Below are 96,353 nucleotides of genomic sequence, written 5' to 3' on the forward strand. Positions count from 1 at the left end.
CCATCCTATATTGACATTATCATAGCTATAATCCAATCTTAAGATCGCCTGATGTTTGAGACTTTCCAACACGTAACGAGATGTAATTCCTGGATCATAAATCTTAGTTGTAGGATTTAGATAATTATAAGAAGCATCAATATTTAATTTACTATTAGTATGGATAGCATATTTGTAACCTGCACTTAGATTAATTCCATCTATCTTATTTTCCCCCAAATTTTGAGCTTGAAAAATCAAATCTGGATTATCACTCACCCAATCAATAAAATTGTTAATGCGACGCTTGAAATATCCCCCTTGGACGTAGGTATTATTTGTAAAATATCGTAATGCGAACTCAAATTGCCAAGCATTTTCTGGAATCAGATTTACATTACCGACATTCTTTGGTTGTGTCAAATACAAATCCGTATAAGTTGGAAGTCGTTGACTTGAGCCTACATTAAAAGAAGCTTTGAATTGATTCATAAATAAATAAGCTGCATCTATCCCTGGAAATACTTGCCATCCATACTGCGTATTATAATTAACATAAGTACCTACATTTAGATATAAATCACGAATAGCCTCCGTTTTATATTCTGCAAATAAGCCATGATTATATCTTTGGTGATCACCAATATTTGTACTGGTTATTTTTTCAGAACGACTTTCCACTCCAAAGCCAAAATCGCCGATATTTGTATTCAATAAGGAATTAATCTCTACAGCAAGAGCGTTCGTTTCATGTTCCGAACGTGCCCGTGTTAGGTCATTTCTAAAATAACGGTAATCATCCTTATTATTGCGGTAGCTAACCCGTGGCTTAAGGATAAAACGATCACTCAAGTTATGGGAAGAACCTAAAATACCAATAAATGTTTTGACTAATTCATAAGATTCACGATCACCAGGTGCTGCATAATAACCATTAGCACCAAATTCATTGTCAATATAGCCGAGCATTAAATCAATTTCATTGGCTTTATCGACCAAGTATTTTCCTTGATAATACACTTTCTTATCCAAAGTACTGCTGTTATAACGCTGACCATTTGACTTACCATAGCCCAAACTTACCAAGTTTCTAAATTTTGGATTACCCATATTCAATACAGCCTGAGCAGTTCCACCGGCATAAACACCTTTTCCATCGCCCTCTTCTTTACGTCCAAACGAAGAACCGGATTGCACGTTGATCGATGCGCTATTAACAGCACTTGTCGATGTGATTATATTTATAGCCCCAGTCAAGGCATTAATACCATAAACACGTGCAGCCGGCCCCTTCAGTACTTCAATTCGCTCCACCGCATCCAGACTAACAGGAATATTCATAGAATGATGACCTGTTTGTATATCCGAAATCTTCACGCCATTGAGTAAAATCAATGTTTGATCAAACAAACCGCCGTCCATACTTACATCTGCTTGTGTACCAAAAGGGCCACGCTGACGTATATCAACCCCACTGATGTATGTTAAAACTTCAGAAATAGACGTTACTGGCAGATTTTGAATCTGTGCACGATCAATAATCTCTATATTTCGACTCTGCTTACTAAACGGTATTTGTAACCGATTCTCCGTAATCATAATCTCTGACAGTAAAGTGGTATCACGAAGACTAGCCTGTGCTAATAGCATATTAGGTATTACCACCGAAGAAAAAAGAAGAAATTTTAAATTCATATTTTGATACTAAATTGAGAACAAAACTCCTATCTTTCCGGCATATTTAAATAGTCCACTTTATATAAAATGAGTAGTCCGGTTAATATAATCTTCTTAAATACTATCCAAATAGAGCGCGATAGCAAAACAGCAATATATCTTCAGTTGACACAACAGTTGATAAATGCGATACAACGAGGATTCTTACAGGCTGGCAATAAGTTACCCGGAACCCGAATGGTAGCCCAGCAGTTACAACTCAATAGAAATACAATCGTAGCTGTATATGCAGAATTGGAAGCCCAAGGATGGATAGAAATAATTCCAAACAAAGGAGCTTTTGTTTTAACACATTTCCATAACCCCATAACTGAACGTCCTTACACTTCGTCGATAGCTATCGAAAACTATCCTAGGCAAACAGGGTATAGCTTTAGTAAATCAATAATATTAGACTACAAATCAACTATTTATAGTACAGATTATTTCTTCACCGATGGCACAGCAGATTTACGTTTAAATAGGTTCAAGCAACTCTCGAATCAATATTCTGCTTCGATGAATAGAAAATCAACACTCCGTAATCTTTCGAAATATACGGACTATGGCAACATATTCTTCAAGGAACAATTGAGCAATTTTCTTAATCAGACAAGAGGATTACATATCAGTACTGACAATCTACTGATCAACAGATCTGCTGAAATGAATATATACCTTCTCACACGTGTACTTATTACTACGGGTGATATTATTGTTGTCGCTGAATTAAGTAATGCGACGATCAATATGACCTTCCTACAAGGAGGTGCTAAAATCATAACTATTCCTATTGATGAGCATGGAATACAAGTAGATGTACTACGAGAATATTTAAAGCAGCACAAAATAAGAGCCGTATATATCACCCCACATCATCACTACCCGACGACCGTCACATTAAGTGCTATTCGAAGGATTGAGTTATTACAGCTTGCGAATACCTATGGATTTATTATTATTGAGGATGATTACGATTACGACTTTCATTATGACAAATCAGCTGTACTGCCAATGGCTAGTGCCGATGTAAATGGGATGGTGATTTATACGGGTACATTTGGTAAATCATTAGCCCCATCCTTTCAGACTAGTTTTATTGTCGCCCCACAAAACCTCGTTCAAGCACTCTACAAGTATCTAGGCATTGTCGACAGACAAGGGGATATTATTATGGAGCAAGCATTGGGTGAAATGATAGAAGAAGGAAATATGCATCGACATCTAAAGAAATCCATTCAGATATATAGAGATCGTAGAGATTACTTTTGTCAACAATTAGCCAACAACTTTCCGGCGGAAATAAATTACAAAATACCTACAGGAGGATTAGCAACTTGGGTAACATTTAGGAAAACAATCTCTTTAAATAAGATTGCTATAAACACTCATAAACAAAACCTTACTATACCTAGAAACATATTGTATCAAAACAAAAACATAACAGCTCTACGCATTGGATTTGGTCATATGAACCAGGAAGAAATAAAAATTTCAATGGATATTTTCAAACAAGCTATAGCAGAAATCAATAACTAAAAAAGGTAAGTTTAAAACTTACCTTTTTTAATATTTTTAATTCAATTTGCGTTTAATTTCCTTCAAAAGCAGCTAACACTTGATCCCTGTAAGAAGGATCTTTCTCAGACAACTCAAAAGCCTTACGGTAAGTATCAATTACAGCGAACATTTCTGCAGGCTCTCCTTTTTCATTATTCAAGAACAGCTTAAAACTATATGTACCTGGCTTGCCTACATCTACTACCTCTTTGTTTGATGAGAAAACCGTAGGCACGATTACCTCGGATGTCATGCCACCTGCAGCTGGAACATTAAACAAACCAGATAGCGCATTGACAAAAGCATCAGATTGCTCGCCTATAGAAGACAACTTAATGGCTCCTTTGACAAAACCAGATTCTACAGGACGACCATCTTTATTGATACCTGGTTGAATATTATTCATCACTTCAATACGCATACCTACAGTATCTTTATCATTTAAAGACTTCGCAATGAATACCGTTGAAGAATCTGTTGTTATTTCTTCTGTGAAGCGCAAAAATAGCTGTTGCTTCTCTGCATTCTTATTACTTGACAATTGTTCGATAGTAAAACCCTGCGCATTGTCATTAGATGTTTGTGGAGAATTATTACAGCTCATGGCTAATAACATAATTACGCCAATTCCTAAAATAGATTTCATAGACTTATAATTTACTAATTGTTAACACTCATAAGTTACAACAAAATTTTATTTAATTAAAGCCCTATATAATATTTCTACAGGATGATAAGAAGAACGACCTACCCCATCTTTGATCTGATGTCTACATGAAGTACCCACAGCAGCTATAATCGTAGATTCCTCTGCTTTGCGAACAGCAGGCAATAATACCAATTCTGCTACTTTCATAGATACATCGTAGTGCTCTTTCTCATAACCAAATGATCCTGCCATACCACAACAACCCGAAGGAATCACCTCTACAGTATAATTAACAGGCAAGGAAAGTAGCTTCTCCGTATACCCTACCAAGTGGAATGCCTTTTGATAACAATGCCCATGCAATTTGATATGCTGCTTTTCTGCTGTAAATTGCTCTGCATGTATTACGCCTCGCTCTACCTCTTTCATCAAGAACTCATCAATCATCAACGCATTCTTTCCTAAGGCTGTAGCTGCAGGACGCAAATCTTTATCTACAAGAGTTACGTATTCATCTCTAAAAGTGATGATCGCTGAAGGTTCAATACCTAATAAAGGCGTATCTGAGGATATTATATCTTTCAATAAGGAGACATTGGTATTTGCTAGCTTCTGTGCTTCTTTTACAAAACCTTTAGACAAATATGTACGTCCGCTTTCTTTGTGTGGTGGCACAAGCACTTCATAGCCCAATGCAGTCAACAGCTTATAAGCTGTCTTACCTATCTCGGTATCATTATAATTGGTAAACTCATCACAAAACAAGTATACTTTTTTACTTTTCGTCTTCGTATCTTGTTTATTAACCCAAGATCGCAATGTCGTTCCACTTACGGTAGGTAAAGAACGGGCAGGAGCAAAACCAACAACTTGTTTTATTAAACCGGAGAAAAAAGAATTTTGTGAAAAGAAATTATAAACAGGAGCTACCAAAGAACCTAATTGCTGTGATTTGGTGAAATTAGCAATTACATGAGATCTAAATGAAGCTCCATTCGTATCGTAGTAATGTTGTAAAAATTCTGCTTTCATCTTAGCGACATCTACACTTGATGGACATTCTGTTTTACACCCTTTACAACTCAAACACAAGTCCATTACTTCTTTGATCTCTTCATGATCAAATTTATTCTGCTTGCTGGAGTTTGTCAAAAATTGACGTAATATGTTAGCACGTGCACGTGTTGTATCTTTTTCATTGCGTGTCGCCATAAACGAAGGACACATTGTTCCACCTGTAATTTCTGTCTTACGGCAGTCACCCGATCCCGAACATTTCTCCGCCAAACGAAGAATACTTTCATCTTTGGTAAAATCAAAATATGTTTTCAGCTCTTTCCCATCCACGACATTGTCATAACGCAGGGACGTATCCATAGGAGGCGTATTAACAATCTTGTTAGCATTAAACACTCCCTTTGGATCAAATATATTCTTGACATCCTGAAGTATAGCATATACCTTATCACCTAAAACTTTACCTATAAACTCACCTCTCAAACGACCATCACCGTGCTCCCCACTCAATGAACCATTATATTTCAATACAAGATCTGTTGTTTTTTCAAGTATGGTTCTAAATTGTTTTTTCCCTTCCGAAGTTTTCAAATTCAAAAAAGGCTCGATATGCAATTCCCCAGCGCCTGCGTGCGCATAATAAGAAGCATGTACCCCCTCGGCTTTCAGCAATTCTTGTACATCGGCTACATAAGCGGGTAAATCTACTGGTGAAACCGCGCAGTCTTCAATTAGATTCACCGGTTGACTATCGCCAGGTAGGTTACGGATCAACCCTAAGCCGGCCTTACGTACATCCCAAACTAGATTAGCTTCCTGTGCGCCAGTTATAAGTGGATAAGCATAGCCTAATCCTTGCTTAATTAAGTCTGCTTTAAGAGCTTCTGCCTTTTGCACGATCTCTTCTTTGCTGTCTGCACGAAATTCTACAATCAAGAGTGCTTGCGGATCACCTTCGATAAAGAAACGGTTATATTGATAAGTAGGATGCCCTACCGTAAAGTCCAAGATATATTTATCAACTAATTCAGAAGCTTCAGGACGGTGCTGTAGTGCGACCACATTGCCATGCATACATTCGACCATGTCCGAGAAATGCACACACAACAAACCTAATTCTTTTGGAGGCAAAGGAATCAGCTTTATTTTAGCTTCTGTCACAATCCCCAAAGTTCCTTCAGAACCAGCCAACAATTTACACATATTAAAAGGCTCGGATTGATCGACCAGATAATCTAGCGCATAGCCTGTATTTCTTCTTGTTATATCTTTTTTTGGATAGCCTGAATTTATAACCTCAATATTCTCCTTATCTGTAATAACAGCATTCAAAGATCTATAAAGATCTCCTTCTCTACCTTTTAAAGATAATTTATTAAAGTATTCCTTTGGCCCCAATTCCTCAAAAACAACTTCTGTACCATCATTTAAAATGACAGTAGCAGCAATCAAATTTTGACGGGTATCTCCCCACACTATAGAGTGCAATCCTGAAGAATTATTACCGATCATACCTCCCACCATAGCTCTGCTTGCTGTTGAGGTCTCTGGACCAAACATCAAGCCTAGCGGTTTCAAATAGGCATTGAGATCGTCACGAATAACACCAGGCTGTACTCTTGCCCATTGTTCGTCGACGTTCACTTCTAGAATACTGTTAAAATATTTAGAAACATCAACGATAATCCCTGACCCAACAACTTGACCTGCTAATGAAGTACCTGCTGTTCGTGGGATTAAGGTTACCCCATTATCATTAGCATAAGCTACTAACGTTAATAAATCATCTTTGGTATACGGAATAGCTACAGCAACAGGTAATTCTTGGTAAACAGAAGCATCTGTCGAATAAGCTACTCGTACAGTCTGATGCTTTGCGTTTAAAGGATCAAAATATAACTCACCAGTTAACTGATTGTTTAGTTTTTCTAAGGTTGACAAGATTGACATTATTTTTAAATACTATTTAGTAACAAATCTAATCAAACAATACCATTTTTTGCGTATCTTGGAATAGAAATAGTGCTTTTTTTGCGCATGTATTTATTATTATAAAACAAATATTGCACAATAACACAGGTAAAACCTATAGCCCAATCATTAAATCCAAACAAAACAAAAAAACATCAACACTGAATATCATACATAATATCCACCTATAATTTGTATTTTATTCTGAAATTACCTATTTTTACAGAATTATGTCGAAACTAGAAATATCATTAGATCATATCGATTTTCAAATCCTCCGCATTATGCAAAATAATGCAAGAACGAACAATGCTGATATAGCACGAGAATTGGGCATGGCACCATCAGCGATTCTTGAACGCGTTAAAAAATTAGAACAAAAAGATGTTATTTTACAATACAATGCCAAACTAAACCCCTTAGCATTGGACCAAAATCTACTATCTTTTATATTCATTAAAACTTCAGATATAATAGGGGAACAAGGTATAGCTTACCTACTTGCAGAAATACCCGAAGTACAAGAAGTACATGACATTGCTGGCGACGACGGCTATTTGATCAAAGTAAGAACAAATGATGCAGCTGGGTTAGTAGACTTAATGCGTAACACATTAGGAAAGATTGAAGGTATATTATCTACACGAACTACTATTGTCTTAGAAACAATCAAAGAAGAACAAAAAATAGTTGTGCCTAACGGAAAATAAAATGACACAAGAAAACAACCCTAGTATTGCACGTATTATTTTCGCCTACTTAGTTGTATACATTGTTTGGGGCTCTACGTTCTTTTTTATAGAAATGGCACTAGATTCATTCCCTACATTTGTACTCGGTTCGGTTCGATTTATAATAGCAGGATTTCTGCTCATGGCCTACTGTGGCCTCAAAGGCTACAAAATATTTAATAGAAAAGATATTAAACAAGCTGTATTCATTGGCTTCCTCCTATTATTTATAGACATGGCCGCCATCATATGGTCTGAGCAATATATCTCCAGCGGTATCGTTTCTATATTATCAGCAGCTACAGCTATATGGTTTATCATACTGGACAAACCCAAATGGAAAGAGAATTTCTCTAGCTTACCTACTGTTTTAGGACTACTACTAGGTTTTACAGGCGTGGTACTCTTATTTGGCGAACAAATAATGACTCCAGGAGATGAAGAAGGAAAAACTCAACGTATTATTGCGATGGCTGTATTGACAGTGGGTACTATTGGCTGGACAATAGGCTCTTTGGCTTCTAAATATAATAAAAGCCCAAAATCATCTACACAAAATAACAAAAAGGTAGAACCCTTAAATGTAATTGTAAAAACAGCATGGCAAATGATCACTGCAGGGTTTGCTTTTTCCATTACAGCAGTAGCAACAGGACAATACAGCACTTTTGATTTTAACAGCGTATTACCAAGAGATTGGGCTGCGATGACCTACCTCATACTGATGGGATCAATATTAGCATTCAGTTCTTATATTTGGTTACTGCAGGTACGTCCGGCTACAGAAGTAAGTACATATGCCTATGTAAATCCTATTGTAGCGCTTCTATTGGTACACTTTTTTACAGATCATGGCGTAACAGGCCTACAAATCATAGGCTTAGTGATTGTTTTATTCTCTGTTCTACTGATGAATTGGAATCTATACAAGAATAATAGAACAATTCGTGCTTTACGCTACCGCAAAAAGCTTAAGAACCTTAAAAACATGGCTCCCCGAAGCAGTATACCTAGAATAATAGAAGTGGCAGACTTCGAGAGTAAAGCCCAGAAGAAAAGAGAAGACAAAGAAATTAAAAACAATAGTAAAAAAGGTGAGATTTAGATCTCACCTTTTTTTTCAAAAGCCAACCTCCTTAAATACAATTGAACAAAATTTAAAGTTATTCCATAAACTTCCCAAGCCACAGCGTACATCTTTCTCGGCAACACTTAAACAATAGCACTCCTTCTGCATTCTTTAATCAACGGTTTATTTCTTTACTTTGTAATAAGAGCTACAACAAACAAAGGCTATTAAAATTCATTATAATTAAAACAACAATATGAAATCTTTTATAAACAAACCTGAAGATATAGTAAAAGAAGCGATTGACGGATTATTAATTAACGACAAATTAGCCAAACTTGATCGTTTCCCCGAAATCAAAGTTGTATTAAGAAATGATTGGGATAAATCTAAAGTCGCCTTAGTTTCTGGTGGAGGATCTGGACATGAGCCTGCACATGCCGGATTTGTTGGTGACGGTATGCTAACAGCTGCTGTATGTGGTGAAATATTCGCATCCCCCTCTGTAGATGCTGTTCTATCTGCTATAATGGCCGTGACTGGCGACGCCGGTTGCCTTCTAATTATAAAAAATTATACCGGTGACCGCTTAAACTTTGGCTTAGCAGCCGAACAAGCACGTGCTCTAGGCTACAAAGTAGAGACCGTAACTGTAGCGGATGACATTGCTTTGGGCGCTGATGTAAAACAGCGAGGAATAGCAGGAACAGTATTCGTCCACAAAATAGCTGGTTATTATGCTTCTATAGGTAAAAATTTAGAAGAAGTCGCTACCATAGCACGTCAAGTAGCAGAAAACACAGCTTCGATAGGATTAGCGCATACAGAATGTCAAATGTTTACAGGACAAAAAGAAGCACGACTAAAAGAAAATGAAGTAGAATTAGGATTAGGAATACATGGCGAGCCAGGTGCTGAAGTAATAGCGCAGCTCCCCATAAATGAACTAATATCTATAGCAGCTTCTAAAATCGAAAACCATTTTAACGATCCTAATGCTAAATATGCTGTTCTAATAAACAATTTAGGTACTGTAACACCTATCGAGATGAATGTAATAGCCAACGCTTTCAGTAAAACTAAATTAGCAAAGCAAACAAGCTATATAGTTGGCCCTGCAGCATTGATGACAGCATTAAATATGAATGGTTTTTCGCTATCAGTGTTGAAATTGACAGAGCAACTAGAAACAGGATTATTAGCAACAGTAGAACCTGAGTCATGGATCTGCGCAAAAAAACTTAGTCATCCAGCAACAATAACTACACCGCAACTTAGCGCGTTATTACCGTATAAGGTCACTAAGAATGAAGCTGTAGCATACATCATCACTTGTATCGCTAATACTTTTATTACCATAGAACAAGATATTAACGAATTAGATGCTAAAGTAGGGGATGGAGATGCTGGAGCAACTTTTGCATCGGTTTCAAAATTCATTCTTAAGAATCTAGATAAATTACCACTAGCAAACACAAAAGAAACATTAGAAAGTATCGGCCGTATCTTCTCGAGAGAAGCTGGTGGATCTAGCGGCGTATTAATGTCTATCCTTTTCTTGGGAGCTGCCAACAACTATGAACAACATCCAAAGCTCGGCAAAGCCTTGTTAGCTGGCCTAGAACGCATGAAAACCTATGGTGGCGCAAAAGTAGGCGATCGCACTATGATCGACGCTCTAGAGCCCGCATTTAAAGCCCTAGCGGAAGACCAGACTATTATAGAAGCTGCAATTGCATCACGCCAAGGAACAGAGAGCACCAAACAAGTAAGCAAAACACTTTACGGCAGATCTTCTTATATCCCTGAGGAGCTACTGTTAGGGATACAGGATCCTGGCGCTGAAGCCATGACACGTGTATTAGAGAATTTAGTAAAGAAGTTAAAATAACAACAGCATAACAAGGAGTTGAATATAAAGCTTAGCGCGTTAATATTTCAACTCCTTCAATCTATCCAGTAGTAACTGCAATTTTTACAAAAAGTGAATCTCCCTCTATTCACCTTAAACAACGCGCAGAACAAAAAAAACAAAGCAAAAAAACAAAGTATCCGACCTCTGAACTACTGGTCCGTTGATTTTTGAAGTTCTGTGGTAAAGATCCTTTAATTTTTTTATGGTTTACGGACAAAATATTTTCCAACATATGTTACATTTTGTACTTGCGATTCGCTTGCTCGCAATGACGTTTTTTAGTTCGTCATTGCGAGGAAGAATGACATGGCAATTTGCTAGGTTAAAACAGATTGCTTCGTACCTCGCAATGACGTTTTTTAGTTCGTCATTGTGAGGAAGAATGACGTGTCAATCTACTAGGTTAAAACAGATTGCTTCACATGCTCGTAATGACGTTTTTTAGTTCGTCATTGCGAGGAAGAATGACATGGCAATCTACTAGGTTAAAACAGATTGCTCCACATTCTCGTAATGACGTTTTTTAGTTCGTCATTGCGAGGAAGAATGACACGGCAATCTACTAGGTTAAAACAGATTGCTTCACATGCTCGCAATGACGTTTTTTAGTTCGTCATTGCGAGGAAGAATGACGTGTCAATCTACTAGGTTAAAACAGATTGCTTCACATGCTCGTAATGACGTTTTTTAGTTCGTCATTGCGAGGAAGAATGACACGGCAATTTGCTAGGTTAAAACAGATTGCTCCACATGCTCGTAATGACGTTTTTTAGTTCGTCATTGCGAGGAAGAATGACGTGCCAATCTACTAGGTTAAAACAGATTGCTTCACATGCTCGCATTGACGTTTTTTAGTTCGTCATTGTGAGGAGGAATGACGCGGCAATCTACTAGGTTAAAACAGATTGCTCCACATGCTCGTAATGACGTTTTTTAGTTCGTCATTGTGAGGAAGAATGACATGGCAATCTACTAGGTTAAAACAGATTGCTTCGTACCTCGCAATGACGTTTTTTAGTTCGTCATTGCGAGGAAGAATGACGTGTCAATCTACTAGGTTAAAACAGATTGCTTCACATGCTCGTAATGACGTTTTTTAGTTCGTCATTGTGAGGAAGAATGACATGGCAATCTGCTAGGTTAAAACAGATTGCTTCACATGCTCGTAATGACGTTTTTTAGTTCGTCATTGTGAGGAGGAATGACGCGGCAATCTACTAGGTTAAAACAGATTGCACCACATCCTCGCAATGCCGTTTTTTAGTTCGTCATTGCGAGGAAGAATGACACGGCAATCTACTAGGTTAAAACAGATTGCTTCGTACCTCGCAATGACGTTTTTTAGTTCGTCATTGTGAGGAAGAATGATGTGTCAATCTACTAGGTTAAAACAGATTGCTTCACATGCTCGTAATGACGTTTTTTAGTTCGTCATTGCGAGGAAGAATGACATGGCAATTTGCTAGGTTAAAACAGATTGCTCCACATGCTCGCAATGACGTTTTTTAGTTCGTCATTGTGAGGAAGAATGACATGGCAATCTACTAGGTTAAAACAGATTGCTTCACATGCTCGCAATGACGTATAAAAAAGGAATCAAAATGCGCTATTAGTATGAATATTGATCGGTGCAAACACATAATTTCAATACCACGTAACCTATATCAACAAAAATACATTATACTAAAAATATTAGTATAAAAATCACCTAATCAAACCTGTTGAAAAACAGCAAAATATTTAACCACATACAAACAAAAAAATAGACTACAAAGCCTAAGTGGCTTAAAACAACACAAAATACAGAAAATAATAAAAATTTACTTTTTAAAAATATAGATCTCTTAAATACTGATGTTTAAAGACACTAACTACACCTTTAATTAAATATAAAAACAACCCAAAAACATGATTGTTAACCAAAAGTTAATTAAATACATGAGCTAAAAATATTAACCAAAAAGAAATAAGTGACTCTGTACACAAATTAAAGCCTATTAGCCCCCGCTAATTAACCAGCGTAAAAGCAAGGATAAAAGAATAGTAAAACACATCTAAAATTCACGCCAAAACACGGAATATCAGCTTACCTCAAGGTAAAAAAAGCTACGACACAATTCCTATAACTACACAGCTCCCCTCCTCTACCGCACACAACAAAAACCATAGCTTGCAACACTCAACTTTATAACTAAGCAAGGTAAATCAACTTTAACAGCATGTTCAACTACCAAGAACCACGTCTACAATTAAGGCTATAAACAAGAAACGATAACCCTAAAACCAAATAGAAAATAGACATAAAAATAAGCTCTTCTACTTTGTTATATTTAAACAAAATACAGGTCAAAAAAAAAGAAATTCGCAATACTTTATTGATACGTACTTGGGTATATTAGTCGACGTCAAAAGGAAATTCCTATGGGTAAAAAAAGCACCCTATAGCCATATGAATTTATCAATAAGCAGTAAGCTAAAAACCTCACAAAATACCGGAAGACCTAGCGACAAACCTTTCAATAAATACAAATTAGTAAACAGCTACTTCAATTAGAAATTGAGTAAACAACAGGACTATTTACAATAGCAAAACAGCGCAGCTATTCAGCGCTTATACGAACCACCTTGTACATTATAAAACGATTTTTTGAAAAGAAACACAAAGGAGCGCAGAGGTTATATCCCCCTTAACTCACACTAACATGTAATTAAAATAGATCAAAAAAATTAGGTTACACAAGATTTGCAGTCCTATAAATACAAATAAATAAGATCCGGAAGGGTATCGAAATAGCAGGTAATATCAACCAATATAAGTACAATAATTAGGTAACCTATTTCAATATACGAAAGCTTCCAAGCAAAAAAAATGTGAAGCCCTTTTTAATCAGACTTCACATTTATATAGTTTCTACCAGGCTAGAATTGTAGCCTTTACAGTGCAGCAGAATATCCTAGAATATCATAAATACAGCGAATAGGATTAATTCAACTGCCCTACTACAACTTTCACCATCTTATCATAATCAAAGTATTTATGTGCGATCTCCTGCACCTTTAATGGATCCATTGCATTCATTACATCTGCATAATAATCATAATAGCTCAAATCCATACCTGAATAATAAACAGCTTTATATTTATCTGCATGTGAAAATATACTCTCTAAACTACCCAAAAGAACACCCTGCATATAATTACGCACTAATGCGATTTCATCCTCTTCAGCAAGCTCATTACCCAATAACTTAAACTCCTTTTCTATTTCATCCATGGTCGCCTGTGTCACATCTACCCCAACCTCCGAAGCAATAGTAAAAAAACCTGCGTGCTGTAAGCTTACCGCAGCAGAGCCAATACTATACGTATAACCTTTGTCTTCGCGAATATTACGCATCAAGCGAGAGCCAAAAAAACCTCCAAAAAGCGTATTTACAAATTGTAATGCCGGAAAATCAGGATGCTCACGATTAATAGAATGTCCTCCTATACGAATTGCAGACTGTAATGACTCTGCTTTAAAATCTGTTATAATCTGACTTTTCACTTCACCTAGTACGAATAAATCTTTATCGCGATCGGAATATGTATTTTCCCATTGCTGGCCAAAGATAGAATCTACAATAGCCAACACATCCTTAGTAACATTACCTGCTACAAATAATGTGCAATTGCTGGGTTGAATCTGCTTATTATATAACTTCAATAAACTTTCTCTGGTAATCGCGTCAAAAGCTTCTGGAGAAGGCACCGCCCCATATCTATTATCACCGAATACATTTTGATAGAAAAGACGTCTAGCTATAAAATCATTCTTTTTTAAAGATATCTCCAATGACTGCTTATTATTACGTACATAAGTATCCAACTCTTTCTGCGGAAATATAGAATGCTGAAGAATATCTGATACTATAGGTAATACTTGAGCTACATGCTTGTGCATGGTATACAAAGTCAACGAAGTATGATCAAAGCTGTATTCTGGCATCAAATAAGCACCCAAAAAATCAATTTCATCTGCTATTTGCCCACTAGTACGGCTAGAAGTACCTTCTTTGAACATAGCTGACAACGCTGTGTTCATCAATGTAAGCTCATGCGTATCAAAATGATTTTCAAAGACAAACTCAAATTTTATCAATTCCAATTCTGGAGATTGAAAGACAAAGGCTTTCAAGCCATTAGCATATTCAAAAGATTCAGGCTCATGGATGGCCAATTTATTAATAGGTTGAAACGCCGGTGCAATAGTTCTATTCAACATTTGATCCTCCATTTGATTTATATAATAATGTTGATGAATTTTCTTTTACAAAAAGCATATTTGCTACTTCTTTTATTTGTTTAGCATCGACTTCATCATATTTGGCTACTTCCTTATTATAATCTTCAGCCGAACTAAGGGCCTCGTAATACGCTAAATTCATGGCTTTATCTAAAATCGATAATTCAGAAAACAATAAAGTAGATTCAATTTTATTTTTAACTTTCTGTAGCTCTTCCTCTTCTACAAATTCAGCTTTAATACGTTCCAATTGTTCCCAAATAGCCGCTTCCGCCTTTTCCAATGATACGCCATTAGAAGGTTTGCCTTCTACGACAAATAGATTGGGATCAATACTTCCCATTAGATAAGCATTAATCTCGCTAAAAATAGGTTCATTTTTGACCAAAGCTCGATATAAACGAGAGGAAGAACCTCGAGATAAAATGTCTGATAACAAATCCATCGTTTGGTATTCTTTGGAAAGACGATCAGGACCATGAAAAGCGATGTAAATACTATCTACAGGAACATCAGCCTCTGCTATCTCCCTTCTGGATTCGGTTTGCTTAGGCTCGACAGATAGATTACGCACTATCTCTTCACCAGAAGCAATATCACCGAACCACTTTTCAGACAACCGTTTTACTTCTTCAAAATCAACATCACCCGCAACAACCATTACGGCGTTATTAGGGCTATAATATTTAGTAAAAAAACGCTTTACATCATCCATTTGAGCTTCCTCAATATGACTTATCTCTTTACCAATAGTAGCCCAACGATACGGATGTTCCTTATAAGCGAGCGGGCGCAACTTCAACCACACGTCACCATAAGGCTGATTAAGGTAGCGCTGCTTAAACTCTTCGATAACCACTTGACGTTGAACATCTAAACTTTTCTCACTAAAAGCTAAGCTCAACATACGATCACTCTCCAACCAAAAAGCAGTTTCTAAATTATTAGCTGGCAATGTCAGATAATAATTTGTGATATCATTACTTGTAAAGGCGTTATTCTCACCGCCTACCAATTGTAATGGTGCATCATAACTCGGGATATTTACCGAACCTCCAAACATCAAATGCTCAAATAAGTGGGCGAAACCTGTCTGATCCGGAGACTCATCTCGAGCCCCCACTTTATACAATATATTGACAACAGCCATTGCTGTATTGTGATCTTCATGCACTAATACAGTCAATCCATTGTCTAATTTAAACCTTTTGAAATTTATCATTGATTAGTTTTATACCAATACCTATTCTACCCAATTCACACCCTTGCGCAAATAATCTAGCGTCTGCTGCTCCGCTGATCCTGGAATAGCCTTAAAATCATAAAACCAATTTGCCTGCGCAGGCAAGCTCATCAAAATAGATTCTATTCTACCATTTGTCTCAAGACCAAATTTAGTACCAGAATCATATACCAAATTAAACTCTACATAACGTCCTCTACGTAACAGTTGCCAGTCTTTATGCGTAGTAGTAAATGTATCTTTACTGTGTCTATTTACTAATTCTGTATAAGTAGGCGCGAAAGTACGCCCTAAATCACAAGAGAAATTAAATATTTCTTCGTAAGACAACCCTGTCTTTTCTGGAGTTAGTTTATCATAAAAAACACCACCAATCCCGCGCGTTTCATTGCGGTGCTTGATAAAGAAATAATTATCCGCCCAAGTTTTAAACTCCGCATAGAAATCAGCATGATGTTTATCACATACATTCTTCAATTGCTGGTGAAAAAACGTGGCATCATCTGCTATGACATAATGTGGTGTCAAATCTATCCCACCACCAAACCAACGCATATTTTCATTCAATTCGAAATAACGAATATTCATATGAATGATAGGTACATGCGGATTATTAGGATGAATAACAATAGATACACCTGTAGCAAAGAAGTCCTCTTCGTCTACAGCAAAAGCTTTCTTAATAGCCTCCGGTAATTTACCATAAACAGCCGAAAAATTTACACCCCCTTTTTCGAAGAGATTACCGTTCTGAATAATACGTGTTCGACCACCGCCTCCGCCATCTCTTTCCCAAATCTCTTCTTGAAACTTAGCTTTACCGTCTAAAGCTTCAAGGGCAGCACATATCTCATCCTGTATCTGCTGATATTCCGCAGCTATTCTTTCCTTATTAATCATTTTATATAAAAATTTTGGCTAATTCAGCTACTTCTCGTGTCGCCGACTTATGATTATATAACACTTGATACACCATATTACAAATAGGCATATCCAAATTATGCTTTTGAATTATAGATTGAATACAGCCTGAAGCATAGTATCCTTCAGCCACCATATTCATTTCCAATTGAGCAGATTGAACGGTATATCCTTTACCAATCATATTACCAAAAGTACGATTACGACTAAATTGAGAATATGCAGTAACTAATAAATCACCCAAATATGCCGACGCCTTAATATCTCGAGCTCGAGGAGACAATGCATTAACAAAATAATCCATCTCTCGAAGTGCATTAGATACTAAAACCGCTTGAAAATTATCCCCATAACCGAGTCCGTGACACATACCACCTGCTAAAGCATATATATTCTTAAGAACAGCGCCATATTCTATCCCCATTGTATCTGGAGAGATCACTGTCTTAATATAATGCGATGCAAAAAAAGTAGCTACTTTTGTCGCTAATTCTAGGTTATTACATCCAAAAGTTAAGTAAGACAATTTCTCTTGTGCCACTTCTTCCGCATGACAGGGGCCTGCTATAACAACAATATCTTGCAGACTTATATTATATTTTTCCACTAAATAATCCCCTACTGCTTGATTTTCATCAGGAATAATCCCCTTAATAGCAGACACCACGATTTTTCCTTTAAAATCTGCCTCACAAACATCTTTTAGCGCATCTTTCAAATAAGCCGCCGGTGTATTAAGCACAATAATATCAGAAGCTTGAATTACATCCTTTGCATCTATATATATATTATGCGGAGCAACTTTTATTTCTACAGCAGATAAATAAGATGGATTATGCTTAAAACTAACGATGTAATCCCGATCCTCTTCCTTCCTCACCCACCATAATACATTTTTAGGTTGAGTATTGTCGGTCAACATTTTGACCATAGCAGTAGCCCAACTTCCACTACCTACAATTCCAATTTTCAAACTAGTTTCCTTACTCATTATAGCAAAGATACTTAATTTTAGTATCTTCAACAGCTATAGAATACTCTAAATGCTAAGCGAATGTCAAAATCAGAAAAAGAGAAAATGGTTGCAGGAGAACCATATTATGCAAATGCTCCAGAATTAGCCCCTTTACGACTAAATGCGCAGCGGGCATGTTATCGCTATAATCAAATCGACCCTAAAAACTATAAAGAGCGAAAATCAGTACTAAAAGCACTATTTGGTAGCGTACCGAATATGTTTCACGTTGAACAACCCTTCTATTGCGACTATGGATTTAACATTGAAATAGGTAATAATTTCTTTTCCAATTACCATCTTACCATACTAGATACCGCTCCTGTCAAGATAGGTAATGATGTCATGTTCGGTCCTAATGTTTCTATTTATACCGCGGGACATCCTATTCATCACGAGATTAGAAATACATTGTTAGAATATGCACTACCTGTTACTATAGGTGACAATGTATGGCTAGGTGGCAATGTAGTGATAAATCCTAATGTTACTATAGGTGAAAATACAGTTATTGGATCAGGATCTGTCGTTACAAAAGATATCCCTGCAAATGTTATTGCTGTGGGAAATCCATGTCGCGTAATTCGTGAAATTACACCTGAAGATAAGGCTTATTATTATAAGCAAAGAAAATTAGCTGATTACAATATTATATAGAAAAAAATCCTGAAGCTAGGGGGCTTCAGGATTACCAAACCAATTATTAACCTAAATACAATTTTATTTAGAAAACTATATCATTATAAATAATACAACTACTGTGCCATTAAATTACAGATTGAAAGATAGCGATTTAAATTTGGACAAAAATAGTAATCCTGAAGTGGGGAACTCCAGGACTACCAAACCAATTATTAATCTAAATTATGAAATAATGAATAATTACCTCAATACAAAGATTGACATTAAACAGCTTAAAAAAGGATAAATTAACATAATTTAACACTATCAAGGATTGCGAATATTTATTAATTTGATATTAATTAATATTTAAATAAATAAGAAAAATACTAGCGTATTCAAGAAAATATAAAAAAAACAAATCCCTTTTAATTCGTAATAATTAGATCCAACTGCCGTGACAATTTTTGTAAATGTGCCGCATTTCCACCTCCTACTTCCAAGGTAATCCACTCTCCTTTATAATCTATTTCCTTAAGTTTTCGCATCACCTGTTTCCAATTCACATCACCTTGATTTAACTCAACGTTGAAACCCTTCCGAAGTCCCTCTTGGTCCATTTTGGAACGACTAAATTCTTTCGCATGTAATTTGAATATTTTAGAATTTAATGTTTCTATCCAATGCTCAGGCCATCCATAACGTAAGACATTACCAATATCAAAATACCAGCCAAACAAAGGGTGATTGATTTGTTCCAAAAAATACTTTGCTTCAACAGGACTAATCAAAAAATTATTCCATACGTTCTCAAACCCGATTTTAACACCTGATTTTTCTACTAATGGGATTAATTCGGTTACCGTCTGCATCGTATTATTATAAGCAAGCTCATAAGGCATATTTTCACTAACAATGCCAGGTACTACTAACAGTGTATCACCTCCCAAAATCCTTGTTTGTTCCAATGATTGGTTAATAGATTTAACAATTTGCTGACGTATATTTAGATCTGATGTACTTAAAGGAATGGACCAGTGATCTTTGTTAACCGTACTCGGCACTTGAATCCCTGTCTGTTCGATAGCATTTACTAGTTCGTTAATATCTATATTGGTAGGACTATTTATTTCAATCCCGTCGAATCCTAAGTCTCGCACCAACTTAAATTTATCAAGCACAGAAAGATCTTCACGAATCATATCATAACCTAATCCTTTTTTCAAGAATTTGGTATTCGAAGATTGTGAAGCTAAAGAAATAGAAGGAGCTACTATAGTCGACCCGACCAACAATGAAGCGGAGCGAATAAAATCTTTACGAAGCATATTGGGTTTAGTTAATTAAATTTGAAACCTAAAATACCAAATAATAGCAATCTATAACGTAAAGATGTAATTACAATAATAATACTGTTATTAATTGTTAAAGACCATAACTAGCTTTAATCGTTATGTTGGCAGTTTTAAATCGTGAAGTAGTATTAAATACCCCACCGTAAGAATATTCTTCATTATCATTTTGTCCTGTAATCTGGAATATTCCTAAATCAGCCTTTTTAATATCCCCTAGCGTAGAGCCAGATTCCTTAGCAATATTTTCAGCTCTAGCTTTGGCATTTTTGGAAGCCTCAGCAATTAGCGCTAATTTAAGATCTTCTAATTTAGAATAATAATAGCTAGGTGTATTCGAGGACAATTCAACCCCTTGAGAGATTAACGCAGATATAGCACGAGATGCATTATCGACTTTTACTAAATCTTTGGATTCTACACTTATGGTCTGAGTCAAGCTATATCCCGAAAAAGTATTGAAACTATTACCATTAGCATCAGTATGGTAGGAAAAATCTTTAGAAATATTAATAGCATTGAATACTATTTCACTTTCTGCAATCCCCTGTTCAATCAAAAATCTCTTTACCAACGCACGATCACTTTTCAATTCTTCAGAGGCTTCACTTAAGCTCATTGACTTTTGGCTGTACGTAGCTGTCCATTTTACGATATCAGATTCAAAATCCTTCTTAGCATTACCTGTTACATTAATTGTATTATTTGCATTGTACTTAAATCTATAGGCATTTCCAAAAATACAAGCAACAACGATTATAGCAACTGCAGCAATTATAGTGATAATTATAGAATTTGATTTCATGAGGTATTCTTTATAAGTAAGTTTAAATATACGAAAAATTAACGTGCTAAAATTGTTGCAAAACAAAAGAATCCATTTTATTACTTTTGGGTATAAAAGATTATAAGCATTCAATGAAAAAACAACTTACATTATTAACCTTAGGGTTGGTTACCACGCAAGCATTTGCGCAAAAACCACCTATCGATCATTCTGTTTATGATCTTTGGAAAAGCATAAGTAACAATAGCATTTCTAAAAGCGGAAAACTAGTGTACTATAGTATATCTCCACAAGAAGGAGATACAGAGACTGTTTTAAAAACAGCTAATAATACACTAATCAAATCATTTGATAGAGGAATAAATGGCAAATTGAATAATAGCGAAAATCAGTTTGTAGTAACGCTAAAACCATATTTTAAAGAAACAAGAGAAGCTAAAATCAAGAAAAAGAAGGCCGACGATTTGCCTAAAGACTCTTTAGCGATATTCAGCTTCGATAAAACGCAAAAATATAACAATATTGGCGCTATAAAAAGCCACAAAACAGCTTTTGAATTTGAGGATTATATTGCTTATGTCCAAGACCTAAATATACCTACAAAACAAGATACTACTAAAAGTAAAGCTGAAAATACCGGAAAAAAAACGGATAATAAAAATTCTAAAAAAGAAGCTGTATTAATATTATATAAATTAAGCACAGCAGATACACTGCAATTTTGGAAAGCTGATTCCTATTCGTTTAGTAATGACGAGCGCTATTTGGTATTCAACAAAAAGACAGGGGAGAAAGATAGTTCGGGGGTAGATGGATTATATCTATACGATATCGTAAAAAAGGAGATAAAAAAAATATCACATGGTAAAGGTGTCTATAAAAACTTTACCTTCGACGACAAAAACCATCAACTCGCTTTCCTAGCAGATAAAAGCCCTGTTAAGAACCCTACAAAGGATTTCAAACTATATTACTATTCACCTGCCTTAGATACAGCAAAAATCATAGCGGATAAAAACACAGCCAATATCCCCAAAGATTGGTACGTATCCGGCGACGGCAGCCTAACCTTCAATGGTTCGGGTAAAAAGATATTCTTTGGCTTAGCACCTATTCCTGCCGTAAAAGATACAACGCTTGTAGAGTTTGAAAATGCTAAAGTAGATATTTGGCATTGGAAAGATGAAACGTTGATGACGCAACAACTCGTTAACTTAAAAAGAGATCAATCGAAGAGTTACCTTAGCGCTTACGATATTAATACAAATTCCGTTGTACCTTTATTAACTGAAAAATTCAATAGATATAGTTCTTCGGACACTGGTAATGAAGAATGGATATTAGCGACATCAAATTTTGGTAAAACTATCGAAATGCAATGGCAAGGATTTACAGCTCAAGATATATATATTATAAATACAACAAATGGTGATCAGAAACTGATCAAAAAAGATTGGTTTGGCCACGCTTACTTATCTCCTGATGCTAAAAATATAGTTTTATTTAATAATGAAAATCAGCAATGGTACGCCTACGATATCACCTCAGGTACCGAAAAAGCTTTAACCGATAATATTAACGTAACCTTTGCGAATGAATTAAATGATATGCCAATATCTCCTTCGTCATATGGGATAGCTGCGTGGTCATCAGACTACAAAGGTATCTATCTGAATGATAGATATGATATTTGGTATATTTCACTAGATGGAAAGACCAAAGAAAATATCACTAAGTCATATGGTAGAACGAATAAAATAACATTTAGAGTATTAAATTTAAAAATACCTACTTTACGTCCTAAAGCATTCACTATAGACAAGAAAGAAAACCTTATTCTATCAAGTTTCAATGAAATTAATAAGGAAAATGGCTTCTTTTCATTGAATTTAGCAAAAAATAGTGACCCAAAGCAGATTATTCAGGACAAATACTCGTATAAATCAATACAATCTGATGCAAACAACAAAACATTGGTCTATGTTAAAGAAAACTATAGTACAAGTCCCAATATTTATTTGTCCCATGACTTCAAAGACGAGATTCAACTCACAGATATTAATGCACAACAAGAAAAATACAACTGGGGAACAGCTGAATTGGTTCATTGGACAACTCCTAAAGGATATAAAGCAGAAGGAATATTATACAAACCTGAAGATTTTGACCCTAACAAGAAATACCCTATCATAGCGTATTTTTATGAAACATCAACAGAGGGCCTTTACAGCTACCAAGCACCGGCTCCTACGCCATCACGTTTGAATATCCCTTACTACGTAAGTAATGGATACTTGGTATTCTCACCGGATATAAGGTATGAGATCGGTTATCCGGGGCAATCTGCTGAGGAATATATCAACTCCGGAATGCGCTATTTAGCGGAGAACAATAAATGGGTTGATTCCACCAAAATGGCGATACAGGGACAAAGCTGGGGTGGTTACCAGGTAGCTCACTTAATAACACGTACGAATATGTATGCTGCGGCATGGACAGGTGCTCCAGTTGTAAACATGACATCGGCATATGGTGGTATACGTTGGGGAACAGGGATGTCTCGTCAATTTCAGTATGAGAAAACACAAAGCCGTCTTGGTGCTACCTTATGGGAAAATAGGGATCTATATATAGAAAATTCTCCTTTATTCTTTATGGATAAAGTAAATACCCCTGTAGCTATAATGCACAATGATAATGATGGTGCGGTGCCATGGTACCAAGGGATAGAGATGTTCACCGCTTTACGCAGGCTTCAGAAGCCAGTATGGTTATTAAATTATAATGGTGATGATCATAATTTATTACAAAGACAAAACAGGAAAGACATACAATTACGCCAATCTCAATTTTTTGACCACTTTTTAAAAGGAAAACCTGCCGCAGAATGGATAGAAAAAGGTGTTCCTGCACTAAAAAAAGGCATAAATTGGGGTACAGAAATCAATAAACACCAATAAATACTCAAAAATCAACAACAAAAACCTCTAAAAAACCTTTTAAAGTCATTTTTTAGAGGTTTTTTTGTTTTTTTTCAAAAAAAATGTGTTTTTTAATTTTCAAAATGTATTTTTGAACTATCATAACGAAACGAAACGTAAAAATATTCAACTATACACCCAAAATGTCAAACTTTAGATTCGAATCAGTAAATGTGGCTTCTACAAGAAGTACATCATCAGAGGAAAAGGTAGTTACGAAAAGAGCAATCAATATTTATGGCAAAAATGTATTTACAATTGCCAAAATGAAAGATTACTTGCCTAAGACTACTTTCAAAGAATTATCAAAATCAATCGAAGAGAATGAGCCTATCACTCGTGAATTAGCTGAGTTTATCTCTCAAGCCATGAAACTATGGGCTTTAGAAAATGGTGTTTCTCACTACACGCACTGGTTCCAACCCTTAACAGGAACTACTGCAGAAAAGCACGATGCTTTCTTCGAACCTGACGAAAATGGTAATGCTATTGAAAAATTTACGGCTGATGCATTAGTTCAACAAGAGCCAGATGCTTCTTCATTCCCTAACGGAGGAATCCGTAATACGTTTGAAGCTCGTGGTTATACTGCTTGGGATCCTTCATCTCCAGCATTTATCTTCGAGACTGCTGCTGGTAAGACATTATGTATCCCTACGGTATTCGTATCTTATACAGGTGAATCTTTAGATTACAAAGCTCCTTTATTAAAAGCTGTTAGTGCGATTGATAAAGCGGCTACAGATGTAGCTCAATACTTTGACAAAGGTATCACTAAAGTAAATGCATCTTTAGGTATCGAGCAAGAATATTTCTTAGTTGACTTGGCTTTATATAACGCTCGTCCAGATTTACAATTGACGGGTCGTGCATTATTTGGACATATGTCCGCTAAAGGACAACAATTAGATGACCACTATTTTGGTTCAATTCCTGAGCGCGTTCTAGCATTCATGGTAGATTTAGAAAATGAATCTTTAAAATTAGGCATCCCTTTAAAAACACGTCATAATGAAGTAGCACCTTCACAATTTGAGTGTGCTCCTATGTATGAAGAGATCAACTTAGCAATCGATCACAACCAATTGTTGATGAACGTAATGGAGCAAGTTGCTATCCGTCATAACTTTAAAGTATTATTACACGAAAAACCATATTCTGGTGTTAATGGTTCTGGTAAACACAATAACTGGTCATTGATCACTAATACAGGCGTTAACTTATTATCTCCTGGTAAAACTCCAAAAAACAACTTGATGTTCTTAACGTACTTCGTTAACACCATCAAAGCTGTTCACCAATATGCTGACTTATTACGAGCATCTATCGCTAGTGCAAGTAATGACCACCGCTTAGGTGCTAATGAGGCTCCTCCTGCTATCATCTCTATCTTCTTAGGATCACAATTGGATGAAATATTAGAAGAAGTTGAATCAGCACGCGTAGCTAAGAAGGTGAAATCGGAGGCTAACTTATGGCATGGTATTCCAAAAATCCCTGAATTGAGATTGGATACAACAGACCGTAACCGTACGTCACCATTTGCGTTCACAGGAAACAAGTTTGAATTCCGTGCTGTAGGATCATCAGCAAACTCTGCATTACCGATGACTGTATTAAATACAATCGTTGCGGCACAATTGATTGATTTCAAAATTGAAGTAGACAAACAAATCAAAAAAGGCACGAAAAAAGACTTAGCCATCTTAAACGTAATCCGCAAATACATCAAAGAATCTAAAGCTATTCGTTTTGAAGGCAATGGTTACAGTGATGAGTGGGCTGCTGAAGCTGAAGCTAGAGGATTATCTAATATCAAGTCTACGCCAAAAGCATTAGACGTTTATGTAACTGAAGAGTCTTTAGAATTGTTCGAAAGATTAGGTATTTATACAAAACGTGAATCTGAAGCGCGTCATGAAATATTGTTAGAGAACTTCTACAAAAAATTACAAATCGAAGCGCGTGTTATCGGAGAGATTGTAAACAGTCAAATCGCTCCTGCATGTTTCACGTACCAAAATGAGTTGATCACTAACGTTAAAGGATTGAAAGATTTAGGTTTAGCAAAAGAAGCTTACTCTTCACAACTAAACTTAGTAGAGCGTATTTCTAAGCACACAAATCTTATCTTAGAGAAATCTGAAGAAATGCGTCAAGCACGTAAAAAAGCAAATACTATCGAAGATATGCGTGAGTTAGCGATTGCTTACGATCAAATCGTAAAACCATACTTCGATGATATCCGTTACCACGTTAACAAATTGGAGAAAATTGTTGACGATGCTAAATGGCCACTTCCAAAATTACGCGAGTTGCTATTTATTCACTAAGACTAACTAATCAATCATTTATATTAAAGCTGTCAGAAATGACAGCTTTTTTTTATGAACTTAATAATATTCCTTAATTTCGGGATATGAAAGTTATTGGAATAATACCGGCACGCTATGCATCGACACGTTTTCCTGCAAAACCATTGGTGGATATCGCAGGTCAATCAATGATACAGCGTGTATATCAGCAAGCCAAGCATGCGAGCAGTCTGGATGAAGTAATCGTCGCTACAGACGATCAACGCATCTATGATCACGTAAAAAGCTTTGCGGGCAATGTGATAATGACAAATAGCGCACACCAATCGGGCACCGATAGATGTGCCGAGGTGATCCGTAATATCACTGGTTTTGATATAGCCATCAATATTCAAGGTGACGAGCCATTTATAGACCCGCAACAAATCGACCTTTTGGTTTCCTGTTTTGCGAATAAGCAAACAGACATAGCTACTTTGGTACGTAAAGTAGAATCAAACGAGGAATTATTTAATGAAAATAAGCCTAAAGTCGTATTAAACAATACAGGTAAAGCAATTTACTTTTCACGACAAGCAATTCCTTTTTTACGTGGTATCGATCCTAAAGAATGGTTACAAAACAGACCCTACTATAACCATATAGGTATATATGGATATCGTACTGCAGTACTTACAGAAGTTAGCAAGCTGCCAATTTCTGATTTAGAAAGAATGGAAGCTTTAGAACAATTACGCTGGATAGACAATGGCTATACTATACAGACAGCTATATCTAACCACAGTAATGATGCCATAGATACCCCTGAAGATTTAAAAAAAATAATGCATAAATACTTTAGTATTTAATACCTGAAAACCACTTCTTACTATCATTGTAGAAGTGGTTTTTTGTATTACATTCATCCCAATTGTATAAAACTTACTAGACTAGCTTAAATCGTAAAAAATTACATATTTTTATTAGAGAAATAAACCTACAGCAACTTATAGTTTATAAATTCAGTAGAACAGGTGATGCTTGCATTTACAAATTACTCCTTACGCTAACTATAGTTATATGCTTACCCCTCATCTTTGATTTATAGCACAGAGCAAAAGTTAAAAAAGAGATAAACAATAAGTATTAAACATAGGAATAGTATGTATCTCAATTAAAAGAGATACCTGTTAGTAAAGGCAGATCACAAGATCTTATGTTTCCTTCATCGCCCAAAAAGTTATATATTGTATTTTAAGTATAAAATCCTAGTTAATGGAAGAAATCCAGCGTAAAGACATCCATATCATTAGTAGACATAGTGATATCGATGAATCCACCCTTCAAGATGCTCTACAACACAAAATATACACCAGCAAAAATGACTGGAGCCGATTTTTAAAGCTTCTTTTTATAAGCCTAGGTCTAGGTTTCTTAATAACGGGTATTATTTTCTTTTTTGCCTACAATTGGGATGATCTACATAAGTTCCTAAAACTAGGTATTATACAATTATTGATTATATCAGGCGTATTATGTATTGTAATATCCAAAGCCAATACAACGATTAAAAATATCGTGCTGACAGCGACATCCGCCCTTGTTGGTGCTTTATTCGCCGTATTTGGACAGATATACCAAACTGGTGCTAATGCATATGACTTTTTTTTGGGATGGACCGTATTTATTACTGTATGGACAATAGTTGGTTATTACGCTCCTCTTTGGCTGTTATATAGTATATTACTCAATACAACCTTGTATTATTATATGGATCAGGTTGCCAGCAATTGGAGCGACACGACCTCATCCCTCCTATTCTTAGCCTTAAATAGCTTCCTGTTAATATCCTTTACACTATTAGGAAGAATAAAATCTGAACTTACATTACCTAATTGGTATTTAAATAGCCTGGCTATAGCTATTACAGGATTTTCAACACTCACTATAACGTCACTGTATGATACCCAGTCCATCCCTTATACACTTTTATGTTTACTAGTAGTCAGTACTATTTATCTTTTAGGCGTATTGCAGGCTATAGCTACAAAAAAAGTCACCTATATCGCTTTGATGGCAGTCAGCATAATCCTAATAGCCATATATTATATATTCAGAATAATGAATGATGAAATGGCCATATTTTTTATCACTATTTTTAGTATTGCAGCATTTACGGGAGTAATCAAATTATTATTAAACCTTCAACAAAAATGGACAAATGAATAATAATAGATCTGCCACTAGCATAGAATACCTTAAATCTATAGCTAAAAAACCTTTTTTGGTCGATGAAGAAGCTGTCAGTTCCGCTTATGCTTCAAGTAGTAAAGAACAACAAACCATGGTCATCAAGGCTTTAACAATCTTTGGTGCGCTACTAACTTGCGTATTTGGTATTGGTTTTCTCTTCCTAATCGGAATATATGACTATCCTCTATTTATGATAGGTTTAGGAATTTTATTGATTATTATACCAAGCTATTTGACGACACAGGTTCATGAAACCTTCTTAGATACATTTCTACTAAGCCTTTATTGCACAGGATATGGTTTATTGGCATTTGGAATGTCGCAAGCACAAATTGATATAAAAGTTATCTTAATATGCTTATTAGTGGTTGCGACATTTACGCTCATTTATTTAAATAATTATGTAATAGCCCTTATTGCTACGTTAATAATATATGGTTGTATTGAATTTTTATTAAAAGAATTTGACTTATATCAACTGTTTCCATTTTTCTATAATGGGATAGCTATTCTTACGCTATTTATACTCACGAAAGAAGCCAAGATTATAAGCTACAGCAAGCATTTAGCAAAGATTTATGAACCGCTTAAAATTGCATCAATCGTATTTTACATCTACAAACTCAATGGGTGGAGCACATTCAACCTTCGTACGTTTCAAGTGCTAGAAATAGACAGCTATAGCTTTAATATCTTTTCTTATAGTATCACATTAGTAGTCACGATAGGCTTATTCTTCTATCTAATAACGAAAATACTACAGCAATTAACAATTACTAATCGCAAACAAAAAGCTATTATATACAGCGCAGCTTTGATTGTACTATTACCCAGTACAATCCAGCCGAATATTCCGGGAGCACTATTACTTATTCTTAGCTGCTTTTATATTAACTACAAAACAGGGATTGCCTTAGGAATACTATCATTTTTGTATTTCATCACGCGCTTTTACTATGACATGGAAGTAACCTTACTATTTAAGTCTATTATTCTAATGCTAACGGGTTTTCTATTCTTATTGGTCTATTATCTAACATCAAAAAATCTTAGTGCCCATGAAAAATCTTAAATGGTATCTTATTTTGATTAATCTTGTAGCATTATTAATCTATTTTAATTATTCCGTTCTTAAAAAAGAAGATTTATTAGATAGTGGAGAGCTAATTTTGTTCCGATTAGCACCCGTTGATCCTCGATCACTCATGCAAGGTGATTATATGACGCTGCGCTATGATTTCTCTGACAATATAGATAAATCTAAAATACAAAAAAGGGGATACTGCGTTTTACAAGTTGATGGCAACAACGTTGCTAAAGCGATAAGATTACAACCAAAGAGCACACCCTTGCATCCTAGAGAAAAAATAATTAAATATAATTCGCCCAATGAATGGACTACAAATATAGGCACTGAGTCCTATTTCTTTGAAGAAGGTAAAGCGGAGAAATATGAAAATGCCGTATATGGTGGAATCGTTATAGATACAGAAGGAAATAGTTTGTTGCTCGGTCTATACGACGATAAACGACAAAAAATTGACTAATAATCTTAACTAAAAAAGCTCATTCTAATCTGAGAAAGAGCTTTTTTAGTTTTAAAATTGTTTTTCTTTAACATCCGCAATAATATCACGTGCCATTCTATAGAATTCGTCATCAAAACGTCTGATATTACTTCGTGAATTACAAAGGAATATAACAGCATATCCGCCCGAATAAACCCAAAAGGTAGCAACACCAGCCAATGTGCCGCCATGATAAAAGCTCTGAGGGAAATATTGATGATTTGTGCGCCATCCCAACGTATATCTTGATCTTCCTGTAGAAGAAGGTGTAAACATCAATTGTCTAGTTTCTGCATTCAATAGATCAGGGATATTGTCTTTACCATCCAATCGCCACAACAATTTGATAAGCTGATCGATAGAGGCAATTAATCCACCAGCAGGCGCTCTGACCCCCATATCTAAGCCTTCAGCATTAGCACTATTTTGACCATAGTAAGCCACCTCATCTGGCCGTCTTTCTGCCTGTGTCCCTCCCACATGTATATTATCAATACCGACACTATGGTACAGATCTTCCATATATTGACTATACGACTTACCTGATACCGTCTCGATAATATAGCCCAATATACCGTATCCTGTATTGTAATAAGCAAACACAGCCCCAGGTTCATTCAATTGCCTACTTCTGAGCATTGCTTGAATACGTTGCTCCATTGACCATCCAGTATAAAGCTTATCAAACATATAATCTGGGTGCGTACTATAACCACTAGTGTGCTCTAATAGATTACGAACAGTGATAGCAGTCGCTCTATTTGGCACATTAGGAAATTTGTCCTTCAAAATACCATTAGGCCCAAAAACAGTATCATTAAGCGCAATTTTGCCATCCTCTACCAATTTCAGAATCCCAACTGCGGTATGTTGCTTTGACATCGATGCCAACCTAAACAAATGGCTTGGCTGAACCCTAGTTTTACTTTCTTTGATCGCATATCCATAGCCCGATTGATACACCGTTTTTGTGCTATCTACATTCACGACAGCAAAAGAAACACCAGGTATATTATACTTTTCTTTAAAATTATAGATAATACTATCTAGCTCTTTAATTCCTAATTTAGGTAATACATCATATTCAACCTTAGTACCAAATTGTGACGTTATCTCCAAATTGATATTCGCATCAATATTGATATTCGTCATGACAATAGCTACATCTTTTCCATTCAAAAGACCATAATTTTTTGGAACAGGAATACCATTTACTTTGACAGAGCTGTTTATAGGACAATATACTTCCATATTTACAGCATTGGTATTTAGAGTCTGTGGTAAGGTTACATAAATAAGATTATTTTTGCCACTCTGGATATATGGCTCTTCGGTCATCGTGGGATTTTCAGCTCTTGGAAATCGTAAATCCAATAAGCCGTTACCAAACTGGATAGAAGAGTAAACATGCTCTTGATCTATCTTTTGTATTGTAGAAGCAGCATTGACTTGATAACAAGAAAAAAAAGAAAATAGAAGAAAAAATAGTTGTCTATTATAATTAATATCGAAATAGCGCTTCATTAAAATTGTAACTTATAAGGAATAATCCTAAACTAATAAAAAGTAAAAAACTAGTACTAAACTAGTTCCTTACGTTATTTAAACCCTAATAAACCCTACTTTTATACTTAAATACTTCGGGTTGTTTGGATAAATCTATTAAATAGCCATTGAAAATAGCATATTTTAAATCCCCCTCCTTATCGGCTAAATAAAAATTAGCTGTTCCCCCCAAATCTATGGTTGTCGTAGGGTAAAAAACTGTTTGTTTATAAAAATGAATAGGATAATTGTGTAACGGTAGCGTCTGTGGTTCCACATTCTTTTTAACAGCTACTCCCATAATTCCTTTCTTCAATAACTCGAAAGCAGCTTGTTCTGTTAACATTGATAAATCGTTAATAGGATTAGCCTGTATTTTTGCTTGTATGACATGTAACCCTTCAGCATCTAACTCATCATAGCCAAAAGATTCCTGTAAATCGCCAATATCTTCAATAGCTCCCCTAACGAAAAAGTCACGGTCTACAGTTCTTTCATTGCGACGTATCGCAATATCCGTTTTGTAAACTATAGCATCACGCTCCACCAATACATTACGCAATACAACATCGTGCAATTGAGAGGCATTGAAAGGAATATCCTCATAATCCTTTTTATCATAATTTTGGTAACTACCTTCCGCAATTTCAATTAAAGCATTTAGGATGATGATAAAGTTCAATTTACGAATCTGTTGTTTCTCAGGATCACCCTTCATACCACCAGATTCTATTAGTACTGTACTTGCACCCCACGATTGAAAATTGTCCCCAAATCCGCGCTGCGTATATGTATCGTCATACTTTGCGACAGCATCAGGGATATACTGTTGCAAAATATTATTCATCCCCACAGCCATTTGCATGGCACCTTCACGTACCTCATTGATATCACGAGATTCATTGAATGCTGGTGCTAACAACGATATGGAAACTGGATTTTTTGTCCCCGGCACATTATAGTATATATTTTGATCATGCAAATTGAAGCCAAATTGAGGCTTTAATGCTGCAGCACGCGCACGCAATAAAGCACCTTCTACCGTTTGACCCGCACGAGCATCTCTATTCATATCTATACTCTGTGCTGTGCGTCGGGTATATAACTCGGCACCATCAGGATTCAGCATAGGGATAAAATGTATATTAAGCTTGCTGCTCAATAACTTTCGGATGTCATCATAACCATCACCTTTACCTTCTAAAAAGTTAAATAAATCAAATAATGCCATCGTTGCTGTAGGCTCATCGCCATGCATCTGCGACCACAACATCACTGTTTTATCTCCTGAACCATAGCTTAATTCATATATAGCACGTTTTTGAAAAGACTCTCCTATTTTTTGGACAGCAATAATATCTCGCTGCTTATGAATTTGAACAAGTGAATCTACATCATAGTGTTTAAATCTGCGGTGTTGCAAAGCCGATTCTTTGTATTTACTATAAATCGAGTTAAATGTTGTCGTATCTATCTTCATAGCATTTATATTCATTTGTGTATCTTTTTTAGCGTCGCAAGACGTAAAAATTCCAATAGCACAAACTAGTATTAATATATTTCTCATATCAATGATTTCTCCAAGTACTCAATCTTCCCCAACGAGGCATCCATACGGACACGGACACCTACAGGGATCAAAAATTGATCAGATATATGACCTATCATTGCTCCAGAATACGCTGGTATCCCCAAAGGCTTGATATAATCATTTAACATTTGATCCAATGTAAAGGCACCATATGCTTGTTCAGGACCACAGTCGGTACATTTACCAAAAATAAAACCTTTTATCTGCGCTAAAATTCCAGCATTCATCAATTGACAAAACATACGATCCATACGATCTGATTTCTCCCCTATCTCTTCAATGAATAATATAGCATCCTTAAAATCGGGTAAGTATGGAGAACCACATAGACCAGTCAATAAAGTTAGATTACCCCCCAATATTGTTCCTTCTACTATACCAGGCGTGATTGTTTGTATACGATCTTTATATTGAATAATTTGATTTTCAGCTTTTACAGGATTCGTAAATGTGGCCAATTTATTTTCTATAAACTGTTCTTTAAACAGCTTAACGACATAATTGCTCCATGTACTGCTCCCTACCACACCGTGAAAAGACACCAATCCTGTCTTCGCATAAAAAGCTAATATCAAAGCGGTGATATCACTATATCCCAATAATACTTTAGGGTTATTGCGGATCAAGTTGTAATCGATATAGGGCAATAATCGAGATGCACCATTGCCACCCCGAATACACAAGATACCATCTACTTCTTTATCAGCAAACATACTATGCAAATCCGCTAATCGCTCTTGATCTTTACCTGCTAAATTGCCATAGCGGGCACGAATATATTTCCCTTCCTTGACCTTGAAACCAAGGTAAGTCAACACTTCCTTAGTCATGGTAATCGTTTCCTCTTCCGACAGTGCACCTGCAGGCGTAATAATACCTATTGTATCCCCCTCTTTTAGGGTTTTAGCTCTCAACAGCGATTTCACTTGAGGAACAATATCGATCGCTGCTTGTACAGTAGTATCCGAAAGTGTAAAGGCTCCTAAGCCTAAACCCAATGATTTAAGAAATGTCCTTTTATCCATTATCTATTAAATAATAAACGATGTCCTGAACCTACTTCCATAATCTGCCCCTTAGAATAGGCTATATTTCCACTGACGATAGTGTGCTCAATTGAAGAAGAGAAAGTGTGTTCTTCAAATGGTGACCAGCCACATTTGGACAATATATTTGCACGATTTACCGTATATGGTTTGTTCAAATCTACGAGTACCAAATCTGCCCAATACCCTTCACGAATAAATCCACGTTGCTCGATTTGAAAGGCGATAGCTGTATTGTGCGCTGTCTTCTGAACCACTTGTTCCAAAGTCATCTTCCCTTGCTGCACCAAATCCAATAACGCTTGAAGCGCATGCTGAACTAAAGGCCCGCCCGAAGGAGCTTGCAAATAAGCTTGTTCTTTTTCTTCAATAGTATGAGGGGCATGATCTGTTGCTATCACATCGATATGACCATCCAATACTGCTTTCAATATTTGATCACGATCATCTACCGTTTTTACAGCAGGATTCCATTTTATATAATTCCCTTTAGTAGAATAGTCTAAATCCGAAAACCACATATGGTGGATACAAGCTTCTGCGGTAATACGTTTCTGCTCCAATGGAATATCATTCGTAAATAATGCCGTTTCTTTGCCTGTCGAAATATGTAAAATATGTAATCTTGTATTATTTTTCTTAGCTAATTCAACAGCTTTAGATGAAGACAAATAACATGCTTCTGCTGAACGAATTAAAGGATGCATATTGATGGTAATAGCATCTCCATACTGCTCTTTGTACAGCGCAAGATTAGCTTTTATGGTAGCTTCATCTTCACAATGTGTGGCTACTAAGGTCGGCGCATTGCGAAAAATATTCTCCAAAGCGACCTCGCTATCCACCAACATATTACCTGTAGAAGACCCCATAAACACTTTAATACCGCACACATCTCGCGGGTTGGTCTTCAATACCTCGTCCAAATTATCATTACCTGCTCCCATAAAGAAAGAGTAATTTGCTAATGAACTATCTTGACCTATATCATACTTATCTTGCAGTAATCGCTGCGTCAATGTATTAGGAACGGTATTTGGCATCTCCATAAAAGATGTAGTACCCCCCGCTACCGCAGCACGGCTTTCCGTAAAAATATTTGCCTTATATGTCAATCCCGGCTCTCTAAAATGCACCTGATCGTCAATCAGTCCCGGTAACAAGTGTAAGCCTTCAGCATTAATTTCTTGATCTGCTTTCAAGTCCAATTGACCACCGATTTTTTCAATACGACCGTCTTTGATAAACAAGTCCAACGTTTCGATCTTACCTTCGTTTACGACCTGTGCATTTTTTATTAGTATAGATGACATGTAATGTATTCCCTTTGATTATTATATATACAAACATACTAAAATATCAATGCCTATGCCATCAAAATAAAGGTAAAAATGATTAAAAATCTATTGAAACGTAGTTGTTACGAGAAGGAAGAAAAATAGTTTTCAATGACATCCATTTAGAAAAGATTAGCTAGGCTATCCTAGTAATTACAGACCTTAGATGGTATTCAATTAGCAACAAACACTACAGTTTTAATTAAGTAGTAATCGCATTTTATGGTATAATCTACACAACACGGGTATGAATGAGGTATTACAGCAGTAAAAAAGCGCCCTGATACAGCTAAGTAACAGGGCGCTTTTTACAAATAATCACTATAAATGATGATCAACACTATAGTATTATGCGATAACATTCTCTAGATGTGCTATCCATGCATTAATATCTGCCTCCATCTTATTATTCTTTTCTACATCGTGAAAATGAAAGCTTGGTAATGCTGACATACCTATAAACTCATTCATCTTGTGAAACCCATACAAAGGACCTTCATCGACACTTTTCTGGCCAAAAAATTCGCCCGGTAACGTGAAAGCTTCTTTCGGTGCATTCCAACTCGTTGTCAATAGGTACTTCTTTCCCTGCAACAATCCACCAGTACCATAGTTTACTGCAGGATTTTCACTTTTACGACCATCGCTTCTGTATAGGCTACCATATCCTTCAGTAAAAACTAAATCGATATATTTTTTAAAATCATATGGCAATTGAAACCACCAGATAGGCGTGTGATATATTATTACATCAGCCCACACATACTTATCCACTTCAACAGCACAATCATAACCTGCCGCAATCTGTGTAGATTTGACTTCAAACCCTTCTTTATTATTAAAAAAATCGAGCGTAACCTCTGTAATTGTGGTATTATACTTTGCTCCTGAATGTGCTAAAACTTGCCCCCCATTAATAACTAAAATATTCTTCATATTGAATCTGTAACCTCCTTAAATTTTGCACTACAAAAATAAAGATTACACTACTGTAAATGGTCATTTTAATATCATTGCTGCTATTAAATAATCTATCAAAATTCATTCCCTATTCACAATGCTATCGCACAAAAAAATAAGACTTAAGGTCAACTATTTACACAAGCTAACTATACGAAGTACATAGCAGTTATGTACTATAATCGCGCTTAATTAATAAATTATTCCCCAATTATGAACAACCTAACTACACCCCCTAATTTATTGAGACGAAATAAATTTAAATAAAATAGAAAAACCAAGTGATTAAATAGTTTTAATAATTACATTATATCTTTTAAAGAATAAAAACACCATAATATAAAAAAACATATCATTGTGAAATAGATCCAATTATTAGCTTAAAAGCATAGATAATAGGCGACAAACGGTATTAAATCAACCATAACAGTACCTAGATGTAGGTTAATTTATTTCACTACATATAAAAAAAACAAAATTAATGAAGTGTAATTTCTAAAAAATCAAACATAGACACATTGATAGTTACAAATAAAAACAGGTAAGAAATTTTAAAAATATTAAACTTATACCATACCAAAACCTACTATATTAGTACGCCAAACAAATTAATAATCTATGAAAAGAAGTTCGAAAAATGTTCTTAATTATGATTTATTGATACGGAGAAGAGATTTATTAAGAAATTTCTCTATTTGTTTTACGCTGATTAGTATAATAGCTAGTGCGTTATTAGTATATCTATTTGCTACAAAAAAAGTATTTGAAAACTCATGGTATATTCTATTTCCAATTTTTGTTTTCCCTATGATTCTTATCCCGCTATTAACACAGCTCCGCAAAGTTAATCAAGAGATTAAAAGACGATCAAAAGAACAAATAAACCAAACTCAATCTTTAAATTATATCTAAATAAACAAAGCATCGAATATTCGATGCTTTGTTTATTTATTATGCTATCCCATGTAAAGAACCTCCAGGCGCAAACAAACGGTCTATTCGTCGCTCTACATCTTGATCTTTTATTAAATCTGGAGCATGATGAGGTTTTCGTCGAGCATCTATAATAAGAGGGCCATCACACCCCCAATGCTTAAATCTATTGAACGAACGAATACCATAAATATCATACGCTGGATTTGACTTCGTAAAAGTCTCCCACACAAAGTTATTTTCGTTGGCTGCAGCAAAATCTACATCTTCTACCAAAACAATCATTTTTATGCCTTCAAAAGCTATATCCTTAGCCGCGGAAGTCCATTCTGCTAATACCCTTTGTTCATTTGTATAAGATTCAAATTTTGCGCCTTGCACCACCATTATACCAGGAAGAGCCAATTTAGCCTTATCAAATGGCCTTGGAAGGTCTAGATTAGCAGATAAATAACGCGCCAGCTCTACTTTCTTGTCACCAGCAGCTGCAAACACAACCTTAGAACCAGCATTTAACCCATCACCTGTATAATCTAAAGTATCAATGGTGGTATTGGTTTGAAAATGCAAATCACGTGCAAAATCTATTCTTTCCAATATATGGGTAAAGAATTGTTCCACATGATGAATATCCAAATTTGGATTATCTTCCGTAGCCGCAATAAATAAGTACTTCGCTAAACTCAATTGATTTTTGCCCAATATTTGATTGGCTATGGTTAGAATCTCTTGTGGACGTTCGACCTTTTGATATGGCGTATAACTCTCACGCCCTATCGCAAACAATAAAGGGTGAACTCCAGCTGCATCTACGGCGTGAACAGCTTTCAACCCATTTATCTCTTGAGGTATAGCCGAACCTGTAATCTCATGAATCAATGCCCCAAAGCTTGTATCTTCTTGTGGCGGCCTACCAACTACTGTAAAAGACCAAATAGGATCCTTTTTGTGGTATACATTATGCACCTTCATCAATGGAAATGGATGTACCAAACTATAATAACCAATATGATCCCCAAAAGGTCCTTCAGGTTTATTTTCATTTGGATAGACAGTACCCGTAATTACAAAATCAGCATCCGCAGAAATACAGAAACCTTCCTCATCATAGAAATAACGAAAACGACGGTTACCTAAGGCTCCAGCGAATATCATTTCCGACAACCCTTCAGGCAATGGCATTACCGCAGATAGCGGATGTGATGGAGGTCCCCCAACAAAGATCGAAACCTTCAAAGGCTTTCCTAATTCATTAGCCTTTTGCTGATGTACACCTATCCCTCTATGCAATTGATAATGAAGGCCTATCTCTTTATCTTTTATATACTCATTACCAGATAGCTGAATACGATACATGCCAAGATTGGCATTCATAATCCCTGGCTTATTAATGTCTTCTGTATATACCTGCGGCATAGTAACAAATGCACCGCCATCCATCGGCCAATTGACAACTTGTGGTAGGGCACTGATTTGTGTTTTACCATACAATATAGGAGCACTAGATTTTTTCTTCCATGGAAGAGCACCTAATGCTACGGCAGAAGAACCTATATATTGAAAAGGATTTTTCAATACTGCGGTAGGGTCCATCTTTACATCGACAAGCTTCTTGATATGATCTAATGTATCACGAAACATAAATTTAGAACGTTCCAATGTCCCAAATAAATTGGAAACAGCAGGAAATTCAGATCCTTTAATATTTTCAAATAATAAAGCAGGCCCTTCCGCATCATATACACGCATATGAATAGCTGCCATTTCTAAATATGGATCTACTTCTTCCTTGATACGCACCAAGTGACCATTTCTCTCTAAATCGTTAACGCAATCTCTTAAACTTGAATATCCCATAGCTTCTTCTTCGCAGTGAACTACAAAAATAAAATAATAATTGGTATATTATTGAAGTATATGAACTGAATAATAAGACTTGCGATGACTCCATTTACAGGAAAATACTTTCTTCATCATTTTCCATACTAAAAAAATACCATCAAACATCCAACCCTTAACTAGGCATATTTAGTTCACCTAGCTTATGAGTAAGTTTCATATTTTCGCTATAATCAATAGGGCAAATAATTACAGAAACACCATATTCTTGCAAAGCTTTTTTTATTAAGGCTGGTTGTAATTCTTCTACCTATTGAATAGGATACCCATTAGCACGAAAGCGTTCCACATATTCGACGAAATCAGGATTTTTAAAAGCGTATATTACATTTTATACTTGCGCTGCGCTCGCATTAACGTTTGATATTTCGTCCTTGCAAACGACATGAAATAAAGTGAAGCAAATGGTTTTTACCAGATATTAGATTAATGCTAACATCATATAGGTAAATAAATTTATTGTAAATTACTTAATTAGCGTTTCAAATAGAGCTACACTACATAACATCAATTTTTATATTCAACACTATTCTAAACACATTTGCTTTAACAAATAGGTTTAGAATATTGCTTCTACCACCTCAATTCCTACCGGCATACTTCTTATATCAGCTACCACGCAAATCTTACTAAACATATAAGCTAACGCCAGATTTCTATCGTATAAGTCAACAGCAATAACATACAATATTTGAACAAATATTGATATATTTGCACTTCAGAATTATAATATAAAGCCTGTGAGATACGATAATTTAAGAGATGTTGTTAATTTACTTGGCAAATTCGAATTCGAGAATTTAACGAGTCGAATGTACACTAATAACATAGATGGTTTTAAAGAGTGGATCGTAGCAAATCATAACAGTGATAAAGCTACTGATGCTGTGTCATGGGAAGGAAAAGAGAACGGAAGAAGTGCAGATGCTGTTATCAACACCCTAATCGTTCATATGAATAAGTACGCTAAAACTTATTCTAAAGCAGCAATGCATAACTCCAATTTTGCTACTCAAGAAGAGTTTATATTTCTTATCGTATTACGAGCGCTTGGTTCGATGAGTAAAATGGAACTTATCAAAAAAAATATTCAAGATAAACCTGCAGGAATGAAACTCATTGATCGTCTGATTAATCATGGATGGGTTAATCAAACAGATTCTCCTGTAGACAAAAGAAGTAAGCTAATTTCAATTACTCAAAAAGGTATAGAAGAGCTAGATTTACATATGGATAAAATACGCGTAGCTACAAAAATAGTGACAGGTAGATTGACAGATTATGAAAAGAATCAATTAATTATATTACTTTCAAAATTAGAAACTTTTCATCAAGAAATATATCAAAAAAATATAGCTCCAGCTGATCTTTTAGAAACGGTAAGTAAAGAATTGTAAATAAAGCAATAATTATTTCCTTAAAAAATATGGCTTCCCCAAAATTTTGAGGAAGCCATATTTTTTAAGGAAATTTTACGGTAATAAAACTTTATCGATTACATGAATTACACCATTTGTAGTCAATTCGTTAACAGCTACAATATTAGCAGCTGTAGTATTTCCTGTTCCTTTAACAGTTACAGCATTACCAATGGAAAAAGTAACATTTTGCTCTCCTAATGCCGTTGCAATCATATTATTCTGAATAGCATTTGAAAATACAAGTCCTTCTACAACATGACCTGTAAGAATATTGGTCAACGTAGCAGGATCAGCATCTTCCAGGGCTTGTGTTGTCGCGAACCCCGCTGCGATAAACGCCTGATTGTTAGGTGCAAAAACTGTAAAAGGACCAACCCCTTCTAGTGCATTTTTCACATTTAATGCTCCCTGACTAGCGCGTATTACTGCAGTAACTAAGAAACTAAAATCAGGCTTATCAATAAGAACCTCAACAATATTTCCTGTTGCAGGCATCAATACATTATCTATAACATGAATAATACCGTTTTTAGCTTTAACATCTGCTGTTCCTACAGCGGCACCATTTACAAATACACCGTTAGAACTTTTTGTTACATAAACATTTGTTCCTTCAATAGTTTTCACAGGTGTATTTACAGCAGTTGGTAAAGATGATGCTGATGCTACTGATCCTAATGTATGATATAATAATATCGATTTCAATGTCTCAATAGGCACCGCTTCAATGCTTGATTCATTAGCAAAACCCGCTTTCTGGAATGCCGCATTATTAGGTGCGAATACGGTAAATGTCCCCTCTCCTTGTAATGTACTAACCAAGCCTGCGCGTACAATAGCTGCTCTAAGAATAGAAAAATCACTATTTGTATTTACGATCTCAACAATAGTTTTCTCTTCAACAGGTTTTACAGGATCATCATCAGAGCAGGACACAAATAATAATGACATCGCAACTAACAAAGCACCTTTAAATAATTTAATAGTTTTCATAGATTAAATAATATTAATGTTATTAAAATAATTTAGTATAATATTATACAATAATAATAATTTATAGTGTAATTGTACACTAATTTAATGAATTTTAGTGTAAAAAAAACACCATGAATAATATAAACCACTAACTACTAGGTAATTAAGCAGATAAATGAAAAATACATGTAATTAAAGGAGATATTTATTTATAACGCGGCTAAATAATAGTATAATACTACACTACTATATAAATATTCAAAAAGAAATTCAAAGCTTATAAATCAATTAATATGCTCTTTCCTATAAACTATCAGCGGTAATCAAAAATATTCTTTCTAAAAAACAACACTTTTAACAACTAAAATATACCAAATTAAGCACAGCTTTAAGCTATTACAACGCGCAGTTTAGACTCTATTAATTCAAATTCATAAGATGCTTGATATAATATTTCTGTAATTAAAAAGGATAGCCTCTTGGTATATTCCTACTAGAATTAAATAATGTGAAAATGATTAAATTTTATATTTCGTTTTAAATAAAAGGGCTTACATTATTTTCAAGTAATACTATTTGTTTGGCTATTGTAAATATTGAATACTACAAGACGATTATACAATTATATATGATACCTTTACTATATAGTATGCTATTTCTAATTGATTAAGAGTTGAAATATATGAGCGCAAAAGTAATTTTAGTTTGGTTTAGGAATGATTTACGTACACATGATAATGAAGTGCTACTAAACGCTATTCAAAAATCAGACTTTATAATACCTGTTTATATATTCGACCCTCGATATTATGCGAAGAACCAATATAATTTTTTAAATACAGGAGCAATAAGACAAGAATTCATTTTAAATTCTGTATTCTCCTTAAAACAAAAACTACAATCTTTAGGTGGTGACCTATTGACCTACGAAGGATATCCTGAAGAAATAATTCCGCATCTAGCACAAAAATATGATGTTGATGAGGTATATCATCATCGCGAAGTAGCAAAAAGAGAAACAAGTATTTCGGAAGCTGTAGAAGAAGCTTTATGGAATATAAAAATTAATCTTAAGCATTTTATTGGCCATACGTTGTATCACAAGGAAGATTTACCCTTTCCTATTAGAGATATACCCAACGACTTCAATACATTTAAGAAGAAAATAAGTAAGGAAAGTTCTGTTAGAGCATCTTTTCCTGAAATTACTACTATCAGAATACCGCCGCATTTGGAAAAAACGAATCTTCCAAATGGTTTTATAAGTCATGATAATTTAACTGGAGAAGAAATTGCTTTTTCAACTCTTGAAGCGATCATTAGTAATGCTAAATCTGAAACAGACCTTTACTGCTATATTTCAAAATTTATATCGATAGGTTCACTTTCGCCTGTTTACACCTATCATCTCTTGAATAGGTATATAAATAAAACAAACAAAAAAGCCATCAACTCATTATTAGACAACCTATTAATAAGGGATTATTTTCGCTTTATGCTAAAAAAATATCCAAATAGTGTTTTTATAAACCATTCCAAAAGCTACAGTATAGATAATGTATTGATAGAAAAATGGATTACAGGTAAAACAGATAATGAAGTTGTGAACAATATAATGTATAGACTGAATAATTCAGGTGTCCTGAATGAACAAGAACAAACATATACAGCAACATATTTTATATATGAATTAAAACAAAATTGGCTAATTGGTGCTGCTTATTTTGAGCAACAATTAATTGATTACGCTCCAGCAACAATATACGGGCAATGGTCACATTATGCAGATCAAGGAACAAATATAAAAAATAATAAAACGGAAGAGGATTGGTATAAATTAAAGGAACAAAATTTAGCTATTGCAGAGTTAATCTGTAATTAATTTATCTATTATAGACAAAAATGTGCGTAATTTTAACAACTTTTTTTTTAATGCAAAAAATTAAATTTCAGTAGCAAAAACCCTCAATAATTCCTAAATTTGGCAAATTCTTTAGAATACATTAAAATTTATAATGGATAAACTGACATATTTGAGTAACGCCGATTCTAGTTATATCGACGGCTTATATCAAGCGTACAAGCAAGATCCGAACTCGATTGACTTTGGATGGCAAAAATTCTTCGAAGGATTCGAATTTGGTCAAGGATCGGAAGGCGTAAGTATTGATGCATCAGATGTTTCTGAGCACGCGTTAAAAGAAATCAATGTTCTTAATATGATTCACGGTTACAGAGATCGTGGTCACTTATTTACGGACACAAACCCAGTTCGTGAGCGTCGCAAGTACTTCCCTGGTAAAGAATTAGAAACATTTGGCTTATCTGAAGCTGATATGGATACCGTATTCAATGCTGGTATCGAATTAGGCGTTGGTCCTGCAAAATTACGTGACATTCGTCAAATAATTGAGGATACCTACTGTCGTTCTATCGGTGCTGAATTCAAATATATTCGTAATCCGGATAAAATCAAATGGTTACAAAGTCGTATGGAAGCGGACCGTAACCAACCAAAGTACTCTAAAGAAGAGAAGAAACGTATATTACAAAAAATCAACCGCGCTGTTGTATTTGAAAGCTTCTTAGGAACAAAATTCTTAGGTCAAAAACGTTTCTCTTTAGAAGGCGCTGAAAGTTTAATTGCTGCTTTAGATTCAGTTATTGAAAAAGGTGCTAACTTAGGTATTGAAGAATTCATGATTGGTATGGCTCACCGTGGCCGTCTTAATGTTTTAGCAAACATTATGGGCAAACCATACAAAACTATCCTTTCTGAATTTGAAGGTAAAATGTACAAACAAGAAGATCCTGAATTATCATTTGGCGGTGACGTTAAATATCACTTAGGCTATTCTTCAGATATAAAAACAGATAGTGGTAAGTCGATACACTTATCATTAGCACCTAACCCATCTCATTTGGAAACAGTAGATCCAATTGTTGAGGGTATGGTACGTTCTAAAATTGACATGAAATATGATGGTGACTCTTCAAAAATTGCCCCTATCTTAATTCATGGTGACGCTGCTATTGCAGGTCAAGGTGTTGTGTACGAAGTAACACAAATGTCAAAATTAGAAGGTTACAAAACAGGCGGTACTATCCATATTGTAATCAATAACCAAGTAGGTTTCACGACGAACTATAAAGATGCTCGTTCGGGTACTTACTGTACAGATGTTGCAAAAATCACTTCTTCACCAGTATTCCATGTCAATGGAGATGATCCTGAAGCAGTAGTATATGCTATTGATTTAGCAGTAGAATACCGTCAGAAATACAAAACTGATGTTTATATTGACTTATTATGTTACCGTAGATTTGGTCATAATGAGGCAGATGAGCCTAAGTTTACGCAGCCTTTATTATACAAAGCTATTGAGAAACACGCTAATCCTAAAGAGGTATATGCGAAGAGATTAGAAGCTGAGGGTACTATCGAATCTACGTATGCTAAAGAAATCGAGAAAGAATTTAAAGACTACCTACAAACGCAATTAGACGCTTCTAAAGCGGTTGAAGTTTTAGAAGAAGAAGTTCCTATGTTTGGTGGTGCATGGAAAGGCATCCGTCCTGCTAAAAAGGCAGATATCTTCCATACTGTAGACACAAAGGTAGATGATAAAACATTCTTAGCTTTAGCGAAGGAGATTACGACATTACCAAAGGATAAAAAATTCTTCCGTAAGATTTCTAAATTATATGAAGATCGCGCAGCGATGATCGACAAAGATTCATACGACTGGGCAATGGGTGAATTGATGGCTTACGCCACCTTATTGAACGATGGAAAACGTGTTCGTATTTCTGGTCAAGATGTGCAGCGTGGTACATTCTCACACCGTCATGCGGTATTAACATTAGAAGATTCTGAGGAGAAATATGCACCATTAGCAGAAATTAAAGGTGGTGACAAATTCAATATTTTCAACTCTTTCCTTTCAGAATACGCCGTTTTAGGTTTCGAATATGGTTACGCTTCAGCGAATCCTCAATCGTTAACTATTTGGGAAGCACAGTTTGGTGACTTCTACAATGGGGCACAGATTGTAGTAGATCAGTACTTATCTTCTGCTGAGACAAAATGGAAACGCTCTAATGGGTTAGTAATGATGCTTCCTCATGGTATGGAAGGTCAAGGTCCAGAACACTCTTCAGGTCGTATCGAACGATTCTTAGAATTGTGTGCTAATGATAACATGATCATTGCAGACTGTACTACACCAGCTAACTACTTCCACTTATTGCGTCGCCAGTTAGTACGTGATTTCCGTAAACCTTTAGTTGTATTCACACCTAAGAGTTTATTGCGTCACCCTAAAGTAGTTTCTTCATTAACAGATTTTACATCCGCAAACTTCCAAGAAGTTATCGACGATTCATTCGTAAAAGCTGCTGCTGTTAAGCGTGTATTATTCTGTACAGGTAAAATCTATTACGAGTTGTTAGAGAAACAACAATTAGAAAATCGTACTGATGTTGCTATTGTTCGTATTGAACAATTATACCCTTCTCCAGTTGAACAATTGAAAGCTATACGTGCTAAATACAGTAAAGCAACAGATTTCATCTGGGTACAAGAAGAAAACGAAAACATGGGTGCTTGGCCTCACTTCTGCCGTATCTTCAGAAAAACTGATCTTGAATTTACAGATGCTATCTGTAGAAGCGCAAGCGGTAGTCCAGCAACAGGCTATATGAAACAACACGTTGCTCAACAACAAGCAATTATTAATAAAGCATTTGAAATTTAATAAAATATAAACTTCCCGCTGTATATAGCATTATCTATATACAGTGGTGGTTTAAAAAATAAGATTTATGAGCTTAGAAATCAAAGTCCCTACGGTGGGTGAATCAATCACCGAAGTAACATTGGCCCAATGGTTAAAACAAGATGGCGATTACGTCGAAATGGACGAAAATATTGCTGAATTGGAATCAGACAAAGCTACTTTCGAATTACCTGCAGAAAAAGCTGGTATCTTACGTATCATTGCTCAAGAAGGTGATACATTAGAAATCGGTGCTGTAGTATGTGCTATCGAAGAAGGTGGTGCTCCTGCTGCTGATGCAAAAACAGATGCTCCTGCTGCGGCTGCTTCAACTGCTGCTGCAACAACAGAAGCTTCTGAAAACCCTGATTCATACGCTGCTGGTACAGCATCTCCTGCTGCTGCAAAAATATTGAGAGAAAAAGGAATTGATCCTTCTACAATTAAAGGCACAGGTAAAGACGGCCGTATCACGAAAGAAGATGCCGAAAAAGCTGTTGCTAAGCCTGCTGCTCCAAAAGCTGCTGAGCCTAAGTCTGCTCCTGCTGCAGCTCCTGTAGCTGTTGCTGGCGAACGTAACGAGCGTCGTGAGAAAATGAGCTCTTTACGTAAAACTATCGCTAAGCGTTTAGTAGCTGTAAAAAATGAAACGGCTATGTTAACAACGTTCAACGAAGTAAACATGCAGCCTATCATGGACTTAAGAGCTAAATACAAAGATGTTTTCAAAGAGAAACATGGTGTTGGCTTGGGTTTCATGTCATTCTTTACAAAAGCTGTTACTACAGCATTAAAAGAATGGCCTGCAGTAAATGCACGTATCGAAAACAACGAGATCGTTTATTCTGACTTTGCTGATATCTCTATCGCTGTTTCTGCTCCTAAAGGTTTGGTAGTACCTATTATTCGTAATGCGAATGCATTATCTTTACAAGGTATCGAAAAAGAAATCATCAACTTAGCTACGAAAGCTCGTGACAATAAATTAACTATCGACGAGATGACTGGTGGTACATTTACTATTACAAATGGTGGTGTATTTGGTTCAATGATGTCTACACCGATCATCAATGCTCCTCAATCAGCTATCTTAGGTATGCACAATATCGTTCAACGCCCTATCGCTGAGAATGGTCAAGTAGTTATTCGTCCTATGATGTATATTGCATTATCTTATGATCACCGTATCATCGATGGTCGTGAGTCGGTAAGCTTCTTAGTTCGTGTTAAACAATTATTAGAAGATCCAGCTCGTTTATTATTAGAAGTTTAATCTTCCTAATAAACACGGATACATACAAAAAGGTCGCTTTATCTATAAAGCGACCTTTTTGTATGTATTGAATTTGAGATTAAAAACTATTCCACAGTCAATTTATTCGCAATCATACTATTATTGTAGCGCTGTATAAAGGCTTTAAGCTTCGTCTCCAAAGAATCCATTATAGGCAACTCACCTGGAGATATTAAATTATCCTTTTGAAGCCTATCACTTTTAAGATTATATAGTGAAATTGGTTTTTGTCCATCATGGCTCAAGAAATAATCATTATAATATAGATTATAGGAGCTCCCTATATTATTAACTACAAAATTATCTTCATTAGTATCAAAAGCATCAAAACCAAAAGCAAAATAAGGTTTGGGATAATGAATATAATTAAGCACCGTCGGCATAATATCTATTTGCTGCACCAATTTATCGGACATACCTTTAAGATTCCCTCCGGGATAATAAAAAATGATAGGAATAGCAAATGAGGTTGCTGAAGTCTGATACTCGGGCAAGAAACTTTGACTAGCGTGATCAGCACAGAGCACAAATATCGTATTATTATACCAAGGACTTTTAGAAGCCGTAGCAAAAAATTCACGCAGTGCATTATCTGTATACCCCAATGGCTCATGCAAAGGGATATTTCCTTTCGGAAATTTACCGTTATACTTTTCAGGCACCTTAAAGGGATGATGCGACGATAGTGAAAAGAAACTTGCAAAAAATGGCTGTTTAAAAGTATCCAATGTATTTGCCATGTATTGCATAAAAGGCTCGTCCCAAATTCCCCATATACCATCGTAATCAGCATCGTTATTATATTCATTTTTACCATAATAATGCTGTATACCCGCCAACTTCATATAGGCAGAAAAACCCATACTTCCATTGGGTGCTCCATGAAAAAAAGCCGTTTCATAGCCTTCATCTCCCAATAATTTGGCCATACTTGTTGTCTTATTGCCCGAATATACGGACAATACAAAAGGCTCGCCTACAGAGGGTATACCTGTAATAACAGAAGGCAATGCGTCTATAGACTTACGACCATTGGCAAATGCATTTTTAAAGGTATAAGATTCACCTATCAAAGAATCCAAAAAAGGAGTATAACCTTTATATTTTCCACCTTGAATATCCTGATTAAGAGCACCTATATGCTCTCTACCAAAACTCTCCAAAATCAAAACTACTACATTAAGCTTCCTAAATGCTGACGTATCATTAGGCAAATGCGTGGTATTATATACTTTATCTATTTCTTCTTCGGACAAATAGTTCACCTCTTGCAATGTAACAGCTTTCAATGTCTTCAAAATACTAAAAGGTGTATTCAAAACAATACTCATCTCATCTGGATTATTGACATAATCTCCAGCATTACTTAAGGTAATAGGCCTCGTACTATGAGCCCAGCCACCACGTACTCCACCAATAAATAGAAATGCAACAAACAAAAATGAAACAGTTTGTATCACATAATAAGACCAAGAAAAACGAGATGGCTTTATAAAGCGGAAAAGGTTATAAATTTTGATTAGACAAAATACAATACATCCAAAAACTATGAATAGATACCAATATCCTAACAGAAAATCAACGAGCAATTGTCCTATATTTTGCTCATTAGCAAATTGCGAAAAAACAGTACCCGTGGTTCTTTTTAAGGTAAAAGGATAGTACCCATAATCAATTAAATTCAACGCTATGCCTATACTATTGGTCCCTACAAAAATCCACTTACACAGCTTTTGATAGGTTTCATTATACTTAAATGGAATCGGTGCCATTTGCATAACTATAAATAGAATATTGAGATATAGAATGGCTACTATATCAAACTTAACCCCTCCTTGCATCATGGTCAAAAAAGAAGAAGTATTTACTTGCGGAAATAAACTTAGATTAATCCAATAAAAACCTATTCGCATGAAGGAATATAATGCCAATAGGCACACAAAAGCTATTATTAAAGCCGTGAGACTATTAAAATAACCTTTCAATAAAACTTTTTTATTCATCATAATTAATAAGAAAGGAAATCCTTAAATACAGATTGAAAATAGGCCTTGCTCTGATAGATCAATCGATCTACAAACTCTTTCGACTTGCTATAGTTTTCGACAAAAGCAATTTTTTGCCCCTGCATATCAAAAGATGCGGATTGATCATTTGTTACGACGCCAAATGTATTATTTGAATTAAAAAAAGCAATATGCTGCCTATTTTTAGCAAATAAATTTGTTGAGTATTTAAATGGTGATTTATCTGCCGATACAAAACTCCATAACGTTGAAGCGATATCTAACTGACTAACTACATCGTTTACTACTTGTCCTCGAAATTCATCTTTCAAAGCGCCTCCAAATAAAAACAAAGGTATATGGTAACGATTAGGATTCTCTAAGCCATATTTTTCTGTAGGATATATGTTGCCATGATCTGATACTACCACAAAAATAGTGTTTTTATACCAATCTTGTTTTTTTGCTTCCTCCACAAAAGTGTTAAACATCGTATCGGTATAATAGGCTGTACTACGGTATGCATCTGCTTTTGTGTTACTACCAAATTTATATTCCCCATCGAGTGTATACGGTTCATGGTTTACCAAGGTATAAAAAACACTGAAAAATGGCGTCTGCTCGGTATTTAAATCTTTGATCATCTGCGAAGCTATCACATGGTCATATACTCCCCAACTATTGCGCTTCACATCCAAAGGAAAATTATAGGTATCCACCACGCGGGATATACCATGCGCATACATATAGCTTTTAAAATTGTAAAACTCAGATTGACCACCATGATAAAAAGAAGTACTATAGCCCAAAGAATCATATACCTGACTAATACCATTCAGATTCTCATGCTTAGGGATATATTGTATTATGCTCTCAGTCCCTTGCGATGGAAACCCACTAAGGACGGCTATCATCCCTTTGTCGGAGCGATCAGCAGCAGAATAAGCACGCGTAAAGTTGATGCCCTCAGACATTATATCACGCATATTGTTTGTAATTCCTTTTTCCCCACCTAGATTTTCAAAAACTTGAGCTACCATTCCCTCCAGTATAATGACCACAACATTGGGTTGCTGAACCTTTAGTATATTGACTATCGTATCATTAGCTACTGGCAATACTTCATTGGCCAATCGTACTGCTTCTTCCTCCTCCATAAATTGATAGGGATTTTGCTTGGAACTCTTCAACATATCTTTTGCAAATGCCCAGTAAGTATTTACCGAAAGGTGATTCATTACATTATGATCTGAAAAATAAACAGCGCTAGGGTTTAATGTTGCACGTCCATAACCTCCCCTTAAAAAGGTAAATATTATAAATGAGCCTAATACTAGACAAACGATAATAGATAGATTGGTATGTCTGCGATAAATAGCAACTTTAACAACAAACAAATGATAGAAAAAGTGCGCTATCGTAAAGAATAAAACTAATACTAAAGCAGCATTGATGAGCATGCCCATATCTATAGAACTGGAAACCCCTCCTACTGTGCCCATTCCCAATAATATTGCACGCTTAGAGATTTTTTCCCCCCATGCTTCATATAGTGGTAGATTGACAATAGTAATTAAGGCAAATATCAAAGTAGGCACGAATGTATAAATACGTAATAGCCAAGGTGATACCGCTCTTTTAATAAATAAATTTTGTATACAATAAAAAAGGAAAGGAATTACCATTAGATAGCATGCCAATGATAAGTCTAAACGTAAACCATATATATAAGCAAAGAATATATCTTGCGCACCTTCTGACTTCTCCCAATTATTAATTAGAAAAACAGTGCGATCAAACCAACATAATACTAACCAATATAGAAAGTATACCGTAAAAAAAGCAAAATTCGATCTTGTAACGGATTTTCCCATTAAAAACAAAGGTGTTATAGTTAAAAAATAAAGGCAAAACTACGAAATATTATAACCAAATCTATTCTATATAGAATAGAAATAGTTTAGAACTTTAGCTACATTTCTGGAAAGAATGGAAAACATATTTTCAATCTATTTATACCAACAAAATCGCATTATTTGCGTATTTTTGTAATTCGATTTTTTGAACGAATATTACAATGAGCATAGCAAAAACATACAATCCGAAAGAAGCTGAAGATAAATGGTATTCCTATTGGATGGAAAATGGTTTTTTCCGTTCTACACCAGATGAGCGTGAACCTTATACAATCGTAATGCCTCCACCCAATGTGACTGGAGTGTTACATATGGGTCACATGTTGAATAATACGATACAAGATGTATTGATTCGTCGTGCACGTATGCAAGGTAAAAATGCCTGTTGGGTACCGGGTACCGATCATGCATCTATCGCTACTGAAGCTAAGGTTGTTAATATGCTTAAAGAGCAAGGTATTGACAAAAAATCATTGTCACGTGAAGATTTCTTAGCCCATGCTTGGGAATGGAAAGAGAAATATGGTGGTATCATATTGAAACAATTGGAAAAATTGGGCGCTTCATGTGACTGGGAACGCACAAAATTTACAATGGATCCAGACTTATCTGAATCTGTTATAGATACGTTTATAAAATTCTACAAAGAAGGGTATATCTACCGTGGTGTACGTATGGTAAACTGGGATCCGCAAGGAAAAACAGCTTTATCAGATGAAGAAGTAATCCGTAAAGAGGTAAACCAAAAATTGTACTATATACGCTATCAAATCAAAGATAGCGATCAATATATTATCATCGCTACGACGCGTCCTGAGACTATTATGGCGGATGCTGCCATCTGTATCAACCCTAATGATGAGCGTTTTATGCACTTAAAAGGCAAAACGGTCATCGTACCATTGGTAAACCGTGAAATCCCGATTATAGAGGATGAGTATGTAGATATGGAATTTGGTACAGGATGCTTGAAAGTTACTCCTGCACACGATTTGAATGACTATGCATTGGGGCAAAAGCACAACTTGGAGATTATCGACCTATTAAATGATGATGGTACCTTAAATGAAAAAGCACAAATCTTAGTCGGTGAAGATCGTTTCATCGCGCGTAAAAAGATTGCTAAATTATTAGAGGAAGTTGATCAAATAGAGAAAATCGAAGATTATAAATCACAAGTAGGATTCTCTGAACGTACAGATGCTGTTATCGAGCCTAAATTGTCTATGCAATGGTGGTGCAAGATGGAGGAATTGTCGAAGCCGGCATTAGAGTATGTTGAAGATGGTACTATAAAATTAATTCCTGAAAAATTCTTTGCTTCTTACAAGCACTGGATGGAAAATGTGAAAGATTGGTGTATCTCTCGCCAGCTATGGTGGGGTCAACGTATCCCTGCATGGTACAATGAAAAAAATGAATGGGTAGTTGCTAAAACGGAAGCTGACGCAATCAAAGAATTTGAAGCTCAAGGAAAAACAGCAACCACTATCCGTCAAGAAGACGATGTATTAGACACATGGTTCTCCTCTGGACTGTGGCCTATGTCAGTGTTCGATGGTGTACGTAATCCGGAGAATGAAGAGTTTAAATACTACTACCCTACAAATGATCTAGTAACGGCACCAGAGATTCTATTCTTCTGGATAGCACGTATGATCATCATGGGCCATGATTACACCCAATTGCCTCCATTCAAAAATGTATACCTTACAGGTATCGTTCGCGATAAATTGGGCCGCAAGATGTCCAAATCATTGGGCAACTCCCCCGATCCTATCGAGTTGATGGAGCAGTATGGTACTGATGGTGTTCGTGTAGGTATGTTATTATCATCTCCTGCCGGCAATGACTTGATGTTTGATGTTTCATACTGTGAACAAGGACGTAACTTTGCAAACAAGATATGGAATGCTTTCCGCTTAGTAAAAGGCTTAGAAACTATTGAAGCTCCTGCTACTGAAGCACAAAAAACTGCTGCTATATGGTTTGAAAATAGATTCAACCAAGCTGTAGCAGAAATCGATGAACACTTTGCACACTATCGCCTATCAGATGCGTTGATGTCTACCTACAAATTGATATGGGATGACTTCTGTGCATGGTACTTAGAGTTGGTAAAACCAGCATATCAAACACCTATTGAGTCTGAAACGTTAGAAACAATAAAAGTATTATTCCAAAAAATACTAACACTAGCACATCCATTTATGCCGTTCTTGACAGAAGAATTGTGGCATGATGAAATCTTCGGTACGCGCGATGCTAAAGATTGTGTAATAGTAGCTGCATACCCTGAAGTATTATCTTTTGATGAGCAAATCATTAAAGAATTTACAGCTGTTCAACAGGTAATCTCTGAAGTACGTAATATCCGTAATGCGAAAGGTATGTCACCAAAATTAGCTTTACCACTAGCCATCAATACGGCAGGAGTAGATTTTGCGAAGTACCAAGATAGTATTATCAAATTAGCTAATATTTCAGAATTAACTTTTGTTACCGAAAAAGTATCTGGAGCATTGAGTTTCTTAGCGGGTAAATCAGAGTGTTATGTAAAATTGGCTGCCGAAAATATCGATATTGAAGCAGAGAAAGAACGTATCACTAAAGAAATAGAATACTTAAAAGGATTCTTAGTTTCTGTAGATAAAAAATTATCTAACGAACGTTTTGTTCAAAATGCAAAACCAGAAATAATAGAAAACGAAAGAAATAAGAAAGCTGATGCTGAAGCAAAGATTACAATCTTAGCCGAAAGCTTGGCAAATTTAGGATAATAAATAAATTATCTTTCCCCAAAAGGAGCTTACTATAATAGGTAAGCTCCTTTTTTGTATCAAAAAAAAACAACTTTTACCACTATATAACGTAAATGCTACGAATTGTTTACCTACAGATAGCATAAAAGGCTAAACAAGTAGTAAAAGCATATTAAGGATAAACTTAAAATTAGAGACTAATTAAATGCAAATAAGTGGTATATCCTAACCGAAAAAATCAATTACAGAAATTATATATCAATATTTAACCTTTTTATTAACCTTAAGTTAAAAATAAAAGGTAACTTTCATTATAATTATAGGCTAGCTGTTTCCTATAAATAATAAAAGAAAATATATGCCCCTAAAAAAAATATTCATAATACTTATAGGGATTATAAGTGTCACACTATACAACAGCTGTGGTCAGCGGAGTAAGTCTGTACCCGCTACAAATACATCATATTATGGCCCTGGTGGAACATATTCGGATTGGTACTTTCCCAAAGGGAAATACGAAAGTATGGAATGGACCTTTGTTCCCATCACAGATCCCCCAAATAGCCTTACACAAAAAGGTCTATTACATTACTATGCTTATAATTTTGCTGTCGTCAATACGCAAGGCAAAGATGTAAAAGGTGGCTACTGTGGATTTCAGACAAACGGTATATTTAAAGGCAAACAAAAAGGTAAAGTAATAAATTACTCTATTTGGGACTCCAATGGAGGAATAACAAGCGCCTTACTTCACAAAAGTAATGAAGAGAGTAACGGTTTTCAAATTATGTTCCCTTACGAATGGGCTGAAGGAAACCTATACGCATTCCAACTCAAGAGAGGCCCCAGTGGTACCGACAATTTAGGAACATGGTGGGGATTATGGGTTACCGATAAGTCAAAAGATGAAACACTCTTTGTGGGTGAAATTCGGGTCCCTCCAAATAAAGACGAAGCTAAAGATCTGTGGCTAGGTGACCATACCTCTATGTTTGGTGAAGATTTGCATTGGTGGCTCTCCCTAAATGGTAATGTCAAATATACATCATGTACTACATTTGAACCATCAGCGATGGCTGCTCGAGACATAACCGTCAATGGCACCATAAAACCCTTACGAGCAACAAGTAGAACCAACTCCGGAGAAATAGCAACCGCAGATAATGGCTTCAAAACTATTAATTGTGCCGTTACCATTTACCACGACTCCCTAGATTTCAATGTACAGCACAATTTAGGATATTGGCCTACAGGGGCTCCAAATTCACTAGAGATCGCCAAATAAAAAAGCATTAATACGTAATGGTAATTCAATACGTATTAATGCTTAAAAGGTATGTCCTTGTCAAAATTTATATCCGTAAAGGTACGTTATAGACGTATACATTTAGGATACTATCTGGTCATAGATTGCATCCCAAAGTAATTTCCTCTTCACCAAGGCCGCTTTTGCTGTTTCTTTTACTTCCTCCAATTTTAAGGGGTCATCAGCAACAAGCTCAAAGATCATTTTCATGGCCAAGGGCCCGTGCTCATCGGCATCTAACTGAATATGACGCTCGAAGTAGTATATATAGCCTCCAAGGTCAACTTCAGGCATGGCAGATTGTATCTCTTTCAAAATCGAAGAGAACATATCAGGAATCAAATCTTCACGACCAAATGTAAATGCCGAAGCAATATTATGTGTCTTGTTGGATGCAATAATATCAAAAGTAAAACGCAAGAAGTCTTTTATACGAGCATCTACCTCCAATCTCTCTATAGCTGCCTCTATTGACAAACCAGTCTTGAGGTTGGTGATGAATGTATCAATATAAGAAATATCAGCTCCCATATCACGCATAGATTCCAAATACATTTCAAAATGGCTCAAACGACGACCATCCAAATATTCATCAGACTCTTCGGTAAGTACAATTTCATTTATCAGATAACGTGTTTGCGGATATTCACTCGCAAACCAAGGTACTTGAGTACAGGTAAGATTGACCTGCAATGCTTTCAACAGAGACATGAAATCCCAAACCGCAAATACATGTCCCTCGGTAAACAAACGCAAATCTGCAACCGTCTTAATCTTTTTATATAATGGATGTTGTAGCAATACTGCTCTTTCGCCTTCTATAGCTGCATTTATTTCTTCTATTATATTCATGAATGCAAATATGGAAATTCAATCTTTACCTATGAAATATAATAAAACCTTATACAATAGAATGACATTTTAAGATTACTTTTGTTAAAAGAATGTTATAATTGTTCTATTAATTGACATTAAATAGAATAAATCGATATATTTAAATAAAAAAGCTATGAATATTATTAAAACAGCAGTTTTTGCAGCAGCTTTATTTTCAGCACAAGCTACATTTGCACAGTTTAAACAAACCGCTCTTCCATACGCATATGATGCGTTAGAAGGGGCAATTGATGCTAAGACTATGGAAATACACTATGGTAAACATGCTGCAGCGTATACTACAAATTTAAATAAAGCTATTGCAGGTACTCCAGCCGAGAGTAAAAATATCGAAGCTATATTAGCTACTATTTCTACACAACCGGCAGCGGTACGTAATAATGGTGGTGGCCATTATAACCACGAATTGTTTTGGACTATATTGACACCAAATAAAGGAACAAAGCCATCTCCACAATTAGAAAAAGCAATCATCAATACTTTTGGTTCTCTAGATGCTCTAAAGGAAAAAATTAATGCTGCAGGAGCATCCCGCTTTGGTTCTGGCTGGGCATGGTTAGCTGTAGATAAAGATGGTAAACTATTTGTTTCTTCCACGGCCAACCAAGATAATCCATTGATGGATGTAGTTACTGAAAAAGGAACACCGATCCTAGGATTAGATGTTTGGGAACATGCATACTACTTGCGCTACCAAAATAAACGTGTGGATTACTTAACTTCTATATGGGATATCGTCAACTGGGACGAAGTAAGTAAACGTTACGAAAAAGCGTTAAAAAAATAACATCATTTTTTGATAGGTTAAAGTCTCACTCCAAAAGTGAGGCTTTTTTATTGCTATCCCAAGATGTAATTATTGGGATTGATTACCGACTATATCCTATAGTTTACCGAATATTCAGTACAGTTAGCCTATAAGCATGTGGTGCACACCTCAAATAGCCATACTTTTGATATATAAATTTTAACAAACACTAAAAGAAATATATTATGGCAACTAAAAAAATACTTACAATCGACGGTTCTTTACTTTCAAAAATGTTCCAAGACGTCTTAGGTTATATAAAAGGTACACGTCTAAAAGTAACTAACAAAAACGATAAAACTATAGCTAATATACCACTATTCTTAGCGGTTATAGTTGGAATTATTCTTCCCGTTTTAACGATCACAGCTGTGATAGTCGTACTTGTACTTTCTTATCAAATCACGATAGAAAAGGAAACTAAATCCGATCTAATCATAATAGATCAAAAATAAAAAAGCAGATTGTAGAAGTACAATCTGCTTTTTTAATATACTTACGTTATATTAAGGTAGTATCACGAACTTCGACTTTGGTCCAATATTGTTGATATTTTTCGATTGCTGCTAGATGATCAGGGTGATTTTCATAGATATTTAGATTCTCCATATTTGAAAAAGTAACAATCAAATTGTAACTGAAACTATTATCTACTACTGGTCTAGGATTAGCTGGAGCTGGTTGACCAAATCTCAATGTTTGAATAGCCTCAATACCTCTTAAAGCTTCAAAAAAATTAATAAAGTCAATCTTTTCTTTATCCGTAATATCTTCCTTTAGCCAAAAATATACAGAATGAATAATAGGTCCATATTCTTCATTTTCTTGACTAGATTTACTACATGACATTATACCTGTAGTCGACACTGCTAGCAGACTTGCTGCAATAAATTTTCTTCTTTCCATAAGATCAATTAGTTAGATAATGTAAAATACTTATTTTTTTTATATCTATTTACATTTATTTTCAATAAATGTAAATAGATATAAAAAAAATGGCATCAAAAAACTGGTTTTATTAAAAAAATAAATACTTCGAATTCTATTTTATGCAAGAATGTATAATAATAAACTTTAAATGTAACAGCTAAATCTTGCAAAACACAAAACTTTTCAGGTTATTCGCAGTATGAAAAAACATCTCCTAACCACCTTAAGTATATTCATTTTTGTAAACTTATTAGCGCAAACAGAGGAACCTAGAGCATATGTGATGGATGAAAACCTCAATTGGTGGAATTTACATATTAATGATGAGGCAATTGTATTTGCTGACATAGCCTATATTAGAGATGCGCCCGTAACAAAGGGCAAACTTTTGGATTCTTTGAAAAATGGTGATCGCGTGCAAATCCTTTCCACAGGCTATAACCCTACCGTACTACGAGGTTTTATTGCCCCATGGCACAAAATTAAATATAAGAGCAATGGAGAGATGAAAGAAGGATATATATGGCTTGGTTTATTGGCATTAGGAAAAGGTACAAATGTGAGCGGAGAAACATTTATTCACGGTTTTCTACGTAAGAATAAGCAAACAGAATATGACAACGGTTCTTATATTTTAGAGATAAAAACGCTTGATAGATTCAACAATGTATTAGCTAGAGCGCATTATCCTGCTGAGTTGAACTATCAATCATATACAGAGAATAAAATTTTAAATAATATGGGACTCGAAGGGTTAAACTCTATTCATAGAATTTCTTTTTTAGGCGAAGCTTGTGGAGTTTCTAGCAATTACTATTATTTCGGATGGAATGGAGAACAATTCATTCCTATGTTTGATAAAACTAATGTTTCTGATGCAGGAATATACTATTATAATGAACAAATTCTATTTCCATCAGAGCACAACTTGGACAATCAATTAATAATTAAGGATATTGAGGAAGGTGAAGTAATAGATGAAGCTGCTGAGGAGCTTAATTATAAAATAAAAAAAGAGAGAAAAAAATACAATTGGAATGGTAAAGTTATAAGTGAGATTTTAGAAATGAGATAAAATTAATATTCCAAAAGAAGGGGTTATTCACTTCTTTTGGAATATTAATTGCAAATATACTAGTTGATGCCGTGCATTTTCTTCTTTAACATCGGAGTCAACATAAATAAAATTAAAGCTACAAAAATTGGTAAAGCAGCAATAATTAAGAAAAATACAGACATAGAGTATTCTTTAGAAATTTCATCAATCATTCCTCCCATTGAAGCACCAATTTTGTTCGCAATAGCAGAAGCTAAGAACCAAAAACCAAAGATTAAACCTAAAAGTTTCTTAGGAGACAACTTACTTACATACGACAAACCTACTGGTGATAAACAAAGCTCACCCATAGTATGGAAGAAGTAAGCTAATACTAACCAAATCATACTTACAGCAGCTGTCTCTGCTCCTTTCGGAATCGAGCTACTACCATATGCTAAAGCCAGAAAACCAACACCTACAAGAATTAAACCCATTGCAAATTTTACTGGTCCTGAAGGATTCCATACCTTTTCCCATAATTTACTGAATAAGGATGCAAAAGTCACAATGAAGAATGCATTTAAGATTTGAAACCATGCAACAGTAACCTCTGTTTCCACTGCTGTAAATTCACGATATACCTTCCAAAAACCCAATATCGCTATTGAAGCAAAAGAAATTAAAGTAAAAATAATGGTTAAAGGGTACTTACTATATATTTTTGCGGATAATTTCATTAACACAAAGGTTACCGCACCAATAGGTATTAATGTCAATAAAGCATCTATCCACTTGAATGTAACAGCTTGTGCTCCTTCTAAGATACGTTGCGTATAATTCTTAGCAAAAATGGTCATCGATCCACCTGCTTGCTCAAAAGCTAAAAAGAAAAAGATACTCGCTACCATTAAAACGGCAACTACAATCAATCGGTCACGAACAACATGCTTAGGTATATTATCATCTTCGTTGACCTCGACTACTTTTTCTTTTTTAGGCTCTTCACCAATAACCCCAAAAATTCGTTGGCCAACATAAAATTGTAACATTCCGAAGAACATAAATACACCCGCTAGACCAAAACCATAATGCCAGCCTATTTTCTCTCCTAAGTAACCGCACAATAAAGATCCTAAGAACGCTCCCGCATTAATACCCATATAGAAAATAGTATATCCAGCATCTTTTTTAGAACTCGTATTAGGATACAATTGACCTACCATAGATGAGATATTGGGTTTGAACATCCCATTACCCAAAATCATAAGTCCTAACCCCGCAAAAAAGAAATTAGCATCTAAGCCTTCTAATGCCATAGAGGCATGTCCTAACGTCATTAATAACGCACCAATAAGAATTGCCTTACGATATCCTGTTAATTTATCAGCAATAAAACCACCAATTATAGGGGTTGCATATACCAACATCGTATACCAACCATAAAGGCTCATCGCACTTTCGTTAGACCATCCCCATCCCCCTCTCGCTATTTCTGTAATTAGGAAGGTTGTTAATAGAGCGCGCATACCATAATAACTAAAGCGCTCCCACATTTCGGTAAAGAAAAGGACGAAAAGTCCAGCCGGATGCCCCATTACCATTTTATCATCGACACCTTGCTTGGCTAGGTGCTTTACTAAGACTTCATCATTTTCCTCAATCATATTTTATATATTATTAATAATTTGAATGTTCTGACAACAAAGAAAACAAAATTTATCGAACCTAAAAGCTAACAAACAAAAATGTTATACAACAAAAGGATTTTAATTGTCAATATTTAACAAAACACTATTTTAAAATCTACTTTAAGCCACTTTTTTTTCCTTTTTGGGGCTTTAAAGGATCTATATAATTCTCCTCATCACCACGCACATCATTCTGTAGATCTATATTGTCTACAAACTTCAGTCTGTCCCCTTCGATAGCATAGGCATCATGTGTAAGATCAGGACCATAATACTTGAAGTTACCTTCCAAACTCGGATCTGCAGGTACGATATGATCAAATTCTATTCTTTTTTTATCTTTATTGTACTTAAGATACATTGAAGACTGCTTGGTATACGAAAAAATAATTCGCTTATGATCTAGTTTGTTCGAAAATATAGGTGCCCCAAATATAACTTCAGCATTTGGACGAATAGTTAATATCTCGATTACTTTTTTTGAAAAATCAGCATGATGACCTTTCCATCCTAATAAAACAAATTGGTAGGGACTAATTTGTATAATATCATAATATTGGGCTCCATACCAATCATTGGGTTTTAAAAGAGCACTATCAACATTTTTTATTTCAAAAGTTTTATCTAATAAAGGAGTCAACTTGATATTTGCTCCTTGATATTGAATGCTACCATAGTAAAGGTAGGATCCATCATTTAAGGGTATATTCCACGAAAATATTCTAAATTTTTTATCTGGAGAATCTAAAATTGAGATTTTATCTAATTTGTCAAAACTAAAATAAAAGGCATTAATTTCCTTTAATGCCGACACTAATGTTTTAACAAATTGGTAATTACTTTCGATGCGTACTACCTCAGATGGTTCTTCGAACATCTGCTTACTTAGTTTAAGTAGGCTATCCTGCCAAGCGTTCATTTTTGTTAAATTTTGGGCATAACAAAATGAAGTACTTAACGTAACACTTAATAATAAAAATAATTTCTTTAGCATATATTTTTTATAAAAGTGTATACATTATACTATATATTAATAGAATCCTATACCTGTATAGGATTCTATTAATGTATAAAGTTTTATTGAAAACGCTCCAATAGCTTTTTGGAAGCAATGATACCGTCTACTTCACTTAATTTTGATCCTTCATACTCAATACCAACAAAACCTTTGTATTTAGCATTTTTAACAATTTCCATCATTTTAGCGTAATCTACAGTTGTATCATTACCTTGTGCATCAAAATCATGTGTCTTAGCACTAACACCTTTTGCGTAAGGCATCAACTCAGCTACCCCTTTATAACGATCATATTCATAAAAATTGCCAAAATCAGGTAAAGAGCCACAGTTTTTCTTTCCTACAAGTCTCAATGTTTCAGCTAACCAATCACCATGTGAAGAAATGCCACCATGGTTCTCAACGACAACATTAATTTTTGCTTTTTTACCATAATCAGCCAATGTAGATAAGCTCTCTACAACACGTTTCTGTACTTCAGCTGGTGTACCTTGTCCCGCAGCATTAACGCGAATAGCGCCACATCCTAAGAAATTAGCAGCATCAATCCATTGATAGTGGTTCTCTACTGCTTTTTTACGTTGTCCTTCATTCGCATCTCCTAAATTGCCCTCTCCATCAACCATAATTAAGACATTACGTACGCCATTAGATTTGGCACGATCATTTAAATCCTTTAAGTAAGTCAAATCTTTGGCTTTGTCTTTAAAGAATTGATTTACATATTCAACCCCATAAATACCAAATTTCTTAGCTGCAAATTCAGGGAAATCAATATTCTTTAAATCGCCTTTAAACAATGTTTTATGTAAAGACCATTCCGCTAAAGATATTTCAAACCATTTTTTTTTAGCCGCAAATAAGTCCATTGAAGGAGCTAATGTTAAGCCTGCAGTAGCTAGACCCAATGTTTTTAAAAATTCTCTTCTAGAGTTCATAAATAAGATTATAAGTTATATGTTAGCCCATCCCGACGCCAATACATCAGCAAGATGCATTGTTTGGATCGGAATATTATTTTTATCAATATATGCTTGAATTTGTAATAAACAAGATGCATCAGTAGATATAATATAATCAGCATGTACAGCTTCCGCATTTTTTACTTTCTGCTCCACCATCGCACTAGAAATCCCCTCAAACTTAACAGAAAATGATCCCCCAAAACCACAACATGTTTCTTGATCACGCATCTCTACCACTTCTAAACCACCTACATGGGATAATAAACGTCTCGGTTCATCTTTGATTTTGCACTCTCTTAAAGCTGAACAAGAATCATGGTAAACTGCAGTACCTACCAACTCTGCACCAAAATTCTCTACCTTAAGTACATTTATCAAAAAATCAGATAATTCATATATATGTCGTTGTATATTTCTACACTTATTGTGCTCTGTACTATTAGTAAATAAGTCATTATAGCCTGATTTAACCATCCCTACACAGGACGCAGAAGGAGACACCACATAGTGCTCATCCGAAAAATTAGTTAGGAATTGACGCCCTACAGTTTTAGCATTGTCCCAAAAACCAGCATTGTAGGCGGGCTGTCCGCAACAAGTCTGTTCAGGATTATAATCGACCTGACAACCTGCTTTTTCTAATAACTTAATGGTATTAAATGCCGTCTCAGGGTATAATTGATCAACAAAACAAGGAATAAATAATTCTACTTTTTTAGTCATGCGTTACTTGTTTCAAAGAATCGTTAAATTTTAACATTCGGATCAATAAAATAAACCCTAAAATAAAGAAAAATGATAAAGAAACTGCAGATAATCTAATATTAAACGTAATTTGTTCTATCAAAGCAAAACTTACCAAACCAACAACAATTCCTAATTTCTCTGTAATATCATAAAAACTAAACATCGCTGTTGTATCTTCCATATTTGAAGGTAGCAATTTGGAATAAGTAGAACGAGACAAAGATTGAATCCCTCCCATCAATAATCCTACCATAAATGCTAAGCCATAGAACTGCGCTTCGCTAGTTAGATAATAAGCAGAAATACAAATACCTACCCACAATATAGTAACAATCATCAAGACCACGATATTACCTAATTTTTTAGCCAAAGAGGACATCATAAAAGCGCCTGCTATAGCGACTAATTGTATCAGAATAATCGTTATAATCAATGAATCTTGGGCCAGATCTAATTCCTTTTGCCCAAACATCGTAGCGACCACCATAATAGTTTGTACACCTACAGAATTAAAGAAATAAGCAGGTAAAAAACGTTTTATTCCTTTATTTACTTTAATCTGCATCCATACGGAATAAAACTCACTTCGTACACGTGAAAATACAGAAATACCTTGAGCATGAGTCGATGGATTATTGTTAGGCAATTTTGCAAATGGAATCATTGAAAAACCTAACCACCATATACCTACTAATAAAAAAGAAAGTCGTGCAGGAAAAGAAGAATCCGTTATATTAAACCATTCAGGTTTCAATACAAATAGAAAACATATAAGCTGAATAGTTACACAACCGACATAACCATAAGCAAAGCCTTTGGCACTTACCCGATCTTGGTGATCAGCGCTCGCTATAACCGGAAGATATGAATTATTGACCGCTACCCCACCAATATACCCCATTGCAGCTAATGTAAAACACATAATCCCCCACTCCAGCGTATCAAGTTTAAAGAAAAATAACCCCATACAAGCTATTGCTCCTAAATAGGTAAATACTTTCATTACTTGTAACTTCTTTCCATTGGCATCTGCAAAAGAGGACAAGAAAGGTAACAACAAAACCATTATCAAATAAGCAAATGCTAAGGCATAATTTGATAATACAGTATTAATGACCTCAATACCGAAGAAATTAACTGTTTCTTTGCCGGTATATTTAGCGCTAGTAATGGTTATATAGTATATCGGAAAAATAGTTGATGTAATGACTAGATTGTAGGCAGAATTTGCCCAATCAAACATTGCCCAAGAACGGATAAGTTTCTGATCGTTCTTTTTTATATCTTTTAATAACATATGTATTAGCGAATATAATACTTCTTGGCTATAGACTAATAATTTTGACGAATAAAAGTCATTATTCGAACCATTTCTTTTCGCACGGCAGCTGTCGGAACAGTATAGTTATTATTTAAAAATGAGAACGCTAATCGACGACCACTACGCGTCACAATATAGCCTGACTGACAATGTACAGCATTAATAGTTCCTGTTTTTGCCCATACAAAAGGGTTTCCTTCATCCAATTGGTATGCGGTACGTAATGTACCATCAACTCCCCCAGCTGGAAAAAACAAATATCTTTTATCATCATCAGGCACCTCCTTTTCTATCGCTAACAATAGCTCTACCATATGGCGAGGTGTTATTTTATTATAGGTTGACAGACCACTTCCATCCCTTAAGATTACAGAATCCTGAAAATACTGGTAGTAATCCTTTTGCATATCTCGACGCAAAGAATCCGTATAGAAACCGTTATATTTAATATTTGAAATTATCATCGTGAGATGCTCCGCAAGATAATTATCACTCGGTAGCATCATTTCACGTAAAACAACATTTCTAGGGACAGAATAAACAACTTTTGTATCCTCGGGTTTAGCATAATTCATTAATACATTTACTTGTTTCTTTAATGTATCCTGAAGTAAAGTTACAAATAGAGAATCCGACCATATGAAAGGCTTGCTACTTTTATAATCCTTAGGAATTTGAGCAGTACTAATTTCAAAATTATTAGTATTATGCTTTCTATTAATAGAAAAATTATTGTTCTTATGATCTTTATAACGAAGGTAGTTATCAAAGTATGACGGTATGGTCTTGATTTTATCCGTACCACCATCAAAACTTACTACATTGCCATAAATAGGAAAAGTCGCTATATCGGGTTGGTAATACTCTTCATAATCTTCAATAGACCAACCATTGCGATAAGCTGGTTCTGAAGACTCCTGTGGCACATAAAAAAGCTTTTTATTTGAATTTTTCAAAAAATCAAATACGATATGACTATCTAGTTTATGGTGTAAGAATGTAGGATCTCCAGTCCCCCAAAATAGTAAAGAATCTCCCCTTTCCACATATTGTATACCAGGAATAGAATCACTAATATGCTTTAAAGAAGCAAATAAAGTATATACTTTGGTATTCGAGGCAGGTGTAAAATGTTGGTTTTCTCGAATATTGAAGACATATTTATCATTGTCCATATCATATAGACTAAATCCATAATGATAATTAGGTAAAATGACAGAGCTATTAAATTGATCTTCTAAAATAGAAAAATCTTGTCCATAACTGACCTTAGCAAAAAGCAAAGCTATAATCAAATAGACTTTAAAAGTAGTTTTCATATCAGCAAGGTAAAAAATATTCAAAAAATAAAGAATAATACCTCTGTAATATTGTCGATATTATTACTATCTATAAGCTTTTAATAAAGCTAAAACTAGCTTTCAAATTATCTCTTGTATTCCTATTGCTAGGAATAAACTCTCCTTCAAAAAGCTTAGATCCCACTCCTACAGCCGTAGCACCGACCTTAAACCAAGCACGGAGATTATCAGGAGATAAAGATACACCACCAGTAATCATAAAATTCAAGGTAGGGAATAATGGTTTAATAGCTTTCACAAAATTAGGCCCCAATACTTCCCCAGGAAAGAGTTTTATGATAGAAGCGCCCAAATTTTCAGCTACAGCGATTTCTGTAGGTGTCATACAACCAGGAATCCATTCCACAGAACTCCCCTCCATCAGCGCTGCAATAGCAGGATTTACAATAGGGCTAACCAAGAAATCGGCACCTAAAGAAATAAAATCTTTGGCTTGAACAACATTTTTTATAGAACCTACCCCAAGGATAAGGTCTTTAAAAAACTGATCTCTAAATGCTACTAATAAGCGAAAGTTGTCTTTGGATTTAGGGCCTCTATCTACAAATTCGAATACACGTACTCCACCCTCATAGCATTCTGCCAGTATCGATTTACATACTTCTATATCATCGTTATAATACACAGGGACAATAGGACTACTATTTATTTTAGCTAGTAACATCATAATTATATTATAATAAAATCACCGTTTACGAATAACTTTTTATACCCAATTTTGGTCGCATAATCAATCAATTCTTGGGGTGCATATTCGTGTATTAAGCCTGCTATAAATCCGCCCATAAAAGCATCTCCACTACCGATACGATCAACAAGATTATTCGTTTCAAATATATTACTTACATAATGTCCCTGTTCAGTATGATACGTTGCATACAACAGATTGTGCGATGCGTTGTCCATAAATCTAAAAGTAAAGGCTAAATGCTTGCATCGAGGAAATTTAGCAAATACTTCATCAGCTACTGATTCACTAATCGTGGGATAATCTAATTTGGAACGATCGGCACTCCATTTATCATCTATGTATGTTCCAAGCATTATATTTGACGCCCATATATTTCCCATTATTACGTCACACTGACTTACCAAATCAGGCATTATCTCTAATGGAGTTTTTCCATACTGCCAAAGTCTATTTCTATAGTTCAAATCAACCGAAACCGTTAAATTTCGTTTTCGGGCTTCCAGTAAGGCTCGACTACACAAATCAGCATGCGCCTGACTAAGAGCAGGCGTCAAAGCTGTCCAATGAAACCAATCAATACCGTCAAATATAGTTGCCCAATCAATATCATCCTGCTTTAAGTCGGAAAAGGAAGAATATTTTCTATCATATATCACTTCTCCAGTCGTCAACCCATTTGCGCCAAGCAAAATATAAGATCCTAAGCGATCCCCTTCATACCTAAATTTGCTGACATCAATATGGACATCTTTCATCAAGTTAAGGATAGTATTGACAAGAACATTATTTGGTCCGCAAGACATATAGGAAGTATCAATCCCTAATTGTGCCGTTGCAACAGCCACATTAGCTTCAGAACCTCCTGGATATAAAGACACGTCAGACTGCTGGTTATTGCAGAATAAACCTCCAGTACATTGGATACGATATAAAAGCTCACCGAAGCAAAGAAGTTTAGGATTATTCATTTTAAGTAATTAGTAAATCAAATTTATGGTTTTCAGGTCAATTAAATAGCCGAAGTACAAGTTTTTTACGAAAACGATTTAGTAAATAAACACTTGAGTTTTAATACTATTAAATATAGTTTTTCCTAATATTGAAAATTAAACTTAAATCTCTAAAAAAATCCAATGAGCGGTATACTAGAAAAATTTTCACTTCAGGATAAGGTAATTGTCGTTACTGGAGGAACAGGCGTACTTGGCAAATCATTTGTGGAAGCATTGGCTGAAGCAGGCGCAAAAATTGTTGTTTTGGGAAGAAATAAAGAAAGAGCAATACAGCGCGTAGCAGAAGCAACGAATATTGGTGCTGAAGCATTCTACATATTAACAGATGTATTAGATGAAAATGCATTGCATAAAGCAAAAGATGAAATATTAGCGAAATGGGGTAAGATTGATGGCTTAATAAATGCTGCCGGCGGGAACATTCCTGGTGCTACAATAGGAGAACAACAGAATCTATTTGAGAGCAATGTACAAGATACTATCAAAGCTATTGAACTGAACTTATATGGGACAATAATTCCTACACACATATTTGGTAAAGTAATCGCTGAATCAGGTAAAGGATCGATTATAAATATTTCATCACTTGCTGCAAGCCGACCTTTGACACGTGTATTAGGGTATACCGTTGCTAAGCATGGTATTGATGGGTATACAAAATGGATGTCTACAGAATTAGCTATTCGTTATGGTGACAAAGTTAGGGTAAATGCAATTGCACCCGGTGTATTTCTGACGGATCAAAACCACAAATTACTAATCAATGAGGATGGTTCATACTCCGATCGTGCACAGAAGTTTATTAATGGAACACCTTATAAGCGCTTCGGCAATCCTGATGAATTAAAAGGAGCAATTGTCTATTTATTAAGTGATGCCTCCGCCTTTGTAACAGGCGAAATATTATTTATAGATGGTGGTTTTAACAGTTGGTGTGGTGTTTAAAAAATGACTTGTGAAAAAAAAATTAGAACAAACATGGCGTTGGTATGGGCCCACTGACCCTGTATCACTACAGGATATAAAACAAGCTGGCGCTACAGGAATAGTCACAGCATTACATCATATACCACATGGCGAAATATGGCCAGTAGAAGATATAAGAGAAAGGAAAGAAACGATTGAAAACGCAGGCTTGACATGGTCTGTAGTTGAAAGCGTGCCGGTACATGAAACTATAAAAATAAACACCGGCGCGGTAGAAAAATACCTCTTCAATTATAATCAGACTATTACCAATCTAGCTTTGTGTGGTATAAAAACAATTTGCTACAATTTTATGCCTGTCTTGGATTGGACAAGAACACAGCTAGATTTAACGATGAAGGATGGTTCTAAAGCACTTTACTTTGATTGGGTAGATTTAGCAATATTTGATATATATATACTCCACCGTAACGATGCTAATGCGGATTATTCACCAGCAATAGTATCCCAAGCAGAATACAAATATTTGAATATGTCAATACAACACAAAGATATATTGACAAAAAATATTCTTATGGGGATCCCTGGAGAAAGTGATATCACTTTAGACAGTCTAAAAAAAAGCATCAAAATATATAGCAATATTGGCAAGGATGGGCTAAGAAAAAACTTAACTAATTTCCTCCTTTCCATTCGAGATACTTGTATACAGCATGGTATAAAGATGACTATTCATCCCGATGACCCTCCATATCCAATATTAGGCCTTCCGCGTATAGTGAGTACGATTGAAGATTATGAGTATATACTGAATACAGTGGACAACAATTTTAATGGTATATGCTTTTGTACAGGATCATTAGGTGCCAGTCAAACTAATAATCTGGTAGAAATCCTTAATCTCGTAAAATCTAGGGTTCATTTTATTCATTTGAGGAATGTCAAAAAGGATGATATGGGTAGCTTCTATGAGGCAGACCATTTGGATGGTGATGTAAATATGTATGCTATAATGGAAATATTAATAGCAGAGAATCAGCGCAGAGAGATTGCATTACCCTTTAGGCCTGACCACGGTCATCAAATGCTTGATGATTTAAAAAAAATTACAAATCCTGGATATTCAGCAATTGGAAGACTACGTGGTTTGGCAGAGCTACGCGGATTAGAATATGGAATAATAGGGTTTTAAAACATAAATAAAATGACAAAATTTATTAAAAAAAACTTCTTATTAGAATCTAAATTAGCCGAAAAGCTATATCATGATGTTGCAAAAGATTTACCAATTATTGACTATCACAATCATTTGTCTCCTCAGTTAATCAGTGAAAATCATAAATTCACAGATTTAACATCCATTTGGCTCAATGGAGATCATTACAAATGGCGTGCTATGCGTGTATTAGGTATTGAGGAAAAATATATAACAGGCAATGTATCTTCTCAAGAGAAATTTTTGAAATGGGCCCAAACAGTTCCTTATACGCTTCGAAATCCATTATACCATTGGACACATATGGAGCTTACTAATCCTTTTGGAATTGACAGACTTTTAAATCCTAGTACAGCATTAGATATTTATGAGGAAGCAAATCAGAAATTACAATCGGACAACTATAGCACCCAAAGTTTATTGCAACACTATAAGGTGGAGATGCTAGGTACTACAGATGATCCTACTGATACGTTAGAATATCATAATAAACTCAAGAATAACACTTTTAATTGCCAAGTTAAACCAACATTCAGACCAGATAAAGTGTTTAACATCACAAACGGAAGCGAATTTAGAAAATATATACATTCCTTAGGTACAGTTTCAAACATAAATATTAATGATTTAGAAAGTCTTGAAGCGGCCCTATCTGCAAGGATAGATTATTTTGACAATATAGGCTGTGTAGCTTCAGACCATGGTTTTCGGTATATCCCTACCAAACCTATTTTCACTAAATCGGAGGTGAATACGATATTTAGAAATGTGATACAAGGGAATGACAGCAATGTAACTGCATATGCAGAAAGCTATGGTTATTATTTACTGTTATTCTTATGTCAAAAATATTTTGAGAAAGAATGGGTTCAACAATTTCATCTTGGTGCCATTAGAAATACCAATACTTACAAATTAGATCTATTAGGTCCTGATACAGGCTATGATAGCATAGGTGATTATCCACAAGCTGAAAGAATCGCTTATTTCTTCAATGAATTAGAAAATAAAGAATGCCTCAGCAAAACTATTATTTATAATTTGAACCCTAAAGATAATGCCGTTTTTGCCGCTATGACTGGAAATTTTCAAGGTGAAGGTATAAAAGGTAAAATACAGTATGGTTCAGCATGGTGGTTCATGGATCAATTGGATGGAATGACAGATCAGATAAATACGCTATCCAATATGGGCCTTCTCTCCTGTTTTATAGGGATGCTTACAGATTCAAGAAGTTTTCTATCGTATTCAAGACATGAATATTTTAGAAGATTACTATGTAATATTTTCGCGAATGATATCAATAAAGGAGTTCTCCCTAATGATGAGGAATTGATACATAAAATAATAAAAGATATTTGCTATTTTAATGCAAAGAATTATTTTAAAAACATGTAAAATATTCTAAAACTAATTTCTACCTAACCTAAGAATTATTTTAAAAACATGTAAAATATTCTAAAACCAATTTCTACCTAACCTAAGAATTATGAATAAACAAAGAATAGGTTCATATAGATGGACTATTTGTGCCTTGTTATTTTTCGCAACAACTGTAAATTATTTGGACCGGCAAGTTCTAAGCTTATTGCATCCTATGCTTGAGGATCAATTTGGTTGGACCAATTCAGATTATGCAGATATCACAGCTACATTCCAATTTGTATATGCGGTATCGATGCTATTTGCGGGAAGATTTATAGATAAACTAGGCACTAAAAAAGGTTTAGCAATAGCCATTATTGTATGGTCATTAGGTGCTATAGCACATGCATATGCCATAGAAATGGGCCAAATGGCAGCAGATCTATTTAGTATACAAACGGTCTCAGTGTCTATTATAGGATTTATATTAGCACGTGCTATTTTAGGTATTGGTGAAGCTGGAAATTTCCCTGCTGCTATAAAAGCTACTGCAGAATACTTTCCCAAAAAAGAACGTGCCTTAGCTACCGGTATTTTTAACTCTGGCACTAACGTTGGTGCCATCTTAGCGCCACTTACTGTACCATGGATGGCGATCAACTGGGGATGGCAATCCGCTTTTTTAATAGTAGGTGCGGTTGGTTTTTTATGGTTAATATTTTGGTTTATATACTATGATTCTCCGGAGAAGCAAAAGCGATTATCCAAGCCTGAATTAGATTATATACTGAGCGACTCTATCTTAGCAGAAAATAAATCATCACAGACCCCACAGCCTAAAGTTTCGTGGCTTATATTATTAAAATTCAAACAAACTTGGTCATTTACCATCGGTAAATTTTTAACAGATGGCGTTTGGTGGTTTTTCTTATTTTGGCTTCCATCCTATTTAAAATCTCAATACCATATGCAAACCTCAGAAATGGTATTACCTCTTACTGTTTTGTATAGTATGACGATGTTTGGCTCTATCGGAGGTGGAGCATTTCCTATGTATTTTATTAACAAAGGGTACAGCGCCTATGATGGAAGAATGCGCGCAATGCTTATCATTGCCCTATTTCCTTTAGTAATTCTAGCTGCTCAACCACTTGGACAATACTCATTTTGGCTACCTGTTATTTTGATTGGTATTGGCGCATCTGCTCATCAAGCATGGTCAGCAAATATTTTTTCTACAGTATCGGATATGTTTCCAAAGGCTGCAACAGCTACTGTCACAGGGATTGGAGGAATGGCTGGTGGTATCGGAGGTGTATTGATTTCTAAATTGGGAGGCAAGTTATTTGATTATTATCAAGGCTTAGGATCACTACAAACGGGATACCTAATCATGTTTTCAATATGCTCAGTTATGTATCTAATAGCGTGGTGCATCATGAAATTATTAGTACCCAAGATGAAAGTAGTAAACCTACCCAAGTAAAAATAAATATATTAGATACGAGTTTCTTTTAAAGAAGATTTGCGTATATGCATACTCGTATCTAATTCTATTGTTTCAAAATAATCGATTTCTCTTTTAGTTTTTATCATTTTCACTAATTGTGTCATGGCCAAATAGCCAATTTGTTTCCCTGGTTGAGAGATGGTAGAAAGTGAAGGATTCATTGCAAATGCCGCTTTCGTATTAGCGAAACCTATGACAGCGATATCATTGGGTACGTTGATATTCATATCAGCTAATATCCCCAACGAACGGATGGTAATAAGATCTGTAGCACCAAAAATAGCATCTGGTTTATTTTTAGATTTAAAGGCCTTTTTCAAAGCTTTTCTAATATCCGCATCTATCGTATTCGTATTTTTTAAATTACAGGGGATATAGTTCTCCGGATTGAAAGGGATTCTATATTCCTGGAGTGCTGCTAAAAAACCACTTAATCGTTCATTAGCGACACCCAATTGCGAACCAGTAATATGCAGAATATTCGTACAGCCCTGCTTTATCAGATGAACGGTTGCTTGATATGCACCATCAAAATTTTTAACCCCATATTTATAGGTATTTAATTGGCTATTGATACGATCAAAAAGAACTACGGGTACTTTACTAAGTTTCAAATTAAGTAACATATCTATGTTTGAACTTTCACTGACAGGAGAAATCAATAAGCCATCAATTCCTCTAGCCTTCAAAACCTCGATACAGGAGCGTTCAATACTTTCATCTTCCATGCTTTGCATGATAATAATATCGTATTTCGATTCTATAGCTACTTCTTGGATCCCTTCCAAAATCTGTGAAACCAAGTCATTGTTAATCGCACAAGCGATCACTGCAATGGTATTTGACCGACCTAATTTTAAGCTCTGTGCCACTTTGTTGATAGAAAAGTTATTCGCCTTGGCATAATCTCTTATTCTACTTTTAGTAGATTCGCTGATCTCATGACTATCCGACAGTGCCTTTGAAACCGTAGATATAGAAACTTGAAGAGCTATAGAAATATCTTTAATTGTAATCTTCGTCATAAATTAGTTCATTTAGTTAAAATAAGAAAAGACTTGCGTACAACCAAATTAACGTACGATTTTTTCACTATAATCAGCAGATTAGTAATAGATAAACTACTTAAAAACAGAATATTTTAAACAACCAATACAAGAGCTTATTTACGCAGCCATGAGTATTACTTACATACAAATAATCGACTCTCCATTTTAGGCTTATATTTAGCTCGTTGAAAATAAACAATCTCCCATCTTTAGCAACTAGCTTAATAATGAAGTACGCCTCAAACTTATAGTTTTAAGGAGCTAACACAATTATTCATTTACGAAATTAGCTATTGACTACCTATACCGACAGAAAGCTACTATACCATAGAAGCAATAATGTCGCTATATATAACTCTGCGACACCATAATACTTCAGCATTAGGCAAAAAAAAACAGCCCAAAATAATTTGAGCTGTTTTAAATATTTTATGTTAACTAGTTGTTAGTCTCTAACTTCTTCTAAAAAATTAGGGTTTTTAGAAGCCTCTTCATCAAATTCACCTTCCCATTTAGATACTACAACAGTTGCTAGACAGTTACCAATAACATTTACCGATGTACGTGCCATATCCATTAATTCATCAATACCTAATATCGCTGCAATAACGAATGTTGGTAAACCAAATTGATCTGCTGTTGCAATTAACACGATTAAGGATGCTCTAGGTACTGCAGCTACCCCTTTCGAAGTAATCATAAGTGTAAAAGCTATCAATAATTGCTCGCCTATAGACAAATCAATACCTGCAGCCTGTGCTACAAAAATAGAAGCTAAAGAAAGATATAAGGAAGTACCATCCAAATTAAAACTATATCCTGTAGGAATTACAAAAGACACAATCTTACGAGGAACACCAAAACGTTCCATGTTTTCCATAGCTTTAGGAAGTGCGGCATCCGAACTTGTAGTCGCAAATGCGATAGAAACAGGCTCTTTTACAGCTTGAATAAAACGTTTTATAGGCACTTTCAAATACAAGGCTATCGGCAATAATACAAGCAGCAAAAAGAACAATAAAGCGATATATAAACTCATTAATAACATAAACAAATTTTTCAGGATATCCGTCCCTAAGTGTCCTACCGTATAAGCCATAGCTGCTCCAACACCAATTGGTGCAAAATACATCACGATATTGGTAAACTTAAACATGGCCTCGGACAATGATTCCGTAAAATCAACCAATGGCTTTCGCTTTTTCTCATCTACCATGGCGAGTCCAATACCAAATATCACCCCAAATATTACAATTTGTAATACTTTATTTTCGTATACCGATTTAACGATATTTTCGGGAAATGTATCTCTAATAAATACATTAAGCTTATATACCCAATGTACATCATTTGGCAAGTGATCTAATGCCTTTTGATCTGATGCTGTTAGCACAGATGTTGTCGGAAGCTCTTCATGTGGCATATTCGCAACATCTACACCTACCCCAGCTTTAGTAATATTAATTACAGCTAAACCAATAAAAATAGCTAATGTAGTCGCACAAAAGAAGTAAAGCATCGATTTCCAAGCCATACGGCCAACAGATTTAAGATCAGAATGCCCTGCTATACCAAACACGAGTGTGGCAAATAGTATCGGTCCGACAATAGTCTTTACTAATTTGATGAAACCTTGGCTTAATGGATGAAGCGAAATAGCTAGATTAGGAAAATCTAAACCTACAAAAACACCTAGAATTAAACAGGTTAGAATCCACGTTGTCAAGTTTTTACGCATTAAAGCATTAAGCGTAAGTACTGCAGCAGTAACCCATCTCACTCCAATCATAACGGAAGGAGAAACTGTAAACAAATTAAATTCGTAGATCAGGGTTATAATTATAGCAAGGGTTATAGTAACGAGAGTTACAAAACTTACATTTTTTTTAGACATCTAGTTATGTTTTATAAAGTAATTATAACAACAAAAATATAAAAAGGAATAACTTAAACAAATAAAATAAATGTATTTGTAACCGAAAAAGCACAACCGTTGGGTCGTGCTTTAGATATTTTTAGACTAGTTTCGCTATTACTCAGCGTGTAACCATGCTTTCTTAGCCAATAGTTCTTCTTCTTCTTCTACAACGTCTTCATCTTCGATACAACAGTCTACAGGACAAACTGCTGCACATTGAGGCTCATCATGAAAACCTACACACTCTGTACACTTGTCAGATACGATATAATATACCTCATCGGATACTGCGTCTTGAGATGCTGAAGCATCAATAGTAACACCATCACCAAAATCAATAACTCCTTCTAAAGCTGTACCGTCCGAAAACTTCCATGAAACGCCGGCATCATATATTGCATTATTTGGGCACTCTGGTTCACATGCTCCACAATTAATACACTCGTCTGTAATTTTTATTGCCATTTATAACCTTACAATTATAATAAATAAACTAATTTTGTCTTGTCAAATTTAGAAAATGAAATTGAACTATTCTTATAAAAGTATATAATTTCGGTAGTCTTTCTCTTATTTGACATTACAAAGATAAATGAAATAAATATCAGAACGATTCTAAATTAAATATTTTGACAAAAATTTCGAGAATAGAAGCACTAGCTAAGCTAGGCGATTGGATGCAAACATTAGACGAACCAACATTATCGTTTATACAATCTTTATATCATAAAAATCCATGGTATACATTTGACAATGTACAAAAGCAGCTTCAAGCAATAGGAGAATCCCTTAATAAAGATAACTTAACCACTTGGGTAGAAAGTTATGAGGCACCAGAAAACACCAAAACTGTAGGTTTAATATTGGCTGGAAACTTACCACTTGTCGGATTTCACGACATTCTTTGCACCCTTATTATGGGTTTCAATGCGATGATAAAAGTTTCTTCGGATGATGCAGGTTTAACCACTTACATTTTGAAAAAGCTAGTAGAAATAGAGCCTTCATTTAAATCAAAAATACATATTGTCGAACGATTAGGAGATTTTGACCTTGTAATTGCTACAGGATCAAACAATTCTTCACGTTATTTTGAGCATTATTTTGGTAAAAAACCGCATATAATCCGTAAAAACAGAAACTCACTCGCTATTATTCATGGCGATGAAACACCTGAGGAATTAGCGGAGTTAGGTAAAGATATATTTGATTATTTTGGATTGGGTTGTCGTTCAGTATCGAAAATTTATATTCCCAAAGGTTATAATATTGCCACATTCTATGAAGCCATAGAAAGTTACAAAACGGTCCAAGATCATTACAAGTACAATAACAACTACGACTACAATAAATCAATTTATTTGATCAATGGTGATAAACACTTTGACAATGGCTTTTTATTATTGAAGGAAGACACCAATTTGGCTTCACCATTAGCGGTAGTTTTTTATGAAGAATATGATAACTTAGATAAGTTAACAGAGCACTTAGAAGATGTAAAAGAAACTATTCAATGTATAGTAAGCACTAAATCAATCACAGCTTCTATTCCGTGCTTTCCTTTAGGGCAAAGCCAATCACCAAGTTTAAGTGATTATGCTGATGGCATCAATACTTTGGAATTTTTGAATACGAATAAATAATCATGTTACTTCAATAGTGAATTCATAAAAAATTCTAACTTTGTTAACTATGTATGTGATTAAAGTAAAGGGTGTGGCAAAAATTCCTGATTATGTTCAATTACGTGATGATTCATTCACGTTATTAGCATATTTCAGAGTCGATAGACCTGACAAATCATTAGAAAAAATAGGGCTAGGCGATAAAGCCGAAGAAATCATGAAAATGGTTCAAGAACTGCCCTTTGGACAGATTAAAAAAATCGAATTTTAGATTATGGGAGAAAATACGGTTATACGTTTAAAAAACGTAGATATATACCAACAAAAGCACTTGGTTTTATCAAACGTAAATTTAGAAATAAAACAAAATGAATTTATCTATTTAATTGGACAATCGGGAACAGGAAAAAGCTCCCTATTAAAGATTATTTATGGTGATCTATATATTGCTAATGGTGAAGGTGTAGTTGCAGGATTTGATTTACGCAAAATAAATGATAATGATGTACCTTACCTTCGTCGAAAACTAGGTATTGTATTTCAGGACTTTCATCTATTGAATGACAGAACGGTAGAAAAGAATCTAGAATTTGTCTTAAAAGCTACAGGTTGGACAGACAAAAAACTTATTGAAAGTAGAATGGTCGATGTGCTTGAAAAAGTAGGTTTACGCTCTAAACTACATAAAATGCCGCACGAATTATCGGGTGGAGAGCAACAGCGTGTCGTAATAGCGCGTGCTTTACTCAACAATCCGGAGATTATTCTTGCCGATGAGCCAACGGGTAATTTGGACCCTGCTACATCCGAAGAAATTGTTTTATTACTCCGCGACATTGCTTCTGCAGGAACAGCAGTATTAATGGCTACACATGATTACCAAATCATTCGTAACATGCCCTCACGCATCATAAAAACTGGTGATGGCGCATTACATGACAATGTAAGCATATAATTATACTGACAAACACAACAAAATCCGACATTTTGTAAGTAATGACAACAGATATTACTGACAAGGTGTCGGATATTTTATAATGGCAAATTTTTTGAATAATATACATAAGTTATTTAGGTACATAAAAAATAGGGTGATGATGAACGAACAAGAAAATATTCAAGACGAGAACTTAGCGCAAGACAATGCCCCTCAAGAAGAGCAAGTTGAATTATCAAAAGAAGAGCAATTAGAAATTCAATTGGCGGAGTCACATGACAAATACGCACGTTTGGTTGCTGAATTTGATAATTATAAAAAAAGAACTTCTAAAGAGCGCATGGAGCTAATCCAAAATGCTGGTCAAGGTGTAATCAAGAATTTATTGCCTGTTTTAGATGATTTTGACAGAGCACTAGTTGCGATGACTAGCGCTCAAGATGTTCAACCTATAAAAGAAGGCGTAGAATTAGTAAATAATAAACTACGTAAATTTCTAGAAAGTGAAGGATTGAAAGAAATGGACGTTATTGGTCAGCCTTTTGATGCTGATTTTCAAGAAGCAATCACAGCGATCCCTTCTCCAACAGAAGATATGAAAAATAAAGTGATTGATGTAGTGGAAAAAGGTTACTATTTAAATGATAAAGTAATCCGTTTTGCTAAAGTGGTGATAGGACAATAAGTAATAAATCATGTCAAAAAGAGATTATTATGACGTATTAGGTGTATCTCGTCAAGCAGATGCAGCCGAGATTAAATCCGCTTACCGTAAAGCAGCGATCAAATTTCACCCGGACAAAAATCCCGGAGATACAGTAGCAGAAGAGAATTTTAAAGAAGCGGCAGAAGCGTACGAAATATTAAGCAATCCGGAGAAAAAAGCACGTTATGATCAATTTGGTCACAACGCGAATGCTGGTGGCTTCGGTGGCGGCGGAGGCAGCATGAATATGGATGACATATTCAGCCAATTCGGTGATATATTTGGTGGCGGTGGCAATCCATTTGAAAGTTTCTTTGGTGGCGGCGGTCGTTCTAGTGGCGGTAGACGTGTACAAAAAGGAACCAACCTACGTATCAAAGTAAAACTTACTTTGGAAGAAATCGCTAAAGGAGTAGAGAAAAAAGTAAAAGTAAATAAGCAAATTGTATGTCACACATGTGATGGCTCAGGTGCTAAGGACAAATCTTCTTTCCATACTTGTAAAACATGTGGCGGTGCTGGTTCAGTAAGAAGAGTTACCAATACTATATTGGGACAAATGCAAACTACGAGCACATGTCCTACATGTAATGGCGAGGGTGTGGAGATCACAGCTAAATGTACGACATGTAAAGGTGATGGCTTAGAGCGTGGTGAAGAAACAATCTCTATCAATATTCCGGCAGGTGTAAGCGAAGGTATGCAACTATCGATGAGTGGCAAAGGTAATGCTGCTCCACGCGGTGGAATAGCTGGAGATCTAATCATTCTGATAGAAGAAGTGCCTCATGAAAGCTTAAAAAGAGATGGCTTAAATATCATCTACGATCTATATATCAATTTTGCTGACGCAGCATTAGGTACAAGTGTTGAAGTACCTACTATAGATGGTAAAGCAAAAATCAAAATAGATGCAGGTACGCAAGGAGGAAAAATATTAAGATTAAAAGGTAAAGGTATCCCTGAAGTAAACTCATACCACAAAGGAGACCAATTAATCTATGTTAATATTTGGACCCCTAAAGCGGTATCTTCAGAAGAACGCGATATTTTAGAAAAACTAAAAGACTCTGCAAACTTTAAACCTCAACCAGGTAAAAGTGAAAAATCATTCTTCGAAAGAATAAAAGAATACTTCGATTAATATATTCAAAAAAGGCTAATCTAAACGATTAGCCTTTTTTATCTCCCCCCTATATAAATAATATTATCATCCGACTAATTAGCATAAGCTAAAATAAAGTAAATAGTTTCATAATCAACTATTTATAAATAGATGCTATAATAATTAATACAAGATTGGATTGTTAGAAATAATGCCTATAAAAAAGAATAAGCCTGCCCTCGGGCGAGTGCAGACTTATCTATTAACCAATTATAAACTTAAATTATGAGAATACAAATATAAGCTTAAATGTCTAAACAACCAAATAATTAATGCATTTTTATGCTGTTTTTTTTCAAAAAAACTGACTATCTATCAACTTCACCAAGCACGATATCAATAGATCCCAAAATAGCGATTAAATCCGCTATCAATACGCCTTTACCTAATTCGGGTAAAACAGATAAGTTATTAAAACTTGGCCCTCTAGCCTTTAAACGGCGAGGGATATCACTTTTCTCTTGTGTTTCAAAATAAAAACCAAGCTCTCCTTTAGGGTTTTCTGCTCTAACATAATAGGATTGTGGTTTCAAATTTACTTTTTTAGGCACCAGTGCACGAGGGTCAAATTCTGTAGAACGTGCATAATCCGACATTAAGCGATCCACACACTGTTCAATTATTTTCACAGACTCACGTACCTCATCGACGCGTACTTTATACCTATCCCAGCAATCCCCTACCTGCCCCATTATCCCAGAACCTACAGGTATTTCAAAATCTAATTCAGGATATACGGAATAACCATCCACTCTACGCAAGTCCCATTTTATACCACTTGCACGCAACATGGGTCCTGAGCAGCCGTAGTTGATAGCCACATCTGCGGGAAGAACACCGATATTTGCGGTACGTGCAATAAATATTTCATTATTGGTCAACAATTCATCTAACTCATCCATCTTACCTTTGAAATACAGTACAAACTCCTTGCAACGTTCTTCAAAACCAACAGGTAAATCATAGAATAAACCGCCAACCCAAATATAGTTGTATAACATGCGAGAACCAGAAGCCCATTCCAACATATTCATGATATGCTCACGATCTCTAAAACACCATAAAAATGGCGTAAAAGCACCAATATCGATTCCATATGTACCTATAGCTATCAAATGTGAGGCGATTCTATTCAATTCGCATACTAATACACGAATATACTCCACACGCTTTGGTATTTTGTCTTCAATACCAAGCATACGTTCTACTCCCATCACAAAAGCATGACTATTGTTCATGGAAGCTAAATAATCTAATCGATCGGTAAATGGAATAGTTTTAGCATAATTCATAGATTCTGCATGCTTATCAAAGCATCGATGCAAATAACCTAAATGCGGAATGATATCTTTTACAAGCTCACCGTCCGTAATTAATTCTAATCGAAGTACACCGTGTGTAGAAGGATGCTGAGGTCCCATATTAATGACCATCTCCGTAGAACCTACATTTCCGATTTTATCGGTATATCGTTGAAAAGCCTCTTTATATTTTGCTTGCATCTGTCCTTAACTTTTTAATGCTATGCCATGATAACTTTCTGCTTCCTCATAATCTTTACGCAATGGATAGCCTTCCCAATCATCCGGTAGTAAAATACGTCTCAAATCTGGATGACCATTAAAATAAATCCCCATCAGATCAAAAGCTTCTCTTTCATGCCAATCTGCGGTACGCCAAACTGGACTTACTGAATCTAGCTCAGGCAATTGATTTAGCTCTCTATTATTCTCCAACACTACTTTTAAGGTCAATTGTGTTTGAAAAGGAATAGAGGAAAGATTATAAACTAATGCAAATAAATTTTCCGGATAATAATCCACAGCAGTTATATTAGCTAAAAAATCATAATAATATTCTTTATGATCTCTTAACCAAAAACATAAAGGTTTCAAAATATCTGCTTTCACCTGTAAAGTAGGTTGCAGCCCCGTAGAAATTATTTCAACAGCATCTGCACCAAACTCACTATTTATACGCTCTTTAAGCTGTTCTATCATGGGGCTAATCTATTTAATATCCACTGACCATCTACTTTATCATATTGAATCCTATCATGCAGTCTAGAGCTTCTTCCCTGCCAAAATTCAAACTTAATAGGGCGCAATAAAAATCCTCCCCAATGATCTGGCCTAGGCAATATCACCTTATCCTTAAACTCATCTTCAAAATAAGCGACACGCTGTTCTAAAAATTCACGATTAGGAATAATTTGCGATTGTGGTGAAGCCCATGCACCTATTTGAGAACCTTTAGGTCTAGATTGGAAATATTCCGTTGAATCATCTTCATTCAAACGTTCAGAATGTGCCTCGATACGTACTTGACGTTGTAATTCAGGCCAGAAGAAAAGAATAGAAACCTTAGGATTTCTTAGTATATCTATACTTTTTTGACTTTCGTAATTTGTAAAAAAACTTATGCCATTGTCCTTAATATCCTTCATTAATACAACACGTGAAGAAGGAAAACCGTCTTCTGATATAGTAGATAATACCATAGCATTAGGCTCTACTACTTCGGCATTTAAAGCTTGGTCAAACCAATTTTTAAACTGTACAAAAGGATTAACATCTACATCATACTCTGAAAGAGCACCTTTTGTATAATCCTCACGAATTGCAGCGATACTTTTATGTTCTATTGCCATAAACTAGTGTTTTACTAGACAAATTTACTAAAACAAGTACAAAACCCTGCTATATCACCTACTTTTTAAATTATTTATTTTACTTGTATTCTCATTTTTTGTACATTGTAACTAACACAGTGTATTTAAATATGTTTAATAAAAATAAACCTATTCAGGGAAGCTTGTTATTAGCGGAACCTTTTATGTTGGACAAGACATTTGAGCGTTCAGTAGTGTTTTTATGTGACCATAATAGTGACGGGACATTTGGATTTATCCTGAATAACCGCACCATCCTGAATTTAGCAGATATTATAAGTAATATGGACAATATAGATTTTCCTATTTTTATGGGAGGTCCAGTGGAGCCTACAAACCTATTCTATATTCATAGGGCTTATGACAAGATGCAGAGTGGTGAGCTGATCACAAAAGATGTATACCTCGGCGGAGATTTTAAGCAACTACTATTCCTTATTCAAGAAAAGTTAATTACCACCGATGAAGTAAAAATATTTATAGGATATTGTGGATGGTCTGAGAATCAATTAATGGAGGAAATCAATCAAAACTCGTGGGCCGTTCATCCTTCTTTTGATACATCATTATTGTTTATTGATGATGGGGAAAATTTATGGAAACAAGCTTTGATTGATCTGGGACCAAAATTCGCACATATAGCGAACTTCCCTAAAAGTCCAAATTTAAATTGAGACTTCGATTTTCTCTTTAATATTTCGCACCAACAAGCGTTCGCCAAAATATTCCTTCAAATGTGAGCCCTCACCATGCACAGTCCACACTTGCTTTGGTTTTACTTTTTCGATATAATATAGCAGGTCATTCCAATCAATATGATCAGAAATATACAAAGTCATATCATTATACTGTTGTAACCTTTTCCAACCTGAAGCAAATACACGTACCACATTTTTTGCTCTAAAATAATTATGAAAAGTCATCGGAGGAACAAGATATATTTTATTTTCTCCATCCTTTAACGCCTTCCTATTATATACTTCATAGTTTAATTTGACAAAACCATTTTCATTATATATACGATGTATTGGTGTTATATTGTGGTGTGTATATACTACTTTATCAGGACAATATTCATTCACCATCTGTGTAATACGCTGTGCCTTACCTAATGAATAACATCCAAGCATGATATTCAAGGAGGTGGTATTTAATTTCTTTATCTCTTGAATAGGATCAGGATGAATAATAGAAGGATCAGCAAATGTAGTTTCGGTGATTAGTACATCAGCTTCTACAAATGCTATTGGCTCGCAGGTAACATCCGTCTGCAATTTATAATCTCCAGTATACAAATACCTAACACCATCATATTCCAATAAAATCTGAGCAGATCCCAATATATGTCCTGCAGGGATAAAAGTAATTTTAACATTATTCAACTCAAAGGACTCACTATAATCTTTGATATGATATGTTTTTTCCTTTTGTTTAGTAAACCTAAATTTCATAAACGTAGCCGTTCCGTTGGTACAATAGATATCATTATGACCGGGCACAGCATGATCCCCATGGGCATGGGATACAACAGCAGTTTTAACTGGGTATTTTGGGTCAATATGAAAATCCCCATATGAACAATAAAAACCCAACTTTGTCTCCACTAAAAAATCAGAATATATTTCTGGCATTATTTCTTTATTATCGTTCTATTTATTAATTCTATTTGAGGCAACAAAGGAGAGATTTCATCATTTACGATTACAAAATCTGCCATCCTTATTTTTTCTTCCTCAGGCATCTGACTATTCATTCGGTGCAGCACCTCCTCTCTCGTCACAGCATCTCTTTCCATCACTCTATTAATTCGTAATTCTAATGGCGCTGTCACAACGATGGTATAATCTAAGGAGGTATAGGATTTACTTTCAAATAACAGAGCTGCTTCTTTAAGACTATAAACAGCCGTCTGCTTGTCTGCCCAATCCTTAGCAGTTTGTATCACTACAGGATGCACAATATTATTAAGAATTGCTAATTGTTCCTGATTATTAAAAACTTTGGATGCTAACAATTTTCTATTTAGGGAGCCGTCTTCAAAATAAGTATCCATACCAAATGCCTGTTGTATAGCTTGACGTATGGTATTACTTTCAGACATTATTGATTTTGCTTCCTTATCTGCATCATAAAAGGGAATACCCATTGTTTTGAATACCTTAGCTACAAAGCTTTTTCCCGTACCAATTCCTCCTGTAATACCTACTTTCTTAGACATACTTTAACTATTTACGAACGAAAAAATCTATATTTTGGGGTTCAACTTTTACTATTTTCACAAAATCTGGCACCTTAGTTACTATAACAGGTAAACTCTTGGTGTTATTCTTTTCCCAGCCTTCCATATCTACAACAACTTCAAAATCACTGGCCGAAAATTTAGCATAATCTTTCAGTGAAATCATGGCTGTAAGTACAGCCTTCGTAGGAACAATCCGAACAGAAGTATATCTATTTGCATTTTCAATCTTTATCGGAACTTCTATAATCTTCTCTGTCACCTCACCTACGGGAATTACAACCTCTGTAAAAGTTGGATAAATAGTGATATTCGTTCTTTGCTTTTTATTGATATTGGCAATAGTACGTATATCTGTATGTACATTTTTTCCTGTTATAGAATCTGTTTCCAAATATTCAATATTAGCGATATCTTCTAATGGCCCCGTAATCGTTATATGTGAAGGGTTTGTGCGCGTTTCTCCGATAATATCATATTGTTTTTTGAAGCTTAGTGCTGTTGGAACCCGAACAGGGATTTTGCGCTGGGTTTGTTTAGAAAAGTCGAAATATAGTGTATCCGGAGAAACAGTCAGCACCTGCTTATCTGACGGAAATTGTCTATTGATGAATCCTATTTGGTTGGAGAAAACGATGAAATTTCTAGAACTAAGGCTACTTAAATCTACTTGGATATTAGCCGTATCAGGATTCAATCGAGACAATAAAACATCCCAGCCACTCATTTTCACTTTTATACTAACGGTATCAGATTGTAGGGAGTGAAAAGCTCTTTTTTCGGGAATATTAACAAATTCAATACCTGCCCTCACCGTAAAGGTATATTTATTAGATATAGCAATCAAAAGCCAAGCTAAAAATGAAATAATAATACACCTCAAGAAAATAGTAATTTTCCGACGTTGTATTTTATTTAATTTTCGCTGCCCCATTGACACAAAGATAATGAAATCTCTTGATTAGCATTCTCTAAAAAATATTTAAGCATATAAAAAAACCGCCTATAACAATATGCTATAGACGGCCTTTTAAATATCTTATTTAATTATTTAGCTTCTGCATTAGCAGCTTTTGAAGCATCTAAAGCAATAGCTGATTTATCAAATTTCATACGAACACCAGAACCTACGTCAACTAAGAAAGTAGTATCTCCTACTTCTACGATGCGACCGTGAATACCAGCTGTAGTTACAACTTTAGAATTAACATTTAATTCTTCGATATATTTCTTGTGATCTTTTTGTTTTTTCATCTGAGGTCTAATCATGAAGAAATAAAATACTACGATAATCAATACCATAGGTAAAAAACTCATCAAATTACTTCCTCCTGCTGCCTGCAATAAAATTGTTGCTATCATATTTATATTCTAATTATTGATTTTACTTTTCAACGGTACCTTTAATCTCTACAGTGGTTACATTATTAGCTGCATTAGAGCTTACTGTAACAATCTTCTGTTGATTTCCGACCTGCCCTTGACTATTAAATGAAACTTTTATTTCACCTTCTTTACCCGGTAATATTGGATCTCTGGTATAATCTGGCGTTGTACAACCACATGATGCTGCTACCTGTGCAATTATAACTGGCGCAGTCCCTGTATTTTTAAATTTAAATACGTGGTCCACGACTTTACCTTCTTTTACGGTACCAAAGTCATATTTAGCATCTGCAAATTCGATGACACCAGTTGCTACATTTTCCGTTACAGAATCTACAGCACTCACTTGTGTAGAATCCGCCGAAGAAGAAGAGCTACTTTGATTATTACATGCGGTCATTAAACCTAGTAATAAAGCAGGAAATAAAAATTTATTAATCATATTTTTTAATCTTTTAATCCTCTACCCGCCTTACGAATACGACCTTCTTTCGTAAGATCAGCTAAAATTTTGTCTAATATACCATTTATAAATGTATTACTTTTCAATGTACTAAAAGTTTTAGACAATTCAATATATTCATTGATGGTAACTTTAACAGGTATCGAAGGAAAGTTTATCAATTCACTTATCGCCATACGCATCAACAAGATATCCATTAAAGCAATACGATCAGCTTCCCAATTTTTTGTTTTTGCAGCTATCAATTCATGATATTCATCCGAATATTTAATTGATGTCTTCAACAAATCAGCGACAAAATCTTCATCTTCACTCCAATTAGGCGTTAATTCAGCCAGCTTATTGGCACTAGGATTCTCTGAGCTAAAATTTTTGAATGTTTTGGCAATCATAGCTTGTAACACTTCTTTATCTACCGTCCAGTTGATAAATTTCTCTTCAAAAACTTGTTCAATATCTACCGATTTCAAGATAATCTTTTTAAAGATATATTTTACAATATCTTTCTCCGCATTAATGCTACGATCTTCTAATTCTAAATATTGTAGATATGCTTCAGAATCTTTCAATTGTGCAAAAATAGAACGTACAATCTCTGGATCAAACTCCCAAGAAACATTGTATTTTTTCACCAACTCTAGATAAGTTCTATTTTGACGTAAAGACTCAATGAACGCATTGGTATTCAATTTGGTCGTTAGCAATTTATCTTTCGCTGTTGGTAAAAATTTTGCTGCGCGGCTTTCGGCATCCAACACAACATATTCAGCTACTTCATCCAATAGATTAAGTGTCCAAATATACATTTCATTGACTTCTTCAACATTTTTGAATAATGCTTTTTCGAAATCTTTAATTTGTTTATCTTCCGATAAACTGTACGCATAAAGCGTTTGTAATACCTTAACTCTAAGGTGTCTTCTGTTTAACATAGTTGTATAAGAACGATTTTATTATAAGAACGATTTTAATTGAGAAAATACTACCGTTATTTTCTCAATTTTGATATATCAATAATACGTTTTTCCGCTAATTGCTTGGCCGCATCGTATGTTGTAATATTTTCTTCTCTTGATTTTTGTAACACATGACGTGTTGCACTGTAGATATTGCGTATCAATGATTCTGTACGCTCGTTACCATACCCTTCTAATTCGGAGTAACAGCTAATAAGTGCTCCTGAATTAATTAGAAAATCTGGTGTATATAATATATTATGCTCTTGGAGCAATTTTATTGTTGTGTCTTCATCTTTGATCTGATTATTTGCGGAACCAGCAATAATCTTACATCTCATTTTTGGAACAGTATCTGGATTGACAGTACCTCCCAATGCACAAGGCGCATAAACATCTACATCCAATTCATAACTCGTAGAATACTGAATTGGCTCAGCTTTGTATTTTAATGCCACTTTCATTTTACGTTCTTCGGTCATATCCGAAACATAAACACGTGCATTTTCATTACGTAGCATAGACACCAATTGCTCGCCCACAGATCCTACTCCTTGAACGGCAACTTTACGACCTGCCAAGGAATCATCCCCATACAGTTCTTTGATTGCAGCTTTTATACCGTAGAATACACCACGCGCAGCAAATACGGTGGTATCTCCACCACCATTCATTGATTCCGGCAAACCTGCTACATATTCTGTCTCAGCACGGATAAATTCTAAGTCTCTTTGTGTAGTACCAACATCAATCGAAGCAATAAAATTACCATTCATTCCTTCAATAAATTTACCTAGGCGACGCATTAAAACTTCCGTTTTATCGTTACGATTATTACCAATGATTACAGCACAACCGCCCCCTAAATTCAAACCTGCTAAAGAAGCTTTATAGGTAATTGCTTTGGACAAACGTAAAGCATCTTCAATCGCTTCCTGTTCGGAATCATAAGGTAACATACGAACTCCCCCTATTGCAGGACCTAATGTCGTATCATGGATCGCTACAATAGCTTTCAATCCAACTGAAGGATCATTACAGAAAAATAAATTCTGATGCTCTGACGACGACATCAAATTGAAAATAGATGAATTTTGCATAATTACTTATATCAATACAAATAAGACTATTATTTGCTACAAAAATAACAAAATAAATTCGTTTAAGATCTTATTTATTAAAATATATAACTTTAAATAATGCTTATGAAAGAACCCTAATTGGTAAAACATATTTTATAAATAAAGCTGTACATTTGCATACAATATTTAGCGATGAAAGAACTAGCGTACCTTAATAAATACTTTTATAAGTATAAATGGAGACTAATACCAGGTGTTTTATTTGTAATTATATCTAACTATTTTGGAATACTACCTGCTAAAGTTATACGTGTAGCATTTGACCTTGTCAAAGAAAACATCGACTTATATCGTATGTATGATGGCTTTGATCGTCAAGATTTGATCTATAAAGTATTCGGTAGTAGTTTATTATTTTTCGGTGCTATCGTGCTAGTATTAGCACTATTAAGAGGGATTTTTTTGTTCTTGATGCGCCAATCTATTATTCTAATCTCCAGACATATTGAATACGATCTAAAAAATGAAATCTACAACCATTATCAAGCCCTTGATTTTTCATTTTTCCGAAAAAATAAAACAGGAGATTTAATGAATCGTGCGACAGAAGATGTCAATCAGGTACGTAACTATTTGGGGCCTGCGATTATGTATACGATTAATACAGTAGCCTTATCAGTGATGGTTATATATGCTATGTACGATGTCAATGCTACGTTGGCGACCTATGCCTTGATACCAATCCCAATAATATCGGTTCTTATCTTAATTGTAAATAAAACAATCAATCAACGAAGTACAAAAATTCAAGCACAGCTATCAAAGTTATCGTCATTTGTACAAGAGACTTTCTCAGGTATTCGTGTTATAAAGACCTATAGTCGTGAAGAAGATAAGATGAATGAATTTGAGAAAGAAAGTAATAATTACAGAAATACATCTCTATCCTTAGTAAAGGTACAAGCAATTTTTTTTCCGTTGATTATTTTTTTAGTTGGATTTAGTACAATTATAACAGTATATATCGGTGGTATAGAAGTTAATAGAGGGGCAATCACTGCGGGGAACATTGCTGAATTCATCATATATGTCAATCAACTAACCTTCCCAGCGATGGCATTAGCTTGGGTTACTTCACTAATACAACGTGCCGCAGCTTCCCAAAAAAGAATAAATGAATTCCTAAAAACGAAGTCAGAAATCATTAATGGCACTGTATCTAAAAAATTAGAAGGCAATATAGAAATTAAAAATCTTTCATTTACCTATCCAGAAAATGGTGTAAAAGCATTAAAAAATATAAATGTAAGCATCAAAAGAGGAGAAACGCTAGCTATTATAGGGAAGACAGGCTCTGGAAAAACAACATTAGCCAATATGTTGCTACGTATGTATGATGTTGATGAAGGAAATATATTCTATGATAATATTCCGCTTAAAGATTATGACATTAATAGTATGCGTGATCAGATTGGATTTGTTCCTCAACAAGTTTTTTTATTTTCCGATACCATTGGTAGAAACATCGCATTTGGGTTAGACAGTTTGGATCAGGAAAGAGTCGAACAAGCGGCTAAAGATGCCGCAGTATATGAAAATATCATAGGTTTCGAGAAAGGTTTTGAGACTAATATTGGCGAACGTGGCATTACTTTATCAGGCGGACAAAAACAACGTGTATCCATAGCTAGAGCATTAATTAAAGATCCGCAGATTTTGATTTTTGATGACTGTCTATCTGCTGTAGATACAAAAACAGAAGAAGAAATACTCCATAACTTGGGACGTATCATGCGTGATAAAACAACCATATTTATTGCACACCGCATCTCTACTATCAAAAATGCAGATCACATCATTGTCATGGACAATGGACAAATTGTGGAGGAAGGTACCCATGAAACATTATTACAGCAGCATGGCGAATATGCCGAACTTTACGAAAAACAGTTATTACAAAGTGTAGAAGATTAAAATCGTATGTCATTGGACTTTTTTTAGGTATACAATTTCTAGTTGAAAGGTATTTTCACTATCTTTCAACTCGAACACTACAGACCATGAAATTATTATTAACTACCATTTTACTAATATTTGGTATATTTTCTTCTAAAGCCCAAATTGATGATTTCCCAATTGTTAAATATAATGATATTAATGAAGGCACATTCAGTATAGACTCTACAGCCGATGCAATTGTCCTCTTAGAAAAAGGGCGTACTTTTATTCAAAGTTCGGATGTTGATCGTGCATATATGGTTTACCATACACACAAAATACGCATCAAAATAATCAATAAAGAAGGATTTAAACATGCTAATTTTACACTTCCCCTTTATAAATATGGTTCGACCTTTGAGCGTATAGAATCTATAAAAGGAATCACGCACAACCTCGAAAATGGAAAAATAAATGCTACCTCATTAGAGAATAAAAATATATTTAGCGAGAACAACTCTGCTTATATAAAGCTCTCCAAATTTACCTTACCTAATATTAAAGAAGGTAGTATAATCGATGTAGAATATACCATCATTAGCCCAGATATCTTTAATTTCAGAACATGGAATTTTCAGTCGGATATCCCTAAGATAAGAAGTGAGTACAATGTATTAATCCCTGCGGTATACAAATATAATGTAACACTAAAAGGAGGATTGAAACTCACAGATACAAAATCAAAAATAGAAAATGCCTGCCTTACTATTTATAATTCAAGAGTAGACTGCTCTAACATCACCTACAGCATGGATAGCATCCCTGCATTTATAGAAGAGCCCTATATGCTAGCTTCTAAAAACTATTTATCAGCAGTATATTTTGAACTTGAGGAAGCTATAGTAGCTGGAGGTTCTAAACAGTCATTTACAAAAAAATGGTCTGATGTAGATAGAGAATTATTAACCGAAAAAAGCTTTGGTGGTCAAATCAAAAAGCAAGATATCTTTAAAGAAAAAATAGCCCCTTCAATCTTTGCAACTGAAGATTTATACTCTAAAGCTAATATGATCTATTCCTGGATTCAAAAAAATATAAAATGGAACAATACCTATGGAAAATATAGCCAATATGGTATCGAAGAAGCTTTAAAAACCAAGAATGGAAATGTAGCAGATATCAATCTAGCTTTAATAGCCGCCCTAAATGCTGCAGGCCTTGATGCATACCCAATTCTAGTTTCTACGAGAAACAACGGCCTCCCAAACAATTTGCATCCTGTCATCAGTGATTTCAACTACGTGATAGCTGGTTTAAAGATAGATGACAATATCATACAATTGGATGCTACTGATAGGCTCCTGCCCTTTGCGCAGCTGCCACTGCGTGCTATCAATGGTAAAGGTCGTATTATTTATAATAAGAAATCATCAGAATGGATTCCACTTACAAACCAAATAATATCTATTGCAAACTACATTTTTAATGGAAAGCTATCCTTAGATGGAACCATCAGCGGAGAACTAACGATCAACAGCTTTGGTCTTGAAGCCTATAACAAACGAAATGATATTCTTGAATATGCAAGTATGGAAGAATATACTGAAAAATTGGATGAACGTTTGCCACATATAGATTTTGAAAAAACTGAAATCCTAAACTTAGAAGATACTCAAAATGTATTGAGTATCGTTACTGATGTTATCATACAGACAAATCAAAAACTAATCAATGGCAATAATTTTTACATCAATCCTATTTTCATAGACCGTACCACAAGAAATCCATTCAATCTAGATAATCGTACGTACGATGTAGACCTCGGTGCAAAGCGTATTGAAACATACGAGATAAATATACAGATGCCGGAGGGTGTATCATTAGTGAGTGCTCCAAAAAATGTAAATTTAAAATTGCCCGAAAACTCCGCTAAATATATATATACAAGCGACTATACAGACAATGTACTTTCTGTAGAACAATTCTTGTCCTTAGCAAAATCAATTTATACTACGGATGAATATTTTGGATTAAAAGAAGTGTTCTCACGTATTATACAACAGCTAAAAGTTGACTACACCTTTAAGTATGAGAGCAAATGAATAGATTCAATCTAGTAATAACGACTATCATAGCCACTGCCTTACTCTGTAGCAACATCAGTATGGGGCAACAATACGCAGTAGAATTAATCCCTAAAGGGTTGAAAAGTCGTGCTAGTGCTATCGTACGTGATGAGCAGATTACACTAGATATGAAAAATGAAGCCAATATATCACATATTGTCACTAAAGCAATCACAATTCTGAATCCAGCAGGCGATCAATATGCAGCAATGGTACTGTCGTATAACAAAAGTGTATCTATAAAAGATATTAAAGGACAGATTTTGGATGAATTTGGAATGCCTATAGGCAAATTTACCAGTAAAGACTTTAAAGACTATTCTGCGAGTGATCAGGTGAGTATGTATGATGATGTACGTATAAAACACTACGATCCAAATATCAATACGTATCCCTATACCATTGTCTATACCTATGAATCAAAACATAGTCAGAATTTATTTATCCCGTATTGGCAACCCAATAAATACAGTGATGTAGCAGTAGAAAAAAGTAGCTATACCTTCTCGTGTCAGCCTACGCTTAACATTAGAATTAAAGAACAAAATATTCCTAATAAGGTTGAACTAGAAACCACAGAAAAGTATAAAAGCTATACTTGGACTGCTACAAATATTAATGCCCAAAAGGCAGAACCCTACGCTCCTATTGAGAAAAAAGATGCTATTGTGGTAAAAATAGCCCCCGAATCGTTTAAATACTTCAAAAAACAAGGTACAGCAAGCGATTGGAATAGCTTAGGGAAGTGGTTTTATGATGATTTACTAAAAGATAAGCAAGATCTTCCTTTAGCGACTATAGCAAAAATGAAAGACCTAACGGCAAATGCTAAAACAACGAAGGAAAAAGCTGAAATTATCTACAAATACATGCAAAATAAAACCCGATATATCAGTATACAAGTGGGTATCGGTGGTTTGGAACCCTTTCCTGCATCCTATGTAGATCGTCTTGGCTATGGTGATTGCAAAGCTTTGGTCAATTATACACAGGCATTACTTAGTGCTGTAGATATTAATTCCGTATACTGCATTGTTGAAGCGGGCAACAACAAAGTTAGTCTAGACGAATCATTTGCTAATGCGGTAGATGGCAATCATATCATCCTATGTATCCCGATGGAAAAAGACAGTATATGGTTGGAATGTACGAGCAACAAACATCCATTTGGCTATCTGGGTGACTTTACAGATGATAGATTGGTATTAGCATGTACAGCAGAAGGTGGTAAAATATGGAGAACAGCAACCTATCCTAGCCACAAGAATATCCAAATACGTAAAGCATACTTTGATATTAATAAGGAAGGGAGTTTGAAGGGTAAAATGCATACCACATTTAGTGGTACACAATTTGACAATCACTATTCCAATGTATTTAGAAGCCCCATAGAGCAAGTCAAAGCGTTAAAATCTTACTATGATGTCGACAATATCACATTTAATACTGTAAATTATCAAATCACTGACACAGACAGTCCGAAGCTAACAGAAGACCTGGCAATTGCCATCAAAAATTATGTCGTGAAAAATGAAAACCAATTAATTCTTCAACCCAATATATTTAATATTACACGTAATATACCGGAATCCAAAAACCGTAGCAATGCAGTATATATCAATCGTGGATATACGGACATAGATGAGATAGAATATACACTAGAATCTGAATTGGCAGGTAAAATAACCCCAATAGAAAAAGTAATAAATTGCCCTATGGGTAAATATGAATTGCGTATATTTAGCGAAGGTACAAAAGTCACGATAAAACGCTATATTAGCATCAATCAAGGTGAATATTCAGCGGATAGCTATCAGCAATTTTACGACTTTATGAAGGAAGTGTCCGCAAGTGACCGCATAAAATATACACTAAACTTAGCGCATAATTAACAGCGCTAAAATAGGGGCATTAGCTCATTTGGCTAGAGCGCTTCGCTGGCAGCGAAGAGGTGATCGGTTCGAATCCGATATGCTCCACATAAAAGTAAAATAAATAAAGATTACTTATTAAATTAAATCCCGCACCATTCCATCGGCGGGATTTATTCGTATACTATGTAAGCTTATTAAAATCTAACCACATTCAATTGTTTATCGACCAATAAACTGTCATAGCTTAAAAATCAAATTTAACTGCACGCTTAGTTTTCATTTGAAAGAAATACAATTCAGGACAGCGGATTAATATTTTTTGATGACCAAGGTTGACATATGTAGGATATCATGCTTTCTTACCAATAGAGTGCAGCCTATCATTGGTTAAGTTTTCCTTTTTTCATATGCAAAGGGTCGATGGCACAATTTATTATGAAAACACCAGTAGATAAGCTGATCTAAAACCTAGTTATAACTAATATTTTCCCTCAAACAAATGCCAAATATTTAAAGAGTAGTCTATCTCCAATAGTCCGAGTATAAATACTATTAAAAAATAATTTGGTCAAACAAACTCTACATTCATTTGTTTAATAATAGTAAATAAATTCTAATATTAAAGTATTGTTCATTTCCCCAATGAACATTTTTGGAAAAATCTATGCGCGTCTAATGTGTGTTTAAGACGCGCATTTCTTATGAAACGTAAGTTCTAATTATATCCTCCTACAAAAACATATCCAACCAAATATTCTTCACTAATATTTTCTATTCCATCATCAATAACCAAAATATTTGGCTTCTCATATACAATAGCTCCGGATCATGTACAAAAGTTGTGGATTAGATAAAAAAATCTGAGATTTATGTTTTGATATTTGATATAAATGCACGAATCGTTTAAGGCTTTAATGCCATTGATTATTCCGGAGGGAGTTTCTGATTATTTTGAAATGACCCATTATACTAAAGAAGATAAAAGACTTGACATCTTTCTAGAAGAACTAAACCTTATACCTGAAG

The 96,353-nt window shown here is 35.0% G+C and carries 75 protein-coding genes and 1 tRNA gene (1 of these 76 cut by a window edge); 35 read left to right on the plus strand and 41 right to left on the minus strand.

Annotated elements, in window-relative coordinates; all coding sequences use genetic code 11:
* Positions 1-1,674: the 5' portion of a TonB-dependent receptor plug domain-containing protein gene (locus IP023_RS08240; RefSeq protein WP_241789790.1), read on the minus strand. It extends 192 nt beyond the left edge of the window; 1,674 of the gene's 1,866 nt are visible here — the first part of the coding sequence; its start codon is at positions 1,672-1,674; the stop codon falls past the left edge of the window.
* 69 nt (positions 1,675-1,743) lie between these two features.
* Between IP023_RS08240 and IP023_RS08245 the strand changes: the two genes are divergently transcribed.
* Entirely contained in the window at positions 1,744-3,234 is a 1,491-nt protein-coding gene (locus tag IP023_RS08245) for an aminotransferase-like domain-containing protein (RefSeq protein WP_241789791.1), read from the plus strand.
* Between the two features lie 52 nt (positions 3,235-3,286).
* Here the strand turns inward: IP023_RS08245 and IP023_RS08250 are convergent, their stop codons facing one another.
* Together IP023_RS08250 and IP023_RS08255 are read right to left on the minus strand one after the other, a co-directional pair.
* The gene (locus IP023_RS08250; protein ID WP_241789792.1) at positions 3,287-3,901 is read right to left on the minus strand and encodes a hypothetical protein; all 615 of its coding nucleotides are present in this window, start codon (positions 3,899-3,901) and stop codon (positions 3,287-3,289) included.
* Between the two features lie 48 nt (positions 3,902-3,949).
* A complete protein-coding gene (locus tag IP023_RS08255) occupies positions 3,950-6,871 on the minus strand; it encodes an FAD-binding and (Fe-S)-binding domain-containing protein (protein ID WP_241789793.1) in 2,922 nt (973 codons plus the stop codon).
* A 251-nt stretch (positions 6,872-7,122) separates the two neighbouring features.
* On the opposite strand from IP023_RS08255, the gene IP023_RS08260 reads away from it, so the two are divergent.
* The 3 genes from IP023_RS08260 to IP023_RS08270 all read left to right on the plus strand — a co-directional run bounded on the left by IP023_RS08260 (position 7,123) and on the right by IP023_RS08270 (position 10,583).
* Positions 7,123-7,602, plus strand: coding sequence for an Lrp/AsnC family transcriptional regulator (locus IP023_RS08260; protein WP_241789794.1), 480 nt, complete (start codon positions 7,123-7,125; stop codon positions 7,600-7,602).
* Between the two features lies 1 nt (position 7,603).
* Complete coding sequence (locus IP023_RS08265) at positions 7,604-8,728, plus strand: DMT family transporter (protein WP_241789795.1); 1,125 nt, start codon at positions 7,604-7,606, stop codon at positions 8,726-8,728.
* Positions 8,729-8,948: 220 nt separating this feature from the next.
* Positions 8,949-10,583: a dihydroxyacetone kinase subunit DhaK gene (locus IP023_RS08270; protein WP_241789796.1), complete on the plus strand. Its 1,635-nt coding sequence runs from the start codon at positions 8,949-8,951 to the stop codon at positions 10,581-10,583.
* A gap of 3,007 nt (positions 10,584-13,590) precedes the next feature.
* On the opposite strand, the gene IP023_RS08275 is transcribed toward IP023_RS08270, so the two are convergent.
* From IP023_RS08275 to IP023_RS08290, 4 genes are read right to left on the minus strand one after another with little or no spacing between them, the layout of a single operon-like run.
* Positions 13,591-14,883 (minus strand): M16 family metallopeptidase, encoded by a 1,293-nt coding sequence (locus tag IP023_RS08275; protein WP_241789797.1) that lies wholly within the window; start codon positions 14,881-14,883, stop codon positions 13,591-13,593.
* Positions 14,861-16,114: a M16 family metallopeptidase gene (locus IP023_RS08280; RefSeq protein ID WP_241789798.1), complete on the minus strand. Its 1,254-nt coding sequence runs from the start codon at positions 16,112-16,114 to the stop codon at positions 14,861-14,863. The genes IP023_RS08275 and IP023_RS08280 overlap by 23 nt, the downstream gene beginning before the upstream one ends.
* A 21-nt stretch (positions 16,115-16,135) precedes the next feature.
* Positions 16,136-17,035: an oxygen-dependent coproporphyrinogen oxidase gene (hemF, locus tag IP023_RS08285; RefSeq protein ID WP_241789799.1), complete on the minus strand. Its 900-nt coding sequence runs from the start codon at positions 17,033-17,035 to the stop codon at positions 16,136-16,138.
* 1 nt (position 17,036) lies between these two features.
* The gene (locus IP023_RS08290; protein WP_241789800.1) at positions 17,037-18,047 is read right to left on the minus strand and encodes an NAD(P)H-dependent glycerol-3-phosphate dehydrogenase; all 1,011 of its coding nucleotides are present in this window, start codon (positions 18,045-18,047) and stop codon (positions 17,037-17,039) included.
* Positions 18,048-18,110: 63 nt separating this feature from the next.
* On the opposite strand from IP023_RS08290, the gene IP023_RS08295 reads away from it, so the two are divergent.
* The gene (locus IP023_RS08295; RefSeq protein ID WP_241789801.1) at positions 18,111-18,728 is read left to right on the plus strand and encodes a sugar O-acetyltransferase; all 618 of its coding nucleotides are present in this window, start codon (positions 18,111-18,113) and stop codon (positions 18,726-18,728) included.
* A gap of 392 nt (positions 18,729-19,120) precedes the next feature.
* On the opposite strand, the gene IP023_RS08300 is transcribed toward IP023_RS08295, so the two are convergent.
* Positions 19,121-20,020, minus strand: coding sequence for a sugar phosphate isomerase/epimerase family protein (locus IP023_RS08300; protein WP_241789802.1), 900 nt, complete (start codon positions 20,018-20,020; stop codon positions 19,121-19,123).
* Positions 20,021-20,117: 97 nt separating this feature from the next.
* Entirely contained in the window at positions 20,118-20,849 is a 732-nt protein-coding gene (locus IP023_RS08305) for an SIMPL domain-containing protein (RefSeq protein ID WP_241789803.1), read from the minus strand.
* A gap of 113 nt (positions 20,850-20,962) precedes the next feature.
* Between IP023_RS08305 and IP023_RS08310 the strand changes: the two genes are divergently transcribed.
* From IP023_RS08310 to IP023_RS08335, 6 genes are all read left to right on the plus strand, one after another.
* Positions 20,963-23,791, plus strand: coding sequence for a prolyl oligopeptidase family serine peptidase (locus tag IP023_RS08310; RefSeq protein ID WP_241789804.1), 2,829 nt, complete (start codon positions 20,963-20,965; stop codon positions 23,789-23,791).
* Between the two features lie 164 nt (positions 23,792-23,955).
* On the plus strand, positions 23,956-26,145 hold the full coding sequence (locus IP023_RS08315) for a glutamine synthetase III family protein (RefSeq protein ID WP_241789805.1): 2,190 nt from the start codon (positions 23,956-23,958) through the stop codon (positions 26,143-26,145).
* A gap of 86 nt (positions 26,146-26,231) precedes the next feature.
* Positions 26,232-26,975, plus strand: coding sequence for a 3-deoxy-manno-octulosonate cytidylyltransferase (gene kdsB / locus IP023_RS08320; RefSeq protein WP_241789806.1), 744 nt, complete (start codon positions 26,232-26,234; stop codon positions 26,973-26,975).
* 406 nt (positions 26,976-27,381) lie between these two features.
* Positions 27,382-28,335 (plus strand): DUF2157 domain-containing protein, encoded by a 954-nt coding sequence (locus IP023_RS08325; protein WP_241789807.1) that lies wholly within the window; start codon positions 27,382-27,384, stop codon positions 28,333-28,335.
* Complete coding sequence (locus IP023_RS08330) at positions 28,328-29,431, plus strand: DUF4401 domain-containing protein (protein ID WP_241789808.1); 1,104 nt, start codon at positions 28,328-28,330, stop codon at positions 29,429-29,431. The genes IP023_RS08325 and IP023_RS08330 overlap by 8 nt, the downstream gene beginning before the upstream one ends.
* On the plus strand, positions 29,418-29,906 hold the full coding sequence (locus IP023_RS08335) for a GDYXXLXY domain-containing protein (protein ID WP_241789809.1): 489 nt from the start codon (positions 29,418-29,420) through the stop codon (positions 29,904-29,906). Before IP023_RS08330 ends, IP023_RS08335 begins: the two co-directional genes overlap by 14 nt.
* A gap of 51 nt (positions 29,907-29,957) precedes the next feature.
* Here the strand turns inward: IP023_RS08335 and IP023_RS08340 are convergent, their stop codons facing one another.
* From IP023_RS08340 to IP023_RS08360, 5 genes are all read right to left on the minus strand, one after another.
* Complete coding sequence (locus tag IP023_RS08340) at positions 29,958-31,451, minus strand: serine hydrolase domain-containing protein (RefSeq protein ID WP_241789810.1); 1,494 nt, start codon at positions 31,449-31,451, stop codon at positions 29,958-29,960.
* Positions 31,452-31,536: 85 nt separating this feature from the next.
* Positions 31,537-33,039: a M14 family zinc carboxypeptidase gene (locus IP023_RS08345; RefSeq protein WP_241789811.1), complete on the minus strand. Its 1,503-nt coding sequence runs from the start codon at positions 33,037-33,039 to the stop codon at positions 31,537-31,539.
* Positions 33,036-34,088 (minus strand): S66 peptidase family protein, encoded by a 1,053-nt coding sequence (locus IP023_RS08350; RefSeq protein ID WP_241789812.1) that lies wholly within the window; start codon positions 34,086-34,088, stop codon positions 33,036-33,038. Before IP023_RS08350 ends, IP023_RS08345 begins: the two co-directional genes overlap by 4 nt.
* Entirely contained in the window at positions 34,088-35,422 is a 1,335-nt protein-coding gene (locus IP023_RS08355; RefSeq protein ID WP_241789813.1) for a dihydroorotase, read from the minus strand. The genes IP023_RS08350 and IP023_RS08355 overlap by 1 nt, the downstream gene beginning before the upstream one ends.
* Before the next feature lie 372 nt (positions 35,423-35,794).
* The gene (locus IP023_RS08360; protein ID WP_241789814.1) at positions 35,795-36,382 is read right to left on the minus strand and encodes an NAD(P)H-dependent oxidoreductase; all 588 of its coding nucleotides are present in this window, start codon (positions 36,380-36,382) and stop codon (positions 35,795-35,797) included.
* 642 nt (positions 36,383-37,024) lie between these two features.
* On the opposite strand from IP023_RS08360, the gene IP023_RS08365 reads away from it, so the two are divergent.
* Positions 37,025-37,318 (plus strand): hypothetical protein, encoded by a 294-nt coding sequence (locus IP023_RS08365; RefSeq protein WP_241789815.1) that lies wholly within the window; start codon positions 37,025-37,027, stop codon positions 37,316-37,318.
* A gap of 39 nt (positions 37,319-37,357) precedes the next feature.
* On the opposite strand, the gene IP023_RS08370 is transcribed toward IP023_RS08365, so the two are convergent.
* On the minus strand, positions 37,358-39,196 hold the full coding sequence (locus IP023_RS08370) for a UbiD family decarboxylase (RefSeq protein ID WP_241789816.1): 1,839 nt from the start codon (positions 39,194-39,196) through the stop codon (positions 37,358-37,360).
* 854 nt (positions 39,197-40,050) lie between these two features.
* Between IP023_RS08370 and IP023_RS08375 the strand changes: the two genes are divergently transcribed.
* On the plus strand, positions 40,051-40,635 hold the full coding sequence (locus IP023_RS08375; protein ID WP_241789817.1) for a MarR family winged helix-turn-helix transcriptional regulator: 585 nt from the start codon (positions 40,051-40,053) through the stop codon (positions 40,633-40,635).
* 75 nt (positions 40,636-40,710) lie between these two features.
* On the opposite strand, the gene IP023_RS08380 is transcribed toward IP023_RS08375, so the two are convergent.
* Positions 40,711-41,652: a fasciclin domain-containing protein gene (locus IP023_RS08380; protein ID WP_241789818.1), complete on the minus strand. Its 942-nt coding sequence runs from the start codon at positions 41,650-41,652 to the stop codon at positions 40,711-40,713.
* A 664-nt stretch (positions 41,653-42,316) separates the two neighbouring features.
* Between IP023_RS08380 and IP023_RS08385 the strand changes: the two genes are divergently transcribed.
* From IP023_RS08385 to odhB, 3 genes are all read left to right on the plus strand, one after another.
* On the plus strand, positions 42,317-43,516 hold the full coding sequence (locus IP023_RS08385) for a deoxyribodipyrimidine photo-lyase (protein ID WP_241789819.1): 1,200 nt from the start codon (positions 42,317-42,319) through the stop codon (positions 43,514-43,516).
* A 133-nt stretch (positions 43,517-43,649) separates the two neighbouring features.
* Complete coding sequence (locus tag IP023_RS08390; RefSeq protein ID WP_241789820.1) at positions 43,650-46,391, plus strand: 2-oxoglutarate dehydrogenase E1 component; 2,742 nt, start codon at positions 43,650-43,652, stop codon at positions 46,389-46,391.
* Between the two features lie 67 nt (positions 46,392-46,458).
* Positions 46,459-47,685, plus strand: a complete 1,227-nt coding sequence (gene odhB / locus IP023_RS08395) for a 2-oxoglutarate dehydrogenase complex dihydrolipoyllysine-residue succinyltransferase (protein ID WP_241789821.1) — start codon at positions 46,459-46,461, stop codon at positions 47,683-47,685.
* An 86-nt stretch (positions 47,686-47,771) separates the two neighbouring features.
* On the opposite strand, the gene IP023_RS08400 is transcribed toward odhB, so the two are convergent.
* Together IP023_RS08400 and IP023_RS08405 are read right to left on the minus strand one after the other, a co-directional pair.
* Positions 47,772-49,712: an LTA synthase family protein gene (locus IP023_RS08400; protein ID WP_317224540.1), complete on the minus strand. Its 1,941-nt coding sequence runs from the start codon at positions 49,710-49,712 to the stop codon at positions 47,772-47,774.
* A 2-nt stretch (positions 49,713-49,714) separates the two neighbouring features.
* The gene (locus IP023_RS08405; RefSeq protein ID WP_241789822.1) at positions 49,715-51,586 is read right to left on the minus strand and encodes an LTA synthase family protein; all 1,872 of its coding nucleotides are present in this window, start codon (positions 51,584-51,586) and stop codon (positions 49,715-49,717) included.
* Positions 51,587-51,789: 203 nt separating this feature from the next.
* Here IP023_RS08405 and IP023_RS08410 point away from each other — a divergent pair, with 203 nt between their 5' ends.
* Together IP023_RS08410 and IP023_RS08415 are read left to right on the plus strand one after the other, a co-directional pair.
* Positions 51,790-54,408 carry a valine--tRNA ligase gene (locus IP023_RS08410; protein WP_241789823.1) on the plus strand — a complete coding sequence of 873 codons (2,619 nt, stop codon included), beginning with the start codon at positions 51,790-51,792 and terminating at the stop codon, positions 54,406-54,408.
* Between the two features lie 340 nt (positions 54,409-54,748).
* Positions 54,749-55,675, plus strand: coding sequence for a DUF3472 domain-containing protein (locus IP023_RS08415; protein WP_241789824.1), 927 nt, complete (start codon positions 54,749-54,751; stop codon positions 55,673-55,675).
* A 102-nt stretch (positions 55,676-55,777) separates the two neighbouring features.
* Here the strand turns inward: IP023_RS08415 and IP023_RS08420 are convergent, their stop codons facing one another.
* Complete coding sequence (locus IP023_RS08420; protein ID WP_241789825.1) at positions 55,778-56,548, minus strand: DUF3050 domain-containing protein; 771 nt, start codon at positions 56,546-56,548, stop codon at positions 55,778-55,780.
* 157 nt (positions 56,549-56,705) lie between these two features.
* Here IP023_RS08420 and IP023_RS08425 point away from each other — a divergent pair, with 157 nt between their 5' ends.
* Complete coding sequence (locus IP023_RS08425) at positions 56,706-57,380, plus strand: superoxide dismutase (RefSeq protein ID WP_241789826.1); 675 nt, start codon at positions 56,706-56,708, stop codon at positions 57,378-57,380.
* A 206-nt stretch (positions 57,381-57,586) separates the two neighbouring features.
* Entirely contained in the window at positions 57,587-57,856 is a 270-nt protein-coding gene (locus IP023_RS08430) for a DUF4342 domain-containing protein (RefSeq protein WP_241789827.1), read from the plus strand.
* Between the two features lie 46 nt (positions 57,857-57,902).
* On the opposite strand, the gene IP023_RS08435 is transcribed toward IP023_RS08430, so the two are convergent.
* On the minus strand, positions 57,903-58,307 hold the full coding sequence (locus tag IP023_RS08435) for a Dabb family protein (protein WP_241789828.1): 405 nt from the start codon (positions 58,305-58,307) through the stop codon (positions 57,903-57,905).
* 223 nt (positions 58,308-58,530) lie between these two features.
* Here IP023_RS08435 and IP023_RS08440 point away from each other — a divergent pair, with 223 nt between their 5' ends.
* The gene (locus IP023_RS08440) at positions 58,531-59,406 is read left to right on the plus strand and encodes an SH3 domain-containing protein (RefSeq protein ID WP_241789829.1); all 876 of its coding nucleotides are present in this window, start codon (positions 58,531-58,533) and stop codon (positions 59,404-59,406) included.
* Positions 59,407-59,465: 59 nt separating this feature from the next.
* On the opposite strand, the gene IP023_RS08445 is transcribed toward IP023_RS08440, so the two are convergent.
* The 8 genes from IP023_RS08445 to IP023_RS08480 form a co-directional block, all read right to left on the minus strand.
* On the minus strand, positions 59,466-61,034 hold the full coding sequence (locus IP023_RS08445) for a peptide MFS transporter (RefSeq protein WP_241789830.1): 1,569 nt from the start codon (positions 61,032-61,034) through the stop codon (positions 59,466-59,468).
* Positions 61,035-61,173: 139 nt separating this feature from the next.
* Positions 61,174-62,052 carry a hypothetical protein gene (locus IP023_RS08450; RefSeq protein WP_241789831.1) on the minus strand — a complete coding sequence of 293 codons (879 nt, stop codon included), beginning with the start codon at positions 62,050-62,052 and terminating at the stop codon, positions 61,174-61,176.
* Between the two features lie 83 nt (positions 62,053-62,135).
* Complete coding sequence (locus IP023_RS08455) at positions 62,136-63,014, minus strand: sugar phosphate isomerase/epimerase family protein (protein ID WP_241789832.1); 879 nt, start codon at positions 63,012-63,014, stop codon at positions 62,136-62,138.
* A 15-nt stretch (positions 63,015-63,029) separates the two neighbouring features.
* Positions 63,030-63,764, minus strand: a complete 735-nt coding sequence (locus IP023_RS08460; protein ID WP_241789833.1) for a (Fe-S)-binding protein — start codon at positions 63,762-63,764, stop codon at positions 63,030-63,032.
* Positions 63,757-65,085 (minus strand): MFS transporter, encoded by a 1,329-nt coding sequence (locus IP023_RS08465; RefSeq protein ID WP_241789834.1) that lies wholly within the window; start codon positions 65,083-65,085, stop codon positions 63,757-63,759. Before IP023_RS08465 ends, IP023_RS08460 begins: the two co-directional genes overlap by 8 nt.
* A gap of 35 nt (positions 65,086-65,120) precedes the next feature.
* Complete coding sequence (locus IP023_RS08470) at positions 65,121-66,428, minus strand: D-alanyl-D-alanine carboxypeptidase (protein ID WP_241789835.1); 1,308 nt, start codon at positions 66,426-66,428, stop codon at positions 65,121-65,123.
* A gap of 70 nt (positions 66,429-66,498) precedes the next feature.
* Entirely contained in the window at positions 66,499-67,137 is a 639-nt protein-coding gene (locus tag IP023_RS08475) for a beta/alpha barrel domain-containing protein (RefSeq protein WP_241789836.1), read from the minus strand.
* A gap of 2 nt (positions 67,138-67,139) precedes the next feature.
* Positions 67,140-68,129, minus strand: a complete 990-nt coding sequence (locus IP023_RS08480; protein WP_241789837.1) for a sugar kinase — start codon at positions 68,127-68,129, stop codon at positions 67,140-67,142.
* Positions 68,130-68,294: 165 nt separating this feature from the next.
* Here IP023_RS08480 and IP023_RS08485 point away from each other — a divergent pair, with 165 nt between their 5' ends.
* From IP023_RS08485 to IP023_RS08500, 4 genes are all read left to right on the plus strand, one after another.
* A complete protein-coding gene (locus IP023_RS08485; RefSeq protein WP_241789838.1) occupies positions 68,295-69,119 on the plus strand; it encodes an SDR family oxidoreductase in 825 nt (274 codons plus the stop codon).
* Between the two features lie 10 nt (positions 69,120-69,129).
* Complete coding sequence (gene uxuA / locus IP023_RS08490; protein WP_241789839.1) at positions 69,130-70,293, plus strand: mannonate dehydratase; 1,164 nt, start codon at positions 69,130-69,132, stop codon at positions 70,291-70,293.
* A 12-nt stretch (positions 70,294-70,305) separates the two neighbouring features.
* On the plus strand, positions 70,306-71,715 hold the full coding sequence (uxaC, locus tag IP023_RS08495) for a glucuronate isomerase (protein ID WP_241789840.1): 1,410 nt from the start codon (positions 70,306-70,308) through the stop codon (positions 71,713-71,715).
* Between the two features lie 91 nt (positions 71,716-71,806).
* Positions 71,807-73,168, plus strand: coding sequence for an MFS transporter (locus tag IP023_RS08500; RefSeq protein WP_241789841.1), 1,362 nt, complete (start codon positions 71,807-71,809; stop codon positions 73,166-73,168).
* 11 nt (positions 73,169-73,179) lie between these two features.
* Here the strand turns inward: IP023_RS08500 and IP023_RS08505 are convergent, their stop codons facing one another.
* The 3 genes from IP023_RS08505 to IP023_RS08515 form a co-directional block, all read right to left on the minus strand.
* A complete protein-coding gene (locus IP023_RS08505; protein ID WP_241789842.1) occupies positions 73,180-74,217 on the minus strand; it encodes a LacI family DNA-binding transcriptional regulator in 1,038 nt (345 codons plus the stop codon).
* A gap of 469 nt (positions 74,218-74,686) precedes the next feature.
* The gene (locus tag IP023_RS08510) at positions 74,687-76,135 is read right to left on the minus strand and encodes a dicarboxylate/amino acid:cation symporter (RefSeq protein ID WP_241789843.1); all 1,449 of its coding nucleotides are present in this window, start codon (positions 76,133-76,135) and stop codon (positions 74,687-74,689) included.
* 138 nt (positions 76,136-76,273) lie between these two features.
* Complete coding sequence (locus tag IP023_RS08515; protein WP_241789844.1) at positions 76,274-76,624, minus strand: 4Fe-4S dicluster domain-containing protein; 351 nt, start codon at positions 76,622-76,624, stop codon at positions 76,274-76,276.
* Positions 76,625-76,788: 164 nt separating this feature from the next.
* Here IP023_RS08515 and IP023_RS08520 point away from each other — a divergent pair, with 164 nt between their 5' ends.
* The 5 genes from IP023_RS08520 (at position 76,789) to dnaJ (ending at position 80,571) form a co-directional block, all read left to right on the plus strand.
* Positions 76,789-77,802: an acyl-CoA reductase gene (locus IP023_RS08520; protein WP_241789845.1), complete on the plus strand. Its 1,014-nt coding sequence runs from the start codon at positions 76,789-76,791 to the stop codon at positions 77,800-77,802.
* Between the two features lie 49 nt (positions 77,803-77,851).
* The gene (locus IP023_RS08525; protein ID WP_241789865.1) at positions 77,852-78,055 is read left to right on the plus strand and encodes a fructose-6-phosphate aldolase; all 204 of its coding nucleotides are present in this window, start codon (positions 77,852-77,854) and stop codon (positions 78,053-78,055) included.
* Positions 78,056-78,058: 3 nt separating this feature from the next.
* Positions 78,059-78,739: a cell division ATP-binding protein FtsE gene (locus IP023_RS08530; RefSeq protein WP_241789846.1), complete on the plus strand. Its 681-nt coding sequence runs from the start codon at positions 78,059-78,061 to the stop codon at positions 78,737-78,739.
* Between the two features lie 139 nt (positions 78,740-78,878).
* Positions 78,879-79,406: a nucleotide exchange factor GrpE gene (locus tag IP023_RS08535; RefSeq protein WP_394801847.1), complete on the plus strand. Its 528-nt coding sequence runs from the start codon at positions 78,879-78,881 to the stop codon at positions 79,404-79,406.
* A 10-nt stretch (positions 79,407-79,416) separates the two neighbouring features.
* Positions 79,417-80,571: a molecular chaperone DnaJ gene (dnaJ, locus tag IP023_RS08540; protein WP_241789847.1), complete on the plus strand. Its 1,155-nt coding sequence runs from the start codon at positions 79,417-79,419 to the stop codon at positions 80,569-80,571.
* 329 nt (positions 80,572-80,900) lie between these two features.
* Here dnaJ and IP023_RS08545 read toward each other — a convergent pair whose 3' ends face one another.
* From IP023_RS08545 to pdxH, 3 genes are read right to left on the minus strand one after another with little or no spacing between them, the layout of a single operon-like run.
* Positions 80,901-82,094 (minus strand): NADH-quinone oxidoreductase subunit D, encoded by a 1,194-nt coding sequence (locus tag IP023_RS08545; RefSeq protein WP_241789848.1) that lies wholly within the window; start codon positions 82,092-82,094, stop codon positions 80,901-80,903.
* 6 nt (positions 82,095-82,100) lie between these two features.
* Complete coding sequence (locus tag IP023_RS08550) at positions 82,101-82,592, minus strand: NADH-quinone oxidoreductase subunit C (RefSeq protein WP_241789849.1); 492 nt, start codon at positions 82,590-82,592, stop codon at positions 82,101-82,103.
* Complete coding sequence (gene pdxH, locus IP023_RS08555) at positions 82,589-83,242, minus strand: pyridoxamine 5'-phosphate oxidase (protein ID WP_241789850.1); 654 nt, start codon at positions 83,240-83,242, stop codon at positions 82,589-82,591. The genes IP023_RS08550 and pdxH overlap by 4 nt, the downstream gene beginning before the upstream one ends.
* Positions 83,243-83,373: 131 nt before the next feature.
* Between pdxH and IP023_RS08560 the strand changes: the two genes are divergently transcribed.
* Entirely contained in the window at positions 83,374-83,937 is a 564-nt protein-coding gene (locus tag IP023_RS08560) for a YqgE/AlgH family protein (RefSeq protein WP_241789851.1), read from the plus strand.
* On the opposite strand, the gene IP023_RS08565 is transcribed toward IP023_RS08560, so the two are convergent.
* The 7 genes from IP023_RS08565 to IP023_RS08595 form a co-directional block, all read right to left on the minus strand.
* A complete protein-coding gene (locus IP023_RS08565; protein ID WP_241789852.1) occupies positions 83,929-84,894 on the minus strand; it encodes an MBL fold metallo-hydrolase in 966 nt (321 codons plus the stop codon). The two genes, IP023_RS08560 and IP023_RS08565, sit on opposite strands and share 9 nt — an antisense overlap.
* Positions 84,894-85,481 (minus strand): dephospho-CoA kinase, encoded by a 588-nt coding sequence (gene coaE / locus IP023_RS08570; RefSeq protein WP_241789853.1) that lies wholly within the window; start codon positions 85,479-85,481, stop codon positions 84,894-84,896. Before coaE ends, IP023_RS08565 begins: the two co-directional genes overlap by 1 nt.
* Positions 85,482-85,488: 7 nt before the next feature.
* Positions 85,489-86,436, minus strand: coding sequence for a CdaR family protein (locus tag IP023_RS08575; protein ID WP_241789854.1), 948 nt, complete (start codon positions 86,434-86,436; stop codon positions 85,489-85,491).
* Positions 86,437-86,549: 113 nt separating this feature from the next.
* Positions 86,550-86,864 (minus strand): preprotein translocase subunit YajC, encoded by a 315-nt coding sequence (yajC, locus tag IP023_RS08580; RefSeq protein ID WP_241789855.1) that lies wholly within the window; start codon positions 86,862-86,864, stop codon positions 86,550-86,552.
* Positions 86,865-86,886: 22 nt separating this feature from the next.
* Positions 86,887-87,330: a DUF1573 domain-containing protein gene (locus tag IP023_RS08585; RefSeq protein WP_241789856.1), complete on the minus strand. Its 444-nt coding sequence runs from the start codon at positions 87,328-87,330 to the stop codon at positions 86,887-86,889.
* Between the two features lie 5 nt (positions 87,331-87,335).
* Positions 87,336-88,283: a transcription antitermination factor NusB gene (gene nusB, locus IP023_RS08590; RefSeq protein WP_241789857.1), complete on the minus strand. Its 948-nt coding sequence runs from the start codon at positions 88,281-88,283 to the stop codon at positions 87,336-87,338.
* Between the two features lie 56 nt (positions 88,284-88,339).
* On the minus strand, positions 88,340-89,407 hold the full coding sequence (locus IP023_RS08595; protein ID WP_241789858.1) for a Glu/Leu/Phe/Val family dehydrogenase: 1,068 nt from the start codon (positions 89,405-89,407) through the stop codon (positions 88,340-88,342).
* Between the two features lie 174 nt (positions 89,408-89,581).
* On the opposite strand from IP023_RS08595, the gene IP023_RS08600 reads away from it, so the two are divergent.
* The 4 genes from IP023_RS08600 to IP023_RS08615 all read left to right on the plus strand — a co-directional run bounded on the left by IP023_RS08600 (position 89,582) and on the right by IP023_RS08615 (position 95,432).
* Entirely contained in the window at positions 89,582-91,363 is a 1,782-nt protein-coding gene (locus IP023_RS08600) for an ABC transporter ATP-binding protein (RefSeq protein ID WP_241789859.1), read from the plus strand.
* Positions 91,364-91,449: 86 nt separating this feature from the next.
* Positions 91,450-93,429 (plus strand): DUF3857 domain-containing protein, encoded by a 1,980-nt coding sequence (locus tag IP023_RS08605; RefSeq protein WP_241789860.1) that lies wholly within the window; start codon positions 91,450-91,452, stop codon positions 93,427-93,429.
* Positions 93,426-95,345, plus strand: coding sequence for a DUF3857 domain-containing protein (locus tag IP023_RS08610; protein ID WP_241789861.1), 1,920 nt, complete (start codon positions 93,426-93,428; stop codon positions 95,343-95,345). The genes IP023_RS08605 and IP023_RS08610 overlap by 4 nt, the downstream gene beginning before the upstream one ends.
* 13 nt (positions 95,346-95,358) lie before the next feature.
* Positions 95,359-95,432: transfer RNA gene (locus IP023_RS08615), tRNA-Ala, on the plus strand.
* Positions 95,433-96,353 lie beyond the last annotated feature (921 nt).

Origin of the sequence: Sphingobacterium rhinopitheci (assembly GCF_022627575.1) — a bacterium.
GTDB classification, from domain to species: Bacteria; Bacteroidota; Bacteroidia; order Sphingobacteriales; family Sphingobacteriaceae; genus Sphingobacterium; species Sphingobacterium rhinopitheci.

Bases quoted from the DNA above. Each gene is read 5' to 3' on its own strand.
- IP023_RS08245 (WP_241789791.1), top strand. From the start codon at position 1,744: ATGAGTAGTCCGGTTAATATAATCTTCTTAAATACTATCCAAATAGAG.
- IP023_RS08250 (WP_241789792.1), bottom strand. From the start codon at position 3,901: ATGAAATCTATTTTAGGAATTGGCGTAATTATGTTATTAGCCATGAGC.
- IP023_RS08255 (WP_241789793.1), bottom strand. From the start codon at position 6,871: ATGTCAATCTTGTCAACCTTAGAAAAACTAAACAATCAGTTAACTGGT.
- IP023_RS08260 (WP_241789794.1), top strand. From the start codon at position 7,123: ATGTCGAAACTAGAAATATCATTAGATCATATCGATTTTCAAATCCTC.
- IP023_RS08265 (WP_241789795.1), top strand. From the start codon at position 7,604: ATGACACAAGAAAACAACCCTAGTATTGCACGTATTATTTTCGCCTAC.
- IP023_RS08270 (WP_241789796.1), top strand. From the start codon at position 8,949: ATGAAATCTTTTATAAACAAACCTGAAGATATAGTAAAAGAAGCGATT.
- IP023_RS08275 (WP_241789797.1), bottom strand. From the start codon at position 14,883: ATGGAGGATCAAATGTTGAATAGAACTATTGCACCGGCGTTTCAACCT.
- IP023_RS08280 (WP_241789798.1), bottom strand. From the start codon at position 16,114: ATGATAAATTTCAAAAGGTTTAAATTAGACAATGGATTGACTGTATTA.
- hemF (WP_241789799.1), bottom strand. From the start codon at position 17,035: ATGATTAATAAGGAAAGAATAGCTGCGGAATATCAGCAGATACAGGAT.
- IP023_RS08290 (WP_241789800.1), bottom strand. From the start codon at position 18,047: ATGAGTAAGGAAACTAGTTTGAAAATTGGAATTGTAGGTAGTGGAAGT.
- IP023_RS08295 (WP_241789801.1), top strand. From the start codon at position 18,111: ATGTCAAAATCAGAAAAAGAGAAAATGGTTGCAGGAGAACCATATTAT.
- IP023_RS08300 (WP_241789802.1), bottom strand. From the start codon at position 20,020: ATGCTTCGTAAAGATTTTATTCGCTCCGCTTCATTGTTGGTCGGGTCG.
- IP023_RS08305 (WP_241789803.1), bottom strand. From the start codon at position 20,849: ATGAAATCAAATTCTATAATTATCACTATAATTGCTGCAGTTGCTATA.
- IP023_RS08310 (WP_241789804.1), top strand. From the start codon at position 20,963: ATGAAAAAACAACTTACATTATTAACCTTAGGGTTGGTTACCACGCAA.
- IP023_RS08315 (WP_241789805.1), top strand. From the start codon at position 23,956: ATGTCAAACTTTAGATTCGAATCAGTAAATGTGGCTTCTACAAGAAGT.
- kdsB (WP_241789806.1), top strand. From the start codon at position 26,232: ATGAAAGTTATTGGAATAATACCGGCACGCTATGCATCGACACGTTTT.
- IP023_RS08325 (WP_241789807.1), top strand. From the start codon at position 27,382: ATGGAAGAAATCCAGCGTAAAGACATCCATATCATTAGTAGACATAGT.
- IP023_RS08330 (WP_241789808.1), top strand. From the start codon at position 28,328: ATGAATAATAATAGATCTGCCACTAGCATAGAATACCTTAAATCTATA.
- IP023_RS08335 (WP_241789809.1), top strand. From the start codon at position 29,418: ATGAAAAATCTTAAATGGTATCTTATTTTGATTAATCTTGTAGCATTA.
- IP023_RS08340 (WP_241789810.1), bottom strand. From the start codon at position 31,451: ATGAAGCGCTATTTCGATATTAATTATAATAGACAACTATTTTTTCTT.
- IP023_RS08345 (WP_241789811.1), bottom strand. From the start codon at position 33,039: ATGAGAAATATATTAATACTAGTTTGTGCTATTGGAATTTTTACGTCT.
- IP023_RS08350 (WP_241789812.1), bottom strand. From the start codon at position 34,088: ATGGATAAAAGGACATTTCTTAAATCATTGGGTTTAGGCTTAGGAGCC.
- IP023_RS08355 (WP_241789813.1), bottom strand. From the start codon at position 35,422: ATGTCATCTATACTAATAAAAAATGCACAGGTCGTAAACGAAGGTAAG.
- IP023_RS08360 (WP_241789814.1), bottom strand. From the start codon at position 36,382: ATGAAGAATATTTTAGTTATTAATGGGGGGCAAGTTTTAGCACATTCA.
- IP023_RS08365 (WP_241789815.1), top strand. From the start codon at position 37,025: ATGAAAAGAAGTTCGAAAAATGTTCTTAATTATGATTTATTGATACGG.
- IP023_RS08370 (WP_241789816.1), bottom strand. From the start codon at position 39,196: ATGGGATATTCAAGTTTAAGAGATTGCGTTAACGATTTAGAGAGAAAT.
- IP023_RS08375 (WP_241789817.1), top strand. From the start codon at position 40,051: ATGTACACTAATAACATAGATGGTTTTAAAGAGTGGATCGTAGCAAAT.
- IP023_RS08380 (WP_241789818.1), bottom strand. From the start codon at position 41,652: ATGAAAACTATTAAATTATTTAAAGGTGCTTTGTTAGTTGCGATGTCA.
- IP023_RS08385 (WP_241789819.1), top strand. From the start codon at position 42,317: ATGAGCGCAAAAGTAATTTTAGTTTGGTTTAGGAATGATTTACGTACA.
- IP023_RS08390 (WP_241789820.1), top strand. From the start codon at position 43,650: ATGGATAAACTGACATATTTGAGTAACGCCGATTCTAGTTATATCGAC.
- odhB (WP_241789821.1), top strand. From the start codon at position 46,459: ATGAGCTTAGAAATCAAAGTCCCTACGGTGGGTGAATCAATCACCGAA.
- IP023_RS08400 (WP_317224540.1), bottom strand. From the start codon at position 49,712: ATGATGAATAAAAAAGTTTTATTGAAAGGTTATTTTAATAGTCTCACG.
- IP023_RS08405 (WP_241789822.1), bottom strand. From the start codon at position 51,586: ATGGGAAAATCCGTTACAAGATCGAATTTTGCTTTTTTTACGGTATAC.
- IP023_RS08410 (WP_241789823.1), top strand. From the start codon at position 51,790: ATGAGCATAGCAAAAACATACAATCCGAAAGAAGCTGAAGATAAATGG.
- IP023_RS08415 (WP_241789824.1), top strand. From the start codon at position 54,749: ATGCCCCTAAAAAAAATATTCATAATACTTATAGGGATTATAAGTGTC.
- IP023_RS08420 (WP_241789825.1), bottom strand. From the start codon at position 56,548: ATGAATATAATAGAAGAAATAAATGCAGCTATAGAAGGCGAAAGAGCA.
- IP023_RS08425 (WP_241789826.1), top strand. From the start codon at position 56,706: ATGAATATTATTAAAACAGCAGTTTTTGCAGCAGCTTTATTTTCAGCA.
- IP023_RS08430 (WP_241789827.1), top strand. From the start codon at position 57,587: ATGGCAACTAAAAAAATACTTACAATCGACGGTTCTTTACTTTCAAAA.
- IP023_RS08435 (WP_241789828.1), bottom strand. From the start codon at position 58,307: ATGGAAAGAAGAAAATTTATTGCAGCAAGTCTGCTAGCAGTGTCGACT.
- IP023_RS08440 (WP_241789829.1), top strand. From the start codon at position 58,531: ATGAAAAAACATCTCCTAACCACCTTAAGTATATTCATTTTTGTAAAC.
- IP023_RS08445 (WP_241789830.1), bottom strand. From the start codon at position 61,034: ATGATTGAGGAAAATGATGAAGTCTTAGTAAAGCACCTAGCCAAGCAA.
- IP023_RS08450 (WP_241789831.1), bottom strand. From the start codon at position 62,052: ATGCTAAAGAAATTATTTTTATTATTAAGTGTTACGTTAAGTACTTCA.
- IP023_RS08455 (WP_241789832.1), bottom strand. From the start codon at position 63,014: ATGAACTCTAGAAGAGAATTTTTAAAAACATTGGGTCTAGCTACTGCA.
- IP023_RS08460 (WP_241789833.1), bottom strand. From the start codon at position 63,764: ATGACTAAAAAAGTAGAATTATTTATTCCTTGTTTTGTTGATCAATTA.
- IP023_RS08465 (WP_241789834.1), bottom strand. From the start codon at position 65,085: ATGTTATTAAAAGATATAAAAAAGAACGATCAGAAACTTATCCGTTCT.
- IP023_RS08470 (WP_241789835.1), bottom strand. From the start codon at position 66,428: ATGAAAACTACTTTTAAAGTCTATTTGATTATAGCTTTGCTTTTTGCT.
- IP023_RS08475 (WP_241789836.1), bottom strand. From the start codon at position 67,137: ATGATGTTACTAGCTAAAATAAATAGTAGTCCTATTGTCCCTGTGTAT.
- IP023_RS08480 (WP_241789837.1), bottom strand. From the start codon at position 68,129: ATGAATAATCCTAAACTTCTTTGCTTCGGTGAGCTTTTATATCGTATC.
- IP023_RS08485 (WP_241789838.1), top strand. From the start codon at position 68,295: ATGAGCGGTATACTAGAAAAATTTTCACTTCAGGATAAGGTAATTGTC.
- uxaC (WP_241789840.1), top strand. From the start codon at position 70,306: ATGACAAAATTTATTAAAAAAAACTTCTTATTAGAATCTAAATTAGCC.
- IP023_RS08500 (WP_241789841.1), top strand. From the start codon at position 71,807: ATGAATAAACAAAGAATAGGTTCATATAGATGGACTATTTGTGCCTTG.
- IP023_RS08505 (WP_241789842.1), bottom strand. From the start codon at position 74,217: ATGACGAAGATTACAATTAAAGATATTTCTATAGCTCTTCAAGTTTCT.
- IP023_RS08510 (WP_241789843.1), bottom strand. From the start codon at position 76,135: ATGTCTAAAAAAAATGTAAGTTTTGTAACTCTCGTTACTATAACCCTT.
- IP023_RS08515 (WP_241789844.1), bottom strand. From the start codon at position 76,624: ATGGCAATAAAAATTACAGACGAGTGTATTAATTGTGGAGCATGTGAA.
- IP023_RS08525 (WP_241789865.1), top strand. From the start codon at position 77,852: ATGTATGTGATTAAAGTAAAGGGTGTGGCAAAAATTCCTGATTATGTT.
- IP023_RS08530 (WP_241789846.1), top strand. From the start codon at position 78,059: ATGGGAGAAAATACGGTTATACGTTTAAAAAACGTAGATATATACCAA.
- IP023_RS08535 (WP_394801847.1), top strand. From the start codon at position 78,879: ATGATGAACGAACAAGAAAATATTCAAGACGAGAACTTAGCGCAAGAC.
- dnaJ (WP_241789847.1), top strand. From the start codon at position 79,417: ATGTCAAAAAGAGATTATTATGACGTATTAGGTGTATCTCGTCAAGCA.
- IP023_RS08545 (WP_241789848.1), bottom strand. From the start codon at position 82,094: ATGCAAGCAAAATATAAAGAGGCTTTTCAACGATATACCGATAAAATC.
- IP023_RS08550 (WP_241789849.1), bottom strand. From the start codon at position 82,592: ATGATAGAACAGCTTAAAGAGCGTATAAATAGTGAGTTTGGTGCAGAT.
- pdxH (WP_241789850.1), bottom strand. From the start codon at position 83,242: ATGGCAATAGAACATAAAAGTATCGCTGCAATTCGTGAGGATTATACA.
- IP023_RS08560 (WP_241789851.1), top strand. From the start codon at position 83,374: ATGTTTAATAAAAATAAACCTATTCAGGGAAGCTTGTTATTAGCGGAA.
- IP023_RS08565 (WP_241789852.1), bottom strand. From the start codon at position 84,894: ATGCCAGAAATATATTCTGATTTTTTAGTGGAGACAAAGTTGGGTTTT.
- coaE (WP_241789853.1), bottom strand. From the start codon at position 85,481: ATGTCTAAGAAAGTAGGTATTACAGGAGGAATTGGTACGGGAAAAAGC.
- IP023_RS08575 (WP_241789854.1), bottom strand. From the start codon at position 86,436: ATGGGGCAGCGAAAATTAAATAAAATACAACGTCGGAAAATTACTATT.
- yajC (WP_241789855.1), bottom strand. From the start codon at position 86,864: ATGATAGCAACAATTTTATTGCAGGCAGCAGGAGGAAGTAATTTGATG.
- IP023_RS08585 (WP_241789856.1), bottom strand. From the start codon at position 87,330: ATGATTAATAAATTTTTATTTCCTGCTTTATTACTAGGTTTAATGACC.
- nusB (WP_241789857.1), bottom strand. From the start codon at position 88,283: ATGTTAAACAGAAGACACCTTAGAGTTAAGGTATTACAAACGCTTTAT.
- IP023_RS08595 (WP_241789858.1), bottom strand. From the start codon at position 89,407: ATGCAAAATTCATCTATTTTCAATTTGATGTCGTCGTCAGAGCATCAG.
- IP023_RS08600 (WP_241789859.1), top strand. From the start codon at position 89,582: ATGAAAGAACTAGCGTACCTTAATAAATACTTTTATAAGTATAAATGG.
- IP023_RS08605 (WP_241789860.1), top strand. From the start codon at position 91,450: ATGAAATTATTATTAACTACCATTTTACTAATATTTGGTATATTTTCT.
- IP023_RS08610 (WP_241789861.1), top strand. From the start codon at position 93,426: ATGAATAGATTCAATCTAGTAATAACGACTATCATAGCCACTGCCTTA.